The organism is Streptomyces sp. NPDC056144 (genome assembly GCF_042264145.1).
In the GTDB taxonomy this organism is placed as follows: Bacteria; Actinomycetota; Actinomycetes; order Streptomycetales; family Streptomycetaceae; genus Streptomyces.
In genome coordinates this window covers 111598-207855 of the sequence record NZ_JBHJVF010000012.1, presented here as the reverse complement: position 1 = coordinate 207855, position 96258 = coordinate 111598, and the positions used below count along the sequence as shown (strand labels likewise).

General features: G+C 72.6%; 104 protein-coding genes, 1 rRNA gene and 1 riboswitch (1 of these 106 only partly in view). Of the genes, 64 read left to right on the top strand and 41 right to left on the bottom strand.

The features are described 5' to 3' along the window. The 11 genes from rrf to ACFC0Z_RS29285 form a co-directional block, all read left to right on the top strand. Positions 1–92: ribosomal RNA gene (gene rrf, locus ACFC0Z_RS29335) — 5S ribosomal RNA — on the top strand; the annotation flags it as partial. 148 nt (positions 93–240) lie between these two features. After that, positions 241–849, top strand: coding sequence for a CDP-alcohol phosphatidyltransferase family protein (locus ACFC0Z_RS29330; protein ID WP_376444145.1), 609 nt, complete (start codon positions 241–243; stop codon positions 847–849). A gap of 119 nt (positions 850–968) precedes the next feature. Beyond that, the gene (locus tag ACFC0Z_RS29325; protein WP_376444144.1) at positions 969–3464 is read left to right on the top strand and encodes a sugar phosphate nucleotidyltransferase; all 2496 of its coding nucleotides are present in this window, start codon (positions 969–971) and stop codon (positions 3462–3464) included. A 101-nt stretch (positions 3465–3565) separates the two neighbouring features. Continuing rightward, complete coding sequence (locus ACFC0Z_RS29320; protein ID WP_376444142.1) at positions 3566–4495, top strand: DUF881 domain-containing protein; 930 nt, start codon at positions 3566–3568, stop codon at positions 4493–4495. Further along, on the top strand, positions 4492–4824 hold the full coding sequence (locus ACFC0Z_RS29315) for a small basic family protein (RefSeq protein WP_015032176.1): 333 nt from the start codon (positions 4492–4494) through the stop codon (positions 4822–4824). Before ACFC0Z_RS29320 ends, ACFC0Z_RS29315 begins: the two co-directional genes overlap by 4 nt. 20 nt (positions 4825–4844) lie before the next feature. After that, positions 4845–5798, top strand: coding sequence for a DUF881 domain-containing protein (locus tag ACFC0Z_RS29310; RefSeq protein ID WP_376444140.1), 954 nt, complete (start codon positions 4845–4847; stop codon positions 5796–5798). Positions 5799–6289: 491 nt separating this feature from the next. Further along, positions 6290–6817, top strand: coding sequence for an FHA domain-containing protein (locus ACFC0Z_RS29305; RefSeq protein ID WP_376444137.1), 528 nt, complete (start codon positions 6290–6292; stop codon positions 6815–6817). Positions 6818–6846: 29 nt separating this feature from the next. After that, positions 6847–7587 (top strand): MerR family transcriptional regulator, encoded by a 741-nt coding sequence (locus ACFC0Z_RS29300; RefSeq protein WP_376444134.1) that lies wholly within the window; start codon positions 6847–6849, stop codon positions 7585–7587. A gap of 53 nt (positions 7588–7640) precedes the next feature. Further along, positions 7641–8114 carry a bifunctional nuclease family protein gene (locus ACFC0Z_RS29295; protein WP_360812572.1) on the top strand — a complete coding sequence of 158 codons (474 nt, stop codon included), beginning with the start codon at positions 7641–7643 and terminating at the stop codon, positions 8112–8114. Between the two features lie 192 nt (positions 8115–8306). Next, positions 8307–8924 carry a MerR family transcriptional regulator gene (locus ACFC0Z_RS29290; RefSeq protein WP_376444131.1) on the top strand — a complete coding sequence of 206 codons (618 nt, stop codon included), beginning with the start codon at positions 8307–8309 and terminating at the stop codon, positions 8922–8924. Between the two features lie 78 nt (positions 8925–9002). After that, positions 9003–10388 (top strand): DNA polymerase IV, encoded by a 1386-nt coding sequence (locus ACFC0Z_RS29285; protein WP_376444129.1) that lies wholly within the window; start codon positions 9003–9005, stop codon positions 10386–10388. A gap of 204 nt (positions 10389–10592) precedes the next feature. Here ACFC0Z_RS29285 and ACFC0Z_RS29280 read toward each other — a convergent pair whose 3' ends face one another. Next, a complete protein-coding gene (locus ACFC0Z_RS29280) occupies positions 10593–10967 on the bottom strand; it encodes a PRC-barrel domain-containing protein (protein WP_376444127.1) in 375 nt (124 codons plus the stop codon). A gap of 113 nt (positions 10968–11080) precedes the next feature. Further along, positions 11081–11180, top strand: a riboswitch (glycine riboswitch). A 177-nt stretch (positions 11181–11357) separates the two neighbouring features. On the opposite strand from ACFC0Z_RS29280, the gene gcvP reads away from it, so the two are divergent. Continuing rightward, on the top strand, positions 11358–14243 hold the full coding sequence (gene gcvP / locus ACFC0Z_RS29275; protein WP_376444125.1) for an aminomethyl-transferring glycine dehydrogenase: 2886 nt from the start codon (positions 11358–11360) through the stop codon (positions 14241–14243). Positions 14244–14305: 62 nt separating this feature from the next. Here the strand turns inward: gcvP and ACFC0Z_RS29270 are convergent, their stop codons facing one another. After that, a complete protein-coding gene (locus ACFC0Z_RS29270) occupies positions 14306–14512 on the bottom strand; it encodes a DUF5999 family protein (RefSeq protein ID WP_017238438.1) in 207 nt (68 codons plus the stop codon). Positions 14513–14850: 338 nt separating this feature from the next. Then, positions 14851–15441, bottom strand: a complete 591-nt coding sequence (locus tag ACFC0Z_RS29265; protein WP_376444124.1) for a hypothetical protein — start codon at positions 15439–15441, stop codon at positions 14851–14853. Between the two features lie 487 nt (positions 15442–15928). Here ACFC0Z_RS29265 and ACFC0Z_RS29260 point away from each other — a divergent pair, with 487 nt between their 5' ends. Both ACFC0Z_RS29260 and ACFC0Z_RS29255 read left to right on the top strand, forming a co-directional pair. Next, positions 15929–17428, top strand: a complete 1500-nt coding sequence (locus ACFC0Z_RS29260; RefSeq protein WP_376444121.1) for a glutamate--cysteine ligase — start codon at positions 15929–15931, stop codon at positions 17426–17428. 122 nt (positions 17429–17550) lie between these two features. Then, positions 17551–18333: a CPBP family intramembrane glutamic endopeptidase gene (locus ACFC0Z_RS29255; protein ID WP_376444118.1), complete on the top strand. Its 783-nt coding sequence runs from the start codon at positions 17551–17553 to the stop codon at positions 18331–18333. A 79-nt stretch (positions 18334–18412) separates the two neighbouring features. Here the strand turns inward: ACFC0Z_RS29255 and ACFC0Z_RS29250 are convergent, their stop codons facing one another. The 3 genes from ACFC0Z_RS29250 to ACFC0Z_RS29240 form a co-directional block, all read right to left on the bottom strand. Beyond that, on the bottom strand, positions 18413–19222 hold the full coding sequence (locus tag ACFC0Z_RS29250; protein ID WP_376444116.1) for a PhzF family phenazine biosynthesis protein: 810 nt from the start codon (positions 19220–19222) through the stop codon (positions 18413–18415). A gap of 105 nt (positions 19223–19327) precedes the next feature. Further along, complete coding sequence (locus ACFC0Z_RS29245) at positions 19328–19879, bottom strand: GNAT family N-acetyltransferase (protein ID WP_376444113.1); 552 nt, start codon at positions 19877–19879, stop codon at positions 19328–19330. Between the two features lie 45 nt (positions 19880–19924). Then, positions 19925–20299: a hypothetical protein gene (locus tag ACFC0Z_RS29240; RefSeq protein ID WP_376444111.1), complete on the bottom strand. Its 375-nt coding sequence runs from the start codon at positions 20297–20299 to the stop codon at positions 19925–19927. 168 nt (positions 20300–20467) lie between these two features. On the opposite strand from ACFC0Z_RS29240, the gene ACFC0Z_RS29235 reads away from it, so the two are divergent. Continuing rightward, on the top strand, positions 20468–21088 hold the full coding sequence (locus ACFC0Z_RS29235; RefSeq protein WP_376444108.1) for a PadR family transcriptional regulator: 621 nt from the start codon (positions 20468–20470) through the stop codon (positions 21086–21088). A 73-nt stretch (positions 21089–21161) separates the two neighbouring features. Here ACFC0Z_RS29235 and ACFC0Z_RS29230 read toward each other — a convergent pair whose 3' ends face one another. Both ACFC0Z_RS29230 and ACFC0Z_RS29225 read right to left on the bottom strand, forming a co-directional pair. Then, the gene (locus ACFC0Z_RS29230) at positions 21162–21590 is read right to left on the bottom strand and encodes an SRPBCC family protein (RefSeq protein WP_376444106.1); all 429 of its coding nucleotides are present in this window, start codon (positions 21588–21590) and stop codon (positions 21162–21164) included. A gap of 68 nt (positions 21591–21658) precedes the next feature. Further along, on the bottom strand, positions 21659–21883 hold the full coding sequence (locus ACFC0Z_RS29225; protein ID WP_376444103.1) for a hypothetical protein: 225 nt from the start codon (positions 21881–21883) through the stop codon (positions 21659–21661). 196 nt (positions 21884–22079) lie between these two features. Here ACFC0Z_RS29225 and ACFC0Z_RS29220 point away from each other — a divergent pair, with 196 nt between their 5' ends. From ACFC0Z_RS29220 to ACFC0Z_RS29210, 3 genes are all read left to right on the top strand, one after another. Then, entirely contained in the window at positions 22080–22625 is a 546-nt protein-coding gene (locus ACFC0Z_RS29220) for a Clp protease N-terminal domain-containing protein (protein ID WP_376444102.1), read from the top strand. 41 nt (positions 22626–22666) lie between these two features. Beyond that, the gene (locus tag ACFC0Z_RS29215; protein WP_376444099.1) at positions 22667–23674 is read left to right on the top strand and encodes a DMT family transporter; all 1008 of its coding nucleotides are present in this window, start codon (positions 22667–22669) and stop codon (positions 23672–23674) included. A gap of 179 nt (positions 23675–23853) precedes the next feature. Next, the gene (locus tag ACFC0Z_RS29210) at positions 23854–24822 is read left to right on the top strand and encodes a DMT family transporter (RefSeq protein WP_376444096.1); all 969 of its coding nucleotides are present in this window, start codon (positions 23854–23856) and stop codon (positions 24820–24822) included. A 42-nt stretch (positions 24823–24864) separates the two neighbouring features. Here ACFC0Z_RS29210 and ACFC0Z_RS29205 read toward each other — a convergent pair whose 3' ends face one another. Beyond that, positions 24865–25509, bottom strand: coding sequence for an FMN-binding negative transcriptional regulator (locus ACFC0Z_RS29205; RefSeq protein ID WP_376444094.1), 645 nt, complete (start codon positions 25507–25509; stop codon positions 24865–24867). Positions 25510–25532: 23 nt separating this feature from the next. Continuing rightward, the gene (locus tag ACFC0Z_RS29200; RefSeq protein WP_376444091.1) at positions 25533–26228 is read right to left on the bottom strand and encodes a pyridoxamine 5'-phosphate oxidase family protein; all 696 of its coding nucleotides are present in this window, start codon (positions 26226–26228) and stop codon (positions 25533–25535) included. A 40-nt stretch (positions 26229–26268) separates the two neighbouring features. Here ACFC0Z_RS29200 and ACFC0Z_RS29195 point away from each other — a divergent pair, with 40 nt between their 5' ends. Further along, positions 26269–27603 carry an aminotransferase class I/II-fold pyridoxal phosphate-dependent enzyme gene (locus ACFC0Z_RS29195; RefSeq protein WP_376444088.1) on the top strand — a complete coding sequence of 445 codons (1335 nt, stop codon included), beginning with the start codon at positions 26269–26271 and terminating at the stop codon, positions 27601–27603. A gap of 69 nt (positions 27604–27672) precedes the next feature. Here the strand turns inward: ACFC0Z_RS29195 and ACFC0Z_RS29190 are convergent, their stop codons facing one another. Continuing rightward, entirely contained in the window at positions 27673–28668 is a 996-nt protein-coding gene (locus tag ACFC0Z_RS29190; protein WP_376444086.1) for a DMT family transporter, read from the bottom strand. Between the two features lie 74 nt (positions 28669–28742). Here ACFC0Z_RS29190 and ACFC0Z_RS29185 point away from each other — a divergent pair, with 74 nt between their 5' ends. Next, a complete protein-coding gene (locus ACFC0Z_RS29185) occupies positions 28743–29660 on the top strand; it encodes a LysR family transcriptional regulator (protein ID WP_376444083.1) in 918 nt (305 codons plus the stop codon). A gap of 47 nt (positions 29661–29707) precedes the next feature. Here the strand turns inward: ACFC0Z_RS29185 and ACFC0Z_RS29180 are convergent, their stop codons facing one another. Further along, the gene (locus tag ACFC0Z_RS29180; RefSeq protein ID WP_376444080.1) at positions 29708–30166 is read right to left on the bottom strand and encodes a pyridoxamine 5'-phosphate oxidase family protein; all 459 of its coding nucleotides are present in this window, start codon (positions 30164–30166) and stop codon (positions 29708–29710) included. A 123-nt stretch (positions 30167–30289) separates the two neighbouring features. Here ACFC0Z_RS29180 and ACFC0Z_RS29175 point away from each other — a divergent pair, with 123 nt between their 5' ends. Continuing rightward, complete coding sequence (locus ACFC0Z_RS29175) at positions 30290–30979, top strand: cysteine hydrolase (RefSeq protein WP_376444077.1); 690 nt, start codon at positions 30290–30292, stop codon at positions 30977–30979. Here the strand turns inward: ACFC0Z_RS29175 and ACFC0Z_RS29170 are convergent. Next, positions 30966–31382, bottom strand: coding sequence for a Rieske (2Fe-2S) protein (locus tag ACFC0Z_RS29170; protein ID WP_376444075.1), 417 nt, complete (start codon positions 31380–31382; stop codon positions 30966–30968). The genes ACFC0Z_RS29175 and ACFC0Z_RS29170 overlap by 14 nt on opposite strands. A 197-nt stretch (positions 31383–31579) precedes the next feature. Here ACFC0Z_RS29170 and ACFC0Z_RS29165 point away from each other — a divergent pair, with 197 nt between their 5' ends. Both ACFC0Z_RS29165 and lepB read left to right on the top strand, forming a co-directional pair. Continuing rightward, positions 31580–32599 (top strand): AraC family transcriptional regulator, encoded by a 1020-nt coding sequence (locus ACFC0Z_RS29165; protein WP_376444072.1) that lies wholly within the window; start codon positions 31580–31582, stop codon positions 32597–32599. A gap of 129 nt (positions 32600–32728) precedes the next feature. Continuing rightward, the gene (gene lepB, locus ACFC0Z_RS29160; protein WP_376444070.1) at positions 32729–33343 is read left to right on the top strand and encodes a signal peptidase I; all 615 of its coding nucleotides are present in this window, start codon (positions 32729–32731) and stop codon (positions 33341–33343) included. A gap of 9 nt (positions 33344–33352) precedes the next feature. Here lepB and ACFC0Z_RS29155 read toward each other — a convergent pair whose 3' ends face one another. After that, entirely contained in the window at positions 33353–33970 is a 618-nt protein-coding gene (locus tag ACFC0Z_RS29155; protein ID WP_376444067.1) for a TetR family transcriptional regulator, read from the bottom strand. A gap of 136 nt (positions 33971–34106) precedes the next feature. Between ACFC0Z_RS29155 and ACFC0Z_RS29150 the strand changes: the two genes are divergently transcribed. The 7 genes from ACFC0Z_RS29150 (at position 34107) to ACFC0Z_RS29120 (ending at position 38726) form a co-directional block, all read left to right on the top strand. Then, complete coding sequence (locus tag ACFC0Z_RS29150) at positions 34107–34787, top strand: cholesterol esterase (protein WP_376444065.1); 681 nt, start codon at positions 34107–34109, stop codon at positions 34785–34787. 217 nt (positions 34788–35004) lie between these two features. Continuing rightward, positions 35005–35397: a DUF6114 domain-containing protein gene (locus ACFC0Z_RS29145; protein WP_376444062.1), complete on the top strand. Its 393-nt coding sequence runs from the start codon at positions 35005–35007 to the stop codon at positions 35395–35397. Beyond that, positions 35394–36164, top strand: a complete 771-nt coding sequence (locus tag ACFC0Z_RS29140) for a DUF6230 family protein (protein ID WP_376444059.1) — start codon at positions 35394–35396, stop codon at positions 36162–36164. The genes ACFC0Z_RS29145 and ACFC0Z_RS29140 overlap by 4 nt, the downstream gene beginning before the upstream one ends. After that, on the top strand, positions 36158–36559 hold the full coding sequence (locus ACFC0Z_RS29135) for a DUF6114 domain-containing protein (RefSeq protein WP_376444057.1): 402 nt from the start codon (positions 36158–36160) through the stop codon (positions 36557–36559). Before ACFC0Z_RS29140 ends, ACFC0Z_RS29135 begins: the two co-directional genes overlap by 7 nt. Before the next feature lie 8 nt (positions 36560–36567). Beyond that, complete coding sequence (locus ACFC0Z_RS29130) at positions 36568–37224, top strand: hypothetical protein (protein WP_376444055.1); 657 nt, start codon at positions 36568–36570, stop codon at positions 37222–37224. Beyond that, positions 37221–37925 carry a DUF6230 family protein gene (locus ACFC0Z_RS29125; protein ID WP_376444052.1) on the top strand — a complete coding sequence of 235 codons (705 nt, stop codon included), beginning with the start codon at positions 37221–37223 and terminating at the stop codon, positions 37923–37925. The genes ACFC0Z_RS29130 and ACFC0Z_RS29125 overlap by 4 nt, the downstream gene beginning before the upstream one ends. Before the next feature lie 144 nt (positions 37926–38069). Continuing rightward, positions 38070–38726, top strand: coding sequence for an alpha/beta fold hydrolase (locus ACFC0Z_RS29120; protein ID WP_376444050.1), 657 nt, complete (start codon positions 38070–38072; stop codon positions 38724–38726). 28 nt (positions 38727–38754) lie between these two features. Here the strand turns inward: ACFC0Z_RS29120 and ACFC0Z_RS29115 are convergent, their stop codons facing one another. The 5 genes from ACFC0Z_RS29115 to ACFC0Z_RS29095 all read right to left on the bottom strand — a co-directional run bounded on the left by ACFC0Z_RS29115 (position 38755) and on the right by ACFC0Z_RS29095 (position 44488). Beyond that, positions 38755–39267 carry a methylated-DNA--[protein]-cysteine S-methyltransferase gene (locus tag ACFC0Z_RS29115; protein WP_376444047.1) on the bottom strand — a complete coding sequence of 171 codons (513 nt, stop codon included), beginning with the start codon at positions 39265–39267 and terminating at the stop codon, positions 38755–38757. Between the two features lie 12 nt (positions 39268–39279). Next, positions 39280–40512 (bottom strand): glycosyltransferase, encoded by a 1233-nt coding sequence (locus ACFC0Z_RS29110; protein ID WP_376444044.1) that lies wholly within the window; start codon positions 40510–40512, stop codon positions 39280–39282. An 82-nt stretch (positions 40513–40594) separates the two neighbouring features. After that, on the bottom strand, positions 40595–41266 hold the full coding sequence (locus ACFC0Z_RS29105) for an HAD family hydrolase (RefSeq protein ID WP_376444041.1): 672 nt from the start codon (positions 41264–41266) through the stop codon (positions 40595–40597). 97 nt (positions 41267–41363) lie between these two features. Further along, the gene (locus ACFC0Z_RS29100) at positions 41364–42896 is read right to left on the bottom strand and encodes an MFS transporter (RefSeq protein ID WP_376444039.1); all 1533 of its coding nucleotides are present in this window, start codon (positions 42894–42896) and stop codon (positions 41364–41366) included. A 107-nt stretch (positions 42897–43003) separates the two neighbouring features. Next, on the bottom strand, positions 43004–44488 hold the full coding sequence (locus ACFC0Z_RS29095) for an amidase (protein ID WP_376444036.1): 1485 nt from the start codon (positions 44486–44488) through the stop codon (positions 43004–43006). A gap of 289 nt (positions 44489–44777) precedes the next feature. Between ACFC0Z_RS29095 and ACFC0Z_RS29090 the strand changes: the two genes are divergently transcribed. From ACFC0Z_RS29090 to ACFC0Z_RS29075, 4 genes are all read left to right on the top strand, one after another. Beyond that, positions 44778–45950 (top strand): transposase, encoded by a 1173-nt coding sequence (locus ACFC0Z_RS29090; protein WP_376444034.1) that lies wholly within the window; start codon positions 44778–44780, stop codon positions 45948–45950. A gap of 261 nt (positions 45951–46211) precedes the next feature. Next, the gene (locus ACFC0Z_RS29085) at positions 46212–47240 is read left to right on the top strand and encodes a 50S ribosomal protein L11 methyltransferase (RefSeq protein WP_376444032.1); all 1029 of its coding nucleotides are present in this window, start codon (positions 46212–46214) and stop codon (positions 47238–47240) included. Between the two features lie 96 nt (positions 47241–47336). After that, positions 47337–48755, top strand: coding sequence for an iron-containing redox enzyme family protein (locus tag ACFC0Z_RS29080; protein WP_376444029.1), 1419 nt, complete (start codon positions 47337–47339; stop codon positions 48753–48755). Further along, the gene (locus ACFC0Z_RS29075) at positions 48746–49081 is read left to right on the top strand and encodes a Rieske 2Fe-2S domain-containing protein (protein ID WP_376444026.1); all 336 of its coding nucleotides are present in this window, start codon (positions 48746–48748) and stop codon (positions 49079–49081) included. The genes ACFC0Z_RS29080 and ACFC0Z_RS29075 overlap by 10 nt, the downstream gene beginning before the upstream one ends. A gap of 153 nt (positions 49082–49234) precedes the next feature. Here ACFC0Z_RS29075 and ACFC0Z_RS29070 read toward each other — a convergent pair whose 3' ends face one another. Then, positions 49235–50191 carry an Ada metal-binding domain-containing protein gene (locus ACFC0Z_RS29070; RefSeq protein ID WP_376444023.1) on the bottom strand — a complete coding sequence of 319 codons (957 nt, stop codon included), beginning with the start codon at positions 50189–50191 and terminating at the stop codon, positions 49235–49237. After that, positions 50188–50766, bottom strand: coding sequence for an RNA polymerase sigma factor (locus ACFC0Z_RS29065; protein WP_376444020.1), 579 nt, complete (start codon positions 50764–50766; stop codon positions 50188–50190). The genes ACFC0Z_RS29070 and ACFC0Z_RS29065 overlap by 4 nt, the downstream gene beginning before the upstream one ends. 208 nt (positions 50767–50974) lie before the next feature. Between ACFC0Z_RS29065 and ACFC0Z_RS29060 the strand changes: the two genes are divergently transcribed. From ACFC0Z_RS29060 to ACFC0Z_RS29050, 3 genes are all read left to right on the top strand, one after another. After that, the gene (locus tag ACFC0Z_RS29060; protein ID WP_376444018.1) at positions 50975–51520 is read left to right on the top strand and encodes a hypothetical protein; all 546 of its coding nucleotides are present in this window, start codon (positions 50975–50977) and stop codon (positions 51518–51520) included. A gap of 88 nt (positions 51521–51608) precedes the next feature. After that, positions 51609–52751: a mechanosensitive ion channel family protein gene (locus tag ACFC0Z_RS29055; protein ID WP_376444015.1), complete on the top strand. Its 1143-nt coding sequence runs from the start codon at positions 51609–51611 to the stop codon at positions 52749–52751. A gap of 42 nt (positions 52752–52793) precedes the next feature. Continuing rightward, on the top strand, positions 52794–53441 hold the full coding sequence (locus ACFC0Z_RS29050; RefSeq protein WP_376444013.1) for a carbonic anhydrase: 648 nt from the start codon (positions 52794–52796) through the stop codon (positions 53439–53441). A gap of 39 nt (positions 53442–53480) precedes the next feature. Here ACFC0Z_RS29050 and ACFC0Z_RS29045 read toward each other — a convergent pair whose 3' ends face one another. The 4 genes from ACFC0Z_RS29045 to ACFC0Z_RS29030 form a co-directional block, all read right to left on the bottom strand. After that, positions 53481–54005: a hypothetical protein gene (locus ACFC0Z_RS29045; RefSeq protein ID WP_376444011.1), complete on the bottom strand. Its 525-nt coding sequence runs from the start codon at positions 54003–54005 to the stop codon at positions 53481–53483. After that, positions 53998–54918, bottom strand: coding sequence for a DUF6286 domain-containing protein (locus tag ACFC0Z_RS29040; RefSeq protein WP_376444010.1), 921 nt, complete (start codon positions 54916–54918; stop codon positions 53998–54000). Before ACFC0Z_RS29040 ends, ACFC0Z_RS29045 begins: the two co-directional genes overlap by 8 nt. A 17-nt stretch (positions 54919–54935) precedes the next feature. Then, positions 54936–55118, bottom strand: a complete 183-nt coding sequence (locus ACFC0Z_RS29035; protein WP_376444008.1) for a hypothetical protein — start codon at positions 55116–55118, stop codon at positions 54936–54938. A 63-nt stretch (positions 55119–55181) separates the two neighbouring features. Beyond that, positions 55182–55658 carry an Asp23/Gls24 family envelope stress response protein gene (locus ACFC0Z_RS29030; protein WP_376444005.1) on the bottom strand — a complete coding sequence of 159 codons (477 nt, stop codon included), beginning with the start codon at positions 55656–55658 and terminating at the stop codon, positions 55182–55184. 169 nt (positions 55659–55827) lie between these two features. Here ACFC0Z_RS29030 and ACFC0Z_RS29025 point away from each other — a divergent pair, with 169 nt between their 5' ends. Genes ACFC0Z_RS29025 through ACFC0Z_RS29015 form a run of 3 tightly spaced genes read left to right on the top strand, consistent with a single transcriptional unit; the run spans position 55828 to position 57343 of the window. Further along, positions 55828–56409, top strand: coding sequence for an RNA polymerase sigma factor (locus ACFC0Z_RS29025; RefSeq protein WP_376444003.1), 582 nt, complete (start codon positions 55828–55830; stop codon positions 56407–56409). Continuing rightward, the gene (locus ACFC0Z_RS29020; RefSeq protein WP_376444001.1) at positions 56400–57017 is read left to right on the top strand and encodes an Asp23/Gls24 family envelope stress response protein; all 618 of its coding nucleotides are present in this window, start codon (positions 56400–56402) and stop codon (positions 57015–57017) included. Before ACFC0Z_RS29025 ends, ACFC0Z_RS29020 begins: the two co-directional genes overlap by 10 nt. Further along, complete coding sequence (locus ACFC0Z_RS29015) at positions 57014–57343, top strand: hypothetical protein (protein WP_376443999.1); 330 nt, start codon at positions 57014–57016, stop codon at positions 57341–57343. The genes ACFC0Z_RS29020 and ACFC0Z_RS29015 overlap by 4 nt, the downstream gene beginning before the upstream one ends. A 27-nt stretch (positions 57344–57370) precedes the next feature. On the opposite strand, the gene ACFC0Z_RS29010 is transcribed toward ACFC0Z_RS29015, so the two are convergent. Then, on the bottom strand, positions 57371–57940 hold the full coding sequence (locus ACFC0Z_RS29010; protein ID WP_376443996.1) for a helix-turn-helix domain-containing protein: 570 nt from the start codon (positions 57938–57940) through the stop codon (positions 57371–57373). 218 nt (positions 57941–58158) lie between these two features. Between ACFC0Z_RS29010 and ACFC0Z_RS29005 the strand changes: the two genes are divergently transcribed. Then, positions 58159–59547, top strand: a complete 1389-nt coding sequence (locus tag ACFC0Z_RS29005; RefSeq protein WP_376443993.1) for an aspartate ammonia-lyase — start codon at positions 58159–58161, stop codon at positions 59545–59547. Positions 59548–59633: 86 nt separating this feature from the next. On the opposite strand, the gene ACFC0Z_RS29000 is transcribed toward ACFC0Z_RS29005, so the two are convergent. Further along, a complete protein-coding gene (locus ACFC0Z_RS29000; RefSeq protein ID WP_376443990.1) occupies positions 59634–61067 on the bottom strand; it encodes a pre-peptidase C-terminal domain-containing protein in 1434 nt (477 codons plus the stop codon). Between the two features lie 306 nt (positions 61068–61373). Here ACFC0Z_RS29000 and ACFC0Z_RS28995 point away from each other — a divergent pair, with 306 nt between their 5' ends. The 5 genes from ACFC0Z_RS28995 (at position 61374) to ACFC0Z_RS28975 (ending at position 66694) form a co-directional block, all read left to right on the top strand. Continuing rightward, positions 61374–62315 (top strand): ABC transporter substrate-binding protein, encoded by a 942-nt coding sequence (locus ACFC0Z_RS28995; protein WP_376443987.1) that lies wholly within the window; start codon positions 61374–61376, stop codon positions 62313–62315. Between the two features lie 2 nt (positions 62316–62317). After that, positions 62318–63283, top strand: coding sequence for an amino acid ABC transporter permease (locus ACFC0Z_RS28990; RefSeq protein WP_376443985.1), 966 nt, complete (start codon positions 62318–62320; stop codon positions 63281–63283). Beyond that, a complete protein-coding gene (locus ACFC0Z_RS28985) occupies positions 63280–64044 on the top strand; it encodes an amino acid ABC transporter ATP-binding protein (RefSeq protein WP_376443982.1) in 765 nt (254 codons plus the stop codon). Before ACFC0Z_RS28990 ends, ACFC0Z_RS28985 begins: the two co-directional genes overlap by 4 nt. Then, the gene (locus ACFC0Z_RS28980; protein ID WP_376443979.1) at positions 64041–65258 is read left to right on the top strand and encodes a M20 family metallopeptidase; all 1218 of its coding nucleotides are present in this window, start codon (positions 64041–64043) and stop codon (positions 65256–65258) included. Before ACFC0Z_RS28985 ends, ACFC0Z_RS28980 begins: the two co-directional genes overlap by 4 nt. Before the next feature lie 146 nt (positions 65259–65404). Continuing rightward, positions 65405–66694 (top strand): cyanophycinase, encoded by a 1290-nt coding sequence (locus tag ACFC0Z_RS28975; RefSeq protein WP_376443977.1) that lies wholly within the window; start codon positions 65405–65407, stop codon positions 66692–66694. A gap of 82 nt (positions 66695–66776) precedes the next feature. On the opposite strand, the gene ACFC0Z_RS28970 is transcribed toward ACFC0Z_RS28975, so the two are convergent. Together ACFC0Z_RS28970 and ACFC0Z_RS28965 are read right to left on the bottom strand one after the other, a co-directional pair. Then, positions 66777–67655 carry a MurR/RpiR family transcriptional regulator gene (locus ACFC0Z_RS28970; RefSeq protein ID WP_376443975.1) on the bottom strand — a complete coding sequence of 293 codons (879 nt, stop codon included), beginning with the start codon at positions 67653–67655 and terminating at the stop codon, positions 66777–66779. Between the two features lie 424 nt (positions 67656–68079). Beyond that, entirely contained in the window at positions 68080–68397 is a 318-nt protein-coding gene (locus ACFC0Z_RS28965) for a UBP-type zinc finger domain-containing protein (protein WP_376443973.1), read from the bottom strand. Positions 68398–69224: 827 nt separating this feature from the next. On the opposite strand from ACFC0Z_RS28965, the gene ACFC0Z_RS28960 reads away from it, so the two are divergent. The 6 genes from ACFC0Z_RS28960 to ACFC0Z_RS28935 are packed head-to-tail and all read left to right on the top strand — an operon-like array spanning position 69225 to position 74744. After that, the gene (locus ACFC0Z_RS28960; protein ID WP_376443970.1) at positions 69225–70874 is read left to right on the top strand and encodes a sensor histidine kinase; all 1650 of its coding nucleotides are present in this window, start codon (positions 69225–69227) and stop codon (positions 70872–70874) included. Continuing rightward, positions 70871–71272 carry a roadblock/LC7 domain-containing protein gene (locus tag ACFC0Z_RS28955; protein ID WP_376443967.1) on the top strand — a complete coding sequence of 134 codons (402 nt, stop codon included), beginning with the start codon at positions 70871–70873 and terminating at the stop codon, positions 71270–71272. Before ACFC0Z_RS28960 ends, ACFC0Z_RS28955 begins: the two co-directional genes overlap by 4 nt. Further along, positions 71269–71625, top strand: coding sequence for a DUF742 domain-containing protein (locus ACFC0Z_RS28950; protein WP_376443965.1), 357 nt, complete (start codon positions 71269–71271; stop codon positions 71623–71625). The genes ACFC0Z_RS28955 and ACFC0Z_RS28950 overlap by 4 nt, the downstream gene beginning before the upstream one ends. Next, a complete protein-coding gene (locus tag ACFC0Z_RS28945) occupies positions 71606–72274 on the top strand; it encodes an ATP/GTP-binding protein (protein WP_376443962.1) in 669 nt (222 codons plus the stop codon). The genes ACFC0Z_RS28950 and ACFC0Z_RS28945 overlap by 20 nt, the downstream gene beginning before the upstream one ends. Then, a complete protein-coding gene (locus ACFC0Z_RS28940; RefSeq protein WP_376443959.1) occupies positions 72271–73503 on the top strand; it encodes a cytochrome P450 in 1233 nt (410 codons plus the stop codon). Before ACFC0Z_RS28945 ends, ACFC0Z_RS28940 begins: the two co-directional genes overlap by 4 nt. Next, positions 73500–74744, top strand: coding sequence for a cytochrome P450 (locus tag ACFC0Z_RS28935; RefSeq protein WP_376443956.1), 1245 nt, complete (start codon positions 73500–73502; stop codon positions 74742–74744). The genes ACFC0Z_RS28940 and ACFC0Z_RS28935 overlap by 4 nt, the downstream gene beginning before the upstream one ends. A 111-nt stretch (positions 74745–74855) precedes the next feature. Here ACFC0Z_RS28935 and ACFC0Z_RS28930 read toward each other — a convergent pair whose 3' ends face one another. Continuing rightward, positions 74856–75158 (bottom strand): hypothetical protein, encoded by a 303-nt coding sequence (locus ACFC0Z_RS28930; protein ID WP_376444159.1) that lies wholly within the window; start codon positions 75156–75158, stop codon positions 74856–74858. A gap of 27 nt (positions 75159–75185) precedes the next feature. On the opposite strand from ACFC0Z_RS28930, the gene ACFC0Z_RS28925 reads away from it, so the two are divergent. Continuing rightward, a complete protein-coding gene (locus ACFC0Z_RS28925; RefSeq protein WP_376444157.1) occupies positions 75186–76181 on the top strand; it encodes a DUF1206 domain-containing protein in 996 nt (331 codons plus the stop codon). A gap of 30 nt (positions 76182–76211) precedes the next feature. Here the strand turns inward: ACFC0Z_RS28925 and ACFC0Z_RS28920 are convergent, their stop codons facing one another. Continuing rightward, positions 76212–76457, bottom strand: a complete 246-nt coding sequence (locus tag ACFC0Z_RS28920) for a hypothetical protein (RefSeq protein ID WP_376443953.1) — start codon at positions 76455–76457, stop codon at positions 76212–76214. 207 nt (positions 76458–76664) lie between these two features. Between ACFC0Z_RS28920 and ACFC0Z_RS28915 the strand changes: the two genes are divergently transcribed. The 7 genes from ACFC0Z_RS28915 (at position 76665) to ACFC0Z_RS28885 (ending at position 82728) form a co-directional block, all read left to right on the top strand. Then, positions 76665–77522, top strand: coding sequence for a HipA family kinase (locus ACFC0Z_RS28915; protein ID WP_376443950.1), 858 nt, complete (start codon positions 76665–76667; stop codon positions 77520–77522). Beyond that, a complete protein-coding gene (locus tag ACFC0Z_RS28910) occupies positions 77519–77902 on the top strand; it encodes a DUF3037 domain-containing protein (protein WP_376443947.1) in 384 nt (127 codons plus the stop codon). Before ACFC0Z_RS28915 ends, ACFC0Z_RS28910 begins: the two co-directional genes overlap by 4 nt. Positions 77903–78083: 181 nt before the next feature. Then, positions 78084–78845 (top strand): 3-oxoacyl-ACP reductase FabG, encoded by a 762-nt coding sequence (fabG, locus tag ACFC0Z_RS28905; RefSeq protein WP_376443944.1) that lies wholly within the window; start codon positions 78084–78086, stop codon positions 78843–78845. A gap of 68 nt (positions 78846–78913) precedes the next feature. After that, entirely contained in the window at positions 78914–79681 is a 768-nt protein-coding gene (locus tag ACFC0Z_RS28900) for an SDR family oxidoreductase (protein WP_376443941.1), read from the top strand. 148 nt (positions 79682–79829) lie between these two features. Then, positions 79830–81407: an ABC transporter substrate-binding protein gene (locus ACFC0Z_RS28895; RefSeq protein WP_376443939.1), complete on the top strand. Its 1578-nt coding sequence runs from the start codon at positions 79830–79832 to the stop codon at positions 81405–81407. A gap of 90 nt (positions 81408–81497) precedes the next feature. Then, the gene (gene ung, locus ACFC0Z_RS28890) at positions 81498–82181 is read left to right on the top strand and encodes a uracil-DNA glycosylase (RefSeq protein ID WP_376443936.1); all 684 of its coding nucleotides are present in this window, start codon (positions 81498–81500) and stop codon (positions 82179–82181) included. Positions 82182–82272: 91 nt separating this feature from the next. Beyond that, entirely contained in the window at positions 82273–82728 is a 456-nt protein-coding gene (locus ACFC0Z_RS28885; protein ID WP_376444155.1) for a hypothetical protein, read from the top strand. 70 nt (positions 82729–82798) lie between these two features. Here the strand turns inward: ACFC0Z_RS28885 and ACFC0Z_RS28880 are convergent, their stop codons facing one another. The 3 genes from ACFC0Z_RS28880 to ACFC0Z_RS28870 form a co-directional block, all read right to left on the bottom strand. Then, entirely contained in the window at positions 82799–83329 is a 531-nt protein-coding gene (locus ACFC0Z_RS28880) for a hypothetical protein (RefSeq protein WP_376443933.1), read from the bottom strand. Between the two features lie 122 nt (positions 83330–83451). Continuing rightward, positions 83452–83988 (bottom strand): DinB family protein, encoded by a 537-nt coding sequence (locus ACFC0Z_RS28875; protein ID WP_376443930.1) that lies wholly within the window; start codon positions 83986–83988, stop codon positions 83452–83454. A 42-nt stretch (positions 83989–84030) separates the two neighbouring features. After that, entirely contained in the window at positions 84031–84636 is a 606-nt protein-coding gene (locus ACFC0Z_RS28870; protein WP_376443928.1) for a TetR/AcrR family transcriptional regulator, read from the bottom strand. Between the two features lie 101 nt (positions 84637–84737). Between ACFC0Z_RS28870 and ACFC0Z_RS28865 the strand changes: the two genes are divergently transcribed. After that, positions 84738–86003 carry an FAD-dependent monooxygenase gene (locus ACFC0Z_RS28865; RefSeq protein WP_376443925.1) on the top strand — a complete coding sequence of 422 codons (1266 nt, stop codon included), beginning with the start codon at positions 84738–84740 and terminating at the stop codon, positions 86001–86003. 61 nt (positions 86004–86064) lie between these two features. After that, a complete protein-coding gene (locus tag ACFC0Z_RS28860; protein WP_376443923.1) occupies positions 86065–86973 on the top strand; it encodes a Gfo/Idh/MocA family protein in 909 nt (302 codons plus the stop codon). Here ACFC0Z_RS28860 and lnt read toward each other — a convergent pair. The 5 genes from lnt to ACFC0Z_RS28835 all read right to left on the bottom strand — a co-directional run bounded on the left by lnt (position 86915) and on the right by ACFC0Z_RS28835 (position 92127). Further along, positions 86915–88495 carry an apolipoprotein N-acyltransferase gene (lnt, locus tag ACFC0Z_RS28855; protein ID WP_376443920.1) on the bottom strand — a complete coding sequence of 527 codons (1581 nt, stop codon included), beginning with the start codon at positions 88493–88495 and terminating at the stop codon, positions 86915–86917. The genes ACFC0Z_RS28860 and lnt overlap by 59 nt on opposite strands. A 55-nt stretch (positions 88496–88550) precedes the next feature. After that, a complete protein-coding gene (locus ACFC0Z_RS28850; protein WP_376443917.1) occupies positions 88551–88994 on the bottom strand; it encodes a nuclear transport factor 2 family protein in 444 nt (147 codons plus the stop codon). Between the two features lie 86 nt (positions 88995–89080). After that, positions 89081–90394: an MFS transporter gene (locus ACFC0Z_RS28845; RefSeq protein WP_376443914.1), complete on the bottom strand. Its 1314-nt coding sequence runs from the start codon at positions 90392–90394 to the stop codon at positions 89081–89083. Between the two features lie 5 nt (positions 90395–90399). Next, positions 90400–91275 carry an undecaprenyl-diphosphate phosphatase gene (locus ACFC0Z_RS28840; protein WP_376443912.1) on the bottom strand — a complete coding sequence of 292 codons (876 nt, stop codon included), beginning with the start codon at positions 91273–91275 and terminating at the stop codon, positions 90400–90402. Positions 91276–91356: 81 nt separating this feature from the next. Then, on the bottom strand, positions 91357–92127 hold the full coding sequence (locus tag ACFC0Z_RS28835; RefSeq protein WP_376443909.1) for a TVP38/TMEM64 family protein: 771 nt from the start codon (positions 92125–92127) through the stop codon (positions 91357–91359). Positions 92128–92232: 105 nt separating this feature from the next. Here ACFC0Z_RS28835 and ACFC0Z_RS28830 point away from each other — a divergent pair, with 105 nt between their 5' ends. Together ACFC0Z_RS28830 and ACFC0Z_RS28825 are read left to right on the top strand one after the other, a co-directional pair. Then, positions 92233–93015: a DNA alkylation repair protein gene (locus tag ACFC0Z_RS28830; protein WP_376443906.1), complete on the top strand. Its 783-nt coding sequence runs from the start codon at positions 92233–92235 to the stop codon at positions 93013–93015. Between the two features lie 34 nt (positions 93016–93049). Further along, a complete protein-coding gene (locus tag ACFC0Z_RS28825; protein WP_376443903.1) occupies positions 93050–93895 on the top strand; it encodes a spermidine synthase in 846 nt (281 codons plus the stop codon). On the opposite strand, the gene ACFC0Z_RS28820 is transcribed toward ACFC0Z_RS28825, so the two are convergent. Both ACFC0Z_RS28820 and ACFC0Z_RS28815 read right to left on the bottom strand, forming a co-directional pair. Further along, positions 93857–95218 carry an MFS transporter gene (locus ACFC0Z_RS28820; protein WP_376443900.1) on the bottom strand — a complete coding sequence of 454 codons (1362 nt, stop codon included), beginning with the start codon at positions 95216–95218 and terminating at the stop codon, positions 93857–93859. The two genes, ACFC0Z_RS28825 and ACFC0Z_RS28820, sit on opposite strands and share 39 nt — an antisense overlap. Positions 95219–95280: 62 nt before the next feature. Next, positions 95281–96258: the 3' portion of a hypothetical protein gene (locus tag ACFC0Z_RS28815; RefSeq protein WP_376443898.1), read on the bottom strand. It continues 186 nt past the right edge of the window; 978 of the gene's 1164 nt are visible here — the last part of the coding sequence; the start codon falls outside the window, past its right edge — the gene reads right to left on this strand; the stop codon is at positions 95281–95283.

Here is a 96258-nt window from a genome sequence, read left to right as displayed (position 1 = left end):
CGCCCGGTTACATTCCGAACCCGGAAGCTAAGCCTTTCAGCGCCGATGGTACTGCAGGGGGGACCCTGTGGGAGAGTAGGACGCCGCCGAACAATTTTTAGCCTCAACCCCCGGACTCTGTCCGGGGGTTGAGGCATTTTTGCGTTCTAGGCGCAGGGGCGGGGCCCTGTGCGGGGGACAGGGTGGCTGCGGGTAAGGTCAGGGGGCAACATCGGCATCGTTCCAGCAGGAGGCCCCCGGGTGGAGGTCCAGGAGACTCGCGTTCAGACCGACCGGGTCCTCACCATCCCCAACATTCTCAGCATGGCGCGCCTGCTCGGCGTACCGCTGTTTCTGTGGCTCATTCTCCGTCCCGAGTTCGGCGGGCCCAACAGCGACGGGTGGGCGCTGCTCGTCCTGATGCTCAGCGGAGTCAGCGACTATCTCGACGGCAAGCTCGCGCGACGCTGGAACCAGATCAGCAGCCTCGGCCGGCTGCTCGATCCGGCCGCGGACCGGCTCTACATCCTGTCCACGCTGGTCGGGCTCACCTGGCGGGAGATCCTTCCGCTGTGGCTGACCGCCGCCCTTCTCGCGCGTGAGGCGATGCTGCTGGTCATGGTCGGAATCCTCCGCCGGCACGGCTACCCGCCGCCGCAGGTGAACTTCCTCGGGAAAGCTGCGACTTTCAACTTGATGTACGCGTTCCCGTTGCTGCTTCTCAGTGACGGAACGGGCTGGCTTTCGTCACTCGCTGAAGTTTTCGGGTGGGCCTTCGCCGGATGGGGTACAACTCTGTATTGGTGGGCAGGGATCCTCTACGTGGTCCAGGTCCGTCGACTCGTGAAGGCGGACACCGAGGCCGATTAGCCCGTCCGTCCCCCGTCAGGCAGCGTCGCCGGCGGAAACGAGGACACCCCCGAGGGCCCCACCGAACGGACAGGTGAAGTCGGCAGGACCGTCGTCTCTTCAAGGAGGACGCTTCCGACATGAAGGCCGTCGTGATGGCCGGTGGCGAAGGAACCCGACTTCGCCCCATGACCTCGAGCATGCCCAAGCCTCTTCTGCCGGTGGTAAACCGGCCGATCATGGAGCACGTCCTACGACTGCTCAAGAGGCACGGTCTCAACGAGACCGTCGTCACCGTGCAGTTTCTCGCCTCCCTCGTCAGGAATTACTTCGGGGACGGTGAGGAGCTCGGGATGGAGCTCACGTACGCCAACGAGGAGAAGCCGCTCGGTACCGCGGGCAGTGTGAAGAACGCCGAGGAAGCGTTGAAGGACGACGCTTTCCTCGTGATTTCGGGTGACGCGCTCACGGATTTCGATCTGACCGACCTCATCGCCTTTCACAAGGAGAAGGGCGCGCTCGTCACGGTCTGCCTGACCAGGGTGCCCAACCCCCTGGAATTCGGCATCACCATCGTGGACGAGGAGGGAAAGGTCGAGCGGTTCCTCGAGAAGCCCACATGGGGGCAGGTCTTCTCGGACACTGTCAACACGGGCATCTACGTCATGGAGCCCGAGGTCTTCGACTACGTCGCCGCGGACACCTCGGTGGACTGGTCGGGTGACGTCTTTCCTCAGCTCATGAAGGAGGGCAAGCCGATCTATGGCTATGTCGCCGAGGGCTACTGGGAGGACGTGGGCACGCACGAGAGCTATGTGAAGGCCCAGGCGGACGTCCTGGAGGGCAAGGTCCAGGTCGACATCGACGGCTTCGAGATCTCGCCGGGTGTCTGGGTCGCCGAAGGTGCCGAGGTGCATCCGGACGCGGTGCTGCGCGGACCGCTCTACATCGGGGACTACGCCAAGGTCGAGGCCGAGGCGGAGATCCGGGAGCACACCGTCATCGGGTCGAACGTCGTCGTCAAGAGCGGGGCCTTCCTGCACAAGGCCGTCGTGCACGACAACGTCTACATCGGGCAGCAGAGCAACCTGCGCGGCTGTGTGATCGGGAAGAACACCGACATCATGCGGGCCGCCCGGATCGAGGACGGGGCCGTCATCGGGGACGAGTGCCTCGTCGGCGAGGAATCGATCGTCCAGGGGAACGTCCGGGTCTACCCGTTCAAGACGATCGAGGCCGGTGCCTTCGTCAACACGTCGGTCATCTGGGAGTCACGCGGGCAGGCGCATCTCTTCGGGGCGCGGGGCGTCTCCGGGATCCTGAACGTGGAGATCACCCCGGAGCTGGCCGTGCGGCTGGCGGGGGCGTACGCCACGACGCTGAAGAAGGGCGCGACCGTCACGACGGCGCGTGACCACTCGCGTGGTGCGCGGGCGCTCAAGCGGGCGGTCATCTCGGCCTTGCAGGCGAGCGCCATCGACGTACGGGACCTGGAGAACGTGCCGCTCCCCGTGGCGCGGCAGCAGACCGCGCGGGGGAGTGCCGGCGGGATCATGGTGCGGACCTCGCCCGGTGTGCCGGACTCGGTGGACATCATGTTCTTCGACGAGCGCGGGGCCGACCTCTCGCAGGCGGGTCAGCGGAAGCTGGACCGGGTGTTCGCGCGGCAGGAGTACCGGCGGGCCTTCCCCGGGGAGATCGGTGATCTCTCCTTCCCGGCGAGCGTGTTCGACTCGTACACGGGGTCGCTGCTGCGGAACGTCGACACGTCCGGCATCGCCGAGGCGGGGCTGAAGGTCGTCGTGGACGCCTCCAACGGGAGCGCCGGCCTCGTCCTGCCGAGCCTGCTCGGTCGGCTCCAGGTCGACTCGCTGACGATCAATCCCGGGCTGGACGAGTCGAGGCCCACGGAGTCGGCGGAGAGCCGGCGGGCCGGGCTCGTACGGCTGGGAGAGATCGTGGCGTCGGCACGGGCCGCGTTCGGGGTGCGGTTCGACCCCGTCGGTGAGCGGCTTTCGCTGGTGGACGAGCGGGGCCGGATCATCGAGGACGACCGGGCGCTCCTGGTCCTCCTCGACCTGGTGGCGGCGGAGCGGAGGTCGGGGCGGGTGGCACTGCCGGTCACGACCACGCGGATCGCCGAGCAGGTGGCCGCGTACCACGGCACGCAGGTGGAGTGGACGACGACCTCGCCCGACGACCTCACGAGGGTCGGCCGGGAGGAGTCGACGATCTTCGGCGGTGACGGGCGCGGCGGGTTCATCGTGCCGGAGTTCAGCAGCGTCTTCGACGGTGCGGCGGCCTTCGTCCGGCTGATCGGGCTCGTGGCGCGGACGCAGCTCACGCTGAGCCAGATCGACGCGCGGATTCCGCGGGCGCACGTGCTGAAGAGGGACATCGCGACGCCGTGGGCCGTGAAGGGGCTGGTCATGCGGCGGGTGGTGGAGGCGGCCGGGAGCCGGTCCGTGGACACGACGGACGGGGTGCGGGTCGTCGAGGCGGACGGGCGCTGGGTGATGGTGCTGCCGGACCCGGCGGAGGCCGTCACGCATCTGTGGGCGGAGGGGCCCGACGACGCCTCCGCGCAGGCCCTGCTCGACGAGTGGGCCGAGGTGGTCGAGAGCGCGGGTCGCTGACCGGAACGGAGGGTTCGGCAGGGAGGCGCCCGCGGGGCGTCTCCCTGCCGTTCACAGGGGGCATTCGTTGGTAGGCCGCGCGACGTGCGACGATGTGCGGCATGTCGCAGCAGCCCCCCGTTCGGAGCACCGGATCACCGCCCGCGCGCCCGGACGCGTCGATGTCGCTGCTGAACAACGTCATCGACCACGCGCTCGACGACGGCTACGCCGAGGCGACGGCCCGGCGGGCGGCCGAGGGTCCCGGTATGCCCAAGCCGCTGCGCGCCAAGCTCGGTGTGGCCGCGGGGCTCCTGCTCGCCGCCGTCGTGGTGACGGTCGGCGCCGCCGAGGCGCGGATCTCGGCGCCGGTGGTCGCCAAGGAGCGGCAGGACCTGATCGACCGCATCGAGGGCGACACCAAGGCTGCCGACAAGCTCGAACAGGACGTCAAGCGGATCCGCGCCGAGGTCGGCGCGCGGCAGAGCCAGGCGCTGGAGCAGCACGGCGGTGACCAGGCCGAGCTCGTCGCGCTCCTGTCGGGCGCGACCCCGGTCCACGGGCCGGGTGTGAAGCTCGTCGTTGACGACGCCAAGGGCACCGACACCGGTGGTGGCGGGCCGCGCGAGAGCAGCGGCTTCTCCGACACGGGCCGGGTGCGCGACCGGGACATGCAGCGGGTGGTCAACGGCCTGTGGGAGTCGGGGGCCGAGGCCGTGTCGATCAACGGGCAGCGGTTGACGTCGCTGTCGGCGATCAGGGCCGCGGGTGACGCGATACTGGTCGACAACAGGCCGCTGGTGCCGCCGTACACCGTCCTCGCCATCGGGGACGGTCAGCGGCTGAGCACGGCGTTCCAGGACAGTGCCGACGGGCAGTACCTGCACGCGTTGGTGGAGAACTTCGGGATCAGGAGCAGCATTTCGGCCGAGGGCGACGTACGCCTGCCGGCCGCGCCGAGCCTGACCGTACGAACAGCAGAGCCGAGGGGGGCCGGGGCGGCGACGCCGTCCGGTGGGGCCACGGCCGACACAGGGAAGGGCACATCGTGATCGCCGTACTGGGCCTGATCGTCGGAGTCGTGGTCGGACTGTTGGTCCGGCCCGAGGTTCCGGCGGTGGTCGAGCCCTATCTTCCGATCGCCGTGGTCGCCGCCCTGGACGCGGTCTTCGGTGGTCTGCGGGCCATGCTCGACGGGATCTTCGTCGACAAGGTCTTCGTGGTGTCGTTCCTCTCGAACGTGGTCGTCGCCGCGCTGATCGTCTTCCTCGGGGACAAGCTGGGCGTCGGCGCGCAGCTGTCCACGGGTGTGGTCGTCGTGCTCGGTATCCGGATCTTCTCCAACGCGGCCGCCATCCGGCGCCATGTGTTCCGGGCGTGAGGCCGATGAGTGAGAACGCGATGAACGAGAACGAGAACGAGAAGGCGGGCGACAGCGCGCGGAAGCCCGAGGCCGAGGGCCTGGAGGGCGAGAGCCCGAAGGCCGAGGTTCCTGAGGCCGCGGCTCAGCCCGAGGCCGAGGCTCCGGAGGCGGAAGCTCCGGAGGCGGGGCCTTCGCGGGATGAGGCGCCGCAGGCTGAGGGTCCCGTCGCGCAGGAGCCGGCCGGGGCCGTGGCGGCGCCCGCCGCCGACGGGCCCAGCGGGCGGCGGCGGCTCGCCGCGGCGCTGTGGCCGCCGCGGGTCACGCGTGCCCAGCTGATCGTCGCGCTGCTGCTCTTCGTCCTCGGTCTCGGTCTCGCCATCCAGGTCTCCTCCACCAGCGAGAACAGCGCGCTGCGTGGGGCGCGGCAGGAGGACCTCGTACGGATCCTCGACGAGCTCGACGACCGTACGCAGCGCCTGGAGGACGAGAAGGCGCGCCTGGAGAAGCAGCGGTCCGAGTTGGAGTCGAGCTCGGACCAGGCCGAGGAGGCCCGTAAGCAGACTCAGGAGAAGGAGCGGCAGCTCGGGATCCTGGCCGGAACGGTCGCGGCCGAGGGGCCGGGGATCACGCTGACCGTCGGTGACCCCACCGGCGCGGTCGAGTCGGACATGCTGCTCGACGCCATCCAGGAGCTGCGGGCCGCGGGTGCGGAGGCGATCCAGGTCAACGGCGTGCGGGTGGTGGCGGACAGCTATTTCACCGGTAGCGGTGACGACATGGCGATCGATGGAACGAAGGTGACCGCTCCGTACGTCTTCAAGGTCATCGGCAAGCCCGAGGATCTGGAGCCCGCGCTCAACATCCCCGGTGGCGTCGTGCAGACCCTCGAGAAGGAGCAGGCCACGGCCGGGGTGGAGCGGTCGGCGAAGATCGTCGTCGACGCCTTGCGACCCGCGAAGCGGCCTGACTACGCTCAGTCGTCCTCGACCTAGGACGGTGGAGGAGGGGGTCCCGCGACATGGGTAAGACGTTGCGGGGGGTCGACGCACCACAACGGTGGTGCGTGGTGGAAACTGTCCGGAGGATACGGACGTTGTGAAGGTGTCCGGGTCGGCAGGTGTGAGGATTTCGGTTCGTCCTGCCCCACGGGCGGGTCTGTTTCGGTCAAGGGGAATCGCCCGTGAGTTTTTTTGCGAAGTTGTTCGGCAAGAGCGGACGTGAGGACGGCGGCAACGCCAGGCACCGCGCGTCGCGCCACGCCCAGAGCGAGGAACAGGGCGGCGAGCGCCCGCTGTTCCGCGACGAGGTCGACGGTCAGGGCGGTGACATTTCGGGCACTCAGGGCGCGTCTTCTGTTGACCCGGCCGGTGCCGCCCGCATAGGTTTCGGGGAACCATCAACCTCAAGTACGGGTGGAGGGTTTACCCCCGACCCGTACGCGACACAGACCTCCGCGGGGATGCCGCGGCAGGAGGACGCGTCCATGCCGGTGTGTACGAGGTGCGGTCACCGCAACGCGGCCGACAGCCGTTTCTGCTCCCAGTGCGGTACGCCGCTGCGGGGCGGGATCGCCGAGCGGGCGTCCGAGACGACGTCGACGATCTCCATCTCGGGCCTTGAGGCGTACGAGGCGGAGATCACCGGTCAGACGGCGCTTCCGTCCCTGTCGCCCGAGGCGATGGCGGCCGTGGAGGCGCTGCCTCTGGGGTCCGCGCTCCTCGTGGTGCGCCGGGGGCCGAACTCCGGCAGCCGGTTCCTCCTCGACGGAGAGCTGACGACGGCCGGCCGTCACCCGCAGAGCGACATCTTCCTGGACGACTTCACCGTCTCCCGGCGGCATGTCGAGTTCCGGCGGGGACAGGACGGTCGGTTCACCGTCGCCGATGTCGGCAGCCTCAACGGCACGTACGTCAACCGTGAGGCGATCGACTCGGTCGTTCTGTCCAACGGTGACGAGGTGCAGATCGGCAAGTACCGGCTGGTCTTCTACTCGAGCCAGCGGGGCGTGTGACGCCACCGAGAAGACTTCAGGGAAGGTCCATGCTGCGAACACCGACGGGCGGTGCCGGAACCGGCACCGTCACCGCGGGCGAACGGCTGGTCAGCATCGGCACGGTGCTGAGCCAGTTGCGCGACGAGTTTCCCGAAGTGACGATCTCGAAGATCCGGTTCCTGGAGGCCGAGGGGCTCGTCGAGCCCCGTCGTACGGCCTCCGGGTACCGGAAGTTCAGCCCGCAGGACGTGGAGCGGCTCGCTCAGATCCTGCGGATGCAGCGGGACCACTACCTTCCGCTGAAGGTCATTCGTGAGCACTTGGACGCCCTGGCCCGGGGTGAGCAGATCAAGCTGCCCGCCCCCGGGCGGCGGGAGATCGCCGAAGGCCCCTGGGAAGCGGAGGGGGAGCGTCCCACCGCCGCGCGGGTCGGGCGGGCCGAGCTGCTCGCCGCCGCCGAGGTGACGGAGGTCGAGCTCGCCGAGTGGGAGTCGTTCGGTCTGATCTCCGAGGAGCGGGGCGGCGGCTACGACGCGGAGGCGGTCACGGTCGCCAGACTTGTCGCGGATCTGGGGAGATTCGGTCTCGAACCTCGTCATCTCCGGGGCGTGAAGGCGGCGGCCGACCGGGAGGCGGCGCTGCTCGAGCAGATGGTCGCTCCGCTGCGCCGGCACCGTAATCCGCAGACCAGAGCCCATGCGGAGGCCACCGCGAAGGAGCTCGCCGAGCTGTCGGTGCGGCTGCACGCGGCGTTCGTGCAGTCGGCTCTGGGCATCCGACTCCAGTGATCTCGGACGGGCCCGACTATCCAAACCGGTCGGGCACGTCCTAGGGTTGCTGTGTGAACGAGCTCGACGTTGTGGGTGTCCGGGTGGAAATGCCCTCCAACCAGCCGATCGTGCTCCTGCGAGAAGTGGGAGGCGATCGGTACCTCCCCATCTGGATCGGACCGGGTGAGGCGACCGCGATCGCCTTCGCGCAGCAGGGCGTGGCCCCGCCGCGTCCGCTGACGCACGACCTTTTCAAGGACGTGCTGGAGGCCGTGGGCCAGGAGCTGACCGAGGTCCGGATCACGGATCTGCGGGACGGGGTCTTCTACGCCGAGCTGGTCTTCGCCAGCGGTGTCGAGGTGAGTGCCCGGCCCTCGGACGCGATAGCGCTGGCGCTGCGGACGGGGACGCCGATCTACGGCAGCGACGGTGTCCTTGACGACGCCGGCATCGCGATCCCGGACGAGCAGGAGGACGAGGTGGAGAAGTTCCGCGAGTTCCTCGACCAGATCTCACCGGAGGACTTCGGGACCAACAGCCAGTGAGGCGCGTGGCCTGATCGCGTGGCCTGAACTCGGGCGTTGTCAGCGCATTCGAGTAGCCTTTCCCCGCAGAGAGACACGGGAAACCACTCTCAGGGTGATTATCACTCGGCGTGCCGAGTGTGGCGATCGTTGACGCACCCCGAGTGACTGCCTACCTTCGTGTGGGCAGGTCAAGGACGGAGGGTCGGCGTGATGAGCAGCGCGGACGGTACGGCAGGGAGCTCGGTCGGACACGTGTCCGCGGAGTCGGGGCCGTATCCGCTTCACGGCAGTGTGGGCGACTTCGGCAGCGATGCGAGTACGAGTCCGTCGGCCGACGAGATCGGGTACCGCGGGCCGACCGCGTGCGCGGCGGCCGGCATCACCTACCGCCAGCTGGACTACTGGGCGCGCACCGGGCTGGTCGAGCCGAGTGTGCGGCCCGCGTACGGGTCCGGGACCCAGCGTCTCTACAGCTTCCGCGACGTCGTGGTCCTGAAGATCGTCAAGCGCTTCCTCGACACCGGGGTGGCGCTGCAGAACATCCGGGCGGCCGTGCAGCACCTGCGGGCCCGGGGCTTCCGCGATCTGGAGCGGATGACGCTGATGAGCGACGGGGCGACGGTCTACGAGTGCTCCTCGCCCGACGAGGTCGTCTCGCTGCTCCAGGGCGGCCAGGGCGTCTTCGGGATCGCCGTCGGCGTGGTCTGGCGGGACGTGGAGGCCGCGCTGTCCCAGCTGCACGGGGAGCGTGTCGACACGGGCGAGACGCTCGTCGGGCACAACCCGGGTGACGAGCTGGCCAGGCGGCGGCGCGACAAGGCCGTCTGAGGCCGTCCGAGGCCGCGTTCCGGCGTTGTCGGAGGCGGCGTCTCCCCGTTGTCAGTGGCATGGGGCAGCATCAGAGCTGTGAGAGCCGTGCCCACGATCCTGCATCTCGACATGGATGCGTTCTTCGCCGCCGCCGAGCAGGCGGCGAAGCCCAGCCTGCGCGGAAAGCCCGTGGTCGTCGGCGGGCTCGGGCCGCGTGGGGTGGTCGCCACGTCCTCGTACGAGGCGCGGCGGCTCGGGGTCCACTCGGCGATGCCGACAGGGCAGGCGCGGCGGCTCGCGCCGAACGCCGCGTATCTCGTGCCCAGGTTCGCGTTCTACCGGGCCATCAGCGAGCAGGTCATGGAGCTGCTCGGGCGGCTGTCGCCGCTCGTGGAGCCGCTCAGCCTCGACGAGGCCTTCGTGGACCTGGAGGCCGGGGGCGTCGCCGAGGACAGCGCGAGCGCGCGGGCCGTCGGCGAGCGGCTGCGGGCCGACATCCTGGCGACGACCGGGCTGACCGGTTCGGTCGGGCTCGCCGGGTCGAAGATGATCGCGAAGATCGCCTCCGAGGAGGCCAAGCCGGACGGGCTGGTGCTGATCGAGCCGGGCACGGAGCGGGAGCTGCTCGGGCCGCGGTCCGTGCGGATCCTGCCCGGGGTCGGGCCCGCGACCGGCGAGCACCTGCGCCGGGCCGGGATGACCACGGTGACCGATCTCGTCGAGGCCGGCGAGGACGAGCTCGTACGGCTCCTGGGGCGGGCGCACGGGGGGTCGCTGTTCCGGATGGCGCAGGGGTACGACGACCGGGCCGTGGTGGCCGAGCGGGACGCGAAGTCGGTGTCGGTGGAGGACACCTTCGACGTGGACCTGCACGACCGGGTGCGCATCAGGGTCGAGGTGGAGCGGCTCGCCGAGCGGTGCGTGGGGCGGCTGAGGTCCTCGGGGCACTCGGGGCGGACGATCGTGCTGAAGGTGCGGCGGTTCGACTTCTCGACGCTGACCCGGTCCGAGACGCTGCGCGGGCCGACGGACGACCCGATGGTGGTGCGGGAGGCCGCGGGGCGGCTCCTGGAGGCGGTGGACACGACCGGAGGCGTACGGCTGCTCGGGGTGGGCGTCAGCGGGCTCGCGGACTACACGCAGGAGGATCTGTTCGCCCAGGCCGAGGCGGCGGAGGCGGCAGAGGCCGCGGAGGCCGCAGGGACGGGCGTGACGGCCGCTGGAGAGGCCGTGGGGGACGCGGGGGCGCTTCCCGGGGCCGAGGGGCCCGAGGCCGCTCCGGAGGCCGTGGAGCGGCGCTGGGCGCCCGGGCTCGACGTACGGCATGCCGAGTACGGGCCCGGGTGGGTCCAGGGGAGCGGGGTCGGGCGGGTCACCGTGCGGTTCGAGGAGCCGTGGACCGTGCCGGGGCGGGTGCGGACCTTCTCGGTGGACGACCCGGAGCTCGAACCGTCGGAGCCGATACCTCTGGTGCGGAGATAGCCGGATTCGGCAGGAGATGGGCCGGGACGGGCGGAGATGGGTGGAGATCGGCGGAGGCAGGCCGTCACGGCGCGGCGGGGCCCCAGCCGTCGGTCAGGGAAGTCGGCTGGGGTTTCCCTCGTACCGCCCGCGAGGGGCCTGGTGGTGGGCGGGCGAGCGGGGGTTCTCCGGCGGCGGTCGTGCGACGGCGCCGGAGGCGTGCCGTCAGGGGCCCTCCTGGCCCGCGAGACGGCCGAAGTCGGTGTCCGGGGCGTCCTGGGGCTCCGCGGGCAGGTCGAGTCTGTAGTGGCGGTAGAGCTGGAGCTCCTGGGCGGGGGAGAGGTGGCGGCCCACGCCGAAGTCGGGGGCGTCCTTGATCAGGGCGCGCTCGTACGGGATGTGCAGGCCGTCCTCGAGCAGGTCGCTCGGTTCCAGCGGGACGAAGGCGTCCCGGCTGAACAGGCCCGTGCGGAGCGCGGCCCATTCGGGGACCCCAGTCGCGTCGTCCAGGTACACCTCGTCCACGGTTCCGATCTTGTTTCCGTTCCGGTCGAACGCCTTGCGGCCGATCAGGCTGCGCGGATCGATGTCGGTCTGCACGGTCCCTCCAACTGGTCGCAACTGCTCTACACCCCTACGAAAGTGCACAACTGGGATGTCGGCCACTTGAGCGATAGAGCCCGCAACCTCGCTGGTAGGCTGGCTGTGGCTGTCGACCCTGTGCGGGAGAGTCCCCCGGAGAAACCTTCCGGTGGGCGCCGAAGGAGCAAATCCTCCCCGGAATCTCTCAGGCCCCTGTACCGCGCGGACGAGGTCACTCTGGAAAGCAGAGCGGTGTCCGACGGCACGCGCTCTCACCGACGGTGAAAGCCGGCGTGCCGCGAGGCGTGCCGGTGAAACTCTCAGGTTGAGATGACAGAGGGGGAGGCCGTCCGGGTACCCGCGCCGTGGTGCCCCTCGCAGGTCGTGACGACCAGGAGGCCTCCGTACATGACCGCCAACCGCATTCCGCTCTCCGAGCTCGAGCAGGGCATCCCGTTCGAGCAGCGGCACATCGGGCCCGACGCCGAGGCGCGGGCCAAGATGCTCGCTCAGGTCGGCTTCGGCTCGCTCGACGAGCTCACCGCCGCCGCGGTGCCGGACGTGATCAAGAACGCCGAGGCGCTGGGCCTGCCCGCCGCCCGCACCGAGGCCGAGGTGCTCGCCGAGCTGCGCACGCTCGCCGACCGCAACCAGGTCCTCGCCCCGATGATCGGCCTCGGCTACTACGGCACCTTCACGCCGCCGGTCATCCTCCGCAACGTGATGGAGAACCCCGCCTGGTACACGGCCTACACGCCGTACCAGCCGGAGATCTCGCAGGGCCGCCTCGAGGCGCTCCTCAACTTCCAGACCATGGTCGCCGACCTGACCGGTCTGCCCACCTCCGGTGCCTCCCTCCTCGACGAGGGCACCGCCGCCGCCGAGGCCATGGCCCTGTCCCGGCGCGTCGGCAAGGTCAAGAACGGCGTCTTCCTCGTCGACGCCGACGCCCTGCCCCAGACGATCGCCGTCATCGAGACCCGCGCCGAGCCGACCGGTGTCGAGGTCGTCGTCGCCGACCTGAGCGAGGGCATCCCCGCCGAGGTGGCCGAGCGCGGCGTCTTCGGCGTCCTGCTCCAGTACCCGGGTGCCTCCGGTGCCGTCCGCGACATCAAGCCGCTGATCGACGCCGCCCACGAGCTCGGCGCGATCGTCACCGTCGCCGCCGACCTCCTCGCGCTGACCCTGCTCACCTCGCCCGGCGAGCTGGGCGCGGACATCGCCGTCGGCACCACCCAGCGCTTCGGTGTCCCGATGGGCTTCGGCGGTCCGCACGCCGGCTACATGGCCGTCCAGGACAAGCACGCCCGCTCCCTGCCGGGCCGCCTCGTCGGCGTCTCCGTCGACGCCGACGGCAACCGCGCCTACCGCCTGGCCCTCCAGACCCGCGAGCAGCACATCCGCCGCGAGAAGGCCACCAGCAACATCTGCACCGCCCAGGTGCTCCTCGCCGTCATGGCCGGCATGTACGCCGTCTACCACGGCCCGGACGGCCTGAAGCAGATCGCCCAGCGCACCCACCGGTACGCCGCGATCCTCGCCGCGGGTCTGACCGCCGGCGGCGTCGAGGTCGTGCACGGCTCGTACTTCGACACCCTCACCGTCCGCGTTCCCGGCAAGGCCGACGAGGCCGTCGCCGCCGCCCGCGCGGCCGGCGTGAACCTCTACCGCGTCGACGCCGACCTCGTCTCGATCTCCTGTGACGAGACCACCGGCCGCGAGCAGCTCGCCGCCGTCTGGGGCGCCTTCGGCGTCACGGCCGACGTCGAGGCGCTCGACGCCTCCGTCGAGGAGACCCTGCCGTCGGGTCTGCTGCGCTCCGACGCGTACCTGACCCACCCGGTCTTCCACGCGCACCGCTCCGAGACCTCGATGCTGCGCTACCTGCGCAGGCTCGCGGACCGCGACTACGCGCTCGACCGCGGCATGATCCCGCTCGGCTCCTGCACCATGAAGCTGAACGCGACCACCGAGATGGAGCCGGTGACCTGGCCCGAGTTCGGCCAGATCCACCCCTTCGCCCCGGTCGAGCAGGCGCAGGGCTACCTCACGCTCATCACCGAGCTGGAGGAGCGTCTCGCCGAGGTCACCGGCTACGACAAGGTGTCGATCCAGCCGAACGCCGGTTCGCAGGGCGAGCTGGCCGGTCTGCTGGCCGTCCGCGCCTACCACCGCGCCAACGGCGACCTCCAGCGCACCGTCTGCCTCATCCCGTCCTCCGCGCACGGCACCAACGCCGCCTCCGCGGTCATGGCCGGCATGAAGGTCGTCGTCGTCAAGACCGCCGACGACGGCGAGGTCGACGTCGCGGACCTGCGCGCCAAGATCGAGCAGTACCGCGACGAGCTGTCCGTGCTGATGATCACCTACCCGTCGACGCACGGCGTCTTCGAGGAGCACGTCGCCGACATCTGCGCCGAGGTCCACGAGGCCGGCGGCCAGGTGTACGTCGACGGCGCCAACCTCAACGCGCTCGTCGGTCTCGCCAAGCCGGGCAAGTTCGGCGGCGACGTCTCGCACCTGAACCTGCACAAGACCTTCTGCATCCCGCACGGCGGCGGCGGCCCCGGCGTCGGCCCGGTCGGCGTGCGGTCGCACCTCGCCCCGTACCTCCCGAACCACCCGCTCCAGCCCACCGCGGGTCCGGAGACGGGCGTCGGCCCGATCTCGGCCGCCCCGTGGGGCTCCGCCGGCATCCTGCCGATCTCGTGGTCGTACGTCCGCCTGATGGGCGGCGAGGGCCTCAAGCGCGCCACGCAGGTGGCCGTGCTCGCGGCGAACTACATCGCCAAGCGCCTGGAGCCGCACTTCCCGGTGCTCTACACCGGCCCGGCCGGTCTGGTCGCCCACGAGTGCATCGTGGACCTCCGTCCCCTCTCGAAGGAGACGGGCGTCACGGTCGACGACATCGCGAAGCGCCTCATCGACTACGGCTTCCACGCCCCGACGATGTCCTTCCCGGTCGCCGGCACGCTGATGATCGAGCCGACCGAGTCCGAGGACCTCACCGAGCTCGACCGCTTCTGCGACACGATGATCGCGATCCGCGGCGAGATCGAGAAGGTCGCCTCCGGCGAGTGGCCCGCCGAGGACAACCCGCTGCACAACGCCCCGCACACCGCGGCGTCGCTGGGCGGCGAGTGGAACCACGCGTACACCCGTGACGAGGCCGTCTTCCCGGCCGGCGTCTCGGCCGCCGACAAGTACTGGCCGCCGGTCCGCCGCATCGACGGCGCCTTCGGCGACCGGAACCTGGTCTGCTCCTGCCCGCCCATGGACGAGTACGACCACTGAGCATGAACCGAGGGCCCGGCCCGGAGGAACTCCTCCGGGCCGGGCCCTCGGCCTTGTCCGCCTCAGGCGGCGGTCGTCACCTGGCCCGCCGTCAGCGGCCGGTGCGGGGCGATGATCTGCCCGTCCGGCAGCAGTTCACCGGTGTCCTCGAAGAGCAGGACGCCGTTGCACAGCAGGCTCCAGCCCTGTTCCGGGTGGTGTGCCATCAGTCGGGCCGCCTCCCGGTCGGCGGAGTCGGCGGTGGGACAGGCAGGCTGGTGCTGGCACATGGGTGGGTTCTTTCGCTGCGTCGTGGTGGATGTCCTGCGGCTCTTCGCGCTCATCGCCGCCCCCGTCGGTCGGTTGGGTTCCGGTCCCAGTCTTGCCCCCTGGACGGACTTCCGCAGGTATTTCGCGTCAGCTCGTCCTCTTCGGGGAAGACGCATCACCCCCAGGGGCGGTTCGCGCCAACTGCACCGTCTCTTCGGGTGGTTCGGGGTGGCCCGAGCGGGCTAGTCCGTACGGGAGGGGTGTTCGGGTGGTGCGTTCGGGCGCGATTTTCGGACAACAGTGCGCCCCGTGACCCGGTCGGGCCGCGGGGCGCGGTCTGGGGTGCCGGAGCGATGGATCAGGCGGGCGCCGCGGAGCCCAGGAGGGGCGGCGGCGCGAGACGCGTACTGAGCACGGGCAGGAGATCGGCCACCTGGTAGGGCCGGTGGGCCGCGATTCCCGGCGGGGCGGGAGCCAGGGGGACGAGGAGATCGGCCGTGGCCGGGGCGACGGTGGTGCCGTCGGCCTCCGGTTCGGCGTGCAGCCAGAGCGTCAGCATGTAGAGCTCCGGTACGGAGAGGAGCCGGGGCTGGTACGGGGTGGGCAGCGCCTCGGCCTGGGCCAGGGCCCGTTCCGTCGCGGTGACGTACGGCCCCTCGAAGAAGTGGGAGAAGGTCCAGCCGTCCGGGGTGAGCATGGTGTCCGCGGCGGCGATGGCCCGGTCGCCGCTGCGGATCAGGAAGCGCCAGCCGGCGAGGCGGGTGCGCGGTGCCCGTCCCGGAGCTCCCGTGACGCCGAGGACGTGCACGGGAAGCGGGAGTTCGGGGCTCAGTGGTCCCTGCGCGGCCCGCAGGGCGGGCGTTCGTGCCTCGCGGACGGCGGTCGGTGAGCCGAGGGCCGCGAGGACGCTGCGGAGGGCAGGCGCGGGGGCCGGGGTGGGTCGGAGCATGGTGGGTCGCCTCTCACTCAGGAGACACGGTGATGCGTGGGCATGTACGACGGCGCTGTCAGCGGCGCGGTCAGAGCGGGGCCATGGGGACATGGGTGCATGCCGGGCACCGACACTCTGCCTCGTCCGCGGAGTTTATACGACACGTGTTCACGCGGTGTTTCCGCTAGACGGCTCCGATATTTCTGACAAGGCGCCAACAAGCCTTATTCCCAGGTTCGTTCACCGGGAATCATCGCGACCGCAGCTCTGTCACCTGGGTATTCCTCGCCGTGCCGGACGGCTGAATTCCGATCCCCTGTCAAGGGGTAATACGACATTGGTATATGTCGGCGGTGTCATGCCTTCGGCATCTGCCGTGAGGGGCTTCCTTCAGCCTATCTTCCGGCGGGCCGGATTCGCAGGCGTTGTGGATCAGCCGGGTGGGCATCATGGTCCGAGACGTGCGGCCGTCGGTGCGGCCGTCCACCGTGGGAGGGACGCTTCGATGGGGGAGAAGGTCGATGCTGCCGGGTTCGACCCGTCCGACCGGCAGCAGTACCGGAGAAAGCTCCAGCAGTGTCTCGCGGGACTCGCGAGGCTCCTGGCGGAGAAGAGGTTCGACCGGCCCCGGAATCTCATGGGACTGGAGATCGAACTCAATCTCACCGGTCCCGACGGGCTGCCCAGGATGCTCAACGCTCCGGTTCTGGAAAGGATCGCCAGCTCCGATTTCCAGACGGAACTGGGAATGTTCAACCTGGAAGTGAACATCGCCCCGCACGAGCTCGACGGGCGGGTATTCGACCGGCTCGCCGAGGAGATCGGCACCGGAATCGGATACGCCGACCGCAAGGCCCGTGAGCTCGACGCGAGCGTCGTCATGATCGGCATACTCCCCACGCTCGCCGAGAGCGACCTCGTCCTGGAGAACCTCTCCGTCGCCGACCGCTACACGCTGCTCAACGACGAGATCCTCACCGCCAGGGGCGAGGACTTCACCCTCGACATCCACGGCGTCGAACGCCTCCTGTGCACCTCGGCGTCGATCGTGCCCGAGGCCGCCTGCACCTCCGTCCAGCTCCACCTGCAGGTGACCCCGGCCCGGTTCCCCGCCGTCTGGAACGCCGCCCAGGCGGTCTCCGGCGTACAGATCGCGCTCGGCGCCAACGCCCCCTTCGTCTTCGGCCGCGAGGTCTGGCGCGAGTCCCGGCCCCCGCTCTTCATGCAGGCCACCGACACCCGCCCGCCCGAGCTCCAGTCCCAAGGGGTCAGACCGCGCACCTGGTTCGGGGAGCGGTGGGTGGACTCGGTGTACGACCTCTTCGAGGAGAACCTCCGCTACTTCCCCGCCCTGCTGCCGATCTGCGACGAGGAGGACCCTCTCCTCGTCCTGGACCAGGGCGGAGTGCCGAAGCTCCAGGAGCTCGTGCTGCACAACGGCACGGTCTACCGCTGGAACCGGCCGGTGTACGGGTGGGTCGACGGCGTCCCGCACCTGCGGGTCGAGAACCGCGTCCTGCCGGCCGGGCCGACCGTCACCGACGTGATCGCCAACGCCGCCTTCTACTACGGGCTCGTGCGCTCGCTCGCCGACGACCCCCGGCCGGTGTGGAAGCGGATGGCCTTCGAGGACGCCGAGGCCAACTTCGACACGGCCTGCCGGTACGGCATCGAGGCGGAGCTGCGCTGGCCACGGGCCGGGCGCGCGGGCGGGATCGCGACCGTGCCGGCCGTACGACTCGTCCTCGACGAACTGCTGCCGCTCGCCGCGGCCGGGCTCGACGCCTGGCACATCGAGCCGGCGGACCGGGACTTCTACCTCGGGGTGATCGAGCAGCGCTGCCTGCGGCGGGTGAACGGCGCGTCCTGGCAGGCGGACACCTTCCACAAGGCGCTGGAGGCGGGGCTGAGCCGGGAGGCGGCGCTCGCGGCGACGACGCGGCGGTACCGGACGCTGATGGAGGAGGGGGAGCCGGTACACCTGTGGCCGGTGGGGATCGACTGACGGGCGCCGGGGCGGTCGGGTCCTCGCCCGCTCGTTTCCTCGTCGTATGGGTGATCATGTCCAGGTAGTCGGCATGGGTCCGCGACGGGGAAGTGGAGACAGGTGTGGTGTCGGAGCAAGACGTGAGGGACGCTTCCCTGCCCCCGGGCGGCCTGCCGCGCAAGGTGCTGCGTTCCGAGACGCTGATCGTGCTCGCGCTGTCGTTGGGCGCGAGCGGGGTCTCCTCGCTCATCAGCTTCATCGGTTCCCTGACGAAGCCGGGGTCGCTGAAGGAGCAGGCGGCGACGCTCAACGGCTCGTACGCGCCCGGGCGGCCGTGGCTCGACCTGACGTGGCAGCTCTTCGGTATCGCCTCGGCGCTCGTGCCGGTCGTCCTCGTCGCCCACCTCCTGCTGCGCGAGGGCGCCGGGATGCGGGCCATCGGCTTCGACCGGACCCGGCCCTGGCCGGACCTGGGGCGTGGCGCGCTGGTCGCGGCCGGCATCGGGAGCGCCGGGCTCGCGTTCTACCTGGCGGCGCGGGCGTCCGGGTTCAACCTGACCGTCGTGCCGGAGTCGCTCCCGGACGTGTGGTGGAAGTACCCCGTCCTGATCCTGTCGGCGATCCAGAACTCCGTACTGGAGGAGGTCATCGTCGTCGGGTATCTGCTCCGCAGGCTGGGGCAGTTGGGGTGGACGCCGATGGCGGCGCTCGTGGCGAGTTCGGTGCTGCGCGGCTCGTACCACCTCTACCAGGGGATCGGCGGGTTCGTCGGCAACGTGGTGATGGGGGTCGTCTTCGTCCTGCTGTACCGGCGCTGGGGGAGGGTCGGGCCGCTGGTGGTGGCTCATGCGCTGCTCGACATCGTGGCCTTTGTGGGGTACGGGCTGCTGGCGGGGAAGGTGGGGTGGCTGCCCACCGGCTGACGGGGGCGGGGCAGGGAGACGGGTGAGGGCGTACGGCTGGTGCCGTACGCCCTCACCGCTTTCGCCCGTCGTTTTCTCGTCAGGCGTGCAGGTCGCCCTCGATGACCGTCACCGCGCGGCCCGACAGCAGGGTGCGCTCGCCGCGCAGGCGGGTCCGGACGAGGCCGGTGCGGGCGCCTCCCTGGAAGCCGGTGAGGTCGTCGCGGCCGAAACGGGCCGACCAGTACGGGGCGAGGGCCGTGTGGGCGCTGCCGGTGACCGGGTCCTCGGCGATGCCGACGGCCGGGAAGAAGCAGCGGGAGGCGAAGTCGTAGCCGCGGGAGGGGTTCTCGGCGGGCGCGGTGGTGATGACCCCGCGGGAGGAGAGCGTCGCGAGGGCCGCGATGTCCGGGGTGAGGGCGCGGATCGTGGCCTCGTCGCGGAGCTCGACGACGAGGTCGCCGATGTGGGCGGCCGTGTCGTGGACCGCGAGGACCTCGGCGCCGAGCGCCTGCTCCAGGCCCTCGGGGACGGGGACGGGGGTGAGGGAGGAGGTCGGGAAGTCCATCGTGATCGTGCCGTCCGCCTCGGCCGTGGCGCCGAGGACGCCGGACCGGGTCGCGAAGCGGACGGTTCCGGTCGCCGTGCCCGTGGTGTGCAGGACGTGGGCCGTGGCGAGGGTCGCGTGGCCGCACATGTCGACCTCGGTCGTGGGGGTGAACCAGCGCAGGGCCCAGTCCGCCTCGCCACCCGCCGGGAGGGGGTGGGCGAAGGCCGTCTCGGAGAGGTTCACCTCCGCCGCGACCTTCCGGAGCCAGGTGTCGTCGGGGAAGGAGTCGAGGAGGAGGACGCCCGCCGGGTTTCCGGAAAAGGGCTGGTCGGTGAAGGCGTCGACGATTCGGATCCGCATGGGGACGACCGTACAAGGCGGGGGAGAAGAGGGAACAAGGCCAATCGCGGATCGCTGGACCGCTCCGTTCTCCGGGACGCGGGGATGCGGTGGGGCGGGGCGGGGTCAGAGGGGCGTGAGGAGCATGAGGATCTCGTCGCGGTCGTCCTCGGCGGTCAGGCGGAGCGCTCCGGGCCAGCGGCCGATCTCCTGCCAGCCGAGGCGGCCGTAGAAGTCCTCCAGACCGATGCCGCCGCGCGCGGCGAGGCGCAGCTGTTCGAGGCCCATCTCGTCGCGGGCGATGGTCCGGGCCTGGTGCATCAGGCCGGCTCCGATGCCGAGCCCGCGGGCCCGGAGCCTGGTCTGGACGTGGTGGACGCTGCCCCAGTGCGCGACGAGCCGGAACGGGTCGCGGCGCAGATGCAGCCAGCCGACGAGGGCGCCGTCGAGGGTCGCCAGGACCAGGCGGCTGCTCGCCGGGTCGAGGCTCGTCACGATGCGGTCGACGGCGGCGGTCACCTCGGCCGGGTCGACGGGCGGGAAGGGGAAGCCTGCCGCACCGCCCGCGTCGCTGACCTCCGTCCAGCACGCGGCGAGGGCCGCGACGAGGGCGTCGGTCGCCGCCTCGGGGGTGGTGAGCTGGGTGTACTCGGGGACGGCGGCGCGGTTGTCGATCATGGCGGGATCTTCGCACCCCTGTATCGGCCGTGGTGCGGGCGGACGTCAGGCCTCGTCGGGGGCGGCGCCCAGGAGTTCGCGCTTCACGCGCGCGTACGCGGCCAGGGCCTGCGGATCGCCGCGGTGGAAGTCGGCCCAGAAGTCCGGGTGTTGCCAGTCGGCGTCGGCGAGGCGGGTGCGGCCGTCGGCGATGACCAGGGTCCAGCCGGGCGGTACGCGTGCGTCGACCGTCTCGAAGTCGGCGGCGTCCCACAGCAGACCGGGGTCGGGGGTGCTCGGCCCGAGGACGCGGATCTGGCAGTCGATGTCGTGGGCGACGAGTTCCAGGACCGGGTAGACGCCTCCGACACGGACACCGTCGTACGCGGCGACGGGGACGTCGGCGGCGGGATGGGTGATGCGCAGGCATCTGACGTGCACGGCGGGCTCCGGTCGTCGGACGTGAGGGCGGCGGCCTTGCCCGGCCCTCGGTCATGGGGGTGATCGTAGACGCGCCTTTGGCTCGCTTGTTTGCTCACCGAACAGTTCCGATATATCGTTGAGGCATCGCGACAGTTCGACGATGACTTTCGAGAGAGGAGCGTTGCGATGCGTTCACATGGACACGAGTACGGAAACGGACACGGAGCCGGGCGGGGGGCCTGCGGCCCCGGACCTCGTGGGGGATTCGAGGGGCGGCGGGCGTTCGGGCCGTTCGGGCCCGGTGGGTTCGGACCCGGGCCCTTCGGGCCGGGATTCGGCGGGCGCGGGCGCGGTGGCGGCCGGGGAAGGGCGCGGCGCGGTGACGTGCGCGCGTCGATCCTGGCGCTGCTGAAGGACCGCCCCATGCACGGTTACGAGATGATCCGCGAGATCGGCGAGCGGAGCGACGGGGCCTGGAAGCCCAGCCCCGGTTCGGTCTACCCGACCCTCCAGATGCTGGAGGACGAGGGGCTGATCACCAGCGCGAGCGAGGGCGGCAAGAAGCTGTTCACGCTCACCGACGCCGGGCGCGCCGAGGCCGAGGAAGGGCCCGACGCTCCGTGGGAGGAGGCCGGGCGCGGGGTCGACTGGGAGGCCGTGAACGAGATCCGGCAGGCCGGCTTCGGTCTGATGGAGGCGTTCGGGCAGGTCTGGAAGACCGGCACCGCCGAACAGCGGCAGAAGGCCGTGGGCGTGATCAACGACGCCCGGAAGAAGCTCTATCTGATTCTGGCCGACGAGGACTGAGGTCGACTGAGGCCGGGATGTGAGGAGAGGGCCCCGCGACGTCGTGTCGCGGGGCCCTCTCGTGTGTCCGCGGTCAGGCCACCAGGCCCGCGAGCTTGCGGAGCGACTCCGTCAGCGCCGCCGTCGCCGAGTCCTTGAGCTTGCCCGCCATCAGCGAGACCGCCGCACCGGTGAACTCGCCGTCGATCCGCATCGTCGTCGCCTTGCCGTCCGCCGCCAGCGAGTAGCGCGTGCCGACGATCACGCCCATCGGGCCCTTGCCCCGGATGGCGAGGGTCCGCCCGGTCTCCAGCTCCTCGATGGTCCAGAGCACCTCCGCCGGGAAGCCCATCATCTTCATGTTCTCGGTGAAGGTGGCGCCCGCCTCCAGGGTTTCCGGGCCGCCGTTCGGGAAGCTGGTGTGCGTGGCGCTCCACTCCCCGTACGAGGAGAAGTCCGTGAGGCGCTCCCAGACCTTTCCGGCCGGCGCCTCGATCCGTGCCTCCGCGCTGACTTCGGCCATGCGACCACCCCTTCAGGCGTGCCAACTCGTTCCGGTGTCGCGGAACGTAGCCGGGTGGCCGCGAACATTCAATACTGATGAACCGTCAGTTCTGCGGCGGCCGGTCCCGCGCCGTCGCCGATCCGCCAGATCTCCGCCGAGTCGAAACTGTCGGAGGCGCGCGGTGCCCCGTCCTCCTCGTGGCAGTGGAACGCGGCCCAGAACAGATCGGCGGGCAGCGCCTCCCGGGGCGCGTACACCCGGTACACGTACTGCCGCCCGTCGACCGCGAGCAGAGCCACCATCCAGAACACGATCGTAGGACGAACGGCAATGGGCCTGTGGTTGCAGAGGGGGCGTAATGCAAGTCGGCGCGCGCCCCTGGGCGGGATCCGTCGGAATCTCCTCCGTGAGGAGGAGGCGCCGCGCACCCGTGCCCACCCCCGGTGGGACGCGGACATGCTCCTCGCCGCCGATGCGCCGACGGCCCCGGCCTGATGAGGTGGAAGTGTGCAGCCTCCCGACTCCCGCCTTCCCGCGCCGCTCGGGCGGTCCCTCGCCCGTACCGAATCCTCTTCCTTGTTGGCGCCCTCGCTCGTGGTGGCCCTGTCGGGCGCGCGCCGGAGAGCCCTCCGGGACGGTGACCGCCAGGTCGACACCGCGCACCTCCTCCACGCGCTCGTCGAGTCCGACCCGGACGTCGTCGCGGTCCTCGACGGCGACCGTCAGCTCGCCCGCGTCCTCGGCTATCTCGCCCAGCGCTCCATCGGGTACGGCCTGCGGTGGCAGCGCACGGTGGAGGGTCCCGGCGAGGGGGCGGGCGTCCAGGCGGTCCCCGGGTGGTCGCCCTTCGCCGTCGCGGCGCTGGAAGGAGCCGTCCTGAGGGCCGCCGGGCGCGGCGCCGAGCAGGTCTGCGCCCTCGATCTGTTCGCCCTCGTCGTCGCAGGTGAGCCCGGGTGCAGGGCCGTCGAGGTGCTGCGGCGGGCCGGGGTCGACCCGGCCGCCGTGAGCGCCCGGATCACCGGGATGGCGGCCCTGCCGTCTCAACAGGTGTAACGGGGGTTACGCGCCTGACGGCGTCCTGTCATCATGGCCCGATGCACGCGTCTCAGGGGAGAAGCGCCGGCCTGGGACTAGCCCTGGCATCGGCCTTCGCATTCGGTGGTTCAGGAGTGGCGGCCAAGCCGCTGATCGAGGCGGGTCTCGACCCGCTGCACGTGGTGTGGCTGCGCGTCGCGGGCGCCGCGCTCGTCATGCTTCCCGTGGCCTGGCGCCACCGGGACCTCCTGCGCCGCAAACCCGCCCTCCTCGCGGGCTTCGGTCTCCTCGCCGTCGCCGGTGTCCAGGCCTTCTACTTCGCCTCGATCTCCCGGATCCCCGTCGGCGTCGCGCTGCTCATCGAGTACCTGGCCCCGGCCCTCGTCCTCGGCTGGGTCCGCTTCGTCCAGCGCCGTCCCGTCACCCGCGCCGCCGCCGTCGGCGTCGTCCTGGCCGTCGGCGGCCTCGCCTGCGTCGTCCAGGTCTGGTCCGGGCTGAGCTTCGACCTCGTCGGGCTGCTGCTCGCGCTCGCCGCCGCCTGCTGCCAGGTCGGCTACTTCGTCCTCTCCGACCAGGGCGCGGGCGAGGCCGAGCAGGCCGACCCGATCGGCGTCATCGCGTACGGGCTCCTCATCGGCGCCCTCGTCCTCACCGTCGTGGCCCGGCCGTGGGGCATGGACTGGACGGTCCTCGGCGGCAGCGCCGACATGAACGGCACCAGCGTGCCCGCGTGGCTGCTGATCGGCTACTTCGTCCTGATCGCGACCGTTCTCGCGTACGTCACCGGTGTCGTCTCGGTGCGCAAGCTCTCCCCGCAGGTCGCCGGTGTCGTGGCCTGCCTGGAGGCGGTCGTCGCGACCGTCCTCGCCTGGGTGCTGCTCGGCGAGCACCTGGACGCGCCGCAGATCCTCGGCGGCGCGCTGGTCCTCGTCGGGGCGTTCATCGCTCAGTCGTCGACGCCCAAGGCGGCACCGGCCGAGCCGGTGGCCGGGTCGGCGGGTGCGTCCGAGGCGCGTGACACCGAGGCGCGGGAAACCGAGTTGTCGACCGGACGGACCCCCTCCTAGGGTGGCGCGCATGCAGAAGACCGTGCTTCCGCCGCCCGCCGCCTAGCGCGCGCGGCGGCACTTCCTGACGAAGACCGGGCCCGGTGGGCGGCTTGACGCCCCCGGGCGGTTCGTCGCTGCCCGCGCGGAGCCGACGACCAGCCTTCCTTCCCGTCTTCTGTCTTCCACGGAGCACACACGTGTCGAACTCCTCGGGACCCGCCCTGTCCGTAGGGCGGAGCCTCCTCTTCCTCGTCGTCGCCGGGATCGCCTGGGGCACCGCCGGTGCCGCGGCCTCGCTGATCTTCCGCGTCAGCGACATGGGCCCGCTCGCCCTCTCCTTCTGGCGTTGCGTCGGCGGCCTCGTCCTGCTGCTCGCCGCGCTGGCCCTGCGGCCCCGGCGCGGCCGGGCCCGTACCGTCGCCGAATCCCGCGGCCGGCGCGCGGCGCGCATCCTCGGCACCGGAATCGGCCTGACCGTCTTCCAGAGCGCCTACTTCGCCGCCGTCCAGGCCACCGGCCTCGCCGTCGGCACCGTCGTCACCCTCGGCGCGGGCCCCGTCCTCATCGCCGTCGGTGCCCGGATCACCATGGGGGAGCGGCTCGGACGCGGTGGCGTGCTCGCCGTCACCGGGGCGCTCGCCGGACTCGTCGTCCTCGTCCTGGGCGGCGGCGCGGCGGAGGTGCGGCCGCTCGGCGTGATCCTCGCGGTCGTCTCGGCCGCCGGGTACGCGGCGATCACCCTGCTCACCCGATGGCTCGGCCGCGACGGCGGCCGTACGGACGCCCTCGCCACCACCACCTGGGCCTTCGCCATCGGCGCGGTCGGCCTGCTGCCGTTCGCCGCCGCCGAGGGGCTCGTCCCGCACACGACGTCGCCGGTACGGGTCGTCCTGCTGCTCGTGTACGTGGCGGCCGTGCCGACCGCCCTCGCGTACGCCCTCTACTTCGCCGGGGCGGCGGTCGTCCGGGCCGCCACCGTCTCCGTGATCATGCTCCTCGAACCGGTGAGCGCGGCCCTGATCGCCGTCTCGCTGCTCGGCGAGCGGCTCACGGCCGCGATCGTCCTCGGCACGCTGCTGCTGCTCGCCGCCGTGCTGGGGCTCGCCTTCGCGGAGACGCGGGAAGGCGCCGGGCGCGAGAGCGGGCGGGAGGCCGTGGCGGTGTGAGCCGGCAGGCTCGCATGGGCAGCGCGGGTTGCCGGCCGGCCGTCAGCCGGCCGTGCGGCGGCGGAGCTGGTGGGCCCGGGCGGCCAGGTCGCCCGGGCCCGCGCGCTCGACGAGCCGGGCGCCGACGCGGTCCTGGACCTCCTGCGGCTTGTTGCCCGCGTACTTGAACTTCGCCCGTACCTCCGTCACGGCCAGGTCCAGGACCCGGATGCCCGACAGGAGGCGGCCGAAGGGGGCCTCGCCCGGGGCGGCCGGGGCGGTCCCGCCGTCCGGCTGGAAGTGGTCGACCTGGCGGTTGAGCAGCGCCGCCTTCTCCGCCGGGTCGTCCACCACGCGGGCCGTGCAGCGCAGTTGGACGGCCGCGTAGTACGAGGTGGGGGTGCCGTGCTCGGGCGGGGCGCCCTCGGGGGCCGTCCACGGGCCGGGGACGTAGACGTAGTCGTCGACCACGCTCAGGAGGACCGAGGGGTTCGCCTCGAGCGCCCGCCAGAGCGGGTTCGGGCGGGCGAGGTGGGTCAGCGCACGGCCGTACGGGCCGGGCCCCGCCTCGTACCGGAAGTGGACCGGCTGCACCCAGGGCGGCTCGCCGGGCAGGCCGTTGACCGCGAGCTGGCCGAAGTCGTGGCGGTCCAGCCAGTCCCGCCACTCGCTCTCGTCGTGGGCCGCGTCCCAGGGGTGGATCAGCATCGGAGCTCTCCGTGTCTCGGTTCTCAGAGGGCGGTGAGGTAGTCGGGGAGTGCCGTCGCCGGGTTCAGGTCGTCGGCCGGGACGGGGGTCCCGTACGTCGTCCGTACGGGGACGACACCGGTCCAGTGGGGGAGGGCGAGGTCCTCTGCGTCGTCGTTCGGGCCGCCCGCGCGGACCTTCGCCGAGACCTCGTCCAGGTCGAGGCGGATCACGGCGGTCGCGGCGAGTTCCTTGGCGTTCGCGGGACGGGAGTCGGCGGAGCGGCCCGGGACGACGTGGTCGACGAGCGCGTCGAGGGCCGTGCGCAGCTCCTCGGGGTCGGTGACCTGGTGGGCGGTGCCGTGGACGACGACCGAGCGGTAGTTGAGGGAGTGGTGCATCGCCGAGCGCGCGAGGACCAGGCCGTCGACGTGGGTCACGGTGAGGCAGACCGGGAGGCCGGGGGCCCGGACGCCGTCGCCGACGGCGCGGAGGGGGCGCGAGCCGGTGGAGCCGTGGACGTACAGGCGGTCGTCGACGCGGGCGAAGAGGGTGGGGAGGACGACGGGGGCGCCGTCGCGGACGAAGCCGAGGTGGCAGACGTAGGCGGTGTCGAGTATCCCGTGGACGAGGTCCTTGTCGTAGGAGGCTCTGGCGCGCTTGCGGGTGGGGGTGGTGCGGTCGGTGGGGGTGTAGGCGGGGGCGGGGGAGGCGGCGGTGGTGGAGATGTCGATGGTCATGGAGTTGCGATCCTTATTGCACTAGTGCATAGTGTGGTTTGTGCTAGGAGAGTATCGGATCGAGGGTCGTCGCGCATCGGACATCGCCGCCAGCGTGGAGCGAGGGGTGGGGCTCGGTGCCCTGGAGCCCGGGCAACTGCTGCCGCCCATGCGGGAGTTGGCCGCCACGCTCGGGGTCAATCCCAATACCGTCGCCGCCGCGTATCGGACCCTGCGCGAGCGCGGGGTCATCGAGACGGACGGGCGGCGCGGCAGCCGCGTCCGGCCCCGGCCCGCCACGACCGCGCGCGGGTCCCTCCGGGTCCACGCGCCCGCAGGGGTGCGCGACATCAGCAACGGCAACCCCGATCCGGCGCTCCTGCCGCCGCTCGGCGAGGCCTTCGCGGCGGTCGCCCGGCGGTACGCGGAGCGGCCCGGCATGTACGGGGAGGCGCCCGTCGACGAGGAGTTCGCGCGGCTCGCGCGGGCCGCGTTCGACGCGGACGGGGTGCCCGGCGGGCCCGTCGGCGTGGCCTCCGGGTCCCTCGACGCCATCGAGCGGGTGCTCGTCGCGCACCTGCGGCCCGGCGACGCGGTCGCCGTCGAGGACCCCGGGTGGGGGAGCCTGCTCGACCTCGTACCGGCGCTCGGGCTCCGGCCCGTACCGGTCGCCGTGGACGACGACGGGCCCCTGCCGGAGGGGATCGAGCGGGCGGTCCGGCGGGACGGGGCGCGGGCGGTGATCGTCACCGACCGGGCGCAGAACCCCACGGGGGCGTGCGTGGGGGAGGCGCGGGCGCGGGAGTTGCGGCGGGTGCTCGCCGCCCATCGGGACGTCCTCGTCGTCGACGACGACCACGGGCACGGCATCGTCTCCCAGGCGCTCCACCCGCTCGCCGGGGTCACCGACCGGTGGGTGCTCGTCCGGTCCGTCGCCAAGGCGTACGGGCCCGACCTGCGTGTCGCGGCCTTCACCGGCGACGCGGAGAGCGTCGACCGGGTCCTCGGCCGGCAACGGCTCGGGCCCGGGTGGGTCAGCCGGCTCCTCCAGGGTGCCGTCGCGCACCTCTGGGCCACGGGCGCGGTGGACCCGGCCGTCGTCGCGGCGTCGTACGGGGAGCGGCGCGACGCGCTCGTGCGGGCGCTCGCCCGGCGGGGCGTCGAGGCGCACGGGCGCGGCGGCATGAACGTCTGGGTTCCGGTCGCCGACGAGACGGGCGCGGTGGCCCGGTTGCTCGCGGCCGGCTGGGCGGTGGCGCCGGGGGCGCGGTTCCGGATGGAGACGGGGCCGGCGGTACGGCTCACGGTGTCCGGGCTCGCGCGGGAGGACGTGGAGACGCTGGGGGAGGCGGTCGCGGGGGCGGCGGGAGCGGGGGTGGCGCGGAGCTGGGGGTAGGAGGCGGTGCGGAGCTGGGGGTGGGAGGCGGTGCGGAGCCGGCGGGGCTCGTTCGCGGGGTCCGTACGGCTATGTGTTCCGGGTCGAGGACGGGCCTGGCCGGAAGGCGGGTTCGGGCCGGTCCTCCGGTGAGCTTCCGGCCGTCGGTCCGTACGGGGCGCGGCCCCGTGGGCGCCGTGTCGTCTGGGTCAGGGCCGCGCCCGCCAGGACCACCACCGCGCCCACCGGCGTGTTCCACGCCAGGCGCTCCCCCAGGAGCGCCACACCCGCCGCCGCGGCGATCACCGGGATGAAGTAGGTGACCATCGCCGCCGTCGTCGGGCCGATCTCCGCCACCAGGCCGTACTGGAGCAGCATCGCGCAGCCCGTGCCGAGGGCGCCGAGGGTCACCACGGAGAGGAGGGGGAGGAGCGGGACGCTGTGCGGGACGGTGGTGAACAAGGGGGTGACCACCGCCAGTTGCAGCGTCGCCAGGCCCACCTGGGAGCCCGCCAGGGCCAGGTGTGACGTTCCCGAGCGGCTCAGCGTCCTGCGGACGTAGATCCAGCCCACCGCGTAACTGAACGAGGCGAGCAGCGCCAGCGCGGTGCCCGTCACGTCCAGGCCCGAGAAGCCCTGCCACGCGCCGAGGACCGTCAGGACGCCGACGAAGCCGAGGCCGAGGCCGGCCGCGCGGATTCTCGTCGGGCGGTCCTCCGAGAGGGCCACCAGGGAGAGCAGCATGCCCCACAGCGGCGTCGTCGCGTTGCAGATGCCCGCCAGGGTGGACGGGATGGTGAGCTCGGCGTACGCGAAGAGCGCGAAGGGCAGGGCGTTCAGGAGGAAGGCCGCGACGGTCAGATGGGCCCAGACCCGTGCTCCGCGCGGCAACCGGTCGCGCTTCACCGCGATCGCGACGGCCAGTACCGCCGTACCGAAGAGGAGCCGCCCGAACGTCACCTGAAGGGGCGCGAACCCCTCCGTACCGACCTTGATGAAGAGGAAGCTGAACCCCCAGACGAGGGACAGCGCGCCGAAGCGGATCCGCCAGTCGAGGCGGCGGGCGGGGAGGGGTGCGGAGCTCATGGGTCCAGGGTGGGCGCGGGTGATCTCGTAGGACAAGCGAGAATTCCTCGACCCCTTCCCTTAGCATTCCTTACATGTTGAACCTGGAGCGCCTGCGCACCCTCGACGCCGTCGCCCGGCACGGCTCCGTCAGCGGGGCCGCCGACGGGCTCCACGTCACCACCTCCGCCGTCTCCCAGCAGCTCTCCAAGCTGGAGCGCGAGGTCGGGCAGCAGCTGCTCGCCAAGAACGGCCGTGGGGTCCGGCTCACCGACGCCGGCCTCCTGCTCGCCCAGCACGCGGCCCGCATCCTCTCCCAGGTCGAGATGGCCCAGGCCGACATCGAGGCCCAGCGCGGTCAGGTCGTCGGAGAGGTGCGGCTCGCCGCCTTCCCGACGGCCGCCCGCGGTCTCATCCCGGGCGCGCTCGCCTCCCTGCGGGCTGCCCACCCCGACCTGCTCGTCCGCACCACCGAGCTGGAGCCCGATCCCGGGGTGCGCGCGGTGCTCCGCGGTGACGCCGACCTCGCGATCGTCCTGGACTGGAGCAACAAGCGCGCGCCCGTTCCCGGCGGGCTCGAACGGGCCCATCTCCTCGACGACTCCGCCGACGTGGCCCTGCCGGTCGGTCACCGGCTGGCCGGGCGCGGGACGGTGGACCTGGAGGACTTCGCCGAGGAGGAGTGGGTCTCGTGGCCCGAGGGCGAGTTCTGCCACGACTGGCTGATGTTCACGCTCCGCTCCCAGGGCATCGAGCCGCGCATCGGGCACCTCGCCGGGGAGCACCACACGCAGCTCGCGCTCGTCGCGGCGGGGCTCGGGGTGTGTGTCACGCCCCGGCTCGGCCGGCCCCTGCCGGAGGGCGTCGTCTTCGTTCCCGTACGGCAGACGATGCGGCGGCACATCTACGCCACCTGGCGTACCGACGCCGGGCGGCGGCCCTCCGTGCGGGCCGTCGTCGGCGCGCTGCGGGCCGCGGCGGAGGCGGTGCCGGGGGCCGCGGGCACCGCGTAACCCGTGTCGTCCGGTCCGCGTGGGGTCGCCCCGAGGGGTCGCGACCGTCAGATCTTGCGGAAGTCCCAGGACGTGATCGTCTCCGGTGTCAGGCGCATCCACGCGTGCCTGCCGTCGTGCGGCATGGAGTCCATGCCGAAGTTCTTCGCGGCGAAGAGCTGCTCGGGCGTGTCGAGTTCGGGGCACGGCAGGCCCGTGCGCGGTGCCTCGCCGACGAACTCCACGGCCCCCGCGAGCTCCACGCCCCGCAGTTCGCCGTACTCCTCGCCCGCGTCGACCACGACGGCGATCCTCGGGTCCGCGCGCAGCTCCGCCCAGCGGCGGCTGCGGGTGATCGAGTACAACCACAACGAGGTGCCGTCCCAGGCGAACCAGAGCGCGCTGAGGTGCGGGCGGCCGTCGGCCGACACCGTCGCCACCCGGCAGGTGCGCTGTTCCGCGAGGAAGGAGTCGATCTCGGCCGGGGTCATCATGATCCGGCGCCCACGGCGCTGTGCGACGGTCATCGTCCGCACCCTTCTGGCTTTCTGACGGGACGTCAGAAAGCATGGAGGGCCCCGCGCCCGTGTGCAAGAGCGAGGGCGGGGGATCAAGGGGATCAAGCGGGAGAGCGAGGGGAAGGGGAGGGCATGGGATCCAGCGCCAAGGAGCGGCTCGCGGAGTCGATCCGACCGGACGGGGGCGTCGTACTGCTCACCGTCGAATGTCAGCGGGGAGTCGTGGGCGCGGAGAGCGCGCTTCCCGAACTCGCCGCCGTGGCGCGCTCGTCGGGCGCCCTGCGCAACGTGGCGCGGCTGGTCGACGCGGCCCACGAGGCCGACGTCCAGGTCATCCACGCCGTCGCCGAGCGGCGCCCCGACGGGCGCGGCGCCAACGCCAACGCGCGGCTCTTCCACGCCGCCGCGCGGCTTCCCGTGCAGCAGCACAGCGGCAGCACCGCCGTACGGATCGCCGAACCGATCGTCGTCGCCGACGAGGACCTCGTCGTCCGGCGCCTGCACGGGCTCTCGCCGATCGCCGGCACGGACGTCGACGCGCTGCTGCGCAACCTCGGCTGCCGGACCCTGATCGTGACCGGGGTCTCCGCCAACGTCGCCGTGCCCAACGCCGTCTTCGACGCCGTGAACCACGGCTACACGGTCGTCGTGCCCGCCGACGCCATCGCGGGGGTGCCGGCCGACTACACCCCCGCGATGATCCGCAACACCCTCGCCCTCGTCGCGACCATCACCACCACCGACGAGGTGCTGGGGTGCTGGAAGGCACCCCGGCGCGGCGGAGTGGAAGGGGCGGGCGGCGGAAAGGTCAGCCGAAGCTGATCTTGTCCCCCACCACCTGGATCGGCGTCGGCGGCAGGGGAGCCGGTGCCGGTCCGGACTTCACGCTGCCGTCCGACGCGTCGAAGTGGCTCTGGTGACACGGGCAGACGATCACGCCGTCCTTGACGGCGCTGACCGCGCATCCCGCGTGGGTGCACTTCGACGAGTACGCCTTGAACTCGCCGGCCTTCGGCTGGGTGATCACCACTCCCTTGTCGGCGAGGACCTTGCCGCCGCCCACCGGGATGTCCCCGGTCAGGGCCAGCGTGGCGCCCGCCTGCTCCCCGCCCTCCTGGCCCGGGTCCTTGCTGTCGCCGCCGTCGCCCCCGCAGGCCGCGAGCGCCGCCGTGAGGCCCGCGGCACCCGCCGCCGCGACCACCGTCCTGCGTGCCACTCCGCTCATGAACTGCCTCTCATTCCCTCGTCCGTTGTCGGGATCCGACGGTACGGGTGCGACCTGTGCCCCGTTCACAGGTTCGCCGCTTCGAGGGCCTTACAGTTCTGGGTAGAGTGTCGGATCCTGGACACCCGGCAAGGTAAGTGTCAATCTCGTGACGGGGCAGGGCAGGGCAGGGCAGGGTGGGAACGGAGGGGGCGCGCATGCCGACGAGGTCGGTCAGCGTTCACCACGTACGGGCCGCGCTGCTCGGCGCCGAGCGGGGCGGCGTCCCCGCCGCGCCCCTGCTCGCCCGCGCCGGGCTGCACACCGACGCCCTCGGCGGCGATCACGCGCGCGTCCCCGCCGAGCAGTTCGGACGGCTCGTCCGGATGCTCTGGACCGCTCTCGACGACGAACTCATCGGCTTCGGCGGCGCACCCAGCAAGCTCGGCACCTTCGCGATGATGGGCCACGCCGTCGTCCACGGCAGCCGCGATCTGCGGGAGGCCCTCCGGCGCAGCGAGGCCTTCTACTCCCTCTTCCCCTCCGGGCCGCGCTTCCGCCTCGTCGAGCCGCCCGGCGGCGACGAGGCGCGGATGGAGTTCGACGTCACCGGCTACGACGACCCCCTCCGCTTCGGCGCCGAGTCCACCGTGCTCGTCGCCCACCGCTTCGCCGGCTGGCTCATCCGCCGCCGGATCGGGCTGCGCCGCGTCGAGTTCGCCTACCCCGAGCCGCGCCACGCGCAGGAGTACGCCCTGCTGTTCGGCGCCCCCTGCGTCTTCGGCGCCGACCGCACCGCTGCCGTCTTCGACCGGTCCGACCTCGACGAACCCGTCCTGCGGGACGCGGACGCCCTCAGGGTCTTCCTCCGCCGCGCCCCCGTCGCCCTCCTCGTCTGCGCCGACTACGGCGGTTCGAGTACGGTCACGGGCCGCGTGCGGCACCTGATCGGGACCTCGCTGCCGGTGGCGCCGGTGCCGACGCCCGAGCAGCTCGCCGAGCGCCTGTCCGTCAGCCCGCAGACCCTCCGCCGCCGGCTGGCCGCCGAGGGCACCACGTACCAACGCGTGCGCGACCAGGTCCGGCGCGACCACGCCATCGCCGCGCTCACCGGCGGACGGGTCTCCATCGAGCGGCTCTCGCGGCAGCTCGGGTTCTCCGAACCCAGCGCGTTCCACCGGGCGTTCCGCCGCTGGACCGGGGAGACGCCGCGGGCCTATCAGGTGCGCGGCGGGTGAGACCTCCCGGTCAACAACTCTGAGCGGTACGGTCACAGCCGCCGCCCACTGCCCGGCCTACGGTCCCGCCATGACCGCAATCGACCGGTCCGGCGCCGCCTCCTGGCCCCCGGACCCCACCGCCCGGCCGTGAACGCGCGCCGTGTCGCCGGTGCCGTCCTCGGCACAGGAGTCCTGCTCTGTGTCCTCGCCGGCGTGGCCGTCACCTCGCTCGGCGTCCGCGTCGACGGTACGAGCATGGTGCCCACCCTCCACGAGGGCGACCGTGTGCTCGTCGCCCCCGGATCGGCGGGCGAGGCGCGCCGCTTCGACGTCGTCCTGCTGCGGGCGACCGGGAGGGACGCGCTGCTCGTGAAGCGGGTGATCGCGCTGCCCGGCGACCGGGTCGGCATCGTCTCCACGCCCGAGCGGCCCTTCGACGTCCTCCTCCAGGAAGGGGGGAAGGGGCCCGTCCTCCGTGTGGTGGCGGGGCAGTGGGCCGAGCAGGCCCACCGTACGGGCGCCTGCTGCGGGCCCGACGGCGCCCGGTCGTCGCGGGCCGAACTGCGGACCGTGCCCGAGGGGTCGTTCTTCTACCTGGGCGACAACCCGGATCTGTCGGACGACTCCCGGGCGTACGGCTGGGGGCGGCTCGACCGGGTCGAGGGCCGGGTCGGGCTGCGGGCGTACCCCTTCTCCGCGTCGCCGGGGCTCGGCGGGCGACCCGTACTGGAGGAGGAGAAGGAGGAGGGGCCGGGGCCGTAGACCTTTCCCCTATGGGGCCGTGGGCGGTTGCGCGTGGTTCTCGTGACCGGTGCTCAGGGCGACCCGCAGCACCGTGTCCGCGATCCTTCGCGCCGACTCCTCGGGCGAGGTGGTGGACTGGACGATGTGACTGGCGGTCAGCCGGACCGCCGCGTCCACGGCCAGATCCCGCGCGACCGGGTCCACGTCCGGCCACACCTCCGTGACGTACGCGTCGGCCATCGCCGTGGCGGTGGCGAAGGCCGCGGCGGAGCGGGTGGTGAGGTAGGGGAGCAGCCCCTCCTCGCCGGTGCTGGTCAGCATCGACCTGATCAGGGGATTGCGGCCGGCGAGCCGCAGGGTGAAGCCGACGGCCGCCTCGACGGCCGCGCGCAGGTCGTCCCGGTGCGCGTCCAGGCCCTCCTGGATGCCCACGAGGCAGCGCTCCAACTCGCGCTGGAACAGGGCCTCGCCGACCGCTTCCTTGGAGGCGAACTCCGAGTACAGCGTCTGGCGGCTCACGCCGACCGCGCTCGCCAGGTGCGCCATGCGCAGCTTGTCGAAGCCGCGCTCGGCGACCGCCTCGTACGCGGCGTCCAGCAGGCGTTCGCGCAGCAGTGTCCGGACCGTCTCCCTGAAGCGTGGCATCGGCCAAGCCTAGACCAGGGGAATTCTCCCGAGGATTGTCAGAAGCGTTGACAGTTCTGACGAGAGTGTCCAATTCTCGAACAGGCAGCCGCAGAGTGTCATTCGGTCACTGCGGCACGACGGTTGGAGACATCCCATGCAGCACGAGACCCGAGGCGTCACCCGCTGGCGCAGATCCGCCTTCCTCGCCCTGCCCGCCACGGCCGCCGTCGCGGCCATGGCCACGGCGATGGTGCAGGGCGCGCTCGCCGCGAACCTCTCCCTGACGAGCGTCCCGTTCACCCTCAGCTCCAAGACCGTGGCGGCCTCGCAGGGCATCGGCGCGGTCATGCACACCATCGACGCGGGCGGCGCGAAGGGCGCCGCCGAGGTCGGCATCGCCAAGGCGGGCCTCGACGGCATCTGCGTCCACGCCACGCAGTCGGTCAACCTTCCGGTGATCGGCAGCCTCGGCACCTGGTCGCTGAACATCTCCTCGCCGGCGGCGGCGACCCCCCTGACCAGCGACCAACTGGTCGCCGGGGCCGGGCTCCAGGCGAACAAGCTCGTGCTCGACGCCCAGGCGCTCAAGGCGGCCACGGCCACGCTCAACGCCAGCGACGCCACCCCGAACGTGATCGGTGCCGCCGCCGACGGCGCCGCCATCAAGGGGACCGGCATCAACGACGGCACCCCGGGCCAGTTCGGCCTGGACGCCACCGGCGGCCGTACCGACATCAAGAACCTCGCCGCCGATGCCAACGGCGCGACGATCTCCGGCGCGATCACCCTGCCGGACCTCGCCATCGGCATCGCGCACGGCGACAAGCCCTGCTGACACCCGCTCGTCCGATCGGAACGGAGATCCGTGTCCCCCTCGTGGGCGCGGATCTCCGGCCCCACTCCCCACCCTGCCTTCGATCCCGCCGACTGCGAGGCCCCTCATGACCGCTGAACCGTCGCCGCCGCCATCGTCATCACCGCCGTCGCCGTCGCCGTCGCCGTCGCCGTCGCCCGCCGAGCCGATCGGAGAGCAGGCCTCCGACGCCTCCGCCGTGCGCCGCGCACGCCTCGCGTTCCGCGGCTGGCGACGCACCAGGCCGTTCTGGGCCGCCGTCTGGACCGCCATCGGCGGATTCGTCATCTTCTTCCTGCCGATGGCACCGCTGGGCAAGATCCTCCAGGTCGGCGTCGGAGGCATCGCGGGCATGGCCGGCGGAGTCGTCCTCATGGCGATGGCCCTGCTCATCCTCCTGCTGCCGACCCAGCGCCACACGGCCGGTGTCATCGCCGTGATCGCGGGAGTCGCCTCCTTCCCGCTGTCGAACCTCGGCGGTCTGTTCGTCGGCATGGTCCTCTCCGTCCTCGGCGGCTCGATGGCCTTCGCCTGGCTGCCCGAGAAGCCGGCCGGCCGCCGGCGCGTGCGCCTGGGGAGGGGAACGGCGTGAAGAGCCCGAAGCACGTGAAGCGCCTGGCCCGGATACCCGCGCACGGCGCCCGCCTCGCGGCGGAGTGGAACACCCGGATGCTCACCGAGGCGGGCGACGGGACCCGGCGCGGCACGCGCTGGGGACGCGGCGCCCTCGCCCTCGTCCCGTCGGCGCTCGCCGTCGGCGTCCTCGGTACGGCCCTGGCGCAGGGCGCCCTCGCCGCCAACTTCAGCGTCACCGGCCAGCCCTTCACCCTCACCTCCAACGGGGTCCAGGGCTCCGGCTTCGGCGCCATCGTCAACACCCCCGCCGTCGGACGCCCGGACGGCACCACGACCACCAACACGGCGATGGCCCGCGTCGGTTTCGCGAGCGCCGGGCTCGCAGGGCTCTGCGGGATCGTGCACCAGACGATCGCCGGAGTGCCGTACTCGCTCCTCCTCACCGGCGGCCAGAAGGTGACGGCCACCCCGACCGGCCCGTTCACCACCGACATCGACGCCTCGAACCTCTACATCCAGGCCACCGAACTCCAGGCGTACGGGCCGACGACCCTCCAGAACGCGGTCCTCGGCCAGTCCGCCGACCAGGTCACCGTGGCCGGGAAGCCGCTCACGGGCGCGCTGCCCGGCGGGTTCGGACTCGGCTCGGCGGGCGGCGAGGGCGGCAGCTCCATCAACCTGCGCGGCCTGAACGCGACGGCGTACGACGCCGAGATGGCCGGGGCGCTCGTCCTTCCCGACCTGAAGATCAGGGTCGTCGCGGGAACGGCGACGGCGTGCTGAGGCGGGCGTCGGCGGCCGTCGGCACCGGGCTCCGGTGGTTCACGGCCTTCCGGCGGACCCGGCCGTTCTGGGGCGGGGTGTGGATGGTCGCCGGAGGGTGGACCGTCCTCAAGTTCTCCCTCAGCTCGCTCCAGTTGATCGTGAGCACCGGTTTCGGGGGAGTGGCCGGGTACCTCGTCGGCGGCGGGATGATCCTCTGCGGTCTGATCCCGATGGCGCTGCCCGCGCAGCGCTACACCTTCGGGCTCATCGGGGCCGTCCTCGCGGTCGTCTCGCTCGTCGTCTCCAACCTCGGGGGCTTCCTGCTCGGGATGGTCCTCGGAATTCTCGGCGGATCGATGATGGTCGGCTGGGGAGTGAAGCGGCCGCGCGGCCGGGCGGCGGTGGAGGGATGAGGCGCGGGGTGCGAGAGGCGGCCGCGCGCCGGGCGCGGGACGGGGGTGCGCGCCGGGCGCGGCACAAGGGGGTGGCCGTCGCCCTCGCCCTCGCGCTCGCCGTCGCCACCGCCGTCTGGTCCGGGCAGCCGAGCAGCGCCGCCGCCCGCGCGGCGGCCGCCGTCGAGCCGCTCGGCGTGCCCTTCCTGCCCGCGCCCGACCCGCTCCACGTCACCATCGACAGCATGGTCGCCGTGTCGATGACCGTCGACAAGAACGTCACCATCCGCCTCTCCGACGGGACGACGCGCACGACGACCCAGTACACCTTCACCAAACTGAAGATCCGCTCGCACATGAACGTGACCCAGCGGTCGGCGGCCGGGCACACCGTCACCATCGACGTGCCGGGCGAGGGCTCGCTCGGCGGCTACGACAGCGCGGGCAAGGCCGAGACCACCACGATGTGGGGGAACATCACCAACGTCTGCGTCCGGGTCCTCCTCAAGATCTGTGGGGTGCAGGGCCTGCTCGACTTCTTCGGCTCGCTCATCCCGCTCACCGCCGGGGCCGAGGACTTCGTCGGCGACATCTACGCGATCCGCACGGTCGACGACCACGCGGCACTGAACTCCACCGACAACCCCGTCCACCTCCCCGGAACCATCTCGGTGACCATGCCATGAACCCCGAACACCGGACCGCCGTCGAGGGCCGCACCCACTGGCGCCGCTCGTTCGCCGTCGCCGCCCCCGCCCTCCTGGCGGCGGGCGGGATCGGCTCCGCGATGGCGAGCGGCGCGCTGGCCGTCGGCCTCCAGATCCAGGACCGGCCCGTCGACTTCACCACCAGCAGCCTGTACGGGACGCAGTACGGCGCCGCCGTCGTCGACCAGACCGTCGTACGGCCCGACGGCTCCACCGCCCCCGTACGGGTGCTGCGCATGGGCTTCGCGGACGGGGTGATCAACGGCCTGTGCCTGAGCCAGAAGCAGCAGATCGCGGGAGCCACGTACACGCTGATGCTGACCCTCGGCGACGACAACCCCGGCTCGTGGGAGATCCGGACGCAGAACACCGTCCTCGACCTGCGGAGCGCCACCGGCGTCCTCGACATGGACGGGATCGTCGACCTCAACGTCAACGGCACCGACGTGAAGACCGTCAAGGACGCCTCCGGGGCGTACGTCGTGAACCCGCTGAACAGCCCGCAGCACCGTTTCGGCATCCAGGCGCGGTACGCCAAGTTCGACCGGATCGTCGGCACGGCCCAGGACTTCCAGATCCCCGGACTGCTCGCCACGCCGAAGCTCAAGCTGTCGGTGAAGCCGGGCGCGGTCGCCTGCCCTGCGCCGGCCGATCCGACGGGTACACCCGGCACGCCGTGACGGGCGCGGGAACCCGCGAGTTCCTTCGGTGCGGCCCTATCTGATAATCGGTGCGACCTGGCAGACTTCGCCCTTCACGGTGGTCGCCCCGGCGTCAGGGGCGGCCTCGCGCCCGAGGAAGCGGCAAGCGAGTTGGAGGCCTTGATGGCGCAGTGTCTCGGACACACGGCCCGCGCGACGGCCCACGCGCGGCTGGTCGTCCGCAGCGCGCCCGCCGTGCCCGCCGCGGCGGTGCTGCTCCTCCACGGAGGGCGCGCCGAGGGCCCCGAGCCGCCGCCCGCCCTCAACCTGCCCGCCCTGCGCATGCGGCCCTTCGCCCACGCGGTGACGCGCGCCGTCCGGGGCAGGAACGTGCTCGTCGCCGAGGTGCGCTACCGGCACCGCGGCTGGAACGGCCCGCGCGCCGACGCCGCGCGGGACGCCATGTCCGCCCTCGCCACGCTGCGCGAACGGGCGGGGCCCGTGCCCGTCGTCCTCGTGGGCCACTCCATGGGCGGCCGGGCCGCGCTGCGCGCCGCGGGCGCCCCCGCCGTCCGGGGCGTCGTCGCCCTCGCGCCCTGGTGCCCGCCGGACGAACCGGTGGACCACCTCGACGGACGACGGCTGTACCTGCTCCACGACGAGACCGACCGGGTCACCTCGGCCCGCGACTCCTGGGACTTCGTCCGCAGGGCCCGGGCGGCGGGGGTCGACGCGGCGGGCATCCCGATGCCGAGCGGCGGCCACGCGATGCTGCGGGGCGCCGACCTGTGGCACCGGCGCGCGGCGGAGCTGACGGCCTCGCTCCTGTCGCACGGCTGAGCGCCTTGGTGGGTGGGGGGGGCACCCGTCAGAAGAGGCGGGAGGCGTCCTCCGCCGTCGGCTCCTCCAGGTCGAGCAGGGCCCGCTTGCGGGCGAGCCCGCCCGCGTACCCCGTGAGGGAGCCGTCCGCGCCGACGACCCGGTGGCAGGGCACGTACACGCAGAGCGGATTGGCGCCGACGGCCTGGCCGACGCGCTGGGCGAGCTTCGGGTCGCCCAGACCTCGGGCGATGGCCCCGTACGTGGTGGTCTCGCCGCGCGGGACGGCGGCGACGAGCTTCCACACGGCGTGCTGGAAGCCGTCCCCGGCGGGCGCGAGCGGCAGGTCGAAGTCGAGGCGGTCCCCGGCGAGGTAGTCGCGGAGCTGCCGGGCCGCCTCGGCGAGGAGGGGGTCCTCGTCGAGGCCGACCCCGGGGCCGAAGGTCTCCTCGGCGGGGCGGCGGGTGTGCTCGGCGAAGTACAGGCCGACGAGGGCCCGGTCGCGCGCCACGACGGTCACCGGGCCGAGGTCGGTGGGGATGACGGTGTGTCTGATGTCCATGGTCGGGTGAGCCTAGGGGGTGGCGACGGTGGCGGGGGCGTTCTTGTCGAGGCGGCCGAAGTCGGAGTCGCAGGGCCAGCTGCAGAATCCGGCGCGCTCCACCTCCTCGTAGAAGGGGACGCCGTCGTCGCCGCGGTGGGCGGCGCGGTCGTGGTGGAGGTGGACGATCGGGTCGCGGTGGCGGTCCATCGGGCCGTACCGCTCGGTGCGCCACACGAAGTCCTGGTCCTCGCCGCCCCAGCCGCAGAACCGCTCGTCCATGCCGCCGATACGGGTGAACAGGTCCTCGCGCAGCCAGACGCAGCCGCCCGGCGGCCTGCGGAGATGGACACCGCGCAGCCGGTTCTGGCCGGGGTCGGCGGCGGCGTCGAGGCATCTCGTCCGGACGGCCCGGGCGCTGGAGGCGGGGTCGAGGAAGAGCATGTCCTCGAACGGCCAGTGCGCCTGTGTGCCCGGCTGCCGGAACCGCTCGACGGCCCGGCTGACGAAGTCCCGGTCGACGAGGATGTCCCCGTCCAGGACGCAGACGAGTTCGGCGGGGCGGGCGCCGTGCACCACGCCGACGTTCACCGTCCAGGACTTGTTGAACCGGCCCGGGTCGGGGGCGAACACGTACGCGTCGCAGGCATCGGCGAACACCTCGCGCCAGCGCGGCCGTTCGTCGCTCTCCACCACGACGACCCGGTAGCGGTCCCGGGGATGGGACTGGTCGGCCAGCGCGTTGAGCACGGCGGCCAGGTTGCGGACGCGGCCGGTGGCGTCGTCCGGCGCGCGGAACGGTATGACGATCGCGGCGTCCACCGGGTGCGTGCCGCCGTGCGGCTTGCGGGAGAGGGCGGCGAGCAGAGCGGCGGTGTCCGGGGCCTCGGCGGTCGGTGCGGGCCGGCCGGGCGCACCGGGCTGGAAGAGGAGCCGGGAGAGCGACTCGGTCCGGGCGGCGCGGGCGCGCAGGGCCTCGACCGCCTCGTCCTCGCCGCCGGGGCGGCGCAGGAGCTCGGTGAGCGCGGCGGTGAGCTCCCGGGCTGCCTCGTCGTCGGCGGGATCGGCGGCCAGACGGCCGGCCGCGGTCCTTGTCCGGTCGTCGTCGAGCGAGGTGACGGCGTTCGCGGTGGCCTGGTGGGCGTCGGCGGCCCAGTCCCAGTAGTCGGGGGCGACCGTGCGGGAGACCGGGTCGTGGATCAGGACCAGGCTGCTGGTGGCGGCGGCGGCCAGCGCGGCGGGATCGGACGGTCGGGCGGCGGACATGGTGTCGTCTCCCCAGCGGTGTCGGGCGGGTGTGCGGGTGGCGAGTGGCGGCGGGTGGCGGGCGGCGCGCGGCGGCGGGCGGTCAGCCGCCGTCGACGGTCTCGGCCCAGCGCAGTCCGGTCAGGTCGGGCAGCACCAGGTCGGCGTGGGCGAGGTCGGCCTCGGCGTGGGTGGTGGTGAGGGCGACGCACCGCAGCCCGGCGGACTGCGCGGCCCGGATGCCGGCCGGGGCGTCCTCGAAGGCGAGGCCGTCGGCGGGGTGGACCCCGAGGGCCTCGCAGGCGGCCAGGTACCCCTGCGGGTCGGGCTTGCCGACGCTGACGTCCTCGGCGGTGACGATGACCTGGAAGAGGCCGGCGCCGCCGACGTGCTCCAGGAGCTCGGTGGCATGGGCGCGCAGGCCGGAGGTGACGACGGCGAGCGGCACGCCCCGGTCATGCAGGTCGGCGAGGAGCTCGGCGGCACCGGGCACGGCGAACGGCGGCGGGCTGTCCGGGCCCATCAGGTAGCCGCAGGCCTCCTCGAAGAGCTCGTCGACCGTGTGGCCGGGGAAGCGGTGGACGTGGTCGGCGAGGGCCTCCTGGCCGCGCCGTCCGACGAAGGTCGCGAGGAGGGCGTCGTCGCAGGGCAGGCCGTGGCTGGTGAAGAGACGGGTCCAGGCGGCGCGGCTGCGGTGCTCCGTGGCGACGAGGGTGCCGTCGAGGTCGAACAGCGCGGCCTTGGCCTGGAGGGGGTGGAGCTCGGTCTCGGTCATGGCGGGTGCCCTTCGTGGTGCGTCCGTGGTGCGTCGTACGTCTTTCGCCGTGCGTGGTGCGTGGTGCGGGGCGTGCGGTTGCGTGGAGGGAGGTGCGTCAGTCCTCGGTGGGGCTGCCGGGGCCCTTCTTGGTGGTGAACACCGGCGCGGGCGCGTCGGTTGCACCGGCCTGATCCGGGCCCTCCGCCGGGTCGGGTGCCGTGGTGACCGCGCGCAGTGCGGCGACCGCGCAGAGCGCGCTGACGAGGGCGAGTCCCGCGCAGGTCAGGGCCCAGGCGGTGGTGGGTCCGGCCCAGTCGCTGCGGCCGAGCCACGGGTAGGCGGCGCCGAACAGGGCGACACCGGTGACGCCGACGACCGTGGACAGCGTGTTCACCGTTCCGCTGAGCGTCGCGGCGAAGCGCGGCGGGACGGCGGTGGTGAGCAGGTTGAGCAGGGAGGTGTGGGTCAGGCCGAGACCGAAGCCTCCGACGCACAGGACGGCCGTGAGCGGCCAGATGCCGGTGCCGGACCCGGTCGGGACGACGGGCGCGAGCCCGTACGCGGCGGTGAGCAGGACGCAGCCGACGATGGGGAGCAGTCGGGCGACGGCCCCCGGGGAGCGGCCCAGGACGGGGCCCGCGAGGCCGAAGGCGAGGACCCAGCCGAGCGGCACGAGGCCGGCCTGCCAGGCCGGGAGTCCCAGCTGCTCCTGGAGGTGGAGGGAGAGCAGGTAGAGCATGGCGATGTAGGTCAGCGTCGTGCCGGCGTAGGCGCCGAGCGCCCAGCGGACGGTCGGGGCGCCGAGCGGGCGCAGGTCGAGGGCGGGCTTGCCGCCGCGGGCGATGACCCCCCGCTCGGTGCGGACCAGGAGGACCGAGAGCGGGAGGGCGGCGGCGAGCAGGATCCAGAGCCAGTCGGGTCCGTCCACGCTGAGCGGGACGAGGACGGCGAGGGTGGCGGCGGCGAGCAGCACGGTTCCGGGGACGTCGTTCTCGCCGCGGGCGCCACCGGCACATGCACCGGCACCGCCACCGGCACCGGCCTCCGCGTCCGTCGGCCGGTCGTGCGGGAGGAGCGCGAGGCCGAGCAGCAGGATCAGGCCGCCGATGGGCACGTTGAGCAGGAAGACGGCCCGCCAGCCGGTGCCGAAGAGGTCGGCGGAGACCAGGGTCCCGCCGAGGACCTGGCCCAGCGCGGCCCCGCCGGAGAGCGTGACCGCGTTCCACCCGAGGGCGCGGGCGCGGGTGGGCCCGGTGAACCAGCGGTGGATGCCGACCAGGACCTGGGTGGTCATCAGGGACGTCGCGGCGCCTTGCAGGCACCGCCCGGCTATGAGGGCGGTGGAGCCGGTCGCGAGGCCGCAGGCGAGCGAGGCGAGGGTGAACAGGGCCAGGCCCCACAGGTACACCCGGCGCACGCCGTGTCGCTCGCCGAGCCGGGCGGCGGGGGCGATGAACACGGCGGAGCAGAGCGCGTACGACGTGACCATCAGCGTGAGCTCGGAGCTGCTCACGTCGAGGTCGGCGCTGACGGCGGGCGCGGCGAGGTTGACGATCGCCAGGTCGATGTTGGCCATGGCCTGGCCGATCAGCAGGACCAGCAGCGCGATGCCGCCCGTTCCCGCTCGTCCCGTGGTGGTGGCTTGCACGGTGTCTCCCCTCTGCCCTCCCTGCCGGGGAGGCCGGTACGTCTCTGGGAACACCGGCCGGGCCGGTCGGGTTGCGACCGGCCCGGCCGGCGGGCGGGCGGTCCGGGTCAGGCGCCGGTGGCGTGCCCGGTGTCGAGGTCGAGCTCCTGGTAGGCGGAGGCCCAGGGGAGCCGGGTCTCCAGCGCGGCGGCGGCGCGGACGACGAGGCCGTCGCCGCGACGGCGAGCGGCGACCTGGAGGCCGACGGGCACGCCGTTGCGCGCGCGGCCGACGGGCACCGAGGCGGCGGGGCTGCCGATGAGGTTGTACGGGCTGGTCATGGACCAGCCGACGTACGGGTCGACGGACTGGCCCTCGACGACCGTGGGGCCGACGGTGTCGCGCCCGGCGGAGTTGGGGATTCCGGCGATCGTGTTCACCGGGCTGACCACGAGGTCGTACCGGTCGAAGAGGCCCTCGAACGCGTACAGCACGCGGGTCCTGTCGAGGTCCGCGAGGCGGAAGTCGACGGCGCTGAGCGCGTCGCCGACGCCGACCGAGTCGAGGTAGCCCTGGTCGATCGAGCCGGCGTAGTCGCCGAGCAGGTCGATGCCGTTGTCGCGGGAGATCGCGGCGGACTCGGCGTGGGCGACGGACAGGTAGCGGCGCCACATCGCGGTCAGTTCGGCGTGCGGCAGGGGCAGCCGGAAGTCGACCTCCTCGACGATCGCGCCGGCCTCGCGCAGGGCGGGCAGCGCGGCTCGTACGACCGCCTCGACCTCGGGCTCGACGGGGTAGCCGCCGAGGTCGGGGCTGTAGGCGACGCGGAGTCCGGTGAGGTCGCCGTGGAGCTCGTCGACGAGCTTCTCGGGGGACGGGAAGCTGTACGGGTCGTACGCGTGCGCGCCGGACATCAGGTCCACGCCGAGGGCCGCGTCGGCGACGGTCCGGGCGAGGGGCGCGTAACAGACCATCGGGTTGAACCGGCGGAACGCGTTCGGCTTGGCGGGGACGGGGACCCGGCCGAAGGTCGGCATCAGGGTGAAGACGCCGCAGAAGGCCGCGGGCACGCGCAGCGAGCCGCCGGCGTCGGAGCCCTGGGCGAGCGGGACCATGCCGGCGGCGACGGCGGCGGCGCTGCCGCCGGACGAACCACCCGCGTTCATCGCGCGGTTGAAGGGCGTGGAGGCCGGGCCGAACAGGGCGCTGTCGGTGGTGGCCTTGAAGCCGAACTCGGGGGTGTTGGTCTTGCCCAAGACGATCGCGCCGGCCTCTTCGAGCCGCTCGACGCAGCTGATCGTCTCCTGCGGCACGTCCTCGGCGAAGACGAGGGAGCCGCGGGCCATCCGGACCCCGGCCACCGGGTCCAGGTCCTTCACGCCGATCGGGACGCCGTGCAGCGGGCCGAGTGCGGCGCCGTCGGTGACGGCCCGCTCGGCGGCCGCGGCCCGTTCGAGGGCGCGCTCGCCGCAGACGGTCACGAAGGCGTTGACCGCGGGGTTGGTCTTCTCGATCCGGTCCAGGGCCGCCTGGACCGCCTCGACCGGGGAGATCTCGCGCCTGCGGATCGCCTCGGCGAGCCGGATGGCGCTCAGTTCGGTGGTTTCGCTCATCTCGGGCCTCGCATCGGTTCGTCGGTCGTCGGTTGGTCGGTCGTCGGTTCGTCGGATGTCGTCATCGAGTCGGCTGAGAGGGGAAACACCGGCCGATCCGGTCCGGTTGCGGGCAGGCGGAGGGGATTCGCGGTCCGCGAACGGGGTTTCGGGGCGGCGGGACGAGTACCCCTCGCGCCACGCGCGCGTACCCCAACCGCCGTACCCGATCAAGCCTTTCCGCTTCGCCCCGGTCTCGGTTAGTCTCGCGCCGGGGCCTTACAGGTCTAGACCTATTGGAGACAGGCTCATGGTCGTCACCCCCCGTTCCCCCCTCACCCGAGTCGACGACTTCCCCGGGCCGCGCCCGGATCTGCTGAGACTTCTCGGCGGTCACTTCACCCGCGCCGAACCGCGGGACCGCGCCCTCGCCTATGTCCGCGCCCTCCTCGCCGACCCCACCCGGGGCAGCGCCGCCGAGATCGCCGCGCAGGCCGGCGCCGACAGCGCCTGGAGCACCCAACGGCTCCTCACGCGCGCGGTGTGGGACGCCGACCGGCTCCGCGACAGCGTCCGGGACCACGTCGTCCCCCTGCTCGGAGCGGCGGGCCCCTGCCTGGTGCTGCGCCGGCACGAGACGGCGCGAGCGGGCACGGGCGCGGTGGCGGTCGCCCCCGCGTCGCTCGCCCCCGGCTTGCTCGCCCCGGTTCCGGCCCCGTCGAGGGTGCGGCCCCCGTCCCCCGAGGACGTCCCGGTCGTCGCCCGCGCCGCCGGGCGGGACCGGCACCTCCAGGTCGCGGCGCTGCTCTGCTACGTGTCCCGGGACAGGGGCGCGCTGATCGACCGGGAACTGCACCTTCCGCCCTCGTGGGTCGCCGACCCGCGGCGCTGCGCCCGGGCGGGCGTGCCGCCGGAGCGGGTGCGCCCGCGCAACATGGCCGACCTGGGGCGGGAGATGCTGGAGCGCGCACTCACGGCCGGGGTGCCCGTCGGCGCGGTCTTCGGCGGCCCCGACTTCGCCGACCCCCGGTTACGCCGGTGGATGTGCCACCTGAGGCTGCCGTTCTGCGTCGAACTTCCCCAGCTGCCGCACCCGTCGACGGGGGAGGCGGACCCCGTGGCTCCGCGCGGCGAGGCGGGCCGCGAGGAGTCCTGGCAGCTGCTCGGGCGGGGCCTCGGCTCCGTGTACGGGCATCCGGCGCCGGGGTTCCGGCTGACCCTGCTGGCCCGCCGCCTGCCCTCCGGCCACGTCGCGCGCTTCCTGCTGCACGCGCCGGCCACCACCCCCGAACTCCCGGCCGCCCGGGCCATGGCCGCCGCGGGCGCCGCGGCCGCGGTCGCCGTCCACGAGGCCGACACCCGGGCCGGGTTGAGCAGCCATCAGGTGCGCACCTGGGTCGCCTGGTACCGGCACACCACCCTGGCGATGACGGCCGCCGCGCTCAGGCTGGAGCGTCATGCGGAAGCCTCCGCCCCCCTATAAGTACCGCTCCTTCGGCGCATGCTTGCCGCCCCGACGGGGGCGGTGCTCTAATCGAAGGGCCGGAGCCGAATAACGTATCGGAATATGCACCGCATCCGGCCTTCTCTTTTCGTTCCCGCGAAATTCATTCGGTACCGGTGACCGAATTCCAGCCGGGTGCGGTCCTGAATCAGGCCGCTGAACCGGCCGTCGGCCCGGTGTTCTCGCAAGCGTGTCAGAAAAGCCATTCCTACCAGGAGTCTGCGAAGCGACATGCCCCAATTGACGAGTGTCACAGGCCTGACGGCCGAGGGAGAGGCCCGCGTCGCCCTGGCCGGGCTGCGCGCCAGGGCCCAGGAGCTGAGCCGGGTCGCCGAGGCGACCGAGAGGGTCCTGGCCGAGCCGGACGGCCTGTCGATGGACGTCCCGGCCTTCCGTGAGTTCGCCCGCGAGGCGGTGCCCCGCTGGCACTTCGCCATGCTCAACGACCACGAGCGCAACGACGCCCTCGCCACCGCCCTGGAGCGGGTCGTCCCCCGGGGGAGCACGGTCCTCGACATCGGCGCGGGCACCGGCCTGCTCGCCATGATGGCGGTACGGGCCGGCGCCGCCCACGTCTACAGCTGCGAGGCGAACCCGCTGATGGTCGAGGTCGCCCGGCAGGTCGTCGCGGCCGAGGGCTTCGCCGACCGGATCACGGTCCTCGCCTGCCGCTCCGACGAGCTCGTGGTCGGCCGCGAGCTGCCCCGCCGGGTGGACGCGGTGATCTCCGAGATCGTGGACTGCGGGCTCATCGGCGAGGGCATCCTTCCCACGATCCGCCACGCCCGCCGCGAACTCCTCGCCACCGACGGGGTCATGCTCCCCGAGCGGGCGCGCATCCTCGGCATGCTGCTGCAGAGCGAGAACGCGGTGAACCTCAACCGGGTCAGCCGCGCGGGCGGCTTCGACGTCTCGCGGCTCAACGCCTTCTCCACCCCCGGCCACTTCCCGATCCGCCTGCACACCTGGCCGCACCGGACGCTCTCCGAGCCGGTGGAACTGGTCGACTTCGACTTCGCCGTGGACCCGCTCGGGCCCGGCGAGCGCAAGGTCGTCCTGCCGGTGCGCGAGTCCGGGACCGTGCACGCCCTGGTCGCGTGGTTCGAGATGGAGCTCGGCGGCGGCGTCGTGCTCCGCAACTCGCCGGAGAACATCGGCTCCCACTGGATGCAGGCGCTGATCCCGCTCGCCGAGCCCGTCGAGGCCGAGGCCGGCACGACGGTCGAGCTCGACCTCGTGTGGAGCGAGACGCGTCTCTCCCTGGCCTGACGCCGCCCCCGTCCCTGAGCGCCGCCCCCGCCCCTGAGCGAACGCGCCGCCACGCGGCCCGCGTTCCCCACCGATCAGTGGAAGGCAGTCCCGCACATGTCGCACACCCCTGTCCCGTACGAACCGTTCGAGCTGCGCGGGGACGCCCTGCGCGAGGCGATCCTGGCCTACGCCGCCAACCCGGTGTACACGGACAACGAGGAGTGGGAGAACTCCGACAACCCCTACCGCAGGCAGCTGCGCCCGCAGGTGCTCCCGTACCTGGACTTCGACCGGGTGCCGGGCCGCGACCGGATCCTGGAGTACTCCAGCCTGGCCGCCCAGCGCCTGCTCACCAGCGTGTACGAGGCCGACCTCGTGTTCTTCCCGAAGGCCGGTCTGGGCGAGCTGTCCGAGGACTTCCGCCACTACTACAGCCCCGGCAACCGGGCCCGGGGCGAGCTCATCCGCCCCGCGCTGGAACGTTTCGCCTTCGGTTTCCTCGACGAGGAGGTCGAGGTGTCCGGCGACTGGACCACCGAGCGCCTGCTCGCCTACCTGGAGGACCTGGACGTCTACGCCGAGGGTGAGGCGTCCCCGGCCGAGAAGGCGATCCGCGATTCCTCGGACCGGCAGCGGGCCGCCCGCATGTGGCTGATCCAGTTCGCCCCGGACTTCCTCTCCGAGGCCTCCCCGATGGCACGGAACGTGCTCGGCTATTACGGTCCCGAACAGTCGGAATGGTTCAAGATCCTGCTCGACGAGTACGGCTACGGGGTGCACGACACGAAACACAGCACCCTTTTCGAGGCCACCCTCGAATCCGTCGACCTCGGCTCCGACGTGCACCGGTACTGGCAGTACTACCTCGTGTCGAGCCTGGCGTTGAACAACTACTTCCACTATCTGGGAAAGAACCACGAGCATTTCTTCCGCTACGTCGGCGCGCTCTACTACACGGAAAGCACCCTCGTCGATTTCTGCCGGCGCGCGGAGAGCCTCCTGACGGACGTCTTCGACGGCGCCGCGGACGTCCGGTACTTCACCGAGCACGTCCACATCGACCAGCACCACGGCCGGATGGCGCTGGACAAGCTGGTGAAGCCGCTGATCGAGCGTCACGGGGAGCAGATCATCCCGGAGATCGTGCGCGGCATCGAGGAGTTCCGCCTCCTGAGCGCCATCGCGGACGAGGACTTCGCCACCCAGATCGCGTGGATGGACGACGCCGACCGCTACAAGGAGCTGCACGCTCCCGTGTACGCGGCGATCCAGGAGGGCCGGGTGACGCCGCCGGTGGCGGACATCGTGGAGCCGTACGGCGAACTGTCCAACACCCACAGCCACGAGGGCGACGAGCTCTGCCACATCGTGAGCGGCACGATGCGGTTCGTCAGCGGCTTCAACTCGTACCGGATCCTGGAAGCCGGTGAGGGCACCGTGATCCAGAGCAACCGTCTGCACGGCGCGATCATCGAGTCCGACGAGTGCGTCTACCAGATCTTCTCCGTCGGGGACCACCGCGCATGCCTGTAGTGACGTTCAAGGTCAGCGGCGCGGAGAACTGCGTCCGCGTCGCGGGCCTGCCCTATGTCTACATCCGCACCGAGGCGGGCGGGGCGGTGCTGCCGGCCTCCTGCCCGCACCGGGGCGGTCCGCTCAATCTCGCCTCGATCGACGGGACCGGGCGGCGGCTCGTCTGCCCGTGGCACGAGCAGACCGTCTCCGTCGCCCGGCTGACCCGCCGGGTCCCGGCCGTCCGCTCGGGCGACACCGTGACCGCGGTGGTACGGGGTCCGGCGGACGCTCCGGTGGAGCTCGGCCATCTCCCGGTCTCCCCGGAGCTCGACGCCGGGACCTGACCCCCTGTGCCTGTGGGGGCGGCCTTCCGGGGCCGCCCCCCACCAGTCCTCGAACCCAGAACAGGAGCCTTCTTGGACCTTCGTCCGCCCCTTCTCCTCCGGTGCCGTCCCCAGGCGCACCGGAGTTCGCCGCGTTCCCCCGCGGCCGGCCGCTCAGGCCACCACGGGGCGGCAGCTGAAGCAGGCCCGGTAGCCGGCCGAGCGGGCCGCTTCCACCGAACCGAACGGCACCCGGTGCCGGTCGGTGATGCGGCGCGCGTGCGCGCAGGTCGGGTAGCAGAAGATCCGGGTGGTGTCGCTGCCCAGGTAGTGGGTGCCCTCGGCGGAGAACCGGTCGAGGCGGTCCGTGTCGATGCCCTCATGGGCCCACAACCGGTCCACCAGGCCCGACGGCAGTCCGCAGTCGACGGGCCGGCCGTCCTCGTCGCTGAGCCGGTGGACCGGGATCAGCACCGGGGCCGGGGTGGCCCGCACCGCCCGCAGTATCTCCACCGCGGTGAACTCCGGAAGCCCCGCCTCCTTCGCCAGCCACCCGGCCGGCCGGAGCTGGCCGCGCGGAATCGCTCGTACCGCCTCCAGGACCTTCCGCTCGGCCTCCGTCAGGTCGCCGTAGTCGTAGCGGAGCATCCGGTCGCGGCCGGTGCGCAGCGCCCCGGCGACGCCGGGCAGCGGCTTGGCGGTCGGCAGCGCCGTCCGCCCCGTACGACGCAGGTGGGCCTCCTCGAAGGCGTCCGGATGCGCGAACCAGTCGACCGGCGCGGAGCCGGTCACCGCGCCCCGGCCGTACGCCACGAACAGCGCGGCGACCGGGCTCTCGACCACGGCATACCGGTCGTACTCGCGCTCGGCGACGCCGGCGCGCTCCAGGATGCGGATCGCCAGGTCCGCCGGCATCGGCACGCGCAGGTCGTCGACGCCGGGCGGCGAGATGTCCGCGATCTTCGCCGAGGGCACCTGGGGCCTGGCCGTCCCGTTCCGTCCGTGCTTGGTTCTCTGCCCGCGCTTGTCGTGCTGCCCCTGCTTGTCGTTCTGTCCGCGCTTGTCGTTCCGTGCGTCCTTGTCGTTCCGTCTGTCCGGCTCGTCGCCGGACCCGGAGTGGAGCCGGCTCATCCGATCACCTCCTCTTCCGCCAGCTGGGGCTTGCCGCGCAGCGCGGCAAGACCTCGTGACACCTGCGCCTTCACGGTGCCGACCGGACAGTCCAGCAGCTCCGCGACCTCCGCGTAGCTCAGCTCGCCGACGTGTCGCAGGACCACCGGAAGCCGGTGGTGCTCGGGCAGCTCGGCGAGGGCGGCCACCAGTCTCTCCCTCTCGAAGGCGTGCTCGGCACGCCGCTCGGGGCCGGGACGCCCGTCCGCGAGCGGCAGTTCCTGGACGTCCACCCCGTCCTCGGCGGCCGGCCGCCTGGTCAGCGTGCGCACGTGGTTGCGCCACACGTTGGTGCCGATCGCGAGCAGCCAGGCCCGCGGCTGCAAGGCGCGCCGCCGGTCCGGCGTGTAGTCGCGGAGCGCCGTGTAGGCCCGCAGGAAGGTGTCCTGCACGAGGTCCTCCACGTCGCGCGGCGCGCCGGACAGCCGCAGCAGCACCGCGTACACGGCGCCGCCGTGGGTGCGCACGAGCTCTGCGAACCCACGGTCGAGATCTGCGGCGAGCAGCTCGGTCAGCGGAGGTGGGATGTCGTCCATCACTGCGGTAAACACCACCGCCCGACGAAGGGTTGCACCGCCTCGCCCCGGTACGCCGCTGGGTACGGCTTCGGGTACGCCTTCGGGTACGCCGTCACGGTCGCCAGCCTACTGACGTCGAGCCGAGGCCGAGCCGACGTCGAGCGGTCCCGACATCGACGTCCGGATTCCGCCGGTCGGGCGGCCCGGGCCGGGGCACAGTGCACGAGTGGACAGACGACGGCCTGAGCCCCCTTCCCCCCGACTGCTCCCGGCGGACCTCTCCGAGTACGCCCCCTGGCCCGAGGCCCGGCCGCACACCGACCGGGAACTCGCCCGGCTGCTGACGCTGCTGGAGGACATGGGGGTCCGCGGCGGCGCTGTCGCCCTCGGGCACGGCCGGGACCCCGCGTCGCGGGCTGCGGCCGAGGCGTTCGCCGACGCCTGGCAGGCGCGTGGCGGCCGTCTGGCCGCAGTGGTCGACTGGCCGGAGGACGCCGCGTCCTGGCTGCGCCAGGCCCGTCGGCTGACCGAGCCGGAGCCGGACGCCTGGGTGGTGGCCGGCGGCCCGGTCGGCTGGGCGCAGATGAGCCGCCGCCTGCGGCACAGCACCGCCTGGGATCCCGGCCGGACCGTCGGCTTCGCCTCCACGGGCGACTCCCGCGTGGCGGCGGCGGTGGGCCCCGGCGTGCTGGACGGGATGCGCGGCGCGACGGCGGACGGCGGGGTGTGGACGGTCGGCCGGGGCTGGATCGTCGAGTCCGACCACGCGTGACACCGGGCCCCTCCGGTGGATGTTTGGCGTGCTCGCCCGCGGTGAGGCGTACGGGACGAACCCGTTCGACTCATCGACTGGGGAGCACATGGAGAGCGTTATCCGACTGGCGATCTGCGTCGGCGGCTCGGCGCTGGTCGCCCTCGCCGTCTGCCGTGCGGCGGACCTGCTGGCACGGTTCGCCGACGCGAGGCACCCGGAGACCCCGCTGTGGGGGCTGCTGCGCCGCTGTCGCACGCCGCTGTACGTCGTCGTGCTGGCCGCCCTGCTCAGATGGACCTACCCGGTGGCGTCGCCCGGACGGGGGCCGCTCGAGGAGCACGCGGGGGCGGTGAGCCGCGTCCTGCTGCTGTGCCTGATCGGCGGAGGCGCCTGGCTCGCCGTACGGACGGTCGCCGCCGTCGTCGAGTCCTCGTACGCGCGCTACGCCGGACGTTCGCGCGACGCCGCCCGGCTGCGCCGGGTCCGTACCCAGGTCACCCTGATCATGCGGGTGGTCTCCGTCGCCGTCGGGGTGCTCGCCGCCGCCGCGGCCCTCGTCACCTTCCCCTCGTTCCGCACCCTCGGCACGTCCCTGCTCGCCTCGGCCGGCATCATCGGCATCGTGGCCGGTGTGGCGGCCCAGTCGACGCTGAGCAACCTCTTCGCCGGCTTCCAGATCGCCTTCGGCGACATGGTCCGGATCGGTGACACCGTCGTCGTGAACGGCGAGTGGGGTGTCGTGGAGGAGGTGACGCTCACCTTCCTCACGGTCCGGACGTGGGACGAGCGTCGCGTCACGCTCCCCGTCTCGTACTTCACCTCGCGGCCGTTCGAGAACTGGTCGCGCGGCGGCGCGGAGATGACCGGGTCGGTGTTCGTCCACTGCGACCACTCGACGCCGGTCGCGCTCGTCCGGGCGCACCTCCGGGAGTTCCTCACCACGTGCGACACCTGGGACGGGCGGAGCTGGGACCTCGCCGTCACCGACACCTCACCGACCGGCATCACGGTGCGGGCGATCGTGACCGCCAAGGACGCCGACGACCTGTGGACGACCCGTTGCGCCGTACGGGAGGAGCTTGTCGGATGGCTCGCGCGGGAGCATCCGGGCGCCCTGCCCAAGGTCGTCACCGCTCCCGCGGCGGACGCCTTCGACCGGCTGGGGGAGAGCGCCCGGGCGCCGCGGCAACGACGCCCCTCTCGGCCCGCCGGGAACTCCACCCGGCCGCGGGACATGCCCTCGGGCTGAAGCGGCGTTGCCCGGGCAGATGCAGGATCGTAGGCTGCGGTCATGACTGGGATGATCAACACACCGTCACCTCGCGATGCGTTCGACCTGCTCATGGCCGGTAACCAGAGGTTCGTCACCGGCTCACCGGAGCACCCCAACCAGGACGCGGCGCGACGTACGCTGACCGCCCCCGCCCAACAGCCCTTCGCCGTGCTGTTCGGGTGCTCGGACTCCCGGCTGGCCGCGGAGATCATCTTCGACCGTGGTCTGGGTGACCTGTTCGTGGTCCGCACCGCCGGGCACGTCGCCGGCACGGAGGTCCTCGGCTCCCTCGAGTTCGGGGTGAGCGTCCTCAAGGCGCCGCTGATCGTGGTCCTCGGCCACGACTCGTGCGGGGCCGTCGCCGCGGCCTGCTCGGCCGTGGAGACGGGGCAGACACCGGGCGGATTCGTCCGTGACATCGTCGAGCGGATGACCCCGAGCGTTCTCGCGGCCCGAGCCGCCGGGCGGGACAAGCCGGACGAGGTTCTCGCCGAGCACATCGAGCACACCATGGATCTGCTGCTCGAGCGCTCCCGTGTCCTGGCCGAGGCCGTCGCCGAAGGCCGTCTCGGCATGGTGGGACTCTCCTATCGGCTGGCCGACGGCAGTGCCCAGCTCGTCGCCGCCCGGGGCCTTGACGGGGTGACTCCCGCCGCCGCCGCGTAGCAGGCGGAGGCGAGTGTGAGCACCTTCGTGGCCCTGAATTCAGAGAACCTGGTGGGCACGGGGGCGCCGGACGCGAAGACGGATCCGCGTGTGGAGCGAACACGGGGCCAGCAGAGGCGCGATCTGCTGAACGACGTCGTGCGACACCGCTGCCAGGATGTCGACCGGGTCCGCGGCGCCGTCCACGGTGAGGGTGACGGTCAGGCCCTTCGCGCGCCCTGATCCCGTGAGGCGGCAGCGCACGCCTTCGACTCCCGGCAGGGCGGAGCAGCCGGCCCGCACGGCGTGACGTACAGCCCGGCCGGTCAGCCGGAAGCCGGGCGCGGGAAGGGGCAGGAGGCGTGGAGCGGGCCGCGTCACCTGAGCGGTGAGCAGGGCCAGCGAGGCCACCAGGCCCGCACAGCCCATGGCGAGCAGCAGGCTGTCATCGGCCCGCTGAAGGCGTCCGAGGCCGGCCGTGACGACCTGTTCGCCGCCCCGCCCGGCCGCGGTCGCGCCCGCGGCGAGCAGGGCGAGGCCGGTGAGCACGAGCACCAGCCGGTTGGCCACGACACGGCTACGCATTCGGGTCCCCCCGGTCCGGGCGTCGGACGGCGTCGGCATGCGGGCCACGGGCGTCGCGCAGCACGAGCCGGACCCGTGGCCTCCGTTCCAGTGCCATGGTCTCGATCTTGCGTTCGATGGCATCGATGGTCTGGTCTCGGAGCTCCAGAGGCGGTCCGTATGCCGTCTCTGCCCGCACGGTGACCTGGCGGCGCGTGAATCGCACGGTGCGCACGCGCAGTCCAGGGATGTCCGAGACGCAGGCGCGCACCAGCCTGGCGGCATGGGTGCGGGTGGTCACCGCCCGGACGTGCGCCGGGGAGCCCAGCGCCAGCAGGCGGCGGTGCCCCGGAGTGAGGGCGAGGAGGATCAGCCATCCGCCCGTGAGGGCCGCCAGGACCGCCAGGGCCGCCAGGACCGCCGGGACCGGTGCCGCGTACATCAGCTGTCGGAGGCCGGAGTCTTCGGTCCCCCGCCCCACCTGCTTCCAGGGCGGCGCGGCGATGCCGGGCACGTCCCGGTGCAGGACGGTCCACACCAGGAGCACCGAGAGCGCGGCCACGGAGACGGCCACACCGATGGCCGGGATCCGCCGCCCGGACCACGGCCTCCGCACCCCGACCGGTGTCGAATCCCGCTCGCGCGGACGCGCGGGCGGGGCGACGGGGGTGAGGTTGCGGATCCGGATGCGCGCGGGTGTGAGGGCCAGCCCGGTCAGCCGACCTGTTCGGCTGGTCAGATGGTCGTGGAGGCAGACCATCCGGTCCGTGTCCGCCGGTGCCGAGAGCGGCAGGTCCACCTGGACCGTCACCTCGACGGAACGTCCGGCCGTGGTCGCGGAGCTGCGGACCACCCGCCCGCCGACCGCGGCGGTGGCCTCGACGGCCGCCTGCCGGGCGATCTTGGCGGTCACCCGGTCGGCGACGGTGGTCACCCCCCGCTCGTGGGCGCTCACCGCCGACCGCGATCGGCGACCAGCAGGTCGCGCAGGTCGCCGCCCCGCTCGGTGTAGCGGCCGGCCGCGTAGCCGAGTCCACCGAGGGCGCCGACCAGGAGGAAGGCGCCGAACCCGCCGAACCAGCCGGCGAATCCCAGCACCATCCCGGTCACCAGCCCGAGGACGTCCTTGCCCATGACTGTCTTCCTTCCTCATCGACGACATGCCGTGTCCGCACGGCGACGGGGGGCGGGTGGCCGTCAGGCCACGCGTGCCGCGCCGGTCTCGTCCTCGTCGTCTCCGGGCAGGTGGACGTCGGTGACCGCGATGTTCACCTCCACCACTTCCAGTCCGGTGATCCGCTCCACCGCGCTGATCACGTTCTCCCGTACGTCGCGGGCCACGTCGGGGACCGGGACGCCGTACTCCACGACCAGTTCCACGTCGATGGCGGCCTGACGCTCGCCCACCTCCACCTTGACGCCTCGGCCCACGTTCGGGCGCCCGCCGGGCACCCGGTCGCGGACGGCGCCCAGCGTCCGCGACAGGCTGCCGCCCATGTCGTGGACACCGGGGATCTCCCGCGCGGCACGCCCGGCGAGCTTGACGACCACCGTGTCGGCGATCGAGGTGCTGCCGCGCGTGCCGGACGGCTCGCCCACCTCCGTACGGCCCGTCCCGGGGGCGCCGTCGAACTGGGCCTGGCGGACTGGCGTCTTCTCCTGCGTTGCCGTCATGACGGCTCCTTCGGCTGGTCGGTGGGTGACTGCACTCCTTTGACAGTGCGGGCCCGCCATCCGTTACGGACCTCTTTCCGTGAACGTGTGAACAGCAGTTCCTATCGGTGCGGCGTAACGGAAGAAGGGCAGGCGGTGTCAGAGCAGTGGAGGCTGGAAGGAGCCCGCGTTGAACGCTCGGTGGGGCCCGGAGCATGATGACGAGACGGCCGACAAGGCCGACCGGCTTCTGGCTGTCCGGGCGGCAGAGGGAGACGAGGAGGCGTTCGAGGTGCTGGTCCAGCGTCACTCCCCGGCCATGCTGCTGCTCGCCGAACGCTTCATGGGCGGTCGGGCCGAAGCCGAGGACGCCGTCCAGGACGCGTTCGTCAGTGCCTGGCGCGGCCTGCCCGAGTACCGGGGCGAGGCCGGCTTCCGTACGTGGCTGCACCGCATCGTCACCAACCGGTGCCTGAACCTGCTGCGCGCCCGCAGACCCGCCGCCGACCTCGACGCGGTCGCCGAACCGGCCGCGCCGGAGCACCAGTCCTCACCTGTCCGCGCCGCCGAGTCGCAGGCCGCCGTACGCGAACTCGCCCATGCCATGGGTTCCCTGTCCGCGGAGCAGAGGGTCTGCTGGGTGCTGCGGGAGATCGAGGGCCAGCCGTACGAGGCGATCGCCCAGGCGGTGGGCATCCGGCCCGAAGCCGTCCGCGCCCGTGTGTTCCGGGCCCGGCGCATGCTGACGGAGGCGATGGCCGCATGGCGATGAACACCCCCCACCGCCACGAGGACGCGGACGACGAGGACCTCGAACTCCTCGCCTGCGGCAGAGACCTGGCCACCGTGTGGGAGCACGCCGACCGGCCGGGCGGCGACCCGCACACGGCCGCCTGTCCCCACTGCCGGCAGGCCGTCGCCGATCTGGAACACCTGAGGGCCGCCGTACTGCCTCCGGCGACGCCGTCCGCCGACATCGACACCGCCGCCGTGGTGCGACGGGTCATGGACGCGGTCCGCCTGGAGCTGCGGCCCGGCCGCAACCTGCCGCTCGGCGAGGTCGGCGAGGACAGCTGGATCTACGAGTCCGTCGCCGCCCGCATCCTGCGCACCGCCGCCGAGCAGGTGGCCGGAGTGCTGGCCGGAAGCTGCCGCGTCACCCCGCCCGGCAGCCGCACCCACCCCACACGGGGCCCCTCCACCGTCCATCTCGGCATCACCGTCGCCTACGGACAGGACCTGCCGGACACCACCCGCGCCGTGCGGGAGAGCCTGATCCGTGCCGCCCGTGAGCACCTCGGCCTGGCTCTCGGCGACCTGAACATCACCGTCACCGACCTCCACGAACCCCCCACACACCCGCGGGAGGCCAGGCCGTGAACAGCAACCGCGCCAAGACGCTCACCCAGCAGGTCACGGACGCGGTCCTGGCCGTCCCCGGCGTCGCGTGTCTGCGCCCCGGGCTGCGCTCCCTCCTGCCCGCAGCCGCCTTCGGGCGGTCCGGTGCCGACTCTCGGCGCGATCCGGGCAGCGCGGTGCTCGTCACCTTCGACGCCCGGGGCCGGGTCGAAGCCCTGCGCATCGACGTCGTCGTCCGCGCACAGCACCAGGCCGCCCGCACCGCACACGCCGTGCGGGTGGCTGCCGCCGAGGCGGCAGCCACCCCATCCGCGGCCGTGCGCGTGAACGTCACCGGCATCGTATGAACGTCCCCCCGCGACCGGCCTCTGCTGTCAGAGGGGCGGTGGGCAGGTGAGGATCAACCACAGGGCGAGCGACCACACGCAGGCCGCGGCCCCCGCGAGCCGCAGGCGCCGGACGCGTCGCGGCGCCACGGGATCCGGGCCCGGGCGCCCCAGCACGACGTGCCCGACCCCGCCCGCGGCCGAGGCGGCCGAGCGCGGCGGCTGGGGGGAGGCTCCCCGCGGCAGGGCGGGCGCCACGGGGCCGGCCGACCGTGGCGCGGTACGGGGAACCTCCGACGCCGGCACGCGGCCGCGGTCCGCCCCGCGCGGCCCGGCAGCGGGGCCGGTCAGCTCACCGTGTTGGGCCAGACCCGCCAGGAACCGCCGGTAGGCCTCCCTTCGGCTGCCCCGAGGCGCCGAACGACCACGTTCCCAGGAGCGGACCGTCGCCGGTGCCACCCCGAACGCCGCCGCGACCTGCCGCGTGGACAGGCCCCACTGCTCCCGCAGCCGGCGTCGCTCGCCCGGCTCAGGCAGACCGCCCGGCCGGCGCCGTGCACGCCGTGCGGCGGGGACGGCGGTCTGACGGGGGATCCTCTGCTGATGCGCTGTTGTCATACCGGTGTGACAATCCGCGCGCAGCGGCCGTGACGTGATGCCGGGGACGATCACCCGGACGTCGCAACGGGTGCTCCGCCGCGGCTCGGAGCCGCGACCGACGCCCACCCAGAGAAGTAACGAGAGATTCGTAGAAGCGGTTGCGTGTCGAATCTGTAATGCCTGATACTTCGGTACGGGTGGCCTGCAGCCGCCCGTACCGACAGTTAGGGGCGGACATGCGACGCGAAGAGCGCGACCTCATTGGTGTGCGAGAAGTGCCGGAAGACGTGTACTGGGGCATTCACACCCTGCGCGCGCTGGAGAACTTCCCCCTCACCGGCATTCCGCTCTCGTCGCACCCCGAACTCGTCGTCGCCCTGGCGGCGGTGAAGGAGGCGGCCGCGCTGGCCCACCTGGAGTTGGGGACCCTTCCCGGGGAACGGGCCCGGGCCGTCGTGGAGGCGTGCCGGGAGATCCGCGAGGGCCACCTCCACGACCAGTTCGTCGTGGACGTCTTCCAGGGCGGCGCGGGCACCTCGGCGAACATGAACGCCAACGAGGTCGTCGCCAACCGGGCACTCGAAATCCTGGGCCACCCGCGCGGCAGCTACGAGCACCTGCACCCGAACGACGACGTGAACCGTTCCCAGAGCACCAACGACGTGTACCCCACGGCGGCCAAGCTGGCGGTGTACGCCTCCGCGGGCCGGCTGCTCGACGCGATGACCGTGCTGCGCGACGCCTTCGGCGACCGGGGCGGGCACTTCGCGAAGACGGTGAAGCTCGGGCGGACCCAACTCCAGGACGCGGTGCCGATGACGCTGGGCCGGGAGTTCGACGCGTTCGCCCTCACCGTGCGGGACGACGCCGATTTCCTGCGCCTGGCCGCCGATTCCCTGCTGGAGGTCAACCTGGGGGGAACGGCGATCGGCACCGGCCTCAACGCGGACGAGGGCTTCGCCCGGCTGGCCGTCACCCACCTCGAAACCGTCGCGTCCGTGCCGGTCCGGCCCGCCCGCGACCTGGTGGAGAGCACGCAGGGCGTCGGCGGATTCGTCCGGCTCTCCGGCGCGCTCCGCCAGTTCGCCGTACGCCTGGCCAAGATCTGCAACGACCTCAGGCTGCTTGCCTCGGGTCCCGGTGCGGGCCTCGGCGAGATCCGCCTGCCGGAGCTCCAGGCCGGTTCGAGCATCATGCCGGGCAAGGTGAATCCGGTGATGCCCGAGGCCGTCAACCAGGTCTGCTTCGACGTCATCGGCGCGGACGCCGCTGTCTGCGCGGCGGCCCAGGCGGGGCAGCTTCAGCTGAACGCCTTCGAGCCCTTGGTGGTTCACCACCTGCTCAACTCCGCGAACCGGCTCGCCGCCGCCTGCCGGCTGCTGGCCGAGCGCTGCGTCGCCGGCATCGAGGCCGACGAGGAGCGCCTGCTCGCCCTGGTGGAGCGGAGTGCCGGACTCGCCACCGCGCTGAACCCGGTCATCGGCTACCAGCGGGCCACGGCCCTGGCCCGGGAGTGCCGTGAGTCGGGGGTGCCCGTCCGGGTGCTGGCGGCCCGCGACGGGCTGGTCGAGAACGGCCGGCTCGACGAGCTGCTCGACCCGTGGCGCCTCGCCCGCCCGTGCTAGGCCGCGGCACGTCACGTGCCACAGGGGCTTGCTGCCCGTGGGGCACCGCTCGCGCGAGCGGTGCCCCACGGGCAGTCGTGGGAGATTCAGCTTCTGGTGAGGGTGCAGGCGTAGGTGGCCGTGCCGGAGCCCGCGTACGCTTCCGCGTCGAGGTAGTAGGTGCCCGTTCCGGTCGCGGTCCTGGTGAATGACAGGGACTCGTCGGTGCCCGCCCCGTCGTTCACGGAGCGGGTCAGGGTGCTGCCGTTCGCGTCGAGCCAGTACACGTCGGCGTCGTAGGCGGTGGGCACGGCGCAGTTCACCGAGACGGTCTGGCCGGCCGCCACGGAGATCTTGAAGTAGTCGCGGTCGGTGGTCGACTTCATGCTGCCCGTGAGCGTGCCGGGCGAGGCGAGCGCGGTGGCGTCGTCGGCCGTGTCGCGCGTGTCGTTGGGCTCGCTCTCCGCGATCGTGGACCCGCCGCCGCCCTGCGGGCCGCAGTCGGTCACCGGCGTGCCGTTGTAGAGGTTGGCGTCGGTCACGCCGTTCGTGACGCTGCGGAGGTAGTAGCCGCAGGTGGGGCGGTTCTTGAAGTCGAAGGTGGAGCCCGGCGTGAGGCGCCAGATCTTGAAGCCCGAGTAGGTGAGCGGCTTCCTGTCGACGGCCTGCTCGGGCTGGTGGTCGGCGAGGACGACGTAGGCGTCCTTGCCGTACTGGGTGGCCAGGCCGTTGCGGTCGAGGAACAGCGACCCGCCGCCCTCTTCCACGCCGACGCCCCAGGCGGCGCCTCCGGGTGCCAGGCCGTCCTTCACGGCGCGTGCCAGGAAGGACATGGTGCGGCCCATGCGGTCGCGGGTGACGAAGTGCGAGTCGTTGATGACGGCTCCGTAGTTCGCCCACTCGAACATGCCGGTGGTGAAGCTGATGTACCGGTCGTAGGGGTTGGCGAGCGCCTCGGCGCTGGTGACGCTGCCGTTGCAGGCGTCGTACACGATCGGGCTGTTGATGTGGTGCCCCGCGCTGCCGCCTCCGGAGCCGCCGCCCTTGGCGACGACGGACTCGACGGAGGCCTCCAGGGCGGTGCCCTTCCACGCGGCGTAGCGGCACTGGTCGCCGCCGGCGAAGTAGACGAACTCGGCGTTCCGGACGTCCGTGTTGACCTGGGCGTTGTTGCCGTCGCTCGCCGCGGTGAGCGTCCACGTCGTACAGGAGTTCACTCCCGTGAGTCCGGTGATCGTGTCGCACTCGGGGGTCTTGCTCCCCGAGGTCGGCGCCGAGCCCGACAGGACGACGACGTCGAGGGTTCCGGTGCCGCCGCGGATCTCGTCGACGGCCCGGCTCATCGAGGCCGTCACGATGCCGCCGGCTCCGTTCATCGTGAACGCCGGACCGTTCCACGTGCCGCGGCTGACGTCGGAGGCGCTGCCGAGCCGGATGCGGTCGGCCGCGGCCTGCGCCGGCTGCTGTGCCATCAGTACGGAGGCCATCGCGGCGAGGACGACGGCCGCCGCCGCGGGGGCCCTGAAGGGACGGTGTGTCATGTGCGCTCCTGGAAGGGGGGCTTGATGCCGCAGCCGCAGGACGAGGGCTGCGGGATTGGTAGCGGAACATACAAGTAATGGCCAACCTGGGGAAGATGTAAGTCCGAAACATTGCTCTGCCCGTCGCGATTCAGCTGTAGATGCCCGCCATTGACGCCCAAATCGCCCCAAAGTAGAGGCCGAATCCCTCGTTACATGAACGTAATGAGTCTTACATCTAGCCATCTCATGGGTTCCTCTGTAATTTCACAGCAGTGCCGAGCGGTCAGACTCCGCCGGCAGATCACCACTGAGAGGTTCCAGGCGATGAACGCTCGTCTCGCACGCCCCACAGCGGCGGCCGCCGCCGCGGCGATCATGCTGGTCTCCCTGTCCGCCTGCGGAGGCGACGAGTCGGCCGCCCCGTCGGGCAAGGCCGTCGTCGCCGGCGTGACGGTCGTCAAGGACCAGAAGCTGCACGACCTGCTTCCCGAGAAGATCAAGAAGGCCGGCGAGGTGCGCGTCGCGACGGACGTCCCGTACCCGCCCTTCGAGATGTACGTGAAGGAGGGCGAGACCGAGCTGACCGGCCTCGACTACGACCTCGGCCAGGCGCTCGGCGCCAAGCTGGGCGTGACCTTCGCCTTCGCCCCCCAGAAGTTCGACGGCATCGTCCCCGCCATCCAGGCCGGCAAGTTCGACGCGGCGATGTCCGCCATCACCGACAACAAGGAACGGCAGAAGGTCGTCGACTTCGTCGACTACTCCCAGTCCGGCTCCGGCGTCCTCGTCGCCGACGGCAACCCGTCGAAGGTGACCACCCTCGACGACCTGTGCGGACGCAAGGTCGCCGTCCAGGCCGCGACCAACCAGCTCGACCTGCTCAAGTCCCACCAGGACGCCTGCTCCGGCGCGGGCAAGGGCACGATCGACATCCAGACCTTCCCCAAGGACTCCGACGCCCAGCTCGCCCTGCGCTCGGGCAAGGTCGTCGCGCAGGTGCTGACCAAGCCCGCCGCCGGCTGGGTCGCCAAGACCGCCGACGGCGGCAAGGCCTTCGACCTCGTCGAGGACCCCGCCGTGCCCGGGGGCTACAACGCCTCGCCCAACGGCATCGCGGTCAGCAAGCAGCTGCCCGAGCTGACGGACGCGGTGCAGAAGGCCCTGCAGGCCCTCATCGACGACGGCACCCTCGTCAAGATCTACAACAAGTACGGCGTCCCGTCGATCGCGGTGAAGGAAGCCACCAAGAACGCGGCGGTGGACTAAAGATGGCCGGCACGACCAAGGTCCCGCAGAGCACCACAGCCACGGACCAGCCCCCCACCCGGGAACTCGAGATCGTCCCCGTCCGCAACTACGCGCGCTGGATCGCGGCCGTCGCCTCGGTCCTCGCCCTCGTCGGACTGATCGGCTCCCTCGCGAAGAACGACAACCTGCACTGGGACGTTGTCGGCGACTACCTCTTCGCCGACCTCATCTTCGACGGCCTGACGACCACGCTCTGGCTGACCGCCGCAGCCATGCTCCTCGGCCTGGCGCTCGGCACGCTGATCGCCGTCATGCGGCTCTCGTCCAGCCCCGTGCTGTACGGACTCGCCAACGCCTTCGTCTGGGTCTTCCGCGGCACCCCGCTGCTCGTTCAGATCATCTTCTGGGGATACGCCGCCGCGCTCTACAAGTACGTGAAGATCGGGATCCCCTTCACCGACATCACGTTCTTCCAGGCCGAGACCAACAGCCTGCTGACCCCGGCGATCGCCGCGCTCCTGGCCCTGGGCCTCAACGAGGCCGCCTACGCCTCCGAGATCGTCCGCGCCGGCATCCAGTCCGTCGACCCCGGCCAGGCCGAGGCCGCGCACTCGCTGGGCATGCGGCCCGCGCTCACCATGCGCCGGGTCGTGCTGCCCCAGGCCATGCGCGTGATCATCCCCCCGATGGGCAACGAGACCATCAACATGCTCAAGATGACGGCACTGGTCTCGGTCATCTCCGCCCACGACCTGATGTCCAACATCCAGGACGTCTACGCCCAGAACTACCAGGTCATCCCCATGCTGGTCGTGGCCAGCATCTGGTACCTGGCCCTCGTCACCCTCCTCAGCGTGCCCCAGGCATGGCTGGAACGACGCTACGGACGGGGCACCACCCGCGCCGGACACGTCTCGCCCTTCCGGCGCCTCCTCGGCGGCACGATGGAGCGGTTCGGCAAGAACAGCAAGGAGCAGAACCGATGAGCACCCCCATGGTGCGCGCCGAAGGCGTACGCAAGCACTTCGGGAGGCTGGAGGTCCTCAAGGGCATCGACCTCACCGTCGAACGCGGCCAGGTCTGCTGCCTCCTGGGCCCCTCCGGCTCGGGCAAGTCCACCTTCCTGCGCTGCATCAACCACCTGGAGAAGGTCGACGGCGGCCGCCTCACCGTCGACGGTGAGCTCGTCGGCTACCGCCAGCAGGGCAACAGGCTCCACGAGCTGCGCGAACGCGAGGTCGCCGACCGGCGCCGCGACATCGGCATGGTCTTCCAGCGGTTCAACCTCTTCCCGCACATGACGGCCGTCGAGAACGTCATGGAAGCCCCCGTCAAGGTCGCGGGAGTCTCCCGCGCCGACGCCCGCGAGCGCGCCCATGCCCTCCTCGACCAGGTCGGTCTCGGCGACCGCGCCCACCACTACCCCGCCCAGCTGTCCGGTGGACAGCAGCAGCGCGTCGCCATCGCCCGGGCGCTCGCCATGAGGCCCAAGCTGATGCTCTTCGACGAGCCGACCTCCGCCCTCGACCCCGAGCTCGTCGGCGACGTCCTGGACGTCATGCGACAGCTCGCGGCCGACGGCATGACCATGGTCGTCGTCACCCACGAGATCGGCTTCGCCCGGGAGGTCGGCGACACCGCCGTCTTCATGGACGAAGGCGTCGTCGTGGAAGCCGGCGACCCCCGCCAGGTGCTCGTCGACCCGGAGCAGGAGCGCACCCGCGCCTTCCTGTCCAAGGTCCTGTGAGCGCCCCCACCCGCCGCCAGGAGAGGCTCGACGACCTCCTGGACCTGGCCCGCGCCCGCCGCGCCGACTACCTGCGCGACCTGGAACAGCTCGTCTCCGTCGACTCCGGTTCCTACAGCGCCGACGGCGTCAACGAGGTCGCCGACTGGATCGAGCGCAGGCTCGAACGCATGGGCTTCGCCGTGGAACGTGTCCGGCTCCCGTCGACGCCCGACGGACAGCGGACCGGCGACGCCTTGGTCGGCCGTCGACGCGGCGCGCTGCCCGAGGCGGAGGGAGGTCGCAGGATCCTCCTCGCCGGGCACATGGACACCGTCTTCGAGGACGGCACCGCGGCCGCCCGCCCCTTCCGCGTCGACGGCTCCACGGCCCACGGCCCCGGGGTCAGCGACGACAAGGGCGGTCTGCTCGCCGGACTCACGGCCCTGGAGATCCTCGGTGACCTCGGCGTCGACGCGTACGACGAGCTGGTCCTGCTCGCCACCCCCGACGAGGAGATCGGCTCGCCCGCCAGCCGGCCGCTGATCGAGGCGACGGCCGCCGGCGCGCACTACGGCCTCGGTCTCGAATGTGCCCGGGAGAACGGCGACCTGGTCATCGCGCGCAAGGGCGTCGCCGACTTCCGTCTCACGGTCACCGGCCGTGCCGCCCACGCCGGTATCGAACCGGAGCGCGGAGCCAACGCCGCCCTCGCCGCCGCCCACCTGACCGTCGCGCTCCAGGCCCTCAACGGCCACTGGGACGACGTGACCGTCAACGTCGGCGTCGTCCGGGCCGGCACCCGCGCCAACATCGTCTGCCCCCAGGCGGAACTGCGCATCGAGGTGCGCGCCGCCACGACAGCCGACATCCGGCGCGTCACCCGGGCCATCCGCGAAGCCGCCGACCAGCCCGGCGTCCCCGGCGTCACGGTCGAGGTCGAACAACTCGACCTGTGCCCGCCGATGGAGGACACCCCCGCCTCCCGGCGCATGTTCGACCACGCGCGGGCCGCGGCCCGCGCGGCCGGGATCGAGCTGGGCGCCGCCGCGACCGGCGGCGTGGGCGACGCCAACCTCATCGCCGGTGCGGGCATCCCCGTCCTCGACGGCCTGGGCCCGATCGGCGGAGCCGACCACACCCCCCAGGAGTGGCTCGACGTCACCAGCGTCCCGCAGCGCATCGCCCTCCTCGCCGACCTGATCGCCTCCCTCGGCGACAGCGGCGGCATCTGAACGGCCGTCGACAACGGCACCGGTGTACGGACGGAGGGAAGCCGCGCTTCCTCCGCCCGTACGCCGCCGGGGGCGCCCGCGCCACGGCCGCGCGCCCCCGCCCCTCGTACCGCCCCACCACCCATCCGACCTTCAACGGAGGCACCATGCGCGTCCCTTCCGTACCCGCACGCCGCACCGTCCTCGCCGGAGCCCTCGCCGTCTCCCTCCTCTCGGTCTCCTCCTCGGCCCTCGCCGACGCCCCGAGGGACCGGACCCGGGCGGGTTCCCTGGTCCTGATCGGCGGGGCGCTGAAGGAGAACAACACCCAGGTCTACGGCGAGATCATCAAGCGGGCCGGCGGCCCCGGCGCCCGGATCGGGATCATCACGGCCGCCTCCGTTCCCGAGAGCCAGGACCCGTACGCCGACGACCCCGAGCGGTGCAGCAACTCCGCCTGCAACGGCGCGTACTACGCCGAGGTGTTCAAGCGCCACGGCGCCGCGGACGCCCAGTGGATCCCCCTCGACATCGACCACGTCGCCGACGCCGACTCGGACGCCGTCGTCGCGCAGGTCGAGTCCATGACCGGCTTCTTCTTCGGCGGCGGCGACCAGTACCGCTACGTCACCACCCTCCTGCGCGGAGACGAGCACAAGGACTCCAAGGTCCTGGCCGCCATCCGCGCCAAGCTCGCCCACGGAGCCGTGGTGTCCGGATCCTCCGCGGGCGCCCAGATCGTCTCCGGCCCCCACATGGTCACCGGGGGAGAGTCGTACGAGGGGCTGAGGGACGGCAGCGCGCCCGGCTACTTCGACGACACGACCCGCCTCGGCTACCTCCCCCGGGGAGGGTTCGGATTCCTCCGGTCGGGGCTCGTCGACACGCACACCGGCGCCTACGGACGCGAGGGCCGTGCGCTGCGCCTCGCCTCCGACACCGGCCACGACCGTGTCTACGGGCTGGAGGAGAACACCGCACTCGTCGTCGACCGGCCGGGCAGCTCCCGTGAGCACCTGAGCGTCCTCGGGCCCAACGGCGTCGCCGTCCTGGACCTGCGCGACGCCCGCGCCGACGACTCCGAGGACGGCTGGTCCCTGCGCCGGGCCCGGTACAGCTACCTCACGGACGGGGACCAGTACGACGCGCGCACCTGGACCCCGCGCGTCCACCCGTCCAAGCGGCGCCTGGAGCCCGTCGGCACGGCGCCCGTGCCCGCCGACACCGACGTCTTCTTCTCGGCCGCCAACCCCGACGGCGTCCCGTACGGCTTCCGGACCACCGCGCGGGCGCTCGCCGCGACACGCGCGCAGAACAGCGCGACGGCGACCACGTTCGAGAGCGGGCCGCGGTTCACGGTGACGTTCACCAAGGCGCGCGGCTTCGCCGCCTTCACCGCCGACGGCACCGACGCCCGTACGCTCCTCTCCTTGCGCGTCGACATCGCGCCGCGCTGACCCGCCGTACGAAAGGGAGCCGCCCCTGTGACGGGGACGGCTCCCTTTCGCGTCGTCGATCCGAGCGCGGCGCACGGTCGGATCACAGCAGGCCGGTGCGCCGGGCGACCCTCTCCGCCTCTTTCATGCGCTCGTGGCCGCTGCCGCCGATACGGTCGAGAACGGCGGCGACGAGCGCCTCGACCACCGCCAGGGCCGGAACCAGGCTGTCGTAGGGGGACTCCGAGGTGACCTGGGTGATGAGCACGACGTCCGCGTGGGCGGCGGCGGGGGAGAGCCACGGGTCGGTGAACACGATGACCTTGCCGCCCCGCTCCCGGGCCAGTTCGGCGATCAGCGTCTTGTCCGCCTCGTAACGCCGGTAGTCGAACAGCACGGTGACATCGCGTCGGGTGAGCTGCGTAAGGAAGGAGGTCCGCTCGACGTCCTTGTGCGGCAGGAAGCTCACCTGGTCGCGGAACTGCGTGAGGTGGAGACCCAGGTACTCGGCCATCAGGTGCGTGAAGCGTCCGCCCCCCACGTGCACGCGACGGCGCGGGTCGGAGAGAAGGCCGACGGCGTCCTCGAACTCATGGGCGGCCACCTCGTCGAAGGTCTGGGCGACGGCCTGCCGCACGAGCGAGGAGCGCTCGCCGAGCTGCGTGGCGGTGGCGCCCCGCGGCCCCTCCGTCCCCTCGTGCCTCGACGACTCCGCCGCCGTGTAGAGCGTGATCGGCGAGGCGTTGCGGGCGTCGAGTTCGGAGCGGAGGGCGGACTGGAGGTCGGGAAAGCCCCGGTAGCCAAGCCGGGAGGCGCACCGCAGCACCGTGGGCGCCGACACGCCCGCCCGCTCCGCGATCGTGGCGACGGTCTCGAAGACCGCGGCCGGATAGCCCGCCAGCAGCACCCGCGCGACCTTGCGCTCCGCGGGACTCAGCTCTCCGAGCCGATTGCGGATCTCGTCGGCCAGCGTGGGGCTCATGGCGTTCCCTTCTGCGGCGTGGGAGCACCAAGGCGTACGGCGGCCGTCGAGGCCGCGTCCTTCGGTTTGCCACGTTTCAGACAAGCGAGTTTCAGGGATCGAATGTACCGCCCATTACGGAATCTGCCCAGTCCTGCCCGGGGCGAAGGGAGGGCGGGGCGGCCGGGGCGGCCGGGGCGACCGCCCCACCCGTGCCTGCCGCCGCGCGTGGTCGGGGACACATGACCGCGCAACCGTGCTCGCTCCCATCAGCGACGCCCCCCCCACGGGTCCATGGCGCAGCCGACGGCGGCGTTCAACGGTTCCGGGCGGGCGTTCCGGGCCGCGGCGGACGTGCCGCGCGCCTTCGCGGTCAAGGCCGCCCCACTCGTTCCCGTCCTGTGACTGCTCGCGGAAGTGAGGGGCGGGCGGCTTCTTGGCTCGTTCAGGAAGCATCGCCCTCGGGCGGCGGGGATTCGATCAGGAACAGTTCGTCCACGTAACACCAGCCCCAGCCTTCGCCCGGGTCGAGGGACAGCGCCACGGGATGTCCCGTCGCGGCGTGGTGCGCATGGCCGTGGCGCCCCCGGGAGCTGTCGCAGCAGCCGACGTGCCCGCACCTGGCGCACCAGCGCAGCCTCGACCAGGACCAGCCCAGGGCGAGGCACTCCTCGCAGCCCCCGCCGACGGGTCCGCTCGGCCGGACCACGCCGGAGAGGTGCTCACAGCTGCGGTCGTACGGGCGCCCGGGGTCGGGCGCCACCGTCCACGACGCCCGGTCTCCCGCGACGGCCCCTCCACTGTTCCCGCCTGCCCCGCCTGCCCCGCCTGCCCCGCTCGTCATCATGACCCCGTCACCGCGCCTTTCGCAGTGGATCCGTGTGCCTACGTCTTCGGACCGGAAGGCGTCGGTGGATGCGGGGCTCCTCGACCGCTTCGGCAGAGACCGTCCGGCCGATGATGTCGCCCGGCGCGGCGGCCCGTGGGCCCGGGAGAGGTCGAGGGCCGCCGTGTGGCCACCACCCGTACCCCGAGATTGTCCGGCTCGGAAGGTCGTCCACACGGTTGGGCCCGCGCCGGAGAAGGCGCAAGAGACGGGCGAGAAGGTCGACCGCGGTGTGGGTGGTGCCCACCGAGAAGCCGAAGCCGTGGATCCGCATGTGGTCGGCGCTGCCGACCCTCCGGCCCTGCCGGTCGGGGCCGCGCTTCAGAGCCGGAGCAGTCCGAGGTCCTGGCGCGGACGAGGCTGGTCGGCGATGGAGAAAAGGTGTAGCTGCCCGCGCCGAGCAGAACGACGGCGACGGCGAGGGCGAGGGCGAGCGCAGTCTGCCGTCGGCCCGGGGGCGCAGCGCGGCGGTGCGTGCGCGCGTGGGGCTCGGCCGGAACGCGGGATCAACCTTCCGGTTGACGCCCAGTCATATCCGACAAGCGGTCAGTGCGGGTGATTTGAGGGCCTGATGGCAACTTTTCGATCACTCCGGATACCGTTCTACGTACCAATCCGATCACCCTGATTCCTAAGCGATCAAGATCGCCTCTATAGTGCGGTCGTTCCCGCACCTCCCCTGCCTGCTCTCGAGAGTCCGGTTGATGTCGGCGTCACCCACCCCGTTCCGTCCTGCCCTGATCGCCTCGCTGCTGACCGCGGCAGCGGGCGGCGCGCTCACCGTCGCCGCGGTCACCGCGGCCCCGCCCGACATGCGTTTCCCCATCGCCTGGTTCGCCGCCTGCGGCGTTCTGCTGCTCTCAGCCGCCGCGTGCGCCGTCACCTGGTACGCGCGCGCCCTGCGGATCCAGACCAAGCGCGCCGAACGGCTCGCCGCGCAGGTCTCCTCCCAGGACGCCTACGCCTCCCACCGCCAGGCCGCCGCCGAGCGCGAGGCCGAGGCGCTGAAGGAGCGTCACGAAGCCAGTGCCGCGGCCGAGGCCGCCGCGCACGCCGCCAGCGCCGAGGCCCTCGTGGCCCGGCACCGCGCAGAGGCCGAGGAACTCGCGCGGGGCCACCGCGCCGAGGTCGAACGCCTTGCCGCCGAGCACGCCGCCGGTGCGGCGCGCCTGGAGGAGCGGGTCCGCCGCGCCGAGTCGGCGCGCTCCGCCGCCCTGGCCGCCGTCGCCAACGCGGCCGGCCGGATGCAGGCCCTGGCCACGAGCATGATGGCCGACCTGCGCGAGATGGAGCACCGGCACGCCGACGAGGACGTCCTCGCCGACCTGCTGCACCTCGACCACCGCACCGCCCAGGCGGGCCGGCTCGCCGACTCGGTCGCCGTCCTCACCGGCGCCCGCTCCGGCCGCCGCTGGGCCCGCCCGATCGTCATGGAGTCGATCCTGCGCGGCGCCATGGGCCGCATCGCCGGCTACCAGCGGGTCAGGCTGCACTCCAAGAGCGGGGCCGCCGTCGCCGGGCACGCCGCCGAGGGCGTCATGCACGCGCTCGCGGAGATCCTCGACAACGCCGCCAACTTCTCGCCGCCCAGCGCCGAGGTGCACGTGTACGTGGAGGAGGTCCCCGCCGGTGTCGTCATCACCGTCGAGGACAGCGGCCTGACCATGGGCGACGTCCAGCTCCGGCGCGCCGAGGCCGCCGTGGACGCCACCTCGCGGGACCTCGCCGGTCTCTCCGGCACCCGGCTCGGCCTGCACGTCGTCGGCCGGCTGGCCCGCAAGCACAACCTGTCGGTCTCCTTCCGGCCCTCCGCGCGCGGCGGCACCGGCGTCGTCCTGATGCTGCCCCAGGAAATCATCAGCCAGGGCCCCGAGGCCCCCGTCGCGCCCGCCCGGATGCCCGGCGTCCCGGCCTCGCGCACCGGCGGCGCCACCGCCCGGACCGTGACCCCGTCCGCCGCGGCCACCGCCTCCACCGCGAGCGCGCCCGCCGCCGAGCCCGAGGCCGACCACGCCTCCCCGGCCGACGGCGCCACCGGCCCCGGCGGTCCCGAGGGTTCCGACGGCCTCGTGCTGCCCCGGCGCAGCCGCGGCAAGACCCTCGCCGCGCACCAGGAGGCCACCCGCCCCGCCGCCCGGCCCGCGCCCCGCGCCGCCGACGCGGCCACCGCCTCGACCCGCTTCGGCGGCTTCCACCGGGCCGTGCGCGGCGCGGAGGCCCCCCGCGAAGAGGCCGCGGCCCCCGAGGGCGCCGCCCCCGCACCCGCAAGCAACGGCTCCGCGCCCGACGAGGCGGTCGCCCCCGCCGCGCCGCCGTCCTCGAACCACCCCCTTCCGGAAGGCGATCCGCGATGACCGGCACCACCACCGACGAGAAGCTGAGCTGGCTCCTGGAGGGGCTCCTCGAGCGGACCCCCGGCACCCGGCACGCCCTCGTGCTCTCCCGCGACGGACTCAAGCTCTGCCGCACCACCGGGCTCTCCGTCGACCAGGCCGACCAGCTCGCCGCGATCTCCGCGGGCATCCAGAGCCTGTCGCACGGCGCCTCCGTCGAGTTCGGCGACGGCACCGGGGGAGTGCGCTCCGCGATGGCCGAGTTCTACGGCGGCATCCTCTTCATCGTCGAGGCCGGCGAGGGCGCCCACCTCGCGCTCGTCGCCGACGAGGAGGCCGACGCCGGGCTCGTCGGACACAACATGACCGAGCTGGTCGAGCAGCTCGGCGAGCACCTCGTCGCGAGGCCCCGGGGATGAGCCGCGTCAGGCCGGGTCGGGACGACTCCCCCGACCGGCTCTACACCCTCACCGGCGGACGCAGCAGCTCCGGGTCCACCGCCTTCGACGTGGTCACCCTCGTCGTCGCCGAGTGCGACCCGGTGCCCGGCATGCAGTCGGAGCACGCGGCGATCCTGCGCCTCTGCCGCTTCCCCACCGCCGTGGTGGAGGTCGCGGCGGGGCTCGGGCTGCCCGTGTCGATCACCCGCATCCTGCTGGCGGACCTGCACGACACCGGCCGGATCAGCGCGCGGCACCCCCGCACCTCCACGTACCGCCTTCCCGATCACGACATCCTGGAGCAGGTGCTCGTTGGACTCCGTAACCTCTGAACCGCAGCCGGCCGCTCCCGCCCCCCGGGCCCTCGACAGCACCGCCGACAACGGGCTGAAGATCGTCGTCGTCGGCGGCTTCGGGGTCGGCAAGACCACCCTGGTCCGCTCGGTCAGCGAGATCCGCCCGCTGAACACCGAGGAGACGATGTCGCAGGCGGGCGAGGAGATCGACGACACCGACGGGGTGACGGCGAAGACCGCCACGACGGTGGCCTTCGACTTCGGCCGGATCAGCCTCGACGCGCGCAACGTGCTCTACCTGTTCGGCGCCCCCGGCCAGGAGCGGTTCTGGTTCCTGTGGGACCGGCTGTTCTCCGGGACGCTCGGCGCGGTCGTGCTCGTCGACACCCGGCGGATCGCCGACTCCTGGTACGCGGTGGACCGACTGGAGCACCACGGCACGCCCTTCGTCGTGGCCTGCAACGACTTCGGCGGCACCCCGCACTCCCCGGCCGACATCCGGGCCGCCCTGGACCTGGCCGAGGAGGTGCCGCTGGTCTTCTGCGACGCCCGCTCGCGCGAGTCGAGCAAGCAGGTCCTGATCGCCCTCGTCGAGCACCTGAAGGCGATCACCGAGCCCAGCGGGCGCCCGAACGCCGCGCACCCGCAGCCCCACCCCGAACCGATACCGGAGCCCGCCCCGTGACCCCCACCGAGCCCGCGCCCGTCCCGCTGAGCGGACCGCGGTTCCACACCGACCCGACCGAGCTGTACCGCCGGATCCGCCGCGAGCACGGCGCGGTCGCCCCGGTCCTGCTCGACGGCGACGTGCCCGCCTGGCTGGTGCTCGGCTACCGCGAACTCCACCAGGTCACCAGCGACCCGGCGCTGTTCTCCCGCGACTCCGACCTGTGGAACCAGTGGGACGCGATCCCCGCCGACTGGCCGCTGCTGCCGATGATCGGACGCAAGCAGCCGTCGATCCTCTACACCGTCGGCGAGCGGCACCGCGAGCGGGCCGGGGTCATCTCCGCCGCCCTGGAGGCCGTGGACCCCTTCGAACTCAAGCGGCGGGCCGAGCACTTCGCCGACGAGCTGATCGACGGGCTCTGCGGCAAGGGCTCCTGCGACATCATCGCCGAGTACGCGACGCTGCTGCCGGTCCGCGTCCTCGCCAGCATCTACGGCTTCGCCGACGAGCAGGGCCCCGGGCTGGTCACCGCCATGAACGACATGATCAACGGGCGGGAGAACGCGCTGGCCGGGCAGCAGCACCTCGCCGGGTCGATGGGCGCGCTGCTGGCGGCCAAGCTGGCCGAGCCCGGCGACGACGTGGCCTCCCGGATGCTCGGCAACACCCTCGGCTTCACCGTCGAGGAGGTCGCCCAGGACCTCATGGTGATGCTCGCCGCGGGCCACCAGCCGACCGCCGACTGGATCGGCAACTCGCTGCGCCTGATGCTCACCGACGACCGCTTCGCCGCCTCCCTCTCCGGCGGCCGGCACAGCGTCGGCGAGGCCATGAACGAGGTGCTGTGGGAGGACACCCCGACCCAGAACGTGGCTGGGCGCTGGGCCTCCCGCGACACCCACCTCGGCGGGCGCATGATCGGCCGGGGCGACCTGGTGCTCCTCGGGCTCGCCGCCGCCAACGCCGACCCGCACGTACGGGCCGACGCCGGGGCCGCCCTCACCGGCGGCAACAACGCCCACCTCTCCTTCGGCCACGGCGAGCACCGCTGCCCCTTCCCCGCGCAGGAGGTCGCCGAGACCATCGCGCGGACCGGCATCGAGGTGCTCCTCGACCGGCTCCCGGACGTGGACCTGGCGGCGCCCGAGGACAGCCTGACCCGCCGTCCGTCCCCGTGGCTGCGGGGACTGACCGCGCTCCCCGTCACGTACACCCCGACCCCCGCCCTTGGAGGCCACGCATGAGCTGCCCCTTCGACCACACCGCAGGTTCGGGTGCCGAGCCGATCGTCCTCGACCCCTTCGTCGGCGACCTCGACGGCGAGGGCGCCCGGCTGCGCGCCGCCGGTCCGCTGGCCCGGGTCGTGCTGCCCGGCGGCGTCCCCGTCTACGCGGTGACCCGGCACGCCGAGGCCCGCGCGCTGCTCACCGACGCGCGCCTGGTCAAGGACATCGGCGTCTGGGGCGCCTGGCAGCGGGGCGAGATCCCGCTGGACTGGCCGCTGATCGGCCTGGCCAACCCCGGCAAGTCGATGCTGACCGTGGACGGCGAGGAGCACCGGCGGCTGCGCACCCTGGTCGCACAGGCGCTCACCGCCCGCCGGGTGGAGCGGCTGCGGGCCGGGATCGATACCCTGACGACGGGTCTGCTCGACCGGCTCGCGGAGCGTCCGGACGGGGAGACCGTCGACCTGAAGGCCGAGTTCGCCTACCCGCTGCCGATGAATGTGATCAGCGAGCTGATGGGCGTGGACGCGGCGGACCACCCGCGGATGAAGGCGCTGTTCGACAAGTTCTTCTCGACGCAGACGCCGCCGGAGGAGGTCCCGCAGATGATGGCGGACCTTGGCGCGCTGTTCGCCGGGATCGTGGCGGCGAAGAAGGAGACGCCGGGTGACGACCTGACGAGCGCGCTGATCGAGGCCTCCGAGGACGGCGACCGGCTGACCACGGAGGAGATCACCAACACCCTCCAGCTGATGGTGGCGGCCGGCCACGAGACGACGATCAGCCTCATCGTGAACGCCGTGGTGGCGCTGGAGACCCACCCGGAGCAGCGGGAGCTCGTCCTCAAGGGCGAGGTGCCGTGGGAGAACGTGATCGAGGAGACGCTGCGCTGGTCGACGCCGACCTCGCACGTGCTGATCCGGTTCGCCGCCGAGGACATCGAGGTCGGCGGCCAGGTGCTGCCGAAGGGCGAGGGGCTCGTGGTGTCCTTCGGCGCGATCGGCCGCGACGAGGCCCAGCACGGTGAGAGCGCGGGCGCCTTCGACGTGACCCGCACCCCGAACCGGCACATCTCCTTCGGGCACGGCCCGCACGTCTGCCCGGGTGCGGCGCTGTCGCGCCTGGAGGCCGGGGTGGCGCTGCCGGCGCTGTACGAGCGCTTCCCGGGGCTGCGGCTCGCGGTGCCGCGCGAGGAGCTGCGCAACAAGCCGGTCGTGACCCAGAACGACCTGTACGACCTGCCGGTGCACCTGGCCTGACGGCCCGGCAGGGACACGGCGTCCGGACGGCAGACGGACACGGCGGTACGAAGACGGCCCGCGCCCCGGGGAGGAGGCGCGGGCCGTCCGCGCGGGCACCTGGGCTCCGGCTCAGCCGGCGGCGAGGAGGTTCAGCGTGTCGATCTCCAGGACGCCGGCCAGCGGGCCCTCGGCGGCGGTGCGGCAGGCCGCCAGGACGTCCTCTCGGGTCACCGGGACGGGCTCTGCTGCTGTCCTCGCCGGCCGGCCGGTCGTCTGGCCCAGGCGCTGACCCGCGCCCGCCAGATCGACCAGCAGCGGGAGACCGCGCTCGCCCTCCAGCGGGCGCTCCTCGGCCCCTCCCGGCTGCCCGAGGGATCCGCCGTGCGCTACGAACCGGCCGTCCGGCCCCTCGAAGTGGCCGGCGACTGGCACGACACGGTGCCGCTGCCCGACGGGCGCATCGGCATCGTCGTCGGGGACTGCGTCGGCCGGGGCCTCGAAGCCGCTGCGGTCATGGGTCAGCTCCGCAGCGCCTGCCGCCGACCGGCGGTCGCGCCTCTGCCCCGTGATTCGAGGCGGGCGCTCGGGGCATACGAGAGGCCCGGAGGAAGGGGAGGATCCGACATGACCACAACCGGTTCGTCGTGGGCCGCCGCGAGGCGGGCGGCACGGGGGGACGTCATACGCACGGGTGCCCGGGCGGGTTTCGCGGCGCGTGGTGTGCTGTACCTGCTCGTCGGTGTCCTGGCCGTACGCATAGGCCTGACGGGCACGAACGAGCAGGCCGACCGGGGTGGGGCCCTCTCCGAGGTCGCCGGGACGCCCTTCGGGGCCGGGCTGCTGTGGGCGCTGGGCGTCGGACTCGCCGGGATGGCGGCGTGGCGGCTCTCCGAGGCGCTCTTCGGCTCGGCGGGGCCCAAGGGCGACAGCGCGGGCAAGCGCGCCCTGTCCGGCGCGCGGTTCGTGTTCTACGGGGTCTCCTCGTTCCTCGTCCTGGCCTTCGCGGCCGGCTACCGGGGCAGCGGGGCCGGCACCACCGACCGGCAGAGCCAGGACATCACCGGACGCCTTCTCGCTCTGCCCGGCGGGCAGTGGTGGGTGGGCGCCGCGGCCGCGGGGTTTCTCGGCGCGGGCTTGTGGACCGCGGGCCGGGCGGCACTGCGCGCCTACCGCAAGCACCTCACGTGGGGCCGGATGACGAAGCCCCAGCGGCGGTTCATGGACGTGACGGGAATCGGAGGAGGCGTGGGGCGCGGACTCGTCTTCGGCGCGGTGGGCTACTTCGGCGTGCGGGCGGCGGTCACCTTCGACCCGAAGGAGTCCAAGGGCATGGACGATGCCATCCGCTCCTTCGCCCAGACGCCCGCGGGGCCGTGGCTCCTGGTCGCCGTGGCCGTCGGACTCGTCCTCTTCGGGGTGTTCTCCTTCGGCCAGGCCAAGTGGCGCGACGTCTGAGCCCGCACGCATCTCGGCGAGGCGTTTCCCTCACCATGCCGCGCGAAGCCAACCCGGCGACGGCGGGCGACGTCCACGGCGGCTTCGCCGCTCCGCGGGGGTGAGCGTGTCCAGGACCACCGGCAGAGCCGGCCCGACCGATTCGGCAAGGACCGCGTCGTCCTCGGGCGCCGCCCCGTCGTCCACGGTCACCACCAGGTCGGGCAGCCGGTTCTCGTACGACAGCACGGCCCGGTTCTTGCGCGACCGCAACACATCGAGGCCGCCTGTGATCACTCCCGGTTACTATGCTCACTTCATGCCGGAGGCCGGCAGCAAGGGGCGCGGCACCATCGACGGTCCGCTGGGGGAGCGTGGGAGATCGGCTTGCCGGCCGAAACTCCCCAGATTCTCCCCAGCGCTGTCGACCCGTTTTCCCGGCCTCTGCGCTCCGGAGAAGCCTTCCGTGGATTGCAGGGTTGAAGAGATGGGTGGCCTGGGAAAGTGTTGCAGGAAGTCGTAGCGACCCGCTATGTCACGCCGTTGCGTGAGGGCGGCTCGCTCCCCGGGATCGTCGAGGCCGACGACCTCGGTACGTACGTCATGAAGTTCACGGGCGCGGGGCAGGGCCGCAAGACCCTGGTCGCCGAGGTCATCTGCGGGCAGCTGGCCCGTCGGCTCGGGCTGCGGGTGCCGGAGCTCGTGACGATCCAGCTCGACCCCGTGATCGGCCTCTCCGAGCCCGACCAGGAGGTGCAGGAGCTGCTCAAGGCGAGCGGCGGCCTCAACCTGGGCATGGACTTCCTTCCCGGCTCGCTGGGCTTCGACCCGCTCGCGTACGAGGTGGACCCCCGGGAGGCCGGCAAGGTCGTCTGGTTCGACGCCGTGATCAACAACGTCGACCGGTCCTGGCGGAACCCGAACATGCTGGTCTGGCACGGCGACCTGTGGCTCATCGACCACGGCGCCACGATGATCTGGCACCACAACTGGCCCGGTGCCCAGGCCTCCGCCGCGAAGCCGTACGACGCCTCCGACCACGCCCTCGCGCCCTTCGGCCCGGACATCGCCGCCGCGGCGGCCGAGCTCGCGCCGCTCGTCACCCGCGAGCTGCTCGACGAGGTGGCCGCGGACGTGCCCGACGAGTGGCTGGTCGACGAGCCCGGCTTCGCGAGCACGGACGAGCTGCGCGCGGCCTACGTCGAGGCGCTGCTGCCCCGCGCGGCCACCATCCACGAGCGGATCACGCTCGGCCCCCGTACCGAGAACCGGCCCCAGCAGCCGCCCGGCTGGCTGGCCGAGCGTCTCGCCCCCCGGCCGCAGTCGGCCCAGCAGCCCACCGAGAAGGACAGCACCACGTGACCGACCGCGATGTCTTCGAGTACGCGCTGCTGCGCGTGGTGCCGCGGGTCGAGCGCGGCGAGTGCTTCAACGCGGGCGTGGTCGTCTACTGCCGTGCCCGTTCGTACGTGGCCGCCCGCACCCATCTGGACGAGGCCAAGCTCGCGGTCCTCGACCCGGCCGCCGACGTCGCCGGGGTCCGCGCGGCGCTGCGCGCGGTCGAGGGGGTCTGCCTGGGCGGCGAGGACGCCGGCCAGGCGGCGCGCGACGACGCGGGGCGCCGCTTCCGCTGGCTGATCGCGCCGCGCTCCACGGTCGTGCAGCCGGGACCGGTCCACACGGGCCTCACCGCCGACCCGGCCGCCGAGGTGGACCGCCTCCTCGACCTCCTCGTGCGCTGAGCGCACCCGCCCGGGGACGGGGAGTGACGTGGTGCACCCGGTGGGCCGTTGACACCGGGTGCCATCGCTTCTAGCGTCTCGTCCTGCGGTCGATACTAAGCGGTCGCTCATGTGCGGGACGCAGGAGCGGCGACCGGGAACGGCCGCGTCACGGACGATCCAAGGGCGAGGAGAACCAAGCATGTCCACCACCGAGCAGCGCGTAGCCGTCGTCACGGGTGCCGCACGAGGCATCGGCGCCGCCACCGCGATCCGCCTGGCGGCCGAGGGCCGCGCCGTCGCCGTACTCGACCTCGACGAGGCGGCCTGCAAGGACACGGTCGAGAAGATCACCGCCGCCGGCGGCAGGGCCCTCGCGGTCGGCTGCGACGTCTCCGACGCCGCGCAGGTCGAGGCCGCCGTCGCGCGCGTCGCCGCCGAGCTCGGCGCGCCGACCATCCTGGTCAACAACGCGGGCGTGCTCCGCGACAACCTGCTGTTCAAGATGTCGGAGAACGACTGGGACATCGTCATGAACGTGCACCTCAAGGGCGCCTTCCTGATGGCGAAGGCCTGTCAGAAGCACATGGTGGACGCGGGCTTCGGCCGGATCGTCTCGCTCTCCTCCTCCTCGGCGCTGGGCAACCGCGGCCAGGCCAACTACTCCGCCGTCAAGGCCGGCCTCCAGGGCCTCACCAAGACGCTGGCCAAGGAGCTCGGCAAGTTCGGCATCACCGCCAACGCCGTCGCCCCCGGCTTCATCGCCACCGAGATGACCGCGCAGACCGCCGAGCGCGTCGGCATGGGCTTCGAGGACTTCCAGGCCGCCGCGGCCTCGATGATCCCGGTCCAGCGCGTGGGCCGCCCCGAGGACGTCGCCAACGCCATCGCCTTCTTCGCGGGCGACGAGGCCGGCTTCGTCTCCGGCCAGGTCATGTACGTCGCCGGCGGCCCGCTCAACTGACGCGCCGACAGCAGCCAGAGCAGCCAGAGCAGTCAGAGCAGCGAGAGCAGCGAGAGGAAGAGGCGGGCATGACAGCGAACGAACGGCCGGAGCTCTCCGGCAAGGTCGCCCTCGTCACCGGCGCGAGCCGGGGCATCGGGTACGGCATCGCCGAGGCGCTCGTCGCCCGCGGCGACCGGGTCGTCATCACGGGGCGCGGCGAGGAGGCCCTCAAGGAGGCCGCCGAGCGCCTCGGCGCGGACCGGGTGATCGCCGTCCCCGGCAAGGCCCACGACCTGGACCACCAGGCCGCGGCCGTCGAGGCGGCGATGGACGGCTTCGGGCGGCTGGACTTCCTGGTCAACAACGCCGGTACGAACCCGGTCTTCGGCCCGCTGGCCGACCTGGACCTCGGGGTGGCCCGCAAGGTCTTCGAGACCAACGTGATCTCCGCGCTCGGCTTCGCCCAGCGCAGCTGGCACGCCTGGCAGAAGGACCACGGCGGCGCCATCGTGAACATCGCCTCCATCGCCGGTGTCTCCGCCTCGCCTTTCATCGGCGCGTACGGAATGAGCAAGGCCGCGATGGTGAACCTGACCCTCCAGCTGGCGCACGAATACGCGCCGCTCGTGCGGGTCAATGCCATCGCCCCCGCCGTCGTGAAGACGAAATTCGCGCAGGCGCTCTACGAGGGCCGGGAGGCGGAGGCGGCCGCCTCCTATCCGCTCGGCCGGCTCGGTCTCCCCGAGGACATCGGGGGCGCGGCCGCCTTCCTCACCTCGGCGCAAGCGGAGTGGATCACCGGTCAGACCCTCGTCGTGGACGGCGGTATTTTCCTGAACGCCGGGGTCGGGTGACCGATAACCGGACACTTTCCGGAATCCGTGTCCGGATTGGCCCCGGTTATACGTCGAATGCCTCAAGTGCCCCGCCAGGCTCAACGATTGACCTGGCGGGGTGCTGCGGTATCGTCGGCCGACCCGTGGCTGAACGAGGAGCGTGCACGTGTTCAACCGGACCAGTCTGCAGGCCGCTGCAGCCCTTGCGTCCATATCCCTGATAGCGGGATGCGGTGTCTTTTCGGACAGCGAATCCGCCGGGGAACAGAGAATCGTCATCGGTACGATGAGTTCTCCGACAACGCTTGACCCCGCCGCCGCCTGGGACAATTCCTGGGAGCTTTTCCGGAATGTCTTCCAGACGCTGGTGAGTTTCCCCACGGGCAGCACGTCCCCGCAGTCGGACGCCGCCGACTGCAAGTTCACGGACACCAGCAGCCGGGTCTTCGAGTGCAAACTCCTCGACGACCTGAAGTTCTCCAACGGCCACAAGCTCGACGCCGAGGCCGTGCGGTACTCGATCGAGCGCATCCGCAGGATCAACTACAAGGGCGGCCCCAACGGGCTGCTCGGCTCGCTCGACAAGATCGAGACCGTCGGCGCCCAGACGGTCGTCTTCAAGCTGAAGAAGTCCGACGCCACCTTCCCCTTCGTCCTCGCGACCCCCGCGATGTCGATCGTCGACCCCGCCGAGTACCCGGCCGACAAGCTCCGCGTCGACGGCAAGGTCCTCGGCTCGGGCCCGTACGTCCTCGACTCGTACTCCGAGCGCGAGACGGCCGAGCTCACGAAGAACCCCACCTACAAGGGCTTCGCCGAGCGCAAGAACGGCGGCGTCACGATCAAGTACTTCGACGCGTCCGAGGCGATGGTCGAAGCGCTCAGGAAGAACGAGATCGACGCCACCTACCGCGGCCTCACCGCCGAGGAGGTCGTCAACCTCCAGGAGGACAAGCCCGAGAACAAGGGCCTCCAGATCGTCGAGTCCACCGGCGCCGACATCCGCTACCTGGTCTTCAACACCCAGGACCCGACCGTCGCCAAGCCGGCCGTCCGCAAGGCCATCGCCCAGCTCGTCGACCGCGACGAACTGGTCAACACGGTCTACCAGGGCACCGCCGAACCCCTCTACTCGATGGTGCCCAAGGGCGTCGCCGCCCACACCACGAAGTTCTTCGACGAGTACGGCATGCCGAACGTCAAGGCGGCCAAGAAGCTCCTCACCACCGCGGGCATCACCGAGCCCGTGAAGCTGAACTTCTGGTACACCACCGACCGGTACGGCTCCTCGACGGCCGCCGAGTTCACCGAGCTCAAGCGGCAGCTGGAGGACTCCGGTCTCTTCCAGGTCACGATCCAGGGCAAGCCCTGGAAGGAGTTCCAGGAGGGCTACCAGAAGGGCGAGTACCCGGTCTTCGGCCGCGGCTGGTTCCCCGACTTCCCGGACCCGGACAACTTCGTCGCCCCCTTCGTCGGCAAGGAGAACGTCCTCGGCACGCCGTACCTCAGCCCCCGCATCACCGACGAGCTGCTCCCCAAGTCCCGGCGCGAGAGCGACCGCGGGACCGTCACGGACGAGTTCGTCGAAGCCCAGGAGATCATGGTCCAGGACGTCCACCTGCTGCCGCTGTGGCAGGGCAAGCTGTACATCGCGGCCGGCGAGGACATCGGCGGTGCCGAGCGCGCCCTCGACCCGCAGACCGTCATGCAGCTCTGGGAGCTGAACCGCCTCGCCAGCTGGTAGCGGCCGCGGAAGGGCCGCCGGGGGTCACTGTCAGTGGCCCCCGGTAGGTTCGTGGACGTAGACAGGAACGTCCACCGGAGGTTGTTGACCGTGACCGACACCAGCATGCTGCCCGAGTCCTGGCGGGGTGTTCTCGGCGAGGAGCTGCGGAAGCCGTACTTCGCGCAGCTCACCGAGTTCGTCGAGGAGGAGCGCGCCAAGGGGCCGGTCTTCCCGCCGAAGGACGAGGTCTTCGCGGCCCTCGACGCCACCCCGTACGACCAGGTGAAGGTCCTGATCCTCGGCCAGGACCCGTACCACGGCGAGGGGCAGGGGCACGGCCTCTGCTTCTCCGTCCGCCCCGGCGTGAAGACCCCGCCGTCCCTGCGGAACATCTACAAGGAGATGCAGGCCGAGCTCGGCCACCCGATCCCCGACAACGGCTACCTGATGCCGTGGGCCCAGCAGGGCGTCCTCCTGCTGAACGCGGTCCTGACGGTCCGCTCCGGCGAGGCGAACTCGCACAAGGGCAAGGGCTGGGAGAAGTTCACCGACGCCGTGATCACGGCGGTCGCCTCGCGCCCCGACCCCGCCGTCTTCGTCCTCTGGGGCAACTACGCGCAGAAGAAGCTTCCCCTCATCGACGAGGAGCGGCACGTCGTCGTGAAGGGCGCCCACCCCTCGCCGCTGTCGGCGAGAAAATTCTTCGGCTCGCAGCCCTTCACCCAGATCGACGCGGCCGTGAAGGCCCAGGGACACGAGCCGATCGACTGGCGCATCCCCGACCTCGGCTGAGCCTCGGCCCGATCCGGGCCGGGTGCGGTTAGCGTCGAGTGTCCCAGTGGATGAGCGGCGGGTGGAGTTCGCGGTGACCGAGCGGCAGCAGATGTCGGACGACGGTGTCATGACCAGGATCGGGCAGGCCATGATGCTGCTCCACGGCGGGGACCGCGAGGAGGCACGGAACCGCTTCGGGGTGCTGTGGCAGGAGATCGGGCCCGACGGGGACCCGCTGCACCGCTGCACCCTCGCCCACTACATGGCCGACGCCCAGGACGATCCGGACACGGAGCTGGCCTGGGACCTGCGGGCGCTGAGCGCGGCCGAGGGACTCGCGGAGGAGCGGCTCGCCGCGCACGGCTCGGCGGTGGCTCTCCGCGCGCTCTACCCCTCGCTCCACCTCAACCTCGCCGCCGACTACGTCAAGCTCCAGCGCCCGGACGCCGCGCGGGTCCACCTGGACCGGGCCCGCACGGCGTCGGACACGCTCGACGACGACGGTTACGGGAACGGGGTGCGGGCCGCGATCGAGCGCCTGGAGATCCGCCTGCGCGCCATGTGACGGTCAGTCGGCGGGACCGTCGTTCGGCGCGCCGGGTCGGGCTGTTCCGGGGCGGACCGCGTCGGAACGCTCACCGGTGGCCGTACGTGCCGTGACAGATCTTCGCCTGATCACTGCCGGGCGCCCAGCCCCCGTACCGTTCGCCCAGGTCGCAGATGTCCGCCCGGGAGACCGGGGCCTTCTTCGGCAGCTTCGCCAGCTCCTCGATCTCGGGCACGGAGGCCCGCGGCGCCGGGTGCGCCTCCTTCTCCCGGTGCCGGGGCGCGGCCTCGGGGCGCGGCGCCCGCTGCTGGGCCGGAGGGGCGGCCCTCCGCCGGGGCTGTTCGGGTACGGGGGCGGGCGGCCCGGGTTCGGGCGCCGGGGTCACGCGGGGCGCGGCGGCCGGCGGGGGAGTGTCGGGCAGCGCCGCTTCGAGGGCCTCGCGGGCCGGACCCTCGACGATCTGGGGCGCCACCTCGTGGGCGGGCAGGACGGAGGACTCGGCCGCCGGGGCGGGGGAGGGGGCGGGCACCGTCGGGGGCGTGTCCACCGAGATGCACCCGGTCAGGGCGGCGACGGCCGCCCCGACCAGGATCTTCGCTGTGGTTCGGGTTCCTTGCACCGCGCCACTCTGCTGGTCCGGTGGTGATCTTCGCGCCCCTACCGGCGGGGAATGCCCCGCACGGGTGCCACGAGAGGAGCCGCCTTGACCACCATCAGGCCACTGGCCGGAGCGTGCCGTTCTCAGTCGCCGGTCGCGCCGTCGATCCGCTCCCTGAGCAGGTCCGCGTGGCCGTTGTGGCGGGCGTACTCCTCGATCATGTGCAGGTAGATCCAGCGGAGGTTGTACGGCTCGGCACCGTCCTTCCGCACGCTCAGGTCGTCGAGCCCGTGGGCCGCCGCGAGTTCGCGGGCACCGGCGATCTCCGCCTGCCAGGCCGCGTACGCCTCCTCGTAGGTGTCCTTCTCGGAGGGGTGGAGGTCGCTGTCGGGGTCCTCGTCCCGGGGGTAGATCGGGGGCACCGTCTCGCCGGTCAGAGTGCGGCGGAACCAGCCGCGCTCGACCTCGGCCATGTGGCGGACGAGGCCCAGGAGGCTGAGGTCGGAGGGCGGGGCGGACGGGGTCCGCAGCTGGGCGTCGTCCAGCCCCTCGCACTTCTGCGCGAGCGTGGCGCGGTGGAAGTCGAGCCACTGTTCGAGCGCCTCGCGCTCGCCGGAGGTGGTGGACGGGTCGACGCGAGGGGTGGTGGGTGCGTTCGGCTCGGTGATCATGTGCGGCATCGTCTCCCACGCGCGGCCGCCGCACCAGACCTCCCGGGTGGCTCAGCCGCCCAGCATCCCGCGCAGCAACTCCTGGAATCCGGTGCGCAGTTCCGCGCGCGTCGGGACGGCCGCGTGGAACGACCCGGCGGCGCAGGAGAACATCAGGCCCTCGCACCAGGCGACCAGCGAGAGTGCGTGCCGCTCCGGCGCCGGTGATCCGGCCGCCGTCATCATCGCCACCACCGGTCCGTGGAACGCCGAGCCCGCGGCGTCGAAGAAGGCCCGGAGCTCGGGGCGCCGGGTGGCCTCCAGGGCCAGCTCGTAGCGGGAGACGAGCAGCGCGCGATGGTCCGTCAGGTAGCGGTGCAGGGCCAGGGAGAGGGCGTCCACCAGGGCGTCGATGGTCACGGGTGCGCCGCCGTCGGTGCCCGGCATCTCGTCCGGGGTGAGGACCCGCGCCTCCCGGTGGACCTGGCGGCGGACGGCCGTCTCCAGGAGGGCCTGGCGGGTGCGGGCGTGGTTGGAGGTCGACCCCTGGGGCAGCCCGGCCCGCTCGTCCACGGCCCGGTGCGTCAGCCCGCGCATGCCGCGCTCGACGAGCAGGTCGAGGGCCGCGTCCCCGATCCGGTCGGCGCGGGTGGGGGCGGACGGGGCTGGTGCGGTCATGCGGACACCGTACTACCGGCCACTGTCACCGCGACTACACCTGTAGTACGGTCGGGGCGTCGGACTCACTACACCTGTAGTGCGGGATCGAGGGAGCAGCCATGGAACAGCACCGCGCCGTCGTCGTCGGAGCCGGGATCGGCGGACTCACCGCCGCCGTCGCCCTCCACCGGGCCGGATGGCACGTCACCGTCCTGGAGCGCGCCCACGACCTCGCACCCGTCGGCGCCGGCATCGGCCTCGCCCCCAACGCCCAGCGCGCTCTCGACGTCATCGGACTCGGCGACCGCGTCCGCGAGCTCGCCGCCTGGCAGGGCGACGGCGGCATGCGCACCCCCGACGGACGCTGGCTCGCCCGCACCGACGCGCGGGCCGCGGCCGACCGCTTCGGCGGACCGCTCGTCCTCCTCCACCGCGCGACCCTCGTCGAGATCCTCACCTCGGCCCTCCCCGACGGCGCCGTCCGCACCGGGACCACCGCCGTCGTCGCCGACCCCGGCGACGACCACCGGCCCGCCCGGATCGCCACCCCCGACGGGGACATGGAGGCCGAACTCGTCGTCGCCTCCGACGGCATCCGGTCCGCGACCCGCCACACCCTCTTCCCCGGGCACCCCGGCCCCCGCTACGCCGGCTGCACCACCTGGCGGGTCGTCGTCCCCGCCCCCGGGCGCCCCTTCGCCCCGCACGAGACCTGGGGCGCCGGACGTCTCTGGGGCACCCAGCCCCTCAAGGACGGCAGGATCTACGCGTACGCCATGGCCGCCGCCCCCGCCGGAGGGCGGGCGCCCGACGACGAGAAGGCCGAACTCCTGCGCCTCTTCGGCGACTGGCACCACCCCGTCCCCGAGATCCTCGCCGCCGTCGACCCCGCGCGGATCCTGCGCCACGACGTCCACCACCTGCCCGACCCGCTGCCGGCCTTCCACCAGGGCCGGGTCGCCCTCCTCGGCGACGCCGCGCACGCGATGATGCCCAGCCTCGGCCAGGGCGGGAACCAGGCCGTCGAGGACGCCGTCGTCCTCGCCCACCACGCGGCCCTCCCCGCCCACCACGCGGCTCTCCCCGCCCGCCACACGGCCCTCCTCGCCCACCACACGGGCTCCGCGCCCGCGTTCGTCCCGAGCCGCGCCCTCGCCGCGTACACCGCCGAGCGCCTGCCCCGTACCACCGCGATCGTCCGCAAGGCCGCCCGCACCGGAGCGGTCACGCTCCTCTCCGCCCGCCCCGCCGTCGCCCTGCGCTCCGCGCTCGTCCGCTCCGTCTCCCGCTTCGGACCCGGCCTCGCGCTGCGCGGCTTCGACGGCATCTGCGACTGGCGTCCGCCGACCGCCGCCGACCCGTCCCGCGCGGGCCACCCGGCGTAAGCTGACCTGCGCGAACGGCCCTGCCTCGGGGGCCGGTGGACGACGCTTAGGGAGACACCCCGTGAAGATCGGCTGCATCGGACTCGGCGACATCGCGCAGAAGGCGTACCTCCCCGTCCTCGCCACCCTGCCCGGGACCGAACTCCACCTCCAGACGCGGACCGCCGCCACCCTGGAGCGCGTCGCCGACTCCCTCCACCTGCCCGCCGCTCAGCGCCACCGCGACCTCGACTCGCTGCTCGCCACCGGGCTCGACGCCGCCTTCGTCCACGCGCCGACCTCCGTCCACGCGGAGATCGTCGGCCGTCTCCTGGACGCGGGCGTCCCCACGTACGTCGACAAGCCCCTCGCGTACGAGTACGCCGACTCCGAGCGGATCGTCGAGCTCGCAGAGAAGCGGGACGTCAGCCTCGCCGTCGGCTTCAACCGGCGCCTCGCGCCCGCCTACGCGCAGTGCGCCGAGCACCCGCGCGAGCTGATCCTGCTTCAGAAGAACCGGATCGGCCTGCCCGAGGACCCGCGCACGCTCGTCCTCGACGACTTCATCCACGTCGTCGACACCCTCCGCTTCCTCCTCCCCGGCGACGTCGAGCACATCGACGTCCGGGCCCGGATCCGCGAGGGCCTCATGCACCACGTCGTGCTCCAGCTCTCCGGCGACGGCTTCACCGCCATCGGCATGATGAACCGCATGAACGGCTCCACCGAGGAGGTCCTCGAAGTCTCCGGTCAGGACACCAAGCGGCAGGTCCTCAACCTCTCCGACGTGATCGACCACAAGGGCCAGCCGACCGTCCGCCGGCGCGGCGACTGGGTGCCGGTGGCCCGGCAGCGCGGCATCGAACAGGCCGTCCTCGCCTTCCTCGACTCCGTACGGGACGGGCAGGTGCTCAGCGCCCGCGACGCGCTCCTCACCCACGAGCTGTGCGAGCGCGTGGTCCGCGACTCCCTGCTCCAGGCCTCCGCCTGAGGGCCCCCGCGCCCGCGGCGGCGCACACCGCGCCCAGGACGAGGAGCGTCCCGTACACCGGCCAGTCGCCCCACCGGACGTAGCCGGTCGTCGCCGACGACAGCGGCAGCTCGCGTACGGCGACGGCGCTCGCCTCCGTACCGAGCGCGGGTCCGATCCGCCGGCCGTCGGGGCCGTACGCGGCACTGACCCCGGTGAGCGTCGCGTGCACGACGGGACGGCCCGTCTCCGCCGCCCGCAGCGCCGCGAGGGAGGCGTGCTGGGCCGGGGCCCAGCTGTCCTGGAACGTACTGGTCGCCGACTGGACCACCAGGAGCCCGGCGCCGTCCCTGACGAGCCGTCGGCTCATGTCGGGGAACGCCGACTCGAAGCAGATCAGCGGCCCGACGCGAAGGCCCGGGGCGTCCCCGGCGGCGGGCAGTTCCATCACGACCGGGGCGGTGCCCCGCCGCCGGTCCTCGTCGGCGGCCTTCCCCGCCGAGGTCACCCAGCCGAGGACGGCGCGGGCGGGCACGTACTCGCCGAACGGCACGAGCCGCATCTTGTCGTACCGCTGCCCGGTGAGCCCGGTCGGCGCGACGAGGACGGCGCTCTTGAAGATCCCGGGGCGGTCGGCCCCGCGCGCGTCCACGTTCACCAGGAGCGGGGCGTCGACCGCCCGCGCGAGCGCGGTCAGCCGGGCCGCCAGCTCGGGCCGCCCCACCGGGTCGGCGCCCACCCCGCTCTCGCCCCACACGACCAGGTCGACCCGCTGCCCCACGAGCGACCGGGTCAGCTCCTCGGCCCGGTCGAACCGCCGCTCGGCCCCGTCGACCACACCCGGCTGCACGAAGGCCACGCGCACCGTCCCACGCGTCCCGGGCGCCCCGACACCCCACCCCGCCACGCCCGCCACGAGGGCGCAGGCGGCCAGCCCCGCGACGCCGACGGTACGGAGCCCCGGCGCCGCGACGAGCAGGGCGACGGCCGTGTTCACCGCGACCACGAGCAGGCTCACCAGCCACACCCCGCCGACCGAGGCGAGCCGCAGCGCCGCCGGAACCTCCCACTGGCTCGCGCCGAGCAGCCCCCACGGCCCGCCGAGACCCTCCCAGGACCGGACCAGCTCGATCAGCAGCCATCCGCACGGGACCGCGACCAGCGCGACGGCGGCCCGCGCGGGTGTCCGGTCGCCGCCGAGCAGCGACCGGACGAGTACCGCCCACGGCAGCCAGAGGAGACCGAGCAGCGAGGCGAGGGGCAGCAGGAAGACGTGCAGGCTCGGCAGCAGCCAGTGGTGCACGGCGAGGACGAACCCGGCCCCGCCGCACCAGCCGTCCACCGCCGCCCGGCGCGGCCCCGGAGCCGTACGGATCAGCAGGAGCCAGGGGACGAGCGCGAGATACGCCCACCACCACAGGCCGGGAGCGGGGAACGCGAACGCGGGCAGCGCGCCGCACACGAGGGCCGCGAGGGACCGCCCGGCCGCACGCCGCCGACCGGCGGGCCGCCCCCGCTCCCGTACGCGACTCCCGAACGGCATGGCCACGACACCCCCTAGGGTCTGCCCCCAGTGTCCGTCAGTGACGACGTGTCCGTCAGTGCCGGCGCCAGCGTTCGTCGACCACGACGGAGCTCAGGCGCCAGCCGTCCGGGGTGCGCAGGGCCGCGAAGGCGTAGCGGCCGCCGCAGATGAAGTCCTCGCCGGTGGAGAAGCGCATCGGGTTCACGTAGTCGGCCCGGATCTCCGCCGTGTCACCGGTCGACTGGTACCCGCCGTCCTCCCGGAAGCGGACCCGCCGGTTCACGATGAGGTGCTGGCGCACGGGAAAGAGGGTCATCGCCTCGGCGAGCCAGTCGGCCACCTCGCCCGCGGGTCCCTCGACCCCGCCCGATCCCCGGTAGTCCGCCCGGCCGTCGGGGGTGAAGAGGGCGCGGTAGGCGTCCCAGTCGGCATCGTCCACGGCCGCCGCGTACCCGGTGACGAGGTCGTCCACGGCGATCCGGTCCATCACGTTCGCGAGGTCCACGCGCTGCGTCATCGAACAAGTCTCGGGCAGCGGGGGCGCGGGGCCAAGGGGCGTGCGCGAACCGGTGGCTCGCGCATCGGTGGCCCGAGAACCGGTGGCTATCGCGTGGCTGCCGCGCCGAAGGCGCCCGGGTACGCCCGGAGGTACGCGTCGTCCAGGTCCTCGTCCGGCATGCCGAGGAAGCGGGTCACCGCCCGGTCCGCCGCCGCGAGCGCCGCGCACAGGCAGATGACCCCGCCGAGGGCGACGAGCGCGAGCCACTCGCCCGAGGTCCGGGCGATCAGACCACTGGCCAGCGAGCCGAGCGGCATGACGATCCCGGAGAGGAAGGAGGCGGCGGCGACCATCCGGTTCCGGAACTCCGACGGGGTGGCCAGGAGCCGGACCGTCCCGGTGTTCACGGTCACCATGCAGAGCCCGGCCCCGGAGACGGCCATGAGCAGCGAGGCGCTGACGGTGAACGCGACGGGCGCGTCCGTGCCGGCCAGGCCGACGGCCGCGCCGGTCCCGACGAAGCCGGCGCCGAGCGCCGCGAACCCGAGCGGCACCGTGCGGTTCCGCCCCAGCGCCTCGTTCACCCGGCGCACGACGAACGCGCTGCCGAGGATCATGCCGACCGCGAAGGCCGACTCGACGACGCTCAGGATCCAGGTGCCGGACGGGTAGTGGGAGGCGACGAGGGCCGGGATCACCACGGCGAAGACGGGAAAGAGCGCGAAGTCCACCGCCATGGCGAGCAGCGCGAGGCGCCACTCGGGGACCACCCGCCGGATCGCCCGGAACCCCGCGAGCGCGTCCGCCGCCCACGGGGCCGCCGCCCTGTCCCGTACGGAAGGAGCCTCGGGCAGCCGGAGCACGGCGACCAGCACCGCGCAGACCGCCACCACCGCGCAGGCCAGCGCGAGGACCGCCGAGAAGCCGAGCGGGCCGATCAGGGCGCCCGCGGCGACGGGACCGGCGAAGGACGACAGCGACATCATGGCGCTCCGCACGCGCACCGCCCCGGCCACCGAGGAGGCGTCCACGACACTGCGGATCGTGGACATCAGGAGCGGCTCGCGGAGCCCCAGGCCCACGCCGAGGAGCGCGACCCCCGCGAGGACGGCACCGAGGTGGTACACGCCCGCGAACGCCAGGCCCGCGAGCCCGCCGCTCACCGCGGCCGAGCCGAGGAAGCAGACGAGGATCACCCGCCGCGCGGGGAAGCGGTCGCCGACCCAGCCCAGCGCGCCCCGGGAGAACACGTCGGCGGCGATCCCGACACCGAGCACCAGGCCGAGGAGCGCCTCGTCGCCCGTCTCGGCCAGGACCCACCAGGCGACGGCGATCTCCAGGCAGCGGGTGGCGATGCCTCCGCAGAACCCCGCCGCCTGGAGCAGCCCGAAAGCCGACCCCCGCTCGCGCCCCCGCACGCCCGTCAGCCGGCGGACTCGCCCGCGTGGGGGCTCAGGACGCCCGTGGCGACCAGGATGATGAGCAGGACGCCGAGCGCGATCCGGTAGATCACGAAGGGCATGAAGGACTTGGTGGTGATGAACTTCATGAACCAGGCGATCACCGCGTAGCCGACGCCGAAGGCGATGATCGTCGCGAAGATGGTCGGACCCCAGGAGACGTGTCCCCCCTCGGTCGCGTCCTTCAGTTCGAAGACGCCCGAGGCGAGGACGGCCGGGATCGCCAGGAGGAACGAGTAGCGGGCGGCGGACTCGCGCGTGTAGCCCATGAGCAGACCGCCGGAGATCGTCGCGCCCGAGCGGGAGACGCCCGGGACCAGCGCCATCGCCTGGCAGAGACCGAAGATCAGGCCGTCCTTCACGCTGAGGTCGGTGAGCGTCTTCCGGTCGCGGACCACGCGGTGCTTCCCGCCCGCCTCGTCGCGCGCGGCCAGCCGGTCCGCGATGCCGAGCACGATGCCCATGACGATCAGCATGGTGGCGGTCACCCGCAGGTCGCGGAAGGGGCCCTCGATCTGGTCCTTGAGCGTGACGCCGAGGACACCGATCGGGATGGAGCCGACGATGACGAGCCAGCCCATCTGGGCGTCGTGGTCCGAGCGCATCGCCTTGTCGGTCAGCGACCGGAACCAGGCCGTGACGATCCGCGCGATGTCCTTGCGGAAGTAGATCAGGACGGCGGTCTCCGTGCCGATCTGGGTGATCGCGGTGAACGCCGCCCCCGGGTCCTCCCAGCCGGCGAAGGCCGCTGTGAGGCGCAGATGCGCGCTGGACGAGATCGGGAGGAACTCCGTCAGCCCCTGTACGAGTCCGAGGATGAACGATTCGAACCAACTCATGGGGCCAATGCCGTCCCGTTATGTACGTGTGCCGTCAGAAGGTCGTGCGCAGCGTACCGTCCCGAGATGACGGGGCCGTGATCAGGCCGTGCCCACCGGCTCGGGCACCCGCTCCGGGGCCTGCTCCGGGGCCTGTGCGGGGACCGTCACCCCGCCGCGCAGGGCGTGCCGCTTGCGCCAGGCCACGACCGCCGCGCCGAGGCCCGACAGGACGATGAACCCGGCCGAGAAGAGGAAGGCGGGCGAGCCCGGCTCGCCGGCCTGGGCGCCCGCGATCACGTACGCCGCCGTGTTCGGGACCGTGCCGATGGCGGTCGCGAGGAGGAACGGCAGGTACCTCATGCGGGAGACGGCCGCGCAGTAGTTGGCCGCCGCGAAGGGCACGCCGGGGAAGAGCCGGACCGCCAGCATCGAGCGGAAGGCGTGCTCGCTCAGCTGCCCGTCCGCCGCCGTCAGCCAGCGGCCCCGGACGAACGGCCGCAGCGCGTCCTGGCCGAGGAAGCGGCCGAGCGTGAACGAGATCCCCGCGCCGAGCACCGTCCCCGCCACCGCCGCCGTGAGACCGAAGGCGGAGCCGAAGAGCGCGCCGGCCGCGAGGTTGAGGACCGGGCGCGGCACGAACGCCGCCGTGCACACGCCGTACGCGAGACCGAACAGCAGCACCGCCCCGGCACCGTTCGTCTGCGCCGGCCAGCCCGAGGACAGCAGGCGCTGCGGCTCGTACAGGAGCACGAGACCGGCCGCGGTGAGCAGCAGGAGCGCGAGCGCGGAGAGCCGCGAGCGGGGCGACAGGAGGACCTGGGAGGCACGGACGGCGAGGGAGCCCGGCGGCCGGGGCACGGGAGCGAGCATTCGGGGAGAGTAACGGAAGGGTCCGTATGATCGCCGTAATGTGCGTCATGTCCGTTGGGGCGGTGGTCCGGTGGAACAGGGCGCGCCGTGACCGGGAGGTGCCCCATGTCCGACGCAGCGTCCCCTGTCCCCGCAGCGCCCCCTGTCCCCGCGGCGCCCCCTGTCCCCGCGGCGTCCCCGATCCCCGCCGCGATCCCGCCGCCGGCGAGTGATCTCGCCGACACCGTCATGGACCGGCTCACGACCGTCTACCCCGCCGCGGGCAATCCCTTCCGGGCGCAGGAGATGGTCGCGTACATGAAGGGCGTCGCCCCCTTCCTCGGCGTCCGCACCCCCGAGCGCCGCGCCCTCTCCCGTACCGTCCTCGACGGCACGCCACGGCCCGACGAGGACGACTGCGCCGCCGTGGCCCTGCGCTGCTTCGCCCTGCCCGAGCGCGAGTACCACTACTTCGCCGTCGACTACCTCCGCCGCCACGTGAAGCGCTGCTCCTCGGGCTTCCTCCCGGTCGCCCGGCAGCTCGTCACCACCGTCTCCTGGTGGGACACCGTCGACCACCTCGCCGCGCACGTCGTCGGCGGGCTCGTCGCGGCCGACCCCGCCCTCGCGGCGCGGATGGACGAGTGGATCGAGGACGAGGACCTGTGGGTGGCCCGCACCGCCCTCCTCCACCAGCTCCGCCACAAGGCGGACACCGACGCGGACCGGCTCTTCGCCTACTGCCTGCGCCGCGCCGCCCACCCCGACTTCTTCGTCCGCAAGGCGATCGGCTGGAGCCTGCGCGAGTACGGCAAGACCGCCCCCGGCGAGGTCCGCGCCTTCGTCACCGACAACCGCTCCCTGCTCTCCCCGCTCTCCGTCCGCGAGGCCCTGAAGAACATCGGGTGAGGAGCGCCCCCGCCGCCCGGCGCACAATGAGAGCGTGAACGAGCAGATCCCCGTACTGCGCGAGGTCGACCACGGCACCGCGCGCCTCATGCCCGACGTGGACCGCGAGCGGGCCTGGCTCCTGACGGTCGACGGAGCGCCCCAGTCGTACGTCGACCTCGACGACCCGGCGTACCTGGAGTTCGAGTACGCGCTCCGCCTCGCGCACGTCGTCGACGGCGCGGCCGACGCGGGCGACCCGCTCGACGTCCTCCACCTGGGCGGCGGGGCGCTCTCCCTGCCCCGGTACGTCTCCGTCACCCGGCCCGGCTCCCGGCAGGACGTCGTCGAGGCGGACCTCGGCCTCCTCGACCTGGTCGCCGAACACCTGCCGCTGCCCGAGGGCTCGGGGATCACCGTGCACGGCGCGGACGCGCGGGCGTGGCTGGAGGCCGCCCAGGACGCCTCGGCCGACCTCGTCGTCGGCGACGTCTTCGGCGGCTCGCGGGTGCCCGCGCACCTCACCTCCGTCGAGTACGCGTGCGAGGTCCGCCGCGTCCTGCGGCCGGGCGGGATCTACGCCGCCAACCTCGCCGACGGCGCGCCCTTCCCGTTCCTCCGCTCCCAGCTCGCCACCTTCGCGACGGTCTTCCCCGAGCTCGCGCTCGTCGCCGAACCGGCCGTGCTGCGCGGGCGGCGCTTCGGGAACGCGATCCTGGTCTCCTCGGACCGGGAGATCGACCTCGCCCACCTCGCCCGCAGGGCGGCGGCGGACGCGTTCCCCGCGCGCGTGGAGCACGGTCCGGCGCTCGACCGGTTCACCGGCGCCGCCGCGCCGGTCACCGACGACGGGGCCGTGCCGTCACCCGTTCCGCCCGAGGGCGCCTTCGGCATCGGCTGAGACCGCGCTTGCGGCGGGTGCATCGGCCGAGGACGCCTCCGCGACCGCGCCCGCCGTCCCCTCCTTCGTCCGCGTACGCCGCGTCAGGTTCCGTACGTCCGGTACGAGGAGGACGAGCGCGGTGACGACGATCATCAGCGTCGCCGCGCCCCACAGCGCCTCGCTCCGGCCGAAGGCCGCCTCGGCGGGGCCGGCGAGCGCGGTGGTGACCGGGAGCAGGGCGGTCGAGCCGAACCAGTCGTAGGCGGAGACCCGGGAGAGCTTGTCCTCCGGGATCTCCTGGTGCAGGGCCGTCATCCACGAGACGCCGAAGACCTCCAGGGCCAGGCCGCTGACGAACATCGCGACCGTGAGCCCCGTCGCGCCGAGCGGGACGGCGAGCGCCGCCGAGGGCAGGGCGATGGGGAAGACGCACAGGGTGCCGACGAAGAGCATCCGGCGGGGCTTCCACCGGGTCATGAGGATCGCGCCGAGCACCGTACCCACGCCGAACGCGGCGAGGGCGATGCCCCAGGGGCGGGGGCCGCCCAGTTCGTCCCGGGCGACGAGCGGCCCGAAGACCGCCTCGACCGCGCCGATCAGGCCCACGACCACCGAGAACTGGGCGACGATCGACCAGAGCCACGGCCGGCCGACGAACTCCTGCCAGCCCTCCCGCAGATCCGCGAGGAGCCCGCCGCTCGGGGCCCGCTCGGGGGTGCCGCTCGCGTCGAGGAAGGCGCGCAGCCCGCCGGCGACGGCGAAGGCGAGCGCGTCGATGGCGAGGACCCAGCCCGGGCCGACGAACGCGACGAGCGCGCCGCCGAGCGCGGCGCCGCCGATCGTGGCGCCCTGCATGGCCATCCGGTAGACGGCGAAGGCCCGGCCGGCCTGTTCGCCGGAGACGCTGCTCATGAGCATGCCCTCGGCGGCCGGGTTGAAGAAGGCCTGCCCGGTGCCGCAGAGGGCGGTGAGGACCATCATGTGCCAGAGCTGCGCCGTGCCGGAGAGGACGAGGGCGGCGAAGACGGCCTGCGAGACGCAGTTGAGGGCGTTGGCGGCGACCATCACGCGGTGCCGGGGTATGCGGTCCGCGACCGCGCCGCCGATGAGGAGGAAGAGGACGAGCGGCAGGAAGCGGGCCATCGCGACGAGCCCCGCGTCGCTCGCGCTGCCGCCGCTCTCGAAGACCGCCCAGGTGGTGGCGATCAGGGCGCCGTGCGCGCCGAGGTTGGTCACGACGGTGGCGGCGGTGAGCAGGAGGTAGTTGCGGCCCGCCCACTCGGGGCGGCGGGAACGCGCGGGCCGGGTGGCGGGTTCGGGGGAGGCGGCGGGATTCGTCACTCCGGGACTATCCCTGCCGCCTCCCCTTCCTGCCAAACCGATAATCGGTGAACCGGCCGGTGTCAGGACTTGGGCGTGAGCCTGACCGTGGAGAGGATCTTCCGGATCGTGGCGTCCGGCACCTCGTCCTTGACGCCGTCGACGCCGTAGAACACCCAGGTCGCGAAGTCACCGGCGGCGTTCTTGAAGGTGAAGGCGGTCGCCTTGCCGTCGGTCTCGCACTTGTTGCGCTTCTTGACCCCGGGTGCGGCGGCGGTCGACATGCTGCCCTTGAGCCCGGAGGCCGTGGTGAAGGGGACGGCCTTCGCGATCTTGATGGTGCTCTTCGGCATGTGCTGCGCGTAGCCGCCCCACGCCCACGAACCGGCCTCGCCGTACGCGGCGTCCGAGGTGCTCTTGGCGCCCTGGCCGCCCTTGGTGCCGGCCGTGCCCAGGCTCCAGGTCTCCTCGGAGCCGTTCTTGTCGACGTCGAACGTGCACCACTTGCTCTTCAGCCGCCCCGGGCTGGTCATCGACATGAGCGGGGAGCCGTCGTTCTTCTTCTCGTCCTCGAACGCGGTGATCATCCCGGGCTTCAGCACCTCCCAGTCCGGGGGTACGTCGAACAGCGTGCCGTACTTGGGGTTCATGACGACCTTCCAGCCCGGGATGGTGGGCTGGAGCGCGGCGCCGTCACGCGGGTTGTCCAGCGGCGGCGCGGAGGACTCGGTGCCGGCGGACGGCTCCGTGGAAGGAGCGGTGGAGGGGGTCGTGCTCGCCGGCGCGGTCGGCTTCTGGTCGGCGGCGGTCGGGGTCTTCTCGTCGTCCTTCGAGAGGACGAGGAAACCGGTGACGCCGGCCGCGACGACGACGGCGGTCGCGGCGACGATCGCGATGAGGGTTGTCTTCTTCTTTCCGGGGCCGCCGGGCTGGTAGTGGACCTGCCCCGGGACGGCGTACTGCGGGACGGTCGGCTGCTGGTACGGGTTCGGCTGCCCGTACGGCTGCTGCTGCGGGTGTCCCTGCTGGCCGTACCCCTGTTGGCCGGCGCCCTGCTGCCC

Bases quoted from the DNA above. Each gene is read 5' to 3' on its own strand.
- ACFC0Z_RS29185 (WP_376444083.1), top strand. From the start codon at position 28,743: ATGTTGAACCTGGAGCGCCTGCGCACCCTCGACGCCGTCGCCCGGCAC.
- ACFC0Z_RS29105 (WP_376444041.1), bottom strand. From the start codon at position 41,266: ATGACCGAGACCGAGCTCCACCCCCTCCAGGCCAAGGCCGCGCTGTTC.
- ACFC0Z_RS29300 (WP_376444134.1), top strand. From the start codon at position 6,847: ATGCTGCGAACACCGACGGGCGGTGCCGGAACCGGCACCGTCACCGCG.
- ACFC0Z_RS29080 (WP_376444029.1), top strand. From the start codon at position 47,337: ATGTCGCACACCCCTGTCCCGTACGAACCGTTCGAGCTGCGCGGGGAC.
- ACFC0Z_RS28935 (WP_376443956.1), top strand. From the start codon at position 73,500: ATGAGCTGCCCCTTCGACCACACCGCAGGTTCGGGTGCCGAGCCGATC.
- ACFC0Z_RS28955 (WP_376443967.1), top strand. From the start codon at position 70,871: ATGACCGGCACCACCACCGACGAGAAGCTGAGCTGGCTCCTGGAGGGG.
- ACFC0Z_RS29155 (WP_376444067.1), bottom strand. From the start codon at position 33,970: ATGCCACGCTTCAGGGAGACGGTCCGGACACTGCTGCGCGAACGCCTG.
- ACFC0Z_RS29035 (WP_376444008.1), bottom strand. From the start codon at position 55,118: ATGGGCAAGGACGTCCTCGGGCTGGTGACCGGGATGGTGCTGGGATTC.
- ACFC0Z_RS28835 (WP_376443909.1), bottom strand. From the start codon at position 92,127: ATGCTCGCTCCCGTGCCCCGGCCGCCGGGCTCCCTCGCCGTCCGTGCC.
- ACFC0Z_RS28875 (WP_376443930.1), bottom strand. From the start codon at position 83,988: ATGCCGCACATGATCACCGAGCCGAACGCACCCACCACCCCTCGCGTC.
- ACFC0Z_RS29265 (WP_376444124.1), bottom strand. From the start codon at position 15,441: ATGCTCCGACCCACCCCGGCCCCCGCGCCTGCCCTCCGCAGCGTCCTC.
- ACFC0Z_RS29050 (WP_376444013.1), top strand. From the start codon at position 52,794: ATGACTGGGATGATCAACACACCGTCACCTCGCGATGCGTTCGACCTG.
- ACFC0Z_RS29045 (WP_376444011.1), bottom strand. From the start codon at position 54,005: ATGCGTAGCCGTGTCGTGGCCAACCGGCTGGTGCTCGTGCTCACCGGC.
- ACFC0Z_RS29120 (WP_376444050.1), top strand. From the start codon at position 38,070: ATGGCGCAGTGTCTCGGACACACGGCCCGCGCGACGGCCCACGCGCGG.
- ACFC0Z_RS28870 (WP_376443928.1), bottom strand. From the start codon at position 84,636: ATGACCGCACCAGCCCCGTCCGCCCCCACCCGCGCCGACCGGATCGGG.
- ACFC0Z_RS29320 (WP_376444142.1), top strand. From the start codon at position 3,566: ATGTCGCAGCAGCCCCCCGTTCGGAGCACCGGATCACCGCCCGCGCGC.
- fabG (WP_376443944.1), top strand. From the start codon at position 78,084: ATGTCCACCACCGAGCAGCGCGTAGCCGTCGTCACGGGTGCCGCACGA.
- ACFC0Z_RS29230 (WP_376444106.1), bottom strand. From the start codon at position 21,590: ATGGCCGAAGTCAGCGCGGAGGCACGGATCGAGGCGCCGGCCGGAAAG.
- ACFC0Z_RS28960 (WP_376443970.1), top strand. From the start codon at position 69,225: ATGTCGGCGTCACCCACCCCGTTCCGTCCTGCCCTGATCGCCTCGCTG.
- ACFC0Z_RS28975 (WP_376443977.1), top strand. From the start codon at position 65,405: ATGCGCGTCCCTTCCGTACCCGCACGCCGCACCGTCCTCGCCGGAGCC.
- ACFC0Z_RS29270 (WP_017238438.1), bottom strand. From the start codon at position 14,512: ATGTGCCAGCACCAGCCTGCCTGTCCCACCGCCGACTCCGCCGACCGG.
- ACFC0Z_RS29305 (WP_376444137.1), top strand. From the start codon at position 6,290: ATGCCGGTGTGTACGAGGTGCGGTCACCGCAACGCGGCCGACAGCCGT.
- ACFC0Z_RS29235 (WP_376444108.1), top strand. From the start codon at position 20,468: ATGCGTTCACATGGACACGAGTACGGAAACGGACACGGAGCCGGGCGG.
- ACFC0Z_RS29090 (WP_376444034.1), top strand. From the start codon at position 44,778: ATGGTCGTCACCCCCCGTTCCCCCCTCACCCGAGTCGACGACTTCCCC.
- ACFC0Z_RS29325 (WP_376444144.1), top strand. From the start codon at position 969: ATGAAGGCCGTCGTGATGGCCGGTGGCGAAGGAACCCGACTTCGCCCC.
- gcvP (WP_376444125.1), top strand. From the start codon at position 11,358: ATGACCGCCAACCGCATTCCGCTCTCCGAGCTCGAGCAGGGCATCCCG.
- ACFC0Z_RS28990 (WP_376443985.1), top strand. From the start codon at position 62,318: ATGGCCGGCACGACCAAGGTCCCGCAGAGCACCACAGCCACGGACCAG.
- ACFC0Z_RS29115 (WP_376444047.1), bottom strand. From the start codon at position 39,267: ATGGACATCAGACACACCGTCATCCCCACCGACCTCGGCCCGGTGACC.
- ACFC0Z_RS28865 (WP_376443925.1), top strand. From the start codon at position 84,738: ATGGAACAGCACCGCGCCGTCGTCGTCGGAGCCGGGATCGGCGGACTC.
- ACFC0Z_RS29175 (WP_376444077.1), top strand. From the start codon at position 30,290: ATGGGATCCAGCGCCAAGGAGCGGCTCGCGGAGTCGATCCGACCGGAC.
- ACFC0Z_RS29110 (WP_376444044.1), bottom strand. From the start codon at position 40,512: ATGTCCGCCGCCCGACCGTCCGATCCCGCCGCGCTGGCCGCCGCCGCC.
- ACFC0Z_RS29150 (WP_376444065.1), top strand. From the start codon at position 34,107: ATGCAGCACGAGACCCGAGGCGTCACCCGCTGGCGCAGATCCGCCTTC.
- ACFC0Z_RS29170 (WP_376444075.1), bottom strand. From the start codon at position 31,382: ATGAGCGGAGTGGCACGCAGGACGGTGGTCGCGGCGGCGGGTGCCGCG.
- ACFC0Z_RS29245 (WP_376444113.1), bottom strand. From the start codon at position 19,879: ATGATCGACAACCGCGCCGCCGTCCCCGAGTACACCCAGCTCACCACC.
- ACFC0Z_RS28995 (WP_376443987.1), top strand. From the start codon at position 61,374: ATGAACGCTCGTCTCGCACGCCCCACAGCGGCGGCCGCCGCCGCGGCG.
- ACFC0Z_RS28850 (WP_376443917.1), bottom strand. From the start codon at position 88,994: ATGACGCAGCGCGTGGACCTCGCGAACGTGATGGACCGGATCGCCGTG.
- ACFC0Z_RS29065 (WP_376444020.1), bottom strand. From the start codon at position 50,766: ATGGACGACATCCCACCTCCGCTGACCGAGCTGCTCGCCGCAGATCTC.
- ACFC0Z_RS29075 (WP_376444026.1), top strand. From the start codon at position 48,746: ATGCCTGTAGTGACGTTCAAGGTCAGCGGCGCGGAGAACTGCGTCCGC.
- ACFC0Z_RS29165 (WP_376444072.1), top strand. From the start codon at position 31,580: ATGCCGACGAGGTCGGTCAGCGTTCACCACGTACGGGCCGCGCTGCTC.
- ACFC0Z_RS28840 (WP_376443912.1), bottom strand. From the start codon at position 91,275: ATGAGTTGGTTCGAATCGTTCATCCTCGGACTCGTACAGGGGCTGACG.
- ACFC0Z_RS29180 (WP_376444080.1), bottom strand. From the start codon at position 30,166: ATGACCGTCGCACAGCGCCGTGGGCGCCGGATCATGATGACCCCGGCC.
- ACFC0Z_RS29290 (WP_376444131.1), top strand. From the start codon at position 8,307: ATGAGCAGCGCGGACGGTACGGCAGGGAGCTCGGTCGGACACGTGTCC.
- lnt (WP_376443920.1), bottom strand. From the start codon at position 88,495: ATGCCGTTCGGGAGTCGCGTACGGGAGCGGGGGCGGCCCGCCGGTCGG.
- ACFC0Z_RS29200 (WP_376444091.1), bottom strand. From the start codon at position 26,228: ATGACCATCGACATCTCCACCACCGCCGCCTCCCCCGCCCCCGCCTAC.
- ACFC0Z_RS29010 (WP_376443996.1), bottom strand. From the start codon at position 57,940: ATGACAACAGCGCATCAGCAGAGGATCCCCCGTCAGACCGCCGTCCCC.
- ACFC0Z_RS29250 (WP_376444116.1), bottom strand. From the start codon at position 19,222: ATGCGGATCCGAATCGTCGACGCCTTCACCGACCAGCCCTTTTCCGGA.
- ACFC0Z_RS29030 (WP_376444005.1), bottom strand. From the start codon at position 55,658: ATGACGGCAACGCAGGAGAAGACGCCAGTCCGCCAGGCCCAGTTCGAC.
- ACFC0Z_RS28885 (WP_376444155.1), top strand. From the start codon at position 82,273: ATGTCGGACGACGGTGTCATGACCAGGATCGGGCAGGCCATGATGCTG.
- ACFC0Z_RS28970 (WP_376443975.1), bottom strand. From the start codon at position 67,655: ATGAGCCCCACGCTGGCCGACGAGATCCGCAATCGGCTCGGAGAGCTG.
- ACFC0Z_RS29020 (WP_376444001.1), top strand. From the start codon at position 56,400: ATGGCGATGAACACCCCCCACCGCCACGAGGACGCGGACGACGAGGAC.
- ACFC0Z_RS29310 (WP_376444140.1), top strand. From the start codon at position 4,845: ATGAACGAGAACGAGAACGAGAAGGCGGGCGACAGCGCGCGGAAGCCC.
- ACFC0Z_RS28830 (WP_376443906.1), top strand. From the start codon at position 92,233: ATGTCCGACGCAGCGTCCCCTGTCCCCGCAGCGCCCCCTGTCCCCGCG.
- ACFC0Z_RS29000 (WP_376443990.1), bottom strand. From the start codon at position 61,067: ATGACACACCGTCCCTTCAGGGCCCCCGCGGCGGCGGCCGTCGTCCTC.
- ACFC0Z_RS29070 (WP_376444023.1), bottom strand. From the start codon at position 50,191: ATGAGCCGGCTCCACTCCGGGTCCGGCGACGAGCCGGACAGACGGAAC.
- ACFC0Z_RS29205 (WP_376444094.1), bottom strand. From the start codon at position 25,509: ATGCTGATCCACCCCTGGGACGCGGCCCACGACGAGAGCGAGTGGCGG.
- ACFC0Z_RS29095 (WP_376444036.1), bottom strand. From the start codon at position 44,488: ATGAGCGAAACCACCGAACTGAGCGCCATCCGGCTCGCCGAGGCGATC.
- ACFC0Z_RS29125 (WP_376444052.1), top strand. From the start codon at position 37,221: ATGAACCCCGAACACCGGACCGCCGTCGAGGGCCGCACCCACTGGCGC.
- ACFC0Z_RS29215 (WP_376444099.1), top strand. From the start codon at position 22,667: ATGCACGCGTCTCAGGGGAGAAGCGCCGGCCTGGGACTAGCCCTGGCA.
- ACFC0Z_RS29005 (WP_376443993.1), top strand. From the start codon at position 58,159: ATGCGACGCGAAGAGCGCGACCTCATTGGTGTGCGAGAAGTGCCGGAA.
- ACFC0Z_RS28900 (WP_376443941.1), top strand. From the start codon at position 78,914: ATGACAGCGAACGAACGGCCGGAGCTCTCCGGCAAGGTCGCCCTCGTC.
- ACFC0Z_RS29055 (WP_376444015.1), top strand. From the start codon at position 51,609: ATGGAGAGCGTTATCCGACTGGCGATCTGCGTCGGCGGCTCGGCGCTG.
- ACFC0Z_RS28985 (WP_376443982.1), top strand. From the start codon at position 63,280: ATGAGCACCCCCATGGTGCGCGCCGAAGGCGTACGCAAGCACTTCGGG.
- ACFC0Z_RS28950 (WP_376443965.1), top strand. From the start codon at position 71,269: ATGAGCCGCGTCAGGCCGGGTCGGGACGACTCCCCCGACCGGCTCTAC.
- ACFC0Z_RS29190 (WP_376444086.1), bottom strand. From the start codon at position 28,668: ATGAGCTCCGCACCCCTCCCCGCCCGCCGCCTCGACTGGCGGATCCGC.
- ACFC0Z_RS29260 (WP_376444121.1), top strand. From the start codon at position 15,929: ATGGGGGAGAAGGTCGATGCTGCCGGGTTCGACCCGTCCGACCGGCAG.